This window comes from Streptomyces sp. CA189 (genome assembly GCF_056428985.1).
Window position 1 is genome coordinate 1 of sequence record NZ_JBWJVM010000023.1, and the last position, 98,829, is coordinate 98,829.

The window sequence follows — 98,829 nt, forward strand, 5'->3', positions numbered from 1 at the left end:
GGCCGGCGACTGGGCCGCGGCCGCCCCCCGGCCGCACCCCGCCACGCCCGGCGAAGACGGCGACGACCTCTGGCCCGCCACGCCCGGCGGCGGCGACGACCTGTGGCCCGCAACGCCCGGCGACGACGACCTCTGGCCCGCAGCCGGGGAAAGGCCCGCCCGGGACGGAGCCGGTGCCGCCCCCCGCCGCGCACCGCGCCTCACCCCCGAAGACGCCCGAGCCATCGCCTCCTGGGACCGAGACCTGGACGCCCTGGAGGGCGAACTCCGCCGAGCCCGCGCAGCCGTCCGCGACGTGGAGCTCCCGCCCGCGCTCTCCGCCAGCCAACTGCTCCGCCTCGCCTCCGACGAGCAGGGCTTCGTACGCGACCTCGCCCGCCCCATGCCCAAGCCCCCGCAGCCCGCCGCCCGCCAGGGCACCCGGTTCCACGCCTGGGTGGAGTCCCGCTTCGAGGAGCTTCCGCTGCCCCACCTCGACGTCCTCGACCCCCTCACCGACCTCCCCGGAGCCCCCACCGGGGACGGCTCCGACCAGGACATCGCCGACGAGGCCGACCTCGACTCCCTCAAGGCGGCCTTCGAGCGCAGCGAGTACGCCGACCGGACCCCGTACCGCATGGAGGTCCCGGTCCAGCTCACCCTCGCCGGCCGGGTGATCCGCGGCCGGATCGACGCCGTGTACCGCACGCCCGCCACCCCGACCGCCCCCGACGGCGGCTACGAGATCGTCGACTGGAAGACCGGCCGCACCACCGAGGCCGACCCCCTCCAGCTGGCCGTCTACCGCCTGGCCTGGGCGGAAGCCACGAACACCCCCCTCTCCGACGTCACCGGCGTCTTCCTCCACGTCCGCAGCGGCCGCGCGATCCGCCCCCGGAACCTCCCCGACCGCGCTCGTCTTGAGCAGATCCTCCAAGGCAAAACGGACACGGAAAGTGACCATCGAACGGACGGCTAGGCTCGTGGCCATGAGCGACACCCCGGCGGACAGCGTCGTCCGCACGTACATCGACACCCACCGCGCCGCCTTCCTCGACGACCTCGCCGACTGGCTCCGCATCCCCTCCGTCTCGGCCCAGCCCGAGCACGCGGACGACGTACGGCGCAGCGCCGACTGGCTGGCCGCGAAGCTCAAGGAGACGGGTTTCCCGTTCACCGAGGTCTGGCCGACCGACGGCGCCCCCGCCGTCTTCGCCGAATGGCCGAGCGCGGACCCCGCCGCCCCCACCGTCCTCGTCTACGGGCACCACGACGTGCAGCCCGCCGCCCTCGCCGACGGCTGGCACACCGACCCGTTCGAGCCGGTGATCAAGGACGGCCGGATGTACGGCCGCGGCGCCGCGGACGACAAGGGCCAGGTCTTCTTCCACACCCTCGGCGTCCGCGCCCACCTCGCCGCGACCGGCGCGTCCGCCCCCGCCGTGCACCTCAAGCTGATCGTCGAGGGCGAGGAGGAGTCCGGTTCCCCGCACTTCCGCGCCCTCGTGGAGCGCGAGGCGGCCCGCCTCGCCGCCGACGTCGTGATCGTCTCCGACACCGGCATGTGGTCCGAGACCACCCCCACCGTCTGCACCGGCATGCGCGGCGTCGCCGACTGCGAGATCGACCTGTTCGGCCCCGACCAGGACATCCACTCGGGTGCCTTCGGCGGCGCCGTGCCGAATCCGGCCACCGTCGCCGCCCGCCTCGTCGCGGCCCTGCACGACGCGGACGAGCGGGTCACGATCCCCGGCTTCTACGACGACATCGCCGAGCTCACCGACGCGGAGCGGGCGCTGATCGCCGAGCTTCCCTTCGACGAGAGCGAGTGGCTCCGTACGGCCAAGTCGTACGCGGCCTCGGGCGAGGCGGGCTACTCCACGCTGGAGCGCGTCTGGGCCCGCCCGACCGCCGAGGTCAACGGCATCGGCGGCGGCTACCAGGGACCCGGCGGCAAGACCATCGTGCCCGCCTCGGCGCACCTGAAGCTGTCGTTCCGCCTGGTCTCCGGGCAGGACCCGTACGAGGTCGAGACGGCCGTCACGGCCTGGGTCGCGGAGCGCGTCCCGGCCGGAATCCGGCATTCCATCACCTTCGGCGCCCCGACCCGGCCGTGCCTGACCCCGCTGGACCACCCGGCGCTGCAGTCGGTCGTACGCGCCATGGGCAGGGCCTTCGGCCAGAAGGTCCGCTTCACCCGCGAGGGCGGCTCCGGGCCGGCGGCCGACCTCCAGGACGTGCTGAACGCCCCCGTGCTCTTCCTCGGGATCTCCGTACCCTCCGACGGCTGGCATTCGCCGAACGAGAAGGTGGAGCTCGACCTGCTCACCAAGGGGGTCGAGACCGCCGCGTACCTCTGGGGCGACCTGGCCGCCCACTGGAAGCCGGCGTCCGCTTGACGACGCCGCACCCGCCACCGCACCCGCCACCGCACACCCGTCCGTCCTGCTGAGCCTGCCTGTGTCCCGCCACCGGGGGAGTTGGAAGTACCTGTGAGCACCCATACCGAGTCCGAGCGCCCGATCTCGCTGGCCGCGCCCAGCGGCATCGACCGCGCCGCGCACCACCGCCTCGACGAGGCGTGGCTCGCCGCTGCGTGGAGCCACCCCAGCACCCGCGTCTTCGTGGTCTCGGGCGGCCAGGTCCTTATCGACGACACCCCCGACGGCGGCACCGCCATCGTGACGACCCCGGCCTTCGAGGCCCCGGTCACCGAGACCCACCGGTACTTCCTGGGGACCGACGAGGACGGCGTACGGTACTTCGCGCTGCAGAAGGACTCGCTGCCCGGCCGCATGGACCAGTCGGCCCGCCCGGCCGGCCTGCGCGAGGCCGGCATGCTGCTCTCCGCGCGGGACGCCGGGCTGATGGTGCACGCGGTGGCGCTGGAGAACTGGCAGCGCATGCACCGCTTCTGCTCCCGCTGCGGCGAGCGCACGGTGGTCGCCGCGGCCGGGCACATCCGCCGCTGCCCGGGCTGCGGGGCCGAGCACTACCCGCGGACCGACCCGGCCGTGATCATGCTGGTCACGGACGACCAGGACCGCGCGCTGCTGGGCCGCCAGGTGCACTGGCCCGAGGGCCGCTTCTCCACCCTCGCGGGGTTCGTCGAACCGGGCGAGTCGATCGAGCAGTCGGTCATCCGCGAGGTGTGGGAGGAGGCGGGCGTCAAGGTCGGCGAGGTCGACTACGTCGCCAGCCAGCCCTGGCCGTTCCCGTACAGCCTGATGCTGGGCTTCACGGCGCGTGCCGTGACCTCCGAGATCACCGTCGACGGCGACGAGATCCAGGAGGCCCGCTGGTTCTCCCGCGACGACCTCCGCACGGCGATCGAGGCCGGCGAGGTCCTCCCCCCGGCGGGCATCTCCATCGCGGCCCGCCTGGTCGAACTCTGGTACGGCAAGCCCCTCCCGAAGCCGGCCACGACCGCCTGACCGGCGGGGTCGGCCCTCTAGGGTGACCTGACGGGGCCGGTGCTCGAAGCCGGCCCGGTCAGGAGGGCGTCAGCGTGTCGGAGTCGGAGTCGGAACCAGAGTCAGAACCGGATACGGCGCACGGACTGGCCGAGGTCCAGCGCGAGCACTGGCAGCGGACCTACGGCGAGCATCCCGGCATGTACGGCGAGGAGCCGTCCGAGCCCGCGGTGCACGCCGCCGGAGTCTTCCTGGCGGCCGGTGCCCGTGAGGTGCTGGAGCTGGGCGCCGGCCACGGCCGTGACGCGCTGTACTTCGCCCGCCGGGGCTTCTCCGTGCTGGCCGCCGACTTCAGCCCGGTGGGCCTGGAACAGCTGCGCGAGGCCGCCGCGGCCCAGGGCACGGCCGGTCGGGTCACCACCACGGCCTGCGATGTCCGCGAGCCCCTGCCGCTCGCGGACGCCTCGGTCGATGCCGTGTTCGCGCACATGCTGCTCTGCATGGCGCTGTCCACCCGGGAGATCCAGGCCCTGGTCGACGAGGTGCGGCGGGTGCTCCGGCCGGGCGGAGCCTTCGTCTACACCGTCCGCCACACCGGGGACGCGCACTACCGGGCCGGTACCGGGCACGGAGACGACATCTGGGAGCACGGCGGCTTCGCCGTCCACTTCTTCCCCCGCGACCTGGTCGACGACCTGGCCGAGGGCTGGAGCCTGGACGAGGTGGCCGCGTTCGAGGAAGGCGGCCTCCCCCGGCGCCTGTGGCGCGTCACACAGACCGTCCCCCGGTGAGCACCGCCGCGCGGACTCAGGTGAGTGCGGCGCCGTCGGACTGCGGGCCGGCCAGCGCGTCGAGGCGGGCGCGCTGGGCTTCGGTCAGCCGGAGGCCCTCCGCGGCGAGGTTCTCCTCCAGGTGGGCGATCCGGGACGTGCCCGGGATCGGGAGGATCACCGGCGAGTGCCCGAGGAGCCAGGCGAGCGCGACCTGTGTGGGCGTGGCTCCGGCCTCGGCCGCCACGGCGGCGATCTCGGCGGTCGCCCCGGACCGTCCCCAGGCGACGGTGGCCCAGGGCAGGAACGCGATGCCCGCCGCCTCGCAGGCCGCGAGCACGGGCTCGTGCTCGCGGTCGAGCAGGTTGTAGCGGTTCTGCACGCTCGCGATGTCGACGATCTCCCGGGCCGCCTCGAGTTCACCGACGGTGACCTCCGACAAACCGACATGGCCGATCTTGCCCTCGGCCCGCAGGTCCCGCAGTGCGCCGATCTGGTCGGCGAGGGGCGTCCGCGGATCGATGCGGTGCAGCTGGAGCAGCCCGATCCGCTCGACGCGCAGCCGGCGCAGCGCCTGCTCGACCTGCTCGCGCAGCGCGGCCGGCCGCGCGTCCTGCATCCAGTCGCCCGACGGGACGGACCGGGCGATGCCGACCTTGGTGGTGAGGTGGACCCCGTCGGGGTAGGGGTGCAGCGCCTCGGCCAGCAGTTCCTCGTTGGCGCCCCAGCCGTACATGTAGGCGGTGTCGATCAGCGTGACGCCCAGCTCGACGGCCCGCCGGGCCAGCGCGAGCGAACCCTCACGGCCCGGACCCGGGTCCGTGGGCAAGCGCATGGCCCCGAATCCGAGCCTGCGCACTTCCAGATCCCCGCCGATGCGAAACACGGTCGTAGTCACGTGTTGTTCCCTCCCCCTCGATCAAGGGGGAACGCTAACAGGCCGGTCGACCGGCTGACCGGTCCCTGAAACGCAGAAGCCCCCGCCTCGGCGGGGGCTTTCCAAGCGTGGTGTTCAGCACATCAGACGGCGAGGGCCTGCTTGACCTGGGCCAGGCTCGGGTTCGTCATGACCGACTCGCTGCCCGCGGAGGAGGTGACGAGGACGGTGGGAACCGTCTGGTTGCCGCCGTTCGCCTTCTCCACGAACGCCGCGGACTCGGGGTCGAGCTCGATGTTGATCTCGGTGTAGGCGATGCCTTCCCGGTCCATCTGGCTCTTCAGCCGACGGCAGTAGCCGCACCAGGTCGTGCTGTACATCGTGACCGTTCCCGCGTCCTGCATGCTGCGCTCTCCATTCGTGGGTGCTCGTCGGCCCGGTTGGCCCGAGTGCTTGAACGTACGGGACCGCGCGCCCATTCCCGGCCCCCCGGAGCTCCCCGGCTCCGGCTCTGGCTCCGTCCCCTGCTTCGGCTCCGGTACGACGATGATCCCGTCCCACGAACGCGGACGGCCTGTGGACGGTTTTCCCGGCCTCCCCGCGAGACCTGGCAGCATGGCGGGGTGACAGCAGCAACGCACTCCTCATCCTTCACGGCCGGCGCCGACTCGGCCGACGCGGTGCTCCTGGGCCTGGACCCGGAGCAGCGCGAGGTCGCGACGACCCTGCGCGGGCCGGTGTGCGTGCTCGCGGGAGCCGGCACGGGCAAGACCCGGGCGATCACCCACCGGATCGCCTACGGGGTCCGCTCCGGCCAGCTGATGCCGGCGAGCGTGCTGGCCGTCACGTTCACCAACCGGGCCGCCGGCGAGATGCGCGGCCGCCTGCGCGAGCTCGGCGCGGGCGGGGTGCAGGCGCGGACCTTCCACTCCGCCGCCCTGCGCCAGCTCCAGTACTTCTGGCCCAAGGCGGTCGGCGGCGACGTGCCCCGGCTGCTGGAGCGCAAGATCCAGTTCGTCGCCGAGGCGGGCGCGCGCTGTCGCATCCGCCTCGACCGGGGCGAGCTGCGCGATGTCACCGGCGAGATCGAGTGGGCGAAGGTCACCCAGACGGTGCCCGCCGACTACCCGGCGGCCGCCCGCAAGTCCGGCCGCGAGGCACCCAGGGACCTGGCCGAGATCGCCCAGATCTACGGGACGTACGAGCAGCTCAAGCGCGACCGCGGCATGATCGACTTCGAGGACGTGCTGCTCCTCACCGTCGGCATCCTGCAGGACCGCCACGACATCGCCGAACAGATCCGCACCCAGTACCAGCACTTCGTCGTCGACGAGTACCAGGACGTCAGCCCGCTCCAGCAGCGGCTGCTGGACCTCTGGCTCGGCGAGCGCGACACCCTCTGCGTGGTCGGCGACGCCAGCCAGACGATCTACTCCTTCACCGGCGCCACCCCCGACCACCTGCTGAACTTCCGCACCAAGTACCCGCAGGCCACCGTCGTCAAGCTGGTCCGCGACTACCGCTCCACCCCCCAGGTGGTCCACCTCGCCAACGGGCTCCTCGCCCAGGCCAAGGGCCGCGCCGCCGAGCACCGCCTGGAGCTGGTCTCCCAGCGCGAGACCGGCCCCGACCCGGTCTACGCCGAGTACCCCGACGAGCCCGCCGAGGCCGAGGGCGTCGCCCACCGGGTCCGGGACCTCGTCGCGGCCGGCGTCCCGGCGGGGGAGATCGCCGTGCTCTACCGCATCAACGCCCAGTCCGAGGTCTACGAGCAGGCCCTCGCCGACGCCGGAGTCCCGTACCAGTTGCGCGGAGCCGAGCGCTTCTTCGAGCGCGCCGAGGTGCAGAAGGCGATCCTCGCCCTGCGCGGGGCCGCCCGCTCCGGCGGCAACGACCGGCTGCTCGACGACGTCGTGGAGCTCGGATCCCAGGTCCGGGCCGTGCTCAGCTCCACCGGCTGGACCAGCGCACCGCCCGCCGGCTCCGGCGCCGTCCGCGACCAGTGGGAATCGCTGGCCGCGCTGGTCCGGCTCGCCGAGGACTTCGCCCGCGCCAGGCCGTCCGCGACCCTCGCCGACCTGACGGTCGAGCTGGACGAGCGCAAGGCCGCCCAGCACGCCCCCACCGTCCAGGGGGTCACCCTCGCCTCGCTGCACGCGGCGAAGGGCCTGGAGTGGGACGCCGTGTTCCTCGTGGGCCTGACCGACGGCATGATGCCGATCACCTACGCGAAGACCGACGAGCAGGTCGAGGAGGAGCGCCGGCTGCTCTATGTCGGCGTCACCCGCGCCCGGCACCACCTGACGCTCTCCTGGGCCCTCTCCCGGACTCCGGGCGGCCGGGGGACCCGACGCCCCAGCCGCTTCCTGAACGGGCTGCGGCCGGGCTCCCTGGCTCCGGGAAGCAGGCCGGGCGGTCCGGTCGAGCCCGGGGCCCGCAAGCGGGGCCGGCGCGGCCCCGCCGTGTGCCGGGTCTGCCGCAAGACGCTGACCGACGCCGGCGAGCTGAAACTGATGCGCTGCGAGGACTGCCCGTCGGACATGGACGAAGGTCTCTACGAGCGGCTGCGCGACTGGCGCGCCGTCCAGGCGAAGGAGCAGGGCATGCCCGGCTACTGCGTCTTCACGGACAAGACGCTGATGGCCATCGCGGAGGCCGCACCCTCGCAGGAGGGAGAGCTCTCGATGATCTCCGGAGTGGGCGCCCGCAAGCTCGAGCGGTACGGAGCCGACGTGCTGGCCATCTGCGCAGGTGGGGACCCTGGGACGGAAGTTCCTGACGACGCGTAGAAACTCGTCGGAAAAATAGTTTGCACATGCCCAGCGAAGCCCCATAGGTTCTTAGCAACGGAAACGGCGGCTTCTCCGAAGCCCCCGATCCGTGCTGTACTTATCCGAATACGCATGGGATCAGGCCTCCGGGCCGAAGTCCCCGAGACGCCGAGAGGAGGCGAGACCAGTGACCAGCTTCATCACCGCCACCAAAATGACCGATCGCTCGGTCGCCGCTTCCCGCACGCTCGGCTCCTCCACGCTCCTTGCCCTCACGGGTACCGGTCTGCCGGGTACCGGTCTGTCCGCCATTTGCGCTGACAGCCCCGTCCTGCCCGCCGCGCCCTCCGCGCTGCTGGTCAGTGAGCGCAATGAGCGACCGACCCAGGCACCGGTGGCAGTACTGGCAGCAGAAGCCCAGGCGCATGGCGCCTATGCCTTTGCGGCCGCAGCCGGTGCCGGATCCAAGACGCAGCAGACGAAGAAGCAGCACCACCTGATGTGGGCCTACCGCGGGCTCGAACCCTGGAGTGATCCAGTCTGATCTGACGATCAGGCCGGCGCCTTCAGGGCCGCGGAACCCCACTCGGGATCCGCGGCCCTTCTGTTTGTCCCCGAACAGGGGACGACGGACCGAAGGGGCGAGGTACCCCAGCCGCCCCCGGCCGACCGGCCGGAACGACTAGCCGAACAAGACGAGGAAGAAACCACCGTGCAACTCGAAGCGCACGCCCCGTCCGTACCGAAGACCCAGACCCTCTCCCCGCCCGCAGTCCCGGAGGACTCCACCTTGACTCCCCTCACCGCGCTGACCGCGCTCGACGACGCCATCGAGAACCTCGGCGTGCCCGTCGCCTGTCGCACCTACGACCCCGAGGTCTTCTTCGCCGAGTCCCCGGCCGACGTCGAGTACGCGAAGTCCCTCTGCGGCACCTGCCCGCTGGTCGAGGCCTGCCTCGCCGGTGCGCTGGAGCGCCGCGAGCCCTGGGGTGTCTGGGGAGGCGAGCTCTTCGTCCAGGGTGTCGTCGTCGCCCGGAAGCGTCCCCGTGGCCGTCCGCGCAAGAACCCGGTTGTCGCGGCATGACCGCCAACGGAACCATCGACCGCCCCCTCACGCACGACCCCCTGAAGCAGGCCCTCATGTCCCCCCACGCCACCACGAGCGAGCAGCCGCACGGCTCCGCCACCGCAGACTTCATCACCGCCGGCGCGATCACCTCGCGTCAGAACAGGACCCGCGAAATGCAACTCATCCCAGAAGCCATGGCTCGTGCCCATATGGACGACCGCATGCGTGAGGTCGACGCCGAGCGTCGCGCCCTGCGCGTGGTCGCCGCGCGGCGCATGCAGCGCCGAGCCGAGCGCGTCTCGCTGCGCGCCCGGCGCGCGCTGGCCATGGCCGTTATGCACTAAGAGAGCCTGAGAAGGCTCGCAAGAACCACCGGGGGGACCGGCCCGAACGGGCCGGTCCCCCCGGTGCGTTGCGGACCGCCCGCCGGCCCTCGCGGGGATATCGTCTGGAGGTGGACCAGCCGACTCCCCACCCGGCACCGCCGGGAACCGAGGCACCGCCCGTCGTCTGCGCGCGCTGCGGCGCCCAGTCCCCGGCCGGCGCCCCGCCCACCTGGACCTGCTCCGTGGAGAACGGGACCAGACAGTACTTCTGCGTCGACTGCGCGCGTGCGAACCTCCGCGCCATCGAAGGCCGCCTCGACTCCGCCTGGTGGTGAGCGCCCGCCCGGGACCGCCCGCCGCCCCGCTCAGCCCTCGTCGGTCCGGAACCCCGGCAGCCAGGTGTCCAGTTCCTCGCGGAGCCTGACCGTGGCGCCGAGCTGGCACAGCACCCCGATGGTGCTCAGCGTCACGCGGTGGATCAGCAGGTAGGAGGGCGGCAGGTTGATCTGCCGGCCCAACTGGTGCGCGGGGGAGCGGGGGTCGGCGATCCGCGCGGCCTGCCCGCGCAGCCAGGTCCGGGTGAAGGTGAACTCCTCGGCCTCGGCCGGTTCGAGCATGGGCTTCAGGTAGTCGAGCAGCGCGTCGGCTTCCAGCTCGATCGACTCGCGCACGAACCCCTCCGCGCGCAGGTGCCCGTAGACCCCCTCGGCATCATCGTCCAGCGCCATCCGCAGCGACCGGCCGATGGGCTTGGGCCAGCCGCCCGGCAGCCGGTCGACCGTCCCGAAGTCCAGTACGCCCAGCCGCGTCCGGCCGTCCGCCCCGGAGACCAGCCGGAAGTTGCCCGGGTGCGGATCGGCGTGCAGCAGCCCGGTGCGCGCGGGGCCGGAGAAGAGGAACCGGGCCAGCAGCTGCCCGGCGCGGTCGCGCTCCTCCTGGGTGCCGTCGGCTATCACCTCCGACAGCGGAGTCCCCTCGATCCACTCGGTCACCAGCACCTGGTCGCCCTGGTGCACCACGTCCGGCACGAGCACGTCCTCGTCGCCGTCGAAGGCGTCCGCGTGCGTGCGCTGCGCCTCGGCCTCCAGCTCGTAGTCCAGCTCCTCCGAGACCCGGTCGCGCAGCTCCTTGATCAAGGGCTTGATGTCCATGCCCGGGATCAGCGGACCCAGCAGCCCCGCGAACCGGCTCAGCTGCTTCAGGTCCGACAGCAGGGCCTCGCCGGCCCCCGGGTACTGGACCTTGACCGCCACCTGGCGGCCGTCGTGCCACACGGCCCGGTGCACCTGCCCGATCGAGGCCGCCGCGGCGGGCTTGTCCTCGAACTCCTCGAACAGCTCCCGCCAGTCCGCGCCGAGACGCTCCGACAGCACCTGGTGCACGGTCGCCGCGGGCAGCGGCGGGGCCGCCTCCTGGAGCTTCGTCAGCGCGGCGCGGTAGGGCCCGGCGACCTCCTCGGGCAGCGCCGACTCGAAGACCGAGAGCGCCTGGCCGAACTTCATGGCGCCCCCCTTCAGCTCTCCCAGTACACGGAACAGCTGCTCGGCGGTGCGCTGCTGGAGCTCACGCGCCACTATCTCCGCCGACTTGCCGCCGATCCGCTTGCCGAGCCCCCAGGTGGCCCGGCCCGCTATGCCGAGCGGCAGCGCGGCCAGCTTGACGGTACGGGTGACCGCCTTCCGGGGAAGATCAGACATGCGCCCCTCCAATTCCCAGACAGCTGAGCCGCAAGCGGCGGTTCGGGGGAGTCCCCGAAGGCCTTCCCGGCCAAAGGCATCCTGTCATGACCCTCCGCGCCCACCCCGTCCGAGTCTCTTGCCCGGAACCAGGCGGGAATCCACCGGTCGGCAGACGCGGGCCACACCCATGGGACAGCATGGCGGTGGAGCGGGCCGCGCAATGCCGGCGGAAGGGCTGGGGGATGGCGGGTCGGGGGCCTTCGAGGCAGGAACTGATCCGGCGACGCCGATCCGTCGGGTTCATCGGCAGACAGGGCGAGGTCGGCGCCTTCAGGGACGCCCTCAGACAGCCCCCGGAGGAAGCAGCGCAGTTCCTCTTCCACATCCGCGGCCCCGCCGGCGTCGGCAAGTCGACCCTGGTCCGGCACCTGGAGACCATCGCCCGCGAGGGCGGGGCGGTCACCGCGTACGTGGACGAGTCGGTCGCGGACGTCGTCGAGGCGATGGAAGCCGTCAGCGCCCAGTTCGCCCAGCGCGGCCTGCCCATGAAGGGCTTCGACAAGCTGCTGGCCACCTATCGCCAGCGCCGGCACGAGGTCGACGCAGGAGTCCTCGCGGCCGCCACCGGTCCCGACCCGGTGACCGCAGGCGCCCCGCCCCCGTCCCCTTCCAGCGTGATCGCCTCGCAACTCGGCCTCGCCGGGCTCGGCATGATCCCGGGAGTCGGCGCGCTCACCGGCGTCGTCGACCCGAACCAGGTCGCCGTCCGCGCGGACCGGGTCAAGGCCCTCCTCAGCACCCGGCTGCGCCACCACGGCGACGTCGAACTGGTCCTCTCCCCGCTGGACACGCTGACCCCGGTGTTCCTCGAAGAGCTCGCCGAGGTGGCCCGCAAACACCCGTGGATCGTGCTGTTCTTCGACACCTACGAGCGCACCGGCCCCATGCTGGACACCTGGCTGCGCGACGTGCTGGGCAGCGAACGCTACGGGGCGTTCCCCGCGAACGTGCTGGTCACCCTGGCCGGACAGCCGAAGCTGGCCGCCCGCACCTGGGAGGACTGGCACGACCTGGTCACCGACTGGCCGCTGGAGGTCTTCACCGAGACCGAGGCGCGCCTCCTCCTCACCGGAAAGGGAGTCACCGACGAACGGGTCGTCGAGGTGATCCTGCGCCTGTCGGGCCGGCTCCCGGTCCTGGTCTCCACCCTGGCCGAGACGCAGCCGGGCACGGTGGAGGAGGTGGAGGAGATCGGGGACCCGAGTGGCACGGCCGTCGAGCGGTTCCTGAAGTGGGTGCCCGACCCCGCCCGCCGGGCCGCGGCCCTGGCCTGCGCGTTCCCGCAGGAGCTGGACGAGGACGTCTACCGGGCGGCCGTCGAGGAGGAAGCGGCCGAACTCTTCGGCTGGCTCCGGTCGATGCCCTTCGTCACCGACCGCTCGGGCCACTGCCGCTACCACGAGGTGGTCCGCGGCGCGATGCTGCGCCTGCAGCGCAGGCAGTCCCCGATCCGGTGGGAGCAGCTCCACACCCGGCTGGCCGATGCCTTCCGGCGGCGTCGCGAGCACCTGGAGGAGGCGACCGCCCCGGTCGAGGGGTGGTGGTCGGACGAGACCTGGCGCGGCCACCGCCTGGAGGAGGCCTACCACCGGCTCTGCGCCGACCCCCGCACCGCCCTCCCGGCCGTCCTGCGGGACCTCGTGGACGCCTACGACCACGGCATCACCACCCTCCACCGCTGGACCACGGTCCTGGCAGCCGCGGCCCGCGACACGGACTCCCCGACCCTGACCCGCTGGTCCGAGGACCTCCGGGTGTCCCTGGAACAACCCGCCCCGGGCATCGCGGCCCTGACCCTGCTCCTGACCCGAGCCGGCCTCGCCCCCGAAGGCCGGTCCCTGGCCCGGATCCTGCGCGGCCGGGACCACCGCAACAGCCAGGACTTCGCGCAGGCCCTGACCGACTACACCGAGGCTCTCGCCCTGAATCCCCAGGCCGCGCGCGCCCACTACGGCAGGGGGCGGACCTACGAGCTCGTGGGGAGCCGCGACGAGGCGATCGCCGAGTACACCCGGACCATCGCACTCAAGCCCGGTCACGTTCTGAGCCTGGTCAACCGGGGGATGCTGCATTACCTGTCCGGCAGGTACGAGGAGGCCCTGGCAGATTTCGACAGCGCGGTGGGGATCGTTCCCGAGCATCGGCAGGCGCTCACCGGACGAGGCATCACCTATGGCGCGATGGCCTGCTACGAGGAGGCGTTGGCCGACCTCTCGCACGCCGCGGCGATCCAACCCGGCAACTCCGCCTGGACTTTGGTGCACCGGGCAAAGGCCTTCGAGTCGATGGGGCGCCGAGCGGAGGCGCTCGCCGACCTCAGCCGTGCCCTCGAACTCTCCCCGCACTACGCCTGGGCCCTGACCAGCCGGGCGCTCATCCACCGCGATCTGGGCCGGTACGAGGAGGCCCTGGCCGACATCGATCAGGCTCTCGCACGCGAGCCGGACAATGCGCTCGCCCTGTTCCTGCGCGCGACGACCTGGTCGCAGCTCGGCGACTTCGACCGGGCTCTCGCCGACTGGGACCAGGTCCACGCGATCAGCCCGGAGAACAGGTGGGCCGTCAGGAGGAGAGGCGACTACCACCGCATACTGGGCTCCTACGAGGAGGCCCTGGCCGACTACGGTCGCGTGGTCGAGCTCCTTCCGGCCAGTGCCTCCACCCTTACCGCCCGCGGTCTGACCCTTCGACTGCTCGGCCACTACGACGAGGCGCTCGCCGACTTCGCCCGGGCCCTCGAGCTCGACCCCGAGGACGCGTGGACGCACTACGAGATGGCCGTGGTCAGAGCCGCGCTCCGGCACCCGGACCGGGACCACCACCTGGCGCGCGTGGTGGAACTGCGGAGCTCTCCTGATGCCGGAGTGCCGGATGTCCTCGAAGCGGACAGCCTCCTGCTCGCACACTGCCTGCTGCCCGACTGGGAGCAGGCCGAGCAGCGCCTCGCGGAGTTTCTCGAAGCCGCCCCGACTCCGGGGCAACTGCACGCGCTGATCGTCAACCTCCGCAGCCTCGTCCCCGTGATCCCGTCGGCCGAGCCCCGCATCGAGGGGTTCTGCCGGGTACTTGAAGCGAGACTCACGGCCGCGCCTCCCCCCTAGCCCCCTCATGCCCCCACCCCCTGCCCCGCCGGGACCATGGCCGCCGCGCACGGGCAGTCGGGGTGTGGGTGGACCGGGGTGGACTGCCAGGTGAGGGTCGGGAGGGAGGCCTCCCAGCGGGTCGCGGTGGAGGCGGGGAGTTCGCCGTCGAGGAAGGACAGGGCGTGGGCCGCCGCCAGGCCGGCCACGGCCGTGGAGAGGCCGAGGTCGCAGGCGGTCGGGCTGCGGCGGCGGTGGGCGGAGCGCCACTGGACCAGCATGCGCGGCCAGGCCGGGTCACGCTCGATCCGGTCGCGCTCCATGCAGCCGGCGCACGCCGTGGCTCCGGGGAGGACCAGCGGTCCCACCAGCCCGGTGCCCTCCAGTACCCCCGCGTACAGATGGGGGGTGCCGGTGGTGATCCAGTCGGCCGCCGTCTGTGGATCGGGGGCCCAGGACTGCAGTCCGTCCCGGGGTGCGACCACGACCAGGGCCAGCCCCGGCTCCGGGCCCTCGCCCTCCCCGGTCCGCGGCCCGCGTCCGGGGGCCGCGTCGCGGACCGCCGTCCGCGCGGCCTCGGCGCGGAGCCGTCCCACGCTGCCGGGGCCCAGGCCGCCCGGCGCCACGTCCGCCGGCTGCGTACGGCCCCCGTCGAGCACCTCGACCCGGCCGATGCCCGCTCCCGCCAGGACCGAGGCGATCACCGCGCCCACCCGGCCGCTCCCGCGCACCTGAACCCGTATCACCCGGCGGGCGGCGACCCCCTGTAAGTCCCCGCCCGGCCGGGGCCGGACCAAGGACAGCGACCCCAGGTCCGGGCCGAGCCGCTCCAGGGCCTCCGGCCGGTCCCGCACGGCCTGGGCGCGGGGGCCGCCCGCCGTGGCGTCGTCGAGCAGCCCGGCCGCCGCCAGCCTCCGCACCACCTCGTCGACCCGGCCGTCCGGGAGCCCCATCCCCTTGCCCTCCGACCGGAGCAGTTCCATGCCCCGCGTCCCGTCGATCAGGTCGAGGAGCGTGCCCGTCGCGGTGTCCACCGGGCCGAGGACCACCGCGTGGGCAGGCGTCACCCCGAATTGCACCGTCTGCAGATCCCGCCAGGCCCGTGCCAGTGCCGGCTTCACCTTCGGATACATCGCGGCCCTCCCTCGATTCGCGGTTCGATTCGCGCGCCGCATTCCCTTGGGTCCGCGTCGCTTTCCGCAAGATTGCCCGGCCGGCGAAAGACCTGCGTAAGTTTGTCCACAGGTGAGGGGTATTAGGTATATGAAATGAATGATTGAGGTTCTTTGGCGTGCCCGCGCCGCCGACCGCGCATCGGTTCGTGTCCGACCCCTGGAGGGGCGGGACTTCCGCCGTGGCGAGCGGGTACGGTCATGGCGTGTCCGCCGATCCACCGCAGCGCGCCGTCGAAGTCCGCCGGAGCGCGCGCCGCCGAAGGACCGTATCCGCCTACCGCGAGGGTGATCGTACGGTCGTCCTCATCCCTGCCCGGATGTCCGAGGCCGAGGAGCAGCGCTGGGTGGGCGTCATGCTCGACAAGCTGGCGGCGCAGGAGAGCAAGCGCACCCTCGGGGACGCGGAACTCGCCGAGCGGGCCGAGCGTTTGTCCGGGCAGTACTTCGGCGGCCGCGCCCGCCCCCGTTCGGTCCGCTGGGTCACCAATCAGAACACCCGCTGGGGCTCCTGCACCCCGGCCGAAGGCAGCATCCGGCTCTCCCACCGCATCCAGGCGATGCCGGAGTACGTCGTCGACTACGTGCTGCTGCACGAGCTGGCGCACCTCCTCGTGCCCGGACACAGTCCCAGCTTCTGGGAGCTCCTGGAGGCGTACCCGCGCACCGAGCGGGCGCGCGGGTACCTCGAAGGAGTCGTCGCCGCCGAACGCCTTCCGAAGGTCCCGGCCGCCCGCGAAGAGTGATCCGCATTTGCCCGTTATATGCCAGGGATGTCGCGCCTCGTGATATGTACCGGGTCGGTACCGACTTGGCCTGATGTCCGAGGTTGCCGTTAGCCTGAGCGGCACGCATTCAAAGTCGGGATGGGGGACGGTCTTACGTATGGCCAGGGAATTCCAACGCGGTCACAAGGCCAAAATCAGTGATCTGACGGCGGGCACGGACCTCTACGTGGGTGTCCAGATCGCCGGGCCCGGACTCGCCATCGACATCAGCTGCTTCGGCCTCGACGCCAACGAACAGCTCTCGGACGATCGCTACTTCGTCTTCTTCAACCAGCCGAAGTCGCCGGAAGAGTCCATCCAGCAGCTCGGCGCGCAGGCAGGCGACACGGAATCCTTCCGGGTGACCCTGGACCGCATTCCGTCCAACATCCACAAGCTCTCCTTCGCCGCCTCGATCGACGGCGCCGGGCAGATGTCGCAGATCGGCCCCGGCTACATCCGCATCGTGGCGGGTGGCGAGGAGGTCGTCCGGTACTCCTTCACGGGCTCGGAGTTCAGCACCGAGCGCGCGCTGATGATCGGCGACTTCTACCTCAAGGACGTATGGCGCTTCTCCGCCGTCGGCCAGGGCTTCGACGGCGGGCTCGCCGCGCTGCTCCAGAACTTCGGCGGCGAGGTCGCCGAGGAGGAGCAGCCCGCACCGCAGGCGCAGGCCCCGGCCGCCGCGCCCGGCTTCGCGCCGCCCCCGCAGGCCGCCGCCCCGGCGCCCTCCTTCGGTGCTCCCGCCCAGGCGCAGCCCCCGGCTCCCGCGCCCTCCTTCGGCGCACCGGCCCAGGCCCCGGCACAGGCACCCGCCCCGGCGCCCGCACCGGCACAGGTCCCGGCCCCCGCGCCGTACCAGCAGCCCGCCCACGCGGCCCCCACCATGGCCGCCCCGATGGGCGCCCCCCTGGCGCCGCCCGCCCCCGCGCCCTACGGGCAGGTTCCGCCGCCCGCCCCGGCCCCCGCGCCGTACGGGCAGCAGCCGCAGCCCTCGTACGGCCAGGTCCCCGGCCAGCAGCAGCCCCCGTACGGCCAGCAGCCCGGCTTCGGCCAGCAGCCCCAGGGCTACGGCCAGCCCGTGCAGGCGGTGCCCGCCGCCGGCGCCGGACTCGCCGCCGCCCTCCAGCCGTACAAGGAAGCCCCCACCGGCGCCCGCTGGACCCCGCAGAACCAGCAGCTCATGCGCGTCGACCTGTCCATGGGCGGCCAGGCCGTCCTCGCCCGCCAGGGCAGCATGGTCCTCTACCAGGGCAAGGTCGACTTCGGCTACAAGGGCGCGGGCTTCGCCGGCCGCGTCGTCGGCAACGCCACCGGCCAGGAGATGCAGCTGATGCGCTGCTCGGGCCGCGGCCAGATCTTCCTCGCGGAGAACGGCGCCCACCTGCACGCCATCGAGCTCCAGGGCGACGGCATCTGCGTCTCCGCGGAGAGCGTCCTCGCCTTCGACGAGTCGCTCCAGCACGAGGTCCGCCGCATCGAGGGCCACGGCATCCCGGGCGGCGCCCTGTTCACCATGCTGTTCCAGGGCACCGGCACGGTGATCGTCAAGACGCACGGCGTGCCCGTCGTCCTGCCCGTCACCCCGACCACCTTCGCGGACAGCAACGCCATAGTCGCGTGGTCGGCCGCCTCCCAGGTGATCATCTCCAGCCAGGTCCGGCTGCGCCGCAACGCCTACCCCGGCCACAGCGGGGAGACCGTGAACCTCCAGTTCCGCGGCGCCCCCGGCAACTTCATCGTCGTCCAGCCGTACGAGGTCTGAGGGAGCCCCACATGAATGCCATGAACGCTATGAACCAGCAGCTCGCGGGCTACGCCCCGACCCCCGTCACGGCCCGCATGGAGAACCACGGCCGCGCGATGCTCAAGGTCGCCATGCAGAGCGGCCAGGACCTCTTCGCGCGCACCGGATCGATGGTCGCCTACGAGGGCTTCGTGCAGTACGAGCCCAACCCGCCGGCCGTCCGCCAGATGGCCTCGCAGTGGCTCACCGGCGAAGGCGCCCCGCTGATGAAGGCCTCCGGCGACGGCCTGCTCTACCTCGCCGACTACGGCGCGGACGTCGTCGTCATCAACCTCAACAACGACTCGCTCTCCGTCAACGGCACCAACCTGCTCGCCTTCGACGCCCACCTCCAGTGGGGCGTCGAGCGGGTCAAGGGCATGGCCAAGTTCGCCGGCCAGGGCCTGTTCAACGTGTCCGTCGCCGGCACCGGCTGGGTCGCGATCACCTCGCGCGGCACGCCGATCGTGGTCGACTGCGGCCGTGGCGAGGACGAGACCTACGTCGACCCCGACGCGCTCGTCGCCTGGTCCCCGAACCTCAAGATCAAGGGCAAGCGCAGCTTCAAGGCCTCGTCCATGCTCGGCCGGGGCAGCGGGGAGGCCTACCAGATGGCCTTCTCAGGCCAGGGCATCGTCGTCGTACAGCCCAGCGAGGACAGCACCGACCGGCTCCGGGCCCGGGGCTGAGGGGGAGAAGACACACCATGCAGAGCTCACTTTTCGCCCACGCCGAGGCGCAGTCCCAAGAGCGGTACGCCGTCCAGAACCCGCAGCTGCTGCGGGTCTCGCTGAGCGGCTCCGACGACGTCCTCGCCCGCAAGGGCGCGATGGTCGCCTACCAGGGGATCATCGACTTCGACGGCGAGTACCAGAGCACCACCCAGCGCAATGCCCGCGCCAGTACCGGCGAGGGCCTCGACCTGATGCGCTGCTCCGGGCAGGGCACGGTCTACCTCGCCAACCTGGCGCAGTACGTCCACGTCGTGGACGTGGACCAGGAAGGCCTCACCGTCGACAGCAGCTACGTGCTGGCCCTGGACTCCACCCTGCACACCGAGGCCATCGCGGTGGACAGCCAGTACGGGATCTCCGGCTCCGGCAAGTACCAGCTCAACATCACCGGCCGCGGCAAGGTCGCGCTGATGACCTCCGGGCAGCCGCTGATGATGCAGGTCACGCCCGACAAGTACGTCAATGCCGACGCGGACGCCATCGTCGCCTGGTCCACCTCGCTGCGCGTGCAGATGCAGGCCCAGACGCACTCCACCGGCGTCTGGCGGCGCCGCGGCAACACCGGCGAGGGCTGGGAGCTGAGCTTCCTCGGCACCGGCTTCGCCCTGGTCCAGCCCAGCGAGCTGCTCCCGCCGCAGAACGCCCAGATCGGGCAGGGCGCGGCCGCCCAGTTCGGCATGGGCCAGCAGGGCGCCCACGCGCAGAACCAGAACAACGCCTGGAACTGACCGGAACCGGTCCGGGTACGGACGGACGGAAGGGGCGGCCCCGCATCTGCGGGGCCGCCCCTTCCTCGTGTCCGCCGGCTCAGAGCCGCGCGAGGGTCGCCTCCAGCAGCCGCACCACCGAGGTGTCGGCCACCTCCGCCACCTCCGCGTACGAGAACCAGTGCAGGTCCAGCGACTCGTCACTGATCGCTTCGACCGCCCCCGCGGGCGCCAGCACCGCGTACTGCACGTCCAGGTGCCAGTTGCACGGCGCCGGGATCGGATGCCGGTCCAGGCGCACCGGGCCACCGGGCAGCAGGGTCAGCCCGGCGCTGATGCCGGACTCCTCGCGGGCCTCGCGTATGGCCGCGTCGGCGAGGGTGGCGTCACCCGGCTCGCAGTGCCCGCCCATCTGGAGCCACATGCCCAGCTTCTTGTGCAGGGTCAGCAGGACGCGCTCCCGCTCCGGGTCGATCACCAGCGCGCTGCCGGTGACGTGGCCCGCCCGGCAGGGCTTGTAGACCCCGTCCGGATGGGCCGCGAGGTGCTCCAGGTAGACGTCGCGCAGTTCGGGCTGGCCCTCGTAGCGCTTGAGGACGAGGACGGCGTCTTCGTGCAGGCTCACTTCTCGTCGTCGCCGTCCTGCTCGCGCTTCTGGGCGGCCTCGCCCAGCATCTTGTCGATCTCGGAGAAGTCCAGCTGCTCGCGGTGCACGAACCCGTCCGGGTCGTCCAGGTCGGAAGCGGTCGGCAGCATGTCCGGGTGCTCCCACAGCCCGTCGCGCCCGTCCACGCCGCGCGCGTCCGTGAGCGAGGCCCACAGCCGCGAGGCGTCGCGCAGCCGGCGCGGCCGCAGCTCCAGCCCGATCAGCGTGGCGAAGGTCTGCTCCGCCGGGCCGCCCGAGGCGCGCCGTCGGCGCATGGTCTCGCGCATGGCGTCCGCCGAGGTCAGCCGGGGCTTGGCGGCCTCGTGCACGACCGCGTCCACCCAGCCCTCGACCAGCGCGAGCGCCGTCTCCAGACGGGCCAGCGCGGCCTTCTGCTCGGGGGTGTCCTGCGGCTGGAACATGCCGCCCTGGAGGGCTTCCTGAAGCTGCTCCGGGTTCGACGGGTCGAGCTGGCCGACCACGTCCTCCAGCTTCGAGGTGTCGACCTTGATGCCCCGCGCGTACCCCTCGACCGCGCCGAAGAGGTGCGAGCGCAGCCACGGCACGTGCGCGAAGAGCCGCGCGTGGGCGGCCTCGCGCAGGGCCAGGTACAGCCGTACCTCGTCGGAGGAGACGCCCAGGTCCTTGCCGAAGCTCTCGATGTTCAGCGGCAGCAGGGCGGCCTTGCCGGCCGGGCCCAGCGGGAGCCCGACGTCCGTCGAGCCCACGACCTCGCCCGCGAGGGTGCCCACGGCCTGGCCGATCTGCTGGCCGAACATGGCCCCGCCCATGGAGCGCATCATGCCGAGCAGCGGGCCCGCCATGGCCTGCATCTCCTCGGGCAGGACGCCGCCCATGGCCGCGCCGACGCGCTCGGCGACCGGGTCCACGAGCTCCTTCCACACCGGCAGGGTCGCCTCGACCCATTCGGCGCGGCTCCACGCCACGGCCGTGGCGGCGCCCGACGGGAGCGAGGTGACGTCGTCGAGCCAGTGGTCGGCGAGGCGCACGGCCTCCTCGACCGCCGACTTCTCGGCGATGCCCACGCTGGCGTCCTTGACCCCGTCCGCGGTGCCCTGGGCCACGGTCTGGCGGGCGATGTCCTTGGCCATGTCCCAGTTGACCGGACCGCCCTCGTAGCTCAGCATCTGGCCGAGCTGCTGGAAGGCGGCGCCGAGGTCGTTCGGGTTCATGGAACCGAACATGGCGGCGAAGGGGTTGTCGGCGTCGCCCGGACCGCCGGAGCCGCCGGGCAGGCCCGTGCCGAACCCGAACGGATTCGGGCCGCTCTGGCCGCCCTGGTTGCCCTTCTTCTTGCCCTCGTCGCCGTTGTCCGGCTCCTCGGGCGGAAGGCCGAATCCGAATGGGGTGTCGCTCACGGGTTTCCTCGGCTCGTAGGGCCGCCGGCGGGAGCCGGCGGGCAATGGTTCGACAACAGTGCTTCGACAACACCACCCAGCGTAGACACCAGACCCGCTTCCGGGCTCGGTGCTCCGCTGACTCCTGGGCTGCGGCAGGATGGACATCAACTGGTGGGTCCGCGTCACGGCGCGTCCCTACTGAAGACAACCGCTGGAGACGCCTGGTGAGTTCCCCAGATCCGCACGCTTTGGACGAACAGGGCCCGGAAGACCGCCCTGAGCACGGCGAGGACGCCCCGGGCGTTCGCCGGACGCGAAACCCGGGCGGTTCCGCGCGCCGAGGCCCCGTGATCGCCGTGACCGGCGCCGCCTCCGGGGTCGGGGCGGCGCTGGTGACCAGGCTGGCCGCGTCCGAGGAGGTCAAGCAGGTCGTCGCGATCGACGAGCGGCGCGGGGACTGCACCGACGCGCAGTGGCACCTCCTGGACGTACGGGACCCCGCGATCGCGGAGAAACTGCGCGGCGCGGACGTCGTGGTGCACCTCGCCCTCGACCTCGACCTGGAGACGGACCCGGCGGCCCGTACGGCGTACAACGTGCGGGGGACCCAGACCGTGCTCACCGCCGCCGCGGCGGCCGGAGTGCACCGGGTCGTGCTCTGCACCTCGGCCATGGTCTACGGGGCCCTGCCGGACAACGACATCCCGCTCTCCGAGGACGCCGAGCTGCGGGCGACCGCCGAGGCGACCGGCGTCGGCGACCTGCTGGAGATCGAGCGGCTGGGCCGCCGGGCGCCGCGCGCGCACCCCGGCCTGAACGTCACCGTGGTCCGCCCGGCGGTACTGGTCGGCGGCACGGACACCGCGCTGACCCGGTACTTCGAGTCGCCGAGGCTGCTCGTGGTGGCCGGCTCCCGGCCGACCTGGCAGTTCTGCCACGTCGAGGACCTGGTCAGCGCGCTGGAGTACGCGGCCCTGGAGAAGGTCGAGGGAGAGCTGGCGGTCGGCTGCGAGGGCTGGCTCGAACAAGAGGAGGTCGAGGAGCTGAGCGGCATCCGCCGCATGGAGCTCCCGTCGGCCGTGGCCCTGGGCGCGGCGGCCCGACTGCACCGGATCGGCCTCACCCCGTCCCCGGCCGGGGACCTCGCGTACACGATGCACCCGTGGGTGGTCAGCGTCAGCGGGCTGCACGCGGCGGGCTGGCGGCCGCGCTGGACCAACGAGGAGGTGCTGGCGGAGCTGCTCCAGGAGGTCGCGGGGCGGCACACCGTCGCGGGGCGCCGGCTGGGGCGCAAGGACGCCACCGCGGCGGGGGCCGCGGGTGCGACGGTCGCGCTGCTCGGCGCCGCCGCCGCGATCCGCGCCGCGCGCCGGCGCCGGGGCATCTGACTCCGGGCGGGGTCGGGCCCGCCGTTCCGGTGCGGCGCCGTTGCCGGGGGCGCCGCCCCCGGAGCCCCGCGCCTCAAACGCCGGCGGGGCTGGATGTGGCCGGGGATCGGCCTGCGCCGTGACCAGGAGGTTTCTGTAGGAGGCTCCCAAGCCGGCCCGTGGGGACATGGTGAAACTGCTATTCCGCCAGGTCGACGGCTAGGGCACGATGGAGGGTATGGCACCGCACTTCGATCACCCCGGCGAGCACGCCGCTCCGGACCCGATCCGGCTGCTCGAGATCCGTGAGACCCCGCTCTCGATCGACGAGGTCTTCCAGGCCGTCGGCGACGATGCGACGGGCGGGACGACGCTCTTCGTCGGCACCGTGCGCGATCACGACAGCGGGGCGGACGTCGACCAGCTCGGCTACTCCTGCCACCCCTCGGCCGAGGCGGAGATGCGCCGCGTCGCCGAGCGCGTCGTGGAGAAGTACCCGGTCCGCGCACTCGCCGCCGTGCACCGCATCGGCGACCTGGCCGTCGGCGACCTCGCGGTGATCGTCGCCGTGTCCTGCCCGCACCGCGGCGAGGCCTTCGAGGCCTGCCGGATGCTGATCGACGATCTCAAGCACGAGGTCCCGATCTGGAAGCACCAGACTTTCGCGGACGGCACGGAGGAGTGGGTCGGCGCCTGCTGAGGCAGGGGCCGGGGCCCGCCGATTGCCCCGTTCGGACGCGCAACACGCCCTCGATTTGCGTAACCCCCTCCCGGGCAGCAGCGTTGAAGCCACCAACAACATGTACTTCGGGGTAGGGAGACACGCCCATGGCGTCTTTGGCGTGGTTGCTGATTCCACTGTTCGCCGCGATCGGAGCGGCGATATGGGGCAGCTGGGCGGCACGCGACCGCACGGCCGGCGACATATCCGAGCTCGCCGGCTACGCGAGGTTCCGTGAGGTCATGGGCCAGAACGAACCGAGTGCCGCGAAGGCGGACGCGCACCACAAGAAGGACACGGTCGACTCCGTCTGACGCGGTGCCGGGCCCCCGTACGGACCGGCCCCGGGGGCCGCTCGTCAGGGCCGTCACGTACTGTCGATCCATGCCACGCCGCACTGCGACGATGCTCGCCTCCACCCTCATGCTCTTCGCGCTGCTCTGCGCGGGAGTGTTCATGAAGGCCCCGTACTCCGAGATGAGCCCGGGCCCGACCGTGAACACGCTCGGGGACTCGCACGGCGAGCCCGTCCTGAACATCTCGGGGCACAAGACCTACCCGACCACCGGGCACCTGAACATGACGACGGTCCGCGTCACCGGCGCGGACTACGACATGAACCTGCTGGAGGCCGTGTACGGCTGGGCGGCGGGCGACAACATCGTCGTGCCGCACGAGAACCTGTACCCGGACGGCAAGACGGAGCAGGAGTCCACGCAGGAGAACGCCGAGGAGTTCAGCCAGTCGCAGGAGAGCGCCAAGGTGGCCGCCCTCAAGCAGCTCGGCATCCCGGTCGCCGCCCGCGTGATCGTCGCCTCCGTGGTCAAGGGCAGCCCCTCCGAGGGCAAGCTGCACGCCGGAGACGTCATCAAGGCCGTGGACGGGACGCCCGTCAAGGCTCCCGAGGACGTGGCCAAGCTGGTCACCAAGCACAAGCCCGGCGAGCCGGTCGAGTTCACGATCGTGCCCGCCGCCGAGGCCGCCGAGGCCGAGAAGGCCCAGCGCGAGCCCACCGCCACGACGAAGGTCACGATCATCGCGGGCAAGGCGGAGGGCGACGGTCACGCCATCGTCGGCATCCGGGCCGGCACCGACCACACCTTCCCGTTCACCATCGACATCAAGCTCGCCGACGTCGGCGGCCCCAGCGCCGGCCTGATGTTCGCGCTCGGCATCGTCGACAAGCTCAGCCCGGGGAACCTGACCGGCGGCAAGTTCATCGCCGGCACCGGCACCATCGACGACGCGGGCAAGGTCGGCCCGATCGGCGGCATCCAGATGAAGACCATCGGCGCCCGCCAGGCCGGCGCCCAGTACTTCCTGACGCCCGCCGAGAACTGCGCCTCCGCCGCGCTCGACGTGCCCGACGGGCTGACGCTCGTGAAGGTCTCCACCATCGACGACGCCGTGAAGTCGCTGGAGAAGATCAGCAAGGGGGACACGGCCGGGCTGACGCAGTGCGCCAAGCCCTGACCGTGTTCTTCGGCGGCCGGGCCGGCCCGGCCGGCCCAGCCGCCCCCACCTGCTAGTCGAGGAAGGTCGCGGCCAGCGCCTCGGCGAGCCCCGGCACCAGCGTCGCGCCGGTCAGCACCTCGTTCGCCGAGTCCTTGTCCCGCAGCCGTACGGCCGACTCCCGCGATCCGTTGCGCAGGACGCCCACGGTCAGCCGTACCTCCTGCCGGTCCGGGTGGGCGGCGACCCACTTGGCGAGCTGCTTGTCGCTGAGCCCCTCGGGTACGGAGGACTCCGCCGACGGCGGCAGCATCAGCCGCTCCACCGTCAGCGCGCAGCCGAGGATCGACGGGGGCCAGGCGATGGTTCCCAGGAACTTGTCCAGCGGGGTCCCGGCAGGCACCTCGTCCTGCTCGATCGGGGTGAGCTGGTTCTTGCCCGTGTCGTCCTGGTCGAGGCCGAGCTGGCGGGCGACGCCCGGCGCTTCCTTGCGCAGCTTGGCCGTGTCGACCAGGGCGAAGAGCCGGGCGGGCTTGTCCCAGCCGAGGGTGGAGGCGTACTCGTCGATTTCGAGGACCGCACGGGTCAGCGGGCTTGCCGCCATAGGGGTGCCGGGGGACGGCGAAAGGTTGGACATGGCAACATCCTGCCTGCTTTCCCCCGGATACCGGGAACTGACTAAAGCCTCAGTAAGTTGCATGAGTGGGCTCTACGATCGGGGGCCCATGCTTTGAAAAATCTCAGCATCACTTACACACAGCGACTTTCGAGGTGCGCACCTTGGCTTTCCAGATGCCGGACCGCGGCGGAGGCCCCTCCGGGCCACGGATGAGAGTCGGCCGCCCGTCCCGGCGCGCCCGGACTCTTCTGATGACCTTGGGCGTGCTGGCCGTCCTGGCCATGGCGTTCATCATGTTCGCCGGGTTCTGGACGGACTGGCTCTGGTTCCGCTCCGTCGACTACTCCACCGTCTTCACCACCACCCTGTGGACCAAGGTAGGCCTCTTCGCCGTCTTCGGCCTGCTGATGGCGGGTGCCGTCGGGCTGAACATCTGGCTGGCCCACCGGCTGCGGCCGCCGCTCAGCGCGATGTCGCTGGAGCAGCAGAGCCTCGACCGCTACCGGATGACCGTCGCGCCGTACCGCAAGTGGCTGCTGCTCGGCATCTCCGCACTGGTCGGCCTGATCGCGGGCGCCTCGGCGGCGGGCCAGTGGAAGACCTGGCTGATGTACGTGAACGGGGTGCCCTTCGGACAGAAGGACCCCCAGTTCAGCCTGGACGTGTCGTTCTACACCTTCGACCTGCCCTGGTACCGGTTCCTGCTCGGCTTCGGCTTCGCCGCCGTCGTGCTCTCGGTGATCGCCGCAGCCGTCGTGCACTACCTCTACGGGGGACTGCGCGTCACCAGCCCGGGTGCGCGGGCCACCGCCGCGGCGACCGGCCACCTGTCGGTGCTGCTCGGCCTCTTCGTCACGCTCAAGGCGGTCGCGTACTTCTTCGACCGGTACGGCCTCGCCGTGAAGTCCAGCGACTTCAAGGCCGCGGACAACTGGACCGGCCTGCGCTACGTCGACGCCAACGCGTACCTGCCGGCCAAGACGATCCTCGTCGCCATCGCCGCGATCTGCGCGCTGCTGTTCTTCGCGACGCTGTGGCGCCGCACCTGGCAGCTCCCGGTCATCGGCTTCGGCCTGATGGTGCTCTCGGCGATCCTGATCGGCGGGCTGTACCCGGCGATCGTGCAGAAGTTCCAGGTCCAGCCGAACGAGCAGGCCAAGGAATCGCCGTACGTCCAGAAGAACATCAAGGCGACGCGCGACGCCTACGGGGTCGCCGACGCCTCGGTCACGGACTACCCGGGCCTGCCGGACCCCAAGGCGGACAAGAAGAAGCTCCGCCAGGACGCCAACACCACGGCGAGCATCCGCCTGCTCGACCCGAACATCGTGTCCCCGGCCTTCCAGCAGCTCCAGCAGAACAAGGGCTACTACGGTTTCCCGGCCACGCTGGCGGTCGACCGGTACAAGGGCCAGGACACGGTCATCGGGCTCCGTGAGATCAACCTCGCGGGCATCCCGAAGAACAACTGGATCAACGACCACTTCCGTTACACCCACGGATACGGCGTGGTCGCGGCCAAGGGCACCGAGGTGGCCCCGGGCGGGCAGCCCCTGTTCACCGAGTCGGGCCTGCCGGCGAAGGGCGACCTCGGGACGTACGAGCAGCGGATCTACTACGGCGAGCAGACGAAGCAGTACTCGATCGTCGGCGGACCGCAGAAGGAGCTCGACTACGCCAACGACGAGGGCGAGAAGGAGACCACCTACCAGGGCGACAGCGGGGTGAGCCTGGGCAACCCGGTCAACCGCGCGGCGTACGCCCTGGCCTTCAGCGAGCCGCAGATCCTCTACTCCGGCGCCATCGACGACAAGTCGAAGATCCTCTACAACCGCACGCCCAAGGCCCGGGTCGAGGCGGTCGCCCCGTGGCTGACGATCGACGGAGCCGTGTACCCCGCGGTGATCGACGGCCGGGTCCAGTGGATCGTGGACGCCTACACCACCACCAACGGCTACCCCTACGCGTCCCGCACCCAGCTCGGGGACACGACGGCGGACTCGCTGACCAACTCCCAGCGCGCCGTGGTCGCGCAGGAGAACCAGGTCAACTACATCCGGAACTCGGTGAAGGCCACCGTCGACGCCTACGACGGCACGGTGAAGCTGTACCAGTGGGACACCAAGGACCCGGTCCTCAAGACGTGGATGAAGGCCTTCCCCGGCACGGTGAAGGACAAGAAGGACATCTCGCCGACCCTGATGGAGCACCTGCGCTACCCGCAGGACCTCTTCAAGGTCCAGCGTGAGCTGCTGACCCGCTACCACGTCACGGACCCGCAGACCTTCCTCAGCGGCAGCGAGGTCTGGGCGGTCCCGGACGACCCGACCACCAAGGCGGGGACGGCGGTTCCGCCGTACTACCTCTCCATGAAGATGCCGGGCCAGAAGGACCCCAACCAGGCCTTCTCCCTCACCACGACGCTCACGCCGAACGGCAGGGACAACCTGAGCGCCTTCATGGCGGTCAACGCCGATCCCACGACCGCCGACTACGGGAAGATCCAGCTGCTGAAGCTGCCGACCCAGAACCCGGTGGACGGCCCGAAGCTCGTGCAGGCGAGATTCAACTCCAAGCCGGAGATCGCCCAGGAGATCAACATCCTGAGCCGGGGCGATTCCCAGGTGGAGTACGGCAACCTGCTCACGGTCCCGCTCGACAAGGGAATGCTCTACGTCGAGCCGGTGTACGTGCGCGGTGGCGGCCTCAAGTACCCGCTGCTGAAGAAGGTCCTGGTGACCTACGGGGACCAGACGGCCTTCGAGGACACGCTGGAGAAGGCGCTGAACGTGGTGTTCGGGGCCGAGTCGCCGACCACCCCGCCGACGACCCCGCCGGGCGACGGGACCACCACCCCGCCGCCGACCAGCCAGGACCCGACGGTCAAGGCGGCCCTCGCGGATGCGCAGAGGGCGGTCGAGGACGCCGACAAGGCGCTCAAGGCCGGCGACTGGGCGGCGTACGGAAAGGCCCAGGGCGACCTCCAGGCCGCGCTGAAGCGGGCCATCGAGGCCGAGGCGAAGGTGGCGGCGCCCGCGCCCACCCCGACGCCCAGCGGATAGCGGTAATGGTTCAACCCCGCGTCATGCTACTGTTGGTTTACCGACGCGGGGTGGAGCAGCTCGGTAGCTCGCTGGGCTCATAACCCAGAGGTCGCAGGTTCAAATCCTGTCCCCGCTACTGAAGACGAAGGCCCGGATCCGATGGATCCGGGCCTTCGTCATGCCCGATCGAGTTTTTCGCCGACGCGGGGTCACTGGGGTGGGTGAGTTGGGGTGTGAGCGTGTTTGACTTGTCTCTCTGTGGGCATGTCGACAAAACGCTGTAGTGACCTCACTGACTGCGACATACCAGGTGTACGCGGGTAGCAGGTGATGCGACGATGGGATTTATGGGGGACAGGTCAACTCTGCTGGAGACAGGGCGGTTTGTGAGGGCGGACTCCGAATCGGATGCGGAGGCCGATGGGGCGGCTCAGGCCGTTGACGTGCGGACCGCGATGACCACGCGGCCGGTACGGACCACGGCCGCGGCGCCGGCCACGCCGGACGTGTCGGACGTGTCGGACGTGTCAGTCGATGCGTTGTTCGACGACGCGGTCTTCGCGCTGACCGACGCGGCCAGCGACGCCGCGCTGGAGGCCCGGCACCGGGTCGCCGCCGACAAGGGTGACCCGGGCGCGATGAGCGTACTCGGGGCGCTCCTGCTGCGCCGCGGCGACCTCGCGGGAGCCGAGCCGTACCTGCGCGGGGCGACCGGGGCGGGCGACCGCGCGGCCGCCAACAACCTGGGCGTACTGCTGCACCAGCGCGGCTACCCCGAAGAGGCCGCCGGCTGGTGGCGCGTGGCCGCCGTGGCCGGATCCGCCCCCGCCGCACACGCCCTGGGCCGCCACTACCGCGAGCGGGGCGACGAGCCCGCCGCCGAGTACTGGATGCGCCAGGCGGCGGAATCCGGCCATGCCCTGGGGGCCTACGGCCTCGCCGACCTGCTGGAGCACCGCGGGGACAAGGGCGTCGAGCGGTGGTTCCGCGCTGCCGCCGAGCAGGGGCACCGCGAGGCCGCGTACCGGCTGGCCCGGCACCTGAGGAAGGGCGACCCGGCCGAGGCCGAGCAGTGGTACCGGCAGGCCGCCGCGCGCGGGCACCGGCGCGCCGGGCTGCATCTGGGCGCGCTGCTGGAGGCGCGCGGGGAGCTGAAGGAGGCCGGGCGCTGGTACCTGACCTCCGCCAAGCAGGGCGAGGCGCGCGCGGCCTGCGCGCTCGGCTTCCTGCTGCGCGACGCCGGCGACGAGGAGAACGCGGCCACGTGGTGGCTGCGGGCCGCTCAGGACGGCGACGGCAACGCGGCGAACGCGCTGGGCGCACTGCACGCCGCGCGCGGCGAGACCCAGACGGCGGAGAAGTGGTACCGGGCCGCGATGGACGCGGGCGACCAGAACGGGGCGTACAACCTCGCGCTGCTCTGCGCCGCCCAAGAGCGGACCGGACCGGCCGAGCAGTGGTACCGGCGCGCCGCGTACGCGGGGCACCGCGAGGCGGCCAACGCGCTGGCCATCCTGCTGCTGCAGGGCGGTGACGCGGAGGGCGCGGAGCCGTGGTTCTCGAAGGCGGCGGAGGCGGGGAGCGTGGACGCCGCCTTCAACCTCGGGATCCTCTTCGCCAGCCGGGACGAGGACCGCACGGCCCTGAAGTGGTACGAGCGTGCGGCCTCGGCGGGACACACCGACGCGGCGCTCCAGGTGGGCATCGCGCTGGTCCGCGACGGCGAGGAGCGGGCGGCGGAACGCCACCTGCGCTGCGCGGCCGGCGGCGGCAGCGCGGAGGCCGCCTTCCGGCTGGCCGCGCTGCTGGAGTCGCTGGCCCCGCCGCCCGAGCCGGTGGCCCTGGGCGAACCGGTGGGCGGAGCCGCGCGCACCGAGAGCGAGGAGTGGTACGAGCGGGCCGCGGAGCTGGGGCACCGGCGGGCGCAGGTCCGGGTCGGCATGCTGGCCGCCGCGCGGGGCGAGCTGGGGGCCGCGGCGCGGTGGTACCGGGAGGCGGCGGAGGCCGGCTCGCGCAACGGCGCGTTCAACCTGGGGCTGCTGCTGGCGCGCGAGGGCAACGAGCCCGAGGCGGCGCTGTGGTGGACCCGGGCGGCGGTGGCCGGACACGGGCGGGCGGCGCTGCGGCTGGGACTGCTCGCGGCCCGGCAGGGAGACCTGGCGGAGGGTCAGAAGTGGTGCGTGCGCGCCATGGAACTGGGCCCCGCGGAGGTCTCCGAGCGGGCGGCCCGGCTGCGCGAAGCCCTGGCGGAGGAACTGTCCGCGTAAGGGTGCGGACGGCTGCCGGAGCCGAGCCGTTAACCGATTTGCATCTGCTCGCCGTGCTCGCGTACAGTCAGGTTTACCGACGCGGGGTGGAGCAGCTCGGTAGCTCGCTGGGCTCATAACCCAGAGGTCGCAGGTTCAAATCCTGTCCCCGCTACTGAAGGCTCGAAGGCCCGGATCCCCTGGATCCGGGCCTTCAGTCGTTTCTGAAGGCGAAGTAGAGAAGCCGAGAAGTCGAGAGGCCGGGAAAGGAGAAGGCCCGGGAGCTCCATGAGCTCCCGGGCCTTCTTCGTGTCTTCGTTCCTCAGGCCCCGGCGCAGTTCGGGCACACCCCGCGGTACGTGACCTCGACCGTCGACACCACGAAGCCGAAACGCTCCGTGTCCGGCAGGTCGGCCAGCGGGTTGCCCGCCGGGTGCACGTCGCGGATCGCCCCGCACTGCGCGCACACCAGGTGCTGGTGGGGGCGGTGGGCGTTCGGGTCGTACCGCTTGGCGCGCCGGTCCGTGGAAACCTCCAGGACCTCGCCCAGGGTGACGAGCTCGCCCAGGGTGTTGTAGACGGTCGCGCGGGAGATCTCCGGCAGCCTGTCCACGGCGCGCGCGTGTACCTCGTCGGCCGTCAGGTGAACGTGGTCACCGTCGAGCACCTCGGCCACGACGCGCCGCTGTGCGGTCATGCGCCATCCGCGTCCGCGAAGTCGATCCAGCAGGTCACTCATGCACGCCAGCCTAACAGCGAGGGGATTCGGTGTAACTCCCGAATCTGTTTCGACTTGGATGTCGACTTGACTTAGACAAAGTCCATCGTAGGATCGGTTACGTTAGGCGCAGGACAGGTTTGCAGCAAATTTACGCAGGAGGCGCACGTGACGCAGGGACCGCTCACCACGGAGGCCGGAGCTCCGGTCGCCGACAACCAGAACAGCGAGACCGCCGGCATCGGCGGACCCGTTCTGGTTCAGGACCAGCTGCTGCTGGAGAAGCTCGCGCACTTCAACCGCGAGCGCATCCCGGAGCGCGTGGTGCACGCCCGTGGCGCCGGTGCGTACGGCACGTTCACGCTGACCCGTGACGTCTCGCAGTGGACCCGTGCGAAGTTCCTGTCCGAGGTCGGCAAGGAGACCGAGACCTTCCTGCGGTTCTCCACCGTCGCCGGCAACCTCGGCAGCGCCGACGCGGTCCGCGACCCCCGCGGCTGGGCCCTGAAGTTCTACACCGAAGAGGGCAACTACGACCTCGTCGGCAACAACACCCCGGTGTTCTTCATCAAGGACGCCATCAAGTTCCCCGACTTCATCCACACCCAGAAGCGCGACCCGTACACGGGCTCGCAGGAGGCGGACAACGTCTGGGACTTCTGGGGTCTGTCGCCCGAGTCCACCCACCAGGTGACCTGGCTGTTCGGTGACCGCGGCATCCCGGCGACCTACCGCCACATGAACGGCTACGGCTCGCACACGTTCCAGTGGAACAACGAGGCCGGCGAGGTCTTCTGGGTCAAGTACCACTTCAAGACCGACCAGGGCATCAAGAACCTCACCCAGGCCGAGGCCAACCAGCTCGCCGGCGAGGACCCCGACTCGCACCAGCGCGACCTGCGCGAGTCCATCGAGCGCGGCGAGTTCCCGTCCTGGACCGTGCAGGTCCAGATCATGCCGGCGGCCGAGGCGGCCGAGTACCGCTTCAACCCGTTCGACCTCACCAAGGTGTGGCCGCACGAGGACTACCCGCCGATCGAGATCGGCAAGCTGGAGCTCAACCGCAACCCGGAGAACGTCTTCGCCGAGGTCGAGCAGTCGATCTTCTCCCCGGCGCACTTCGTCCCCGGCATCGGTCCGTCCCCGGACAAGATGCTCCAGGGCCGTCTCTTCGGCTACGGCGACGCCCACCGCTACCGCGTCGGCATCAACGCCGACCACCTGCCGGTGAACCGCCCGCACGCCACCGAGGCGCGCACCAACTCCCGTGACGGCTCCCTGTACGACGGCCGCCACGCGGGTGCGAAGAACTACGAGCCGAACAGCTTCGGCGGCCCGCACCAGACGGACCGTCCGCTGTGGGTCTCCTCCGCCGTCACCGGTGGCACGGGCAACCACGCCGCGCCCTCGCACTCCGAGGACACCGACTTCGTCCAGGCGGGCAACCTCTACCGCCTGTACTCGGAGGACGAGAAGACCCGTCTGGTCGAGAACCTCTCCGGCTTCATCGCCAAGGTCTCCCGCGACGACATCGTCGAGCGGGCGATCAACAACTTCCGCCAGGCGGACGGTGACTTCGGCAAGCGTCTGGAAGCCGCGGTCCAGGCCCTCCGCGCCTGACACCCCTTTGCGGCTGAACCGCCGCCGCTCTCGCGGATGCGGTTGCTCGCCGTCGGGGGCATCTCAATTGATGGTTGCTCGCCGAAACAGGAGGGCCGGATTCCCGTCAGGGGTCCGGCCCTCCTGGCGTTCAGCTCGCCAGCGCGGCCGTGCGGCGCCGGCTCGGCGCCCAGCAGCGGATGACATCGCGTACGGACACGATGCCCACCGGGCCGCCGTGCTCCAGGACGATCAGATGACGGAAGCCGCCGTGGGCCATCGCCTCGGCGGCTTCCTGCACGGTGGCGTCCGGGGTGCAGAAGACCACGTTGTTGGTGGTGTGCGCGCCCACGGACTCCCGGTCGGGATCGTGGCCCGCGCCGATCGAGTTGAGGATGTCGCGCTCGGTCAGGATGCCGATGCCGCTGTGTTCGGGGTCGAGGACGACGGCGGCGCCTACGCGCCGGCCGGACATCAGGCAGGCCGCCTGCCGAAGGGTGTGAGTGGGTCCGAGGGTGAGGATCACGGTGCTCATGGCGTCGCGGACGAGCATGAAGAGAGCCACCTCCTGGTGAGTCCCTCCGCTTGGGTGGGGTGCGCACGAAGGGCCGCACTTAGAGAAGTCCTTCACAAGCGCACAAGCGGAGGAGTCTCAGATTCCCACGCCCGCGGGAAGCCAGCAAGGAGGCGCGTAAGGGGCGCTTTCGGCAACTACGGGCGCGGGCCGCCGGCGCGGCCGGCGCGCGCCCGTCCCCGTACGCGTCAGCCGCGCGGGCGCAGCACGTCCAGCATCTCCGTGTGCAGCAGCCCGTTCGAGGCCGCCGCGTTGCCGCCGTGTACGCCGTCCACCCCGTCCAGGCCGGTGAAGCGGCCGCCGGCCTCCTCCACGACGACGGCCAGGGCCGCCATGTCCCACAGGTTCAGCTCCGGCTCGGCGCACAGGTCGAGCGAGCCCTCGGCGACCATCATGTACGGCCAGAAATCGCCGTAGCCCCGGGTACGCCAGCACGCGCGGGTCAGGTCCAGGAAGCCGGGCAGCCGCCCCTGCTCCTCCCAGCCGCTCAGCGAGGAGTAGGCGAAGGAGGCGTCGCCCAGGGTGGCGACCTTGGAGACGCCGAGCGCGGTGGTCTCGCCGAGCGCGCCGCCGGTGAAGGCGCCCCGGCCGCGCGCCGCCCACCAGCGGCGGCCCAGCGCCGGCGCGGACACCACGCCGACCACGGGGCGGAAGGCGCCGTCGGCCTGCTCCTCCATGAGGGAGATCAGCGTCGCCCACACCGGAACGCCGCGCACGTAGTTCTTCGTACCGTCGATCGGGTCCACGACCCAGCGGCGCGGGCCGTCGCCCTTGAGGCCGTACTCCTCGCCCAGGATGGCGTCGGAGGGCCGCGCGGCGGAGATCCCGGCCCGGATGATCTCCTCGGTGGCGGTGTCGGCCTCGCTCACCGGGGTCATGTCGGGCTTGGTCTCGACCTTCAGGTCGAGGGCGCGGAACCGCTCCATCGTGGCGGCGTCCGCCGCGTCGGCGAGTTCGAGGGCAAGGCGCAGGTCATCGTCATACTCGGGCATGCCAGAACCCTACCCAGGCGGCCGGGGCGCCGTGGCGGGCGTCCACGGTGCGGCACGGGCACCCTTGACAGGATCTGTCGGTCCGTCAACTCTGACGGAGACGTCGACCGGAGGCGTCACAGGGGAGGCGACGGTGCCGACGGCCCGGGAGTCCTTGCTCGAAGCGGCGGGAGCGGCGCTCGCGGCGCGCCCGTGGCCTGCCGTGCGGATGGTCGACGTGGCGGCCGCCGCCGGGGTCTCGCGGCAGACCCTCTACAACGAGTTCGCGGGCAAGACGGGCCTGGGCCACGCCCTGGTCCGGCGCGACGCCGCCTGGTACCTCGACGGGGTGGAGCGGGCCCTGACCTCCTCGGGCGTTCCGGCCGAGCGGCTGGCCGCGGTCGTCGAGTGGACCGTGCGCGCCGGCCGGGAGCGGCCCCTCGCGCGGGCCCTGCTGACGGGGTGCTGGAACGGCAACTTACCCGTCCCGGCCGGCCGCGGGGTCCGGCCGGGGCTGCCCGCGCTGGGGCCCGCCGAGCTGATCCGCGGGGTCCGGGAGCGGGCCGGCGCCGCGTTCGGGGCGCCGGAGGGGGCGCAGCGGTGCGAGCTCGCCGTGCGGCTCGCGCTGTCCTACCTGATCGCCCCGGCCGAGCCGCCGGGTCCGGGCCACGCCGGGCTGTTGCCCCTGCTCGGTGTGACGGGCCCCAGCGTGACGGGTCTCAGCGCGACGGGTCTCAGTGCGACGAGCCCGAGAGCTGGAGCCCGATGACGCCGAGGATCACCAGCGAGATCGAGACGAGTTTGAGGGTGGAGACCAGGTCCCCGAGGAAGACCATCCCGTAGATCGCCGTACCGGCCGCCCCGATGCCGGTCCACACCGCGTAGGCCGGGCCCACGTCCAGCTTCTTCAGCGCCAGTGTCAGCAGACCGAAGCTGCCGAGCGCGAAGCACGCGAAGGCGATGGTCGGCCACAGCCGGGTGAAGCCGTGCGACAGCTTGAGGCAGACCGCGAACCCCGTTTCCAAGATCCCGGCGACCACGACCAGCAGCCACGCCATGGCGTATGCCTCCCCGCGTCGTGTGACGCGCTCATGGGCCGGGCCCCAGCGTCACTTGGTGCGATTATGCATTTACCAGACATCGGGGTCGGCAAACCCCGCCGGTCGATCGCCCATCGATCAATCGCCCCGCCCGGTCAGTCGCCCTCGCGGCGCTCCCGGGTCTGGAGCAGCCGCCGCAGCGAGTACAGCCGCGCCGGATCCGCGTGGCCGTCCTCCACCCACTTGTCGAGCGCACAGTCCGGCTCGTCGTGGCTGCACGCGCGCGGGCAGTCCTCCGTGCCCGGCACCAGCTCCGGGAAGGCCAGGATGACCCGGGACGGGTCCACGTGGTGCAGGCCGAAGGAGCGGACGCCCGGGGTGTCGATGACCCAGCCGTCCCCGCCCGGCAGCGGCAGCGCGAGCGCCGAGGTGGTGGTGTGCCGGCCGCGGCCGGTCACCGCGTTGACCACGCCGGTCGCGCGCTGGCGGCCCTCGGCGACCAGCGAGTTCACCAGCGTGGTCTTGCCGACGCCGGAGTGGCCGACGAAGGCGGTGATCCGGCCGTTCAGGTGCTCGCGCACCCGGTCGGCCGCGTCGCCCGCCGCCAGCTCCTCGCGGTTGGTGACCACGTAGTTCAGGCCGAAGGTCGAGTAGATCTCCAGGATCTTGTCCGCGGAGGTCAGGTCGGACTTCGTGAGCACCAGCAGCGGTTCCAGCCCGGCGTCGTACGCGGCCACCAGGCAGCGGTCGATCATCCGGGGCCGCGGTTCCGGATCCGCCAGTGCCGTCACGATGGCGAGCTGGTCGGCGTTGGCGACGACGACGCGCTCGTACGGATCGTCGTCGTCGGCCGTGCGCCGCAGGACGGACTTGCGGGCCTCGATCCGCACGATGCGCGCGAGGGTGTCCTTCTTGCCGGACAGGTCACCGACGATCCAGACCCGGTCCCCGACCACCGCCGCCTTGCGGCCCAGCTCGCGGGCCTTCATCGCGTGCACGGGGCGGTCCTCGACCAGGCAGGTGAGCCGGCCGCGGTCCACGGTCAGGACGAAGCCCTCGGCCGCGTCCTCGTGCTTGGGGCGGATGGTCGTACGCGGCCGGTTGCCCTTGGGGTTGGGCCGCTGGCGGATGTCGTCCTCGTCGGTGTGCTTCCCGTACCTGCGCATGACGGGCCCTACGCTCCCACGCCTGCCGGAGCCGCTTCGGCCCGGGCGAGCATGTCCGCCCACATCTTCGGGAAGTCCGGCAGGGTCTTCGCGGTCGTCGCCACGTTCTCGATGAGCACGCCCTCCACCGCCAGGCCGATCACCGCGCCGGCCGTGGCCATCCGGTGGTCGTCGTACGTGTGGAAGGTGCCGCCGTGCAGCGTGCGCGGGCGGATCCGCAGACCGTCCGCGGTCTCCGTGACATCGCCGCCCAGCCCGTTGATCTCCTTGGTGAGCGCCGCCAGCCGGTCCGTCTCGTGCATCCGCAGGTGCTGCACCCCGCGCAGCACCGACTCCGAGTCGGCCAGCGCCGCGACCGCCGCGATGCCCGGGGTGAGCTCGCCGACCTCGCCCAGGTCCACGTCGATGCCGTGGATCTTGCCGGTGCCGGTGAAGACCAGGCCCGCGTCCGTCAGCTCGCAGGAGCCGCCCATCTCCGTGAAGATCCGGCGCAGCGCGTCACCGGGCTGCGTGGTGCGGCGCGGCCAGTCCGGGATGGTGACCGTGCCGCCGGTGATCAGGGCCGCCGCCATGAAGGGCTGCGCGTTGGACAGGTCCGGCTCCACGACCAGGTCGCGGCCGAGCAGGGCGCCGGGGGCGACCCGCCAGACGTTCTTCTCGCCGCCGGACTCGGGGGTGTCGACCTGGGCGCCCGCCGCGCGCAGCATCTCCACCGTCATCCGGATGTGCGGCATGGACGGCAGGTTGGTGCCCACGTGCCGGACCTCGACGCCCTGGTTGAAGCGCGGGGCGGAGAGCAGCAGCGCGGAGACGAACTGCGAGGAGTTGGTCGCGTCGATCTCGACGGTCCCGCCCTCCAGGGCCCCGCCGCCCTGGACGGTCAGCGGCAGCGCCCCGCGGCCGTCGTCGTCGATGCGGGCGCCGAGCGTGCGCAGCGCCGTGATGACCTGGCCCAGGGGGCGCTCGTAGGAGCGCGGGTCGCCGTCGAAGCGGATGTCGCCGGCGGCGAGGGTGGCGACGGGCGGCAGGAAGCGCATGACCGTGCCCGCGTTGCCGACGTCGACCGTGGCCGGGCCGTGCAGCGCGGCCGGGATGATCCGCCAGGCCTCGCCGTTGTCGCCCTCGCCGGCGGAGCTGGACGAGACCGTCTCCTCGATGCCGACGCCCAGCGCGCGCAGCGCGTCGGACATCAGCTGGGAGTCGCGCGAACGCAGCGGGCGGCGCACCCAGCCCGGCTCGGAGGCGAGCGCGGCGAGCACAAGGGCGCGGTTGGTGACCGATTTGGACCCGGGCACGGTGACGGTGGCCTGGACGGCGGTGTCGGCGAGCGGGGCGGGCCAGAGGGCGGGGAGCGCGGGGGTCTCGGTCATGGCCACCACTTTAGTGGCTTCCCATGGCCACAGATCTTGATCACCGGGGAGTCTCGGCGGGCGGACACCCGTCGGCCCGGGCCGGTCCGCGGTCGGCCGGAGGGGTGCGGCGGTCGGTCGGCAGCCCGTCAGCGGCCCGTCAGAGGGCCAGAAGCCAGCGGCCGCCGCCGACGAGGGAGGACAGCGCCACCACGTGGAAGAGCAGCAGCCACACCACCGGATGCACATGGGTGAGCCGTCCGAGCTGGTCCGCGTCGGAGTCGGGCGCCCCGCCCGCCCGTCGCCCGGCCACCACCCCTGAACGAGACGCCGCCGCGCCGCTGTGATGACGGCGCTTCGCCCCCAGTTCGAAGACCGGCCGGACGCCGCCGAGGAGCAGGAACCACACCACGGCGTACGCGAAGACCGCCTGCACGTCCGCCGGGGCCAGCCAGGAGACCAGTACGAAGGTGGCGCCCGTGGCAACCACCGACAGCAGCCCGTACGCGTTGCGGATCATCACCAGCACCGCCAGGAGCAGGGCGGTCGCCGCCCACAGCAGCAGGGTGATCCGGTGCGCCGAGAGCAGGGCCGCGCCGCCGAGGCCGAGCAGGGAGGGCGCCGTGTACCCGGCGGCGGCGGTGAGGACCATGCCGAGGCCGGTGGGCTTGCCGCGGCTGACGGTGACCCCGCTGGTGTCCGAGTGCAGCCGGATCCCGTCCAGGCTGCGGCCCGTCAGCAGGGCCAGCAGTCCGTGGCCACCCTCGTGCGCGATGGTGATCGCGTTGCGCGACAGGCGCCACACCGGCCGGGGGCCCACGGCCACGAGTGCCGCCAGCCCCGTCGCGATCACCAGCCACTGGTCGGGCGCCGCCTGTATGCCGGTGAGCCGGTCCCACAGGCCGGCCGCAGTGCTGGTGTTCATGAGGTGGCGGACTCCTTGTGGCGGCGATCGGGTGACATGGCAGTGTGGCAGCCATGTGCGGAAGGTATGCAGCGAGTCGTGGGCCGGAGGAGCTGGCCGAGGTGTTCGGGGTGGAGCGGTGGGAGCCGGAAGAGGCTCTGGCGCCCGACTGGAACGTGGCTCCGACGAAAGAGGTCCACGTCGTCCTCGACCGTCCACTGAAAGACGCCCCGAATCCGCGTCCGGTTCGCCAGCTGAGGGTCCTGAAATGGGGACTCGTCCCCTCCTGGGCCCAGAATCCCGACGGCGCCGCCCGGATGATCAACGTCCGGTCCGAGACCATCGCGGAGAAGCCGTCCTTCCGCCGCCCCTTCGCGCAGCGCCGCTGCGTCATCCCGGCGGACGGCTACTACGAGTGGGTCACCGCCCACGACGAGCGGCAGCTCGAGGTCGAGGGCAAGAAGAAGCGGGCGCGCAAGCAGCCCTACTTCGTCCTCCCCGCCGACGGCTCCGTCTTCGCCATGGCCGGGATATACGAGTTCTGGCGCGACCGGACCCTGCCCGACGAGCACCCGCTCGCCTGGTGGGCGACCTGCTCGGTGATCACCGCCGAGGCCGAGACCGGTCCGCTCGGCGCCGCCCCCGCCGAGGGCCCGCGCTCGCTCGCCGACATCCACCCCCGGATGCCGCTGATGCTCACCCCGGACCGGTGGGACGCCTGGCTGGACCCGGCGCGGACCGACCCCGACGAGCTCCAGGCCCTGCTGGCCCCGCCGCCCGGCGGGCTGATGCGCGCCTATCCGGTGTCCACGGCCGCGAGCAACGTCCGCAACAACGGGCCCGAACTGCTGGAGGAGCTGGAAGGGCCGGAGGAGGGCACGCTCTTCTGACGGCCCGGCACTCACCCCGGCGGCCGCCGCCGACCGGCATGATCGGGGGATGAGCAGCACGCGCACCGAGAGTGTCGACACCCCGGCGGGCGAGGCCCGCGTCACCTGGCACCCGGCCCCGGCGGGCAAGGCCCGCCTGGTGCTCGCCCTGGGCCACGGAGCCGGCGGCGGGATCGAGGCCCGGGACCTCCAGGCCCTGGCCGCGGCCCTGCCCGCCCTGGGGGTCACCGTGGCGCTGGCCGAACAGCCGTGGCGGGTCGCGGGGAAGAAGGTCGCCGCCGCGCCCAAGGTGCTCGACGAGGGCTGGAGCGCCCTGTGGCCCGCCTTCGCGGAGCCCGGGCTGCCCGTCGTCGCGGGCGGGCGCAGCGCCGGGGCCCGGGTGGCCTGCCGGACCGCCGCGGAACTGGGCGCGGCCGGGGTGCTCGCGCTGGCCTTCCCGCTGCACCCGCCGGGCCGGCCTGAGAAGTCCCGGGCGCAGGAGCTGCTGGGCGCCGGGCGGCCGGCGCTGGTGGTCCAGGGCGGCCGCGACGCCTTCGGGAGGCCGGAGGAGTTCCCGGCGCGGGGAGCGCGCGGAGCCTCGTACGAGCTGGTGGAAGTGGAGGGCGGGGACCACGGCTTCGCCGTCCTGAAGAAGACCGGTCCCACCCAGGAGGAGGCCCTGGCGGTGATCACCGGGGCGGTGGCCGGGTGGCTCGGCCGGCTGCCGGTGTGACCTTGGTCCCGAAACCCGCGCCCCGCCCGGGAATGTGCCGCAGCGGCCTTCTGTTGTCCCGGATGTCGGTACGTACGGGAAGACGTCGGAGGAGAGGCACCGCATGACCCAGGTCATCAGCCAGAACCGTCCGCAGGCCGCTGACCTGGACTGGACAGTGCTGCCCGCGCCCAAGCGCGGCTTGGCTCGGGCGGCGGGCGACCGGGATGGTCGACTATTCTCCGATTCGAGCGGGTCCGCTTTCGGAGTCGCCACGCAGTCGGAGGAGGTGGGTCCTGTCGCCGGGACCGACGAAGGCCACGCGGAGGAGACGACCCCGGAGCGCAATGCGCGCTTCGAGAGGGACGCCCTCGGCTACCTCGACCAGATGTACTCGGCCGCCCTGCGCATGACGCGCAATCCGGCCGACGCCGAGGACCTGGTCCAGGAGACGTACGCGAAGGCGTACGCGTCCTTCCACCAGTTCCGCGAGGGCACCAACCTGAAGGCGTGGCTGTACCGCATTCTGACCAACACCTTCATCAACTCGTACCGCAAGAAGCAGCGCGAACCCCAGCGCAGTGCGGCGGAGGAGATCGAGGACTGGCAGCTTGCGCGCGCCGAGTCGCACATGTCGACGGGCTTGCGTTCCGCCGAGTCGCAGGCTCTCGATCACCTGCCCGATTCCGACGTGAAGGAAGCGCTCCAGGCCATTCCGGAGGAGTTCCGCATCGCGGTCTATCTTGCCGACGTAGAGGGCTTTGCGTACAAGGAGATCGCGGACATCATGGGTACACCCATCGGTACGGTCATGTCGCGACTGCACCGTGGCCGCCGTCAACTCCGTGGAATGCTTGAGGACTACGCCCGTGAGCGCGGGCTCGTCCCGGCCGGCGCGGGAGAGTCGAACGACCTGAAAGGCTCGGGCTCATGAGCTGCGGAGATGCGCACGAGACGGAGTGCTCCGAGGTCCTGGACCACCTTTATGAGTTCCTGGACCAGGAGATGCCCGACAGCGACTGCACGAAGTTCGAGGCGCACTTCGGCGAGTGCAATCCCTGTCTGGAGAAGTACGGCCTGGAACAGGCCGTGAAGAAGCTGGTCAAGCGCTGCTGCGGATCGGACGACGTGCCGACCGACCTGCGCTCGAAGGTGATGGGACGGATCGAGCTCATCCGTTCGGGGCAGGCCGTGCCGGATCATGACATTACGGCCGGGCCGCCCGCGCCGGCGGTCGCCGAGCCGATGCCGGGATCCGCCTCGGGCTGAAAGGCCGAAAACCGGCCATACGCGCCGGTGAAGTAGTACCCGATTGAACAATCCCGAACAGCCGCCCCCGGAAGGGCACTTCCTTCACCCGAAGGTGGTAATCCGGGGGCGTCCGCATGGCGCAATGCAAAAATGTGGCCCACCTCGCTCCCGGGCCCACTTATTCTCCCCATTCGGTACTGGTTTGATTCGTACCTGACTTGCACGGCTCAGGGGGAGGAGAGCGCCATGCGGGTACTTCCGCCGTTGGCGCGCGCCTACGTCCTGTGCGCCGTCCTCGCGGCCTGCGCGTGCGTCGCGCCCGCCGTCACCGGTTCCGCCGCCCTGTGGCCCTCCGTCGGCCTGCTCTCCGTGCTCTACCTCGGCTGCGAGCTCGTCAAGGTCTGCCCGCTCATGGGCCGCCGGGTGCCCGAGGGGCTCGGCTCCTTCTTCCCGGTGGTGCTGGCCGCCGTGTTCCTCCTGCCGCCGGCCGCCGCGGCCCTCGTCGCGCTGCCCGGCGGACTCGCCGGGACCGTGACGGCGCGGCCCGCCTGGGTGCGGCGCGTCTGGCACGGGGCGCAGCAGTCCATAGCGGCCTGGACCGCCGGGCAGGTCTACGGGGTGCTGGGCGGGACCGAGGCGCTGGGCGGAGGCTCCTTCGGCGGGACCGGGCCGCCGGGCCCGGACGGACCCGCGGGCCCGGCCGCCTGGGTCGCCGACTTCCCGTACGTGATGGTGCCCGCCGCCGCCGCGGCCGTCGCCTTCTGCCTGGTGCTGACCGCCCTCGACGGCGGCATCCTGGCCGCCGCCGAACGCCGGCCCGCCGCCACCACCTGGCGCGGACTGCTGACCCGGTCCCTCGCCCCGCACTGCGTGCACGGCCTCGCCGGGCTGATGATGGCCGTCATGTGGCGCAGCCCGTACGGACTTCCGGCCGCACTGCTCGTCATGCTGCCGATGTACATCTCCTGCTGGGTCTTCGCCCAGTACCACCGCGAGCGCGCCGCCCACCAGGCCACCATCCGGGCGCTGGTCCAGGCCGTCGACATCAAGGACCGCTACACGCGCGGCCACAGCGAGCGGGTCGGCCAGGCCTCGGCGATGATCGCCCGCCAGCTGGGCATGGGCGAGGAACGCCTCGAGGTCGTCCGCATCGCCGGGATCCTGCACGACGTGGGCAAGCTCGGCGTCCCGACCCGGCTGCTCCGCAAGGACGGACCGCTGACCCCCGAAGAGCGCAGGATCATCGAACTCCACCCCGAGTACGGACACGAGATGGTGCGCGGCATCGGCTTCCTGGGAGAGGCCCGCGCGGCGATCCTGCACCACCACGAGCGGGTGGACGGCTCCGGCTACCCGTACGGGCTGACCGGGGAGCAGATCCCGGTGCTGGCCCGGGTCGTGGCGGTCGCCGACGCCTTCGACGCGATGACCTCGACCCGGTCGTACAGCAGGGCCCGGCCGGTCCCGGTGGCGCTGGCCGAGCTGGAGCGGTGCGCCGGGGCCCAGTTCGACCCGGAGATGGTGCGGGCGCTGGTCGACGCGATCGGCCGCCAGGGCTGGCATCCGAAGGTGACCTCGGACGACGACCTCCAGGTGATCCCGGCCGGCGGTGGCGAGCCACAGTTCGGGGAAGGGGCCGCCGCCGGGGCCCGGGGGGCCGTACGGGAGGCCGTGCCCGCCGGTGCGGCGCTGACCGGACTGCCCGCCCAGGCCGCCCCGGCCGGAGCCGCGCCGCAGGCCCGAGGGGCCGGAAGCCCGCTCCAGGCCGCCGGGGCCGGGGACCCCTGCCACTGCGTCCCGGGACCCGCCGCCGAGCCCGGAGCGGCGGTCGAGGAGGCGCCGGGAGCCCCCGGCTCCCCGTCCGCCCCCGCCGCGGGAGCGAAGGCGTGAGGGGCTGGGCCGTCGGCATCGTGCGCGGAGCCGCCGCGGTGCTGACCGTGGCCGCGCTCGGGCACACCGTGTGGAACGGCCTGGTCGAGCCGGGCATCGCCCTCGCCTTCGGCACGCTGATCACCATCGGCGAGCTGGCCCGCCGGGACAGCGGCGACGCCGCCCGCCAGCAGCCCGCGCCGCTCGGATCCGCGGGGGCGCTCGCGTACGCCCTGCTCGGGCAGAACGCCGGAGCCCCCACCCACCACGGAGTCCTGCAGATCGTCGCCGTGGTCGTCACGGCCGCGCTCCTCGGGATCGTTCCGCACATCGCCCGGGGCCGCGGCCCCGCCCTCGACCACCTGGCCCGCCGCGTCCTCACGGTCACCTTCGCCGCCGTCTGCTTCCAGCCGCTCTACAACTCCGGGCAACTGGAGCACTGGGTCGGCCAGGGCCCGTACCTCGTGCTCTTCCTGGTCTTCCTCCTCGGGCTCACCGCCCTGTGCGACGCGGTCCTCGGCGCCGCCCTCGCCGGGGCCCGCACCGGCTGGCCGTTCGCCCCGCTGCTCCGCGACGAGCTCTGCGCCCAGTTGGGCATCGGCTCCGCGATCTGCGCCACGGGCGTGGTCATGGCCCTCGGGGTCGCCGTCGCGGGCCTGTGGGCGGTGCCCGTCTTCAGCGTGCCGCTGCTCCTGACCCAGATGTCCTTCCACCGGATCACCGCCATCCGCACCACCTACCGCCAGACCATCACCTCCCTCGCCCGCGCCACCGAGATCGCCGGCTACACCCGGCCCGGCCACTCCCGCCGGGTCGCCGCGCTGAGCTGCGCCGTGGGGCGGGAGCTGGGCCTCTCGGAGCGGGAGCTCACGGTGCTGGAGTACGCCGCCCTCATGCACGACATCGGGCAGCTCTCCCTCGTCGACCCGGTCCCGGCCGGGGCCACCGCCGAGCTGCCCGAGGCGGAGGCCCGCCGGATCGCCGGGCTCGGCGGGGAGGTGGCCCGCCAGACGGGGGTCCCGGCCGAGGTCGCGGTGGTGGTGGAGCTGCAGGCGGACCCGTACCGCGACCAGCCCGTCGCCGCCCGGATCGTGCGCGCGGTCAACGCGTACGAGGACCTCAGCAGGCACGCCGGCGGTGCCCGTCACCCGGGCGGCTCATTGGAGGCCCTGGAGCGGCTGCGGCTGGGGACCGGGCGCGACTACCAGCCGGAAGTCGTGGAATGTCTCGCCAGGGTGCTCGCACGGGGCGGACGTGCCAGAGTCGGACCCGTCCCGCCTGGGTAACCCATGGGTAATGAGCGGCTGTCCGAGTGGGCATGGTTGGATGCCAGTGAGAGTGTTCCCAGCAGGAGTGTTCCCAGCAGGAGTGTCCCGAGCAAGAGTGTCCGGCAGGCGGGAATCGTGAGGATCTTCGGGAAGGTACGGCATCGGCCCTCCGCCTCGTGGCGGCAGGCCACCGACCGCGCGTTCACGCTGATCGGCGACGGTCGGTACGAGGACGCGGGCGCGCTCCTGACCAGAGCGGCGGACCTGGAACCCTGGCTGTCCGAGTCCTGGTTCAACCTGGCGCTGCTCCACAAGTTCCGCCACGACTGGGAGCAGGCCCGGGCCGCCGGGCTGCGCGCCGTGGCCCTGCTCGACCGGGAGACCGGCGCCCCGGACTGGTGGAACGTGGGCATCGCCGCCACCGCGCTGCAGGACTGGCCGCTGGCCCGCCGGGCGTGGCAGGCGTACGGGCTCAAGGTGCCAGGGGACCCGCACGGCGCTGGCGCCGGCGGCGGTCACTCCAACGGCGAACCGGTCGGCATGGAGCTCGGCAGCGCGGCCGTACGGCTGTCGCCCGAGGGCGAGGCCGAGGTGGTCTGGGGCCGCAGGCTCGATCCGGCCCGCATGGAGGTCCTGTCGATCCCGCTGCCCTCCTCGGGGCGGCGCTGGGGCGAGGTCGTCCTGCACGACGGGGTCCCGCACGGCGAGCGCGTCACGGCGGCCGGGCCGTCGTACCCCGTCTTCGACGAGATCGAGCTGTGGGCGCCCTCCCCGGTGCCGACCTGGGTGGTGCTCCTGGAAGCGGCCACCGAGGCCGACCGCAACGCCCTGGAGCAGCTGGCCTCCGACGCCGGCTTCGCCGCGGAGGACTGGTCCTCCTCGGTGCGGCTGCTGTGCCGGACCTGCTCGGAGAGCGCGATGCCGAGCGGTGAGGGCGACGGCGAGCACCTGGACCCGCACGACCACAGCGAACCGGGCCACCCCGGCCCCCTGGGGCACCGTACGGCCGGGTCCGGATCCCTCTGGGTGCCCGAGCGGGAGTGCGGGATCGCGGCGCCGGCGGGCCTGGTGCGCGGGCTGCTCGACGGCTGGGTCGCGGACAGTCCGGACAGCCGGGAGTGGCGGGATCTCGAAGAAGTCTGCTGAGCCGGGGCCGTAGTCTGTACCGGCACATCGGTGACTGGTGGACTTACGGAAGGCGTACGGCGGACATGGCGCAGCAGGAGAACGACGTTGTCGAGGTCGATGTAGTCGGCGGGGCGAACGACGGGTACGTCGTCGACACCGAGGACTGTGAGGCGCGCGAGCTCGCCCACCGCGAGCGCGGCACCGCCCGCCCGATCACGGTGGTCGGCAACCCGGTCCTGCACCGGGAGTGCAAGGACGTCACCGAGTTCGGCGACGAGCTGGCGCAGCTGATCGACGACATGTTCGCCAGCCAGAAGGCCGCCGAGGGCGTGGGCCTCGCCGCGAACCAGATCGGCGTCGACGCCAAGGTCTTCGTCTACGACTGCCCGGACGACGACGGCAACCGCCACACGGGCGTGGTGATCAACCCGAAGCTCGTCGAGCTGCCGGCGGCCGCCCGGATCCTGGACGACTCGAACGAGGGCTGCCTGTCGGTCCCGACCGCCTACGCCTCGCTGGCCCGCCCGGACTATGCCGAGGTGACCGGCCAGGACGCGCAGGGCAACCCGATCAAGGTGCGGGGCACCGGCTACTTCGCGCGCTGCCTCCAGCACGAGACCGACCACCTGTACGGCTACCTGTACATCGACCGGCTGTCGAAGCGGGACCGCAAGGACGCGCTGCGGCAGATGGAAGAGGGCACCCCGCGCTACGAGACGGTTCCGAACGCGTAGCCGACCGTTTCCCTTCCCCTTCCCCTTCCCCTTCTCGTTCTCGTTCACGTACGCGAAAGGCGCCCCGCTCCGGTCAGGAGCGGGGCGCCTTTCGCGTGGAGCGGCACGGCCTAGTCCCAGCCGAGGTCGCTCGGGTCGGGCGTGGCCGGGTGGCGGCCGACGGCCCGGATGGTGCGAGTCATGAGACCCCCTGTCGTATGCGAACGAGCAAACGGTAGGGCGAAAACGATCAAGAAGGGAAGGGCTTCCCGACCACTTCATCAAGTCGGTCGGACATCAGGCCGCGGACGGGCCCTGGAAGGTGCGCCGGAAGGCGTTCGGAGTGGTGCTCAGCGTCCGCAGGAAGTGGTGGCGCAGGGCCGCCGCGGTGCCGAACCCGCAGCGGCCCGCGATCGCGTCGACCGTCTCGTCGGTGGCCTCCAGCAGCTCCTGCGCCAGCAGGACCCGCTGGCGCAGCACCCACTGGTACGGAGTGGTCCCCGTCTCCTGGAGGAAGCGGCGGGCGAAGGTCCGCGCGGACATGTGGGCCCGCTCCGCGAGCTGCTCGACCGTGATCTCCTCCTCCAGGTGGCGGGCCATCCACCCGATCACCTCGCCCACCGTGTCGCAGGAGGTGCGGGGCAGCGGGCGCCGGATGTACTGCGCCTGCCCGCCGTCCCGGTGCGGCGGTACGACCATCCGCCGGGCGATGGTGTTGGCCACCTCGGCGCCCTGTTCCTGCCGGACGAGGTGCAGGCACGCGTCGATCCCGGAGGCGGTGCCGGCCGAGGTGATCACCGGGCCCTCGTCCACGTAGAGGACGTCCGGGTCGACCCTGGCCCGCGGGAAGCGGCGGGCCAGGGCCGGGGCGTGCATCCAGTGCGTGGTGCAGCGCCGGTCGTCCAGCAGCCCGGCCGCGCCCAGCATGAAGGCCCCGCTGCACACGCTCAGCACCCGCGCGCCCCGGTCCACGGCCCGCCGCAGGGACTCCAGGAGCGGCTCCGGGTACACCCGGGTGGGGGCCTCGCGGTCGGCGGGCAGGCAGATCAGATCCGCCTCCTCCAGCCGCTCGGGTCCGTGGGGGAGCGTGAGGCGGTAGTGGCCGTCGCCCACGGTGATCGGGTTCTCCTCCATCGCGCAGACGGCGAAATCGTAGGTCGGCAGGCCCATGGCGCTGCGGTCGACCCCGAAGACCTCGCAGAAGATGCCCATCTCGAAGGGGGTGACCCCGTTCACCACGGCCACGGCCACGTTGTTGAGGGAGGAAGGCTTCAGCATGCCTCCAGTGTGGCAGTAATTCGTTCTTCTATGACAGTCCTGCCACTGTCGGGTTTCGGCCGCCCTGGCGAGAGTGGAGTCATGAACACCTTGCTGAGCTACCTGACCGTTCTCGCCGTTGCCGCCCTCCTGCTGACCCCCTCCCTTTACGGGGCCTTGCGCGAGAGCCGCCTCGACCGGCAGATCCGTGCCGCCGAGCGGGCCGAGCCGGTCCGGCCGGACCGGCCGACGGAGGTCATCCGAGCTCCGGATCCCGCGTCGCCGTCACGGTCCAGCCGGGGTGCCGGCCCGTCAGTCTCCTCTTCGAGCGGATCAGCATCCGCACCGACGCGGTCGGCGCGGCCGATGCAAGCACGCACAGGCCCCAGGGCGGCGGCGCGGGGGTGACGGCGTCGGCGGCGAGGGCCGTGGGCGGGGCGGGGAAGTCGGCGCGGCTGCTGTTGAGGTTGTAGCCGTGCTGGACGGTGACCTTAAGTCCCGCCGCCGCTTGCTTGGAGTTACGGATTGCTCACTTATCGTGCTGGTTTTCAGGTAATCTGAGACGGGGGTGACAGCGGTGCGGGTCGCTCAGACGTGCAGGTTCCGGGGAAAGAACAAGGCCCCGAAGTGGAGGAAGCCCGACGGCGGGATCGTGTCGGTGATGGTGCTGCCGCTGGCTGTCGCCGACCCCGCTGAACTGGCCCGGCTGGAGAAGCTGTTCGGGGCGATGTGGTCGGTCAAGCGGGCTGTCCAGCGTGACGCCCGCGCCAAGGTCGACGCCTACTGGGCCGCCGACCACGAGCGCGCCCGCGACGGGGCGAGGACGGTGCGGCAGCGCCTCGGACTGTCCCGTGAGGCGCTGGAACGCTGCGCGTACAAGCACCTGGAAGACGCAGGGCACTTGAAGCACCATGCTTCGAAGGCCCTGGCCATGCACATGGCGGACGAGGTGTGGAACGGTGTCCAGCGGCACCTGTTCCCCGATGTCACCGGCAAGCGGCACGGCCGTCCGAAGACGGGCCGGTGGCATGACTTCACCCGCATTCCGGGCCGTGCCCGCTCCCACACGGCCGAACGAAAGTGGGAAACCTTCCGGCTCGTCGGTTCTCTCCACGGTCACACGGTGGCCTACACCGACGGCGGCCGGCGCACCGTTGCCCAGCCGCGCCGGATGCGAGTGCCGGCAGCGCTGTCCGGCACCGTGCCCACGGGGAGCACCACCGCGTCGGGGAAGCCCGGCACGCGGAAGGCGACCTGGTGGGACCACTCCGGTCCGCTCGCTGTGGTGTTCGCGGGTGGCCCCGACTCCGGCCGGGGTGACCTCGTACTTCCCGTGCGTATCCCGCAGCAGCCCGGACAGTGGGCACGTGTCGAGCACTTTCTGTCGAATCCCGGCCGTTGGCACAAGGTGGATCTCGTGCGGCGTCGGAAGGCGTCCGCGCCGGGCGGCTGGGTGTACGAGGCGCATCTGATGATCCTCGGCCCCGGCTACACCTCCCTGGCCGTCCGGGCCATGCGCGAGCAGGCCGCCACTCTGGACCGGATCGGTGGGGTGGACGGCAACGTCTCCAACGTATCGATCGTTTCCCTGCCCGCCAGCCTGGACCCTGCCGACGGTCAGCCGCAGTCCACCGAGATCACCATCAGCCCCGAGGAGCGGGCGCTGCTGGAGCGGGAGGCGAAGAAGCGGCGCGGCCGGGTGCGGGCGCTGGAGCGCTCCCGCCGCGCCACGAATACCGTGCATTACGGGCTGTCGAAGAAGCAGGCCCGACGGGCGGAGCGCCGAGTAGACAGGGGTCTGACGCACAAGGCCGTCACCGTTCCCGGCGGTGCCCGTGCTGCCCGCGTCGATGGGGTGCCTAAGCAGGCGTTCCGCCGCGACCGGATCTCAGGCGGTTACCGGGAGCTGCGCGCCCGCCAGGCCGAAGCCGCCGCCTCCGCCGCCGCACACCGCAGCCACCGCGCCCGCACCATGGCTCGCGAGATCATCGCCATCCACGGCCCCACGCTGGTGGTCGAGGACTGCGACATCCGCACCTGGTACCGGCTGTGGGGCAAGCGACTGTCCCAGACCACCCCCGGCCTGCTCATCGCCGCACTTGAGCGTGAATGCCAGGCCGCGGGCGGCCGTCTCGTACGGGCCTCCACCTGGTCCACCGCGCTGTCTCAGCACTGCCTGTGCGGCGAACGCGTCAACAAGTCGCTGCGGGACCGGGACCACAAGTGCATCGCGTGCGGCCTTGTCGGCAAGCGCGACATGGTGTCCGCCGCCCTGGCCGCGTTCGTCCGCTTCGCCGACGTGGACGACCCAACGACCGCGTACCTGGACACCACCGCGTCCCGGCGCGCACAGATCATCTTCTTCGAAGGGCTGGAAGAAGCCCTGCGGGAGTCAACCACACCGTGCCAGAACACCCCTCGGGGTGCTGGCCGCGTGGCAGTTCCACGGCAACGCCGTGGAACCTCTGCTCCCCGAACCGCCGGACGACGGTCCCGAGCGACCCCGGATGAGACACGCCCCAAGCGTGACCACGCCGGAAAGCCCGGACACCGCCCCGGCTGCAACCCGCAGCTCACCCTCTGGTGAATTGCGGATCAAGTCTTAGAAGTCCTCGTCCAGGTCGACCGTGCCCTCGACCGCGACCTGGTAGGCCGACGGGCGGCGCTCGAAGAAGTTCGTCAGTTCCTGGACGCCCTGGAGCTCCATGAAGGAGAACGGGTTCTGCGATCCGTAGACCGGCGGGAAGCCGAGGCGGACCAGGCGTTGGTCCGCGACGCATTCCAGGTACTCGCGCATCGACTCGGTGTTCATGCCCGGCAGGCCGTCACCGCACAGGTCGCGGCCGAACTGCAGCTCGGCCTCGACGGCCTCCCTCAGCATGTCGACGACCTGCTGCTGGAGCGCGTCGTCGAAGAGCTCCGGCTCCTCCTTGCGGACGGTGTCCACGACCTCGAAGGCGAAGTTCATGTGCATGGTCTCGTCGCGGAACACCCAGTTGGTGCCCGTGGCCAGGCCGTGCAGCAGGCCGCGCGAGCGGAACCAGTACACGTAAGCGAAGGCGCCGTAGAAGAACAGCCCCTCGATGCACGCCGCGAAGCAGATCAGGTTCAGCAGGAAGCGGCGGCGGTCGGATGCCGTCTCCAGGCGGTCGATCTTCTCGACAGAGTCCATCCAGCGGAAGCAGAACTGGGCCTTCTCGCGGATCGAGGGGATCTCCTCGACCGCGTCGAAGGCGGCCGCGCGGTCGTCCGGGTCGGGCAGGTAGGTGTCGAGCAGCGTCAGGTAGAACTGGACGTGCACGGCCTCCTCGAACAGCTGGCGCGACAGGTACAGGCGCGCCTCCGGGGAGTTGATGTGCTTGTACAGGGTCAGCACCAGGTTGTTCGAGACGATCGAGTCGCCCGTCGCGAAGAACGCGACCAGGCGGCCGATCATGTGCTGCTCGGAGGGTGTCAGCTTCGCGAGGTCCGCGACGTCCGAGTGGAGGTCGACCTCCTCGACGGTCCAGGTGTTCTTGATCGCGTCGCGGTAGCGCTCGTAGAAGTCCGGGTAGCGCATGGGGCGGAGCGTGAGCTCGAAGCCCGGGTCCAGGAGGTTCTTCTGGTCGTTGGAGCTCATTACTGGCAGGCCTCGCAGGACTCGGGGTTTTCAAGGGAGCAGGCCAGCGCGTCGGCGTCGACGGCCTGCGGGAGCGGGGTGGCGGCCGCCGGGACCGTGCTGCCGGAGGCGGCGCGGGCGATCTTCGTCGCGGGGCGGGAGCGCAGGTAGTACGTGGTCTTCAGGCCCTGCTTCCAGGCGTACGCGTACATCGAGCTGAGCTTGCCGATGGTGGGCGTCTCCAGGAACAGGTTCAGCGACTGCGACTGGTCAAGGAACGGCGTACGGGCCGCCGCCATGTCGATCAGTCCCCGCTGCGGGATCTCCCACGCGGTGCGGTACAGGTCGCGCACCTCGGCCGGGATCCAGCCGAAGCCCTGGACCGAGCCGGAGGATTCGCGCAGCGCCTCGCGGGTCTGGGCGTCCCAGACGCCGAGCCGCTTGAGCTCCTGCACCAGGTAGCCGTTGACCTGGAGGAACTCCCCGCTCAGGGTCTCGCGCTTGAAGAGGTTGGAGACCTGCGGCTCGATGCACTCGTACACGCCCGCGATGGAGGCGATGGTCGCCGTCGGGGCGATGGCGAGGAGCAGGGAGTTGCGCATGCCGGTCTTCGCGACCCGGGCGCGCAGCGCGTCCCAGCGCTCCGGCCAGTTCAGCTCGACGTCGTAGTGGTCGGGGTGCAGGACGCCGCGCGCGGTGCGGGTCTGCTCCCAGGCGGGCAGCGGGCCGCTGCGCTCGGCCAGGTCGCAGGAGGCCTCGTACGCCGCGAGCATGATGCGCTCGGAGAGCTTCGTGGACAGGGCCTTCGCCTCGGGGGAGTCGAAGGGCAGCTTGAGCTGGAAGAAGACGTCCTGGAGACCCATGGCGCCCAGGCCCACCGGGCGCCAGCGGGCGTTGGAGCGGCCGGCCTGCTCGGTCGGGTAGAAGTTGATGTCCACGACGCGGTCGAGGAAGGTGACGGCGGTGCGGACGGTCTCGTCCAGGCGCTCCCAGTCGATCTCCCGACCGTCCGCCGTGTCCACGACGAAGGCGCCGAGGTTGACCGAGCCGAGGTTGCAGACGGCGGTCTCGCCGTCGTTGGTGACCTCGATGATCTCGGTGCAGAGGTTCGAGGAGTGGACGACGGTGCCCGGCTCGGCGGTCTGGTTCGCCGTGCGGTTGGAGGCGTCCTTGAAGGTCATCCAGCCCTGGCCGGTCTGCGCGAGGGTGCGCATCATCCGGCCGTAGAGGTCGCGGGCGGGCATGGTCTTGCGGGCCAGGCCGGCCGCCTCGGCCTCGCGGTAGGCGGCGTCGAACGCGTCGCCCCACAGGTCGACCAGCTCGGGGACGTCGGCCGGGGAGAACAGCGACCAGTCGGCGTCGGCGTTCACGCGGCGCATGAACTCGTCCGGCACCCAGTGCGCCAGGTTCAGGTTGTGGGTGCGGCGCTGGTCCTCGCCGGTGTTGTCGCGGAGCTCCAGGAACTCCTCGATGTCAGCGTGCCAGGTCTCCAGGTAGACGGCGGCGGCGCCCTTGCGGCGGCCGCCCTGGTTCACGGCGGCGACGGAGGCGTCGAGGGTCTTCAGGAACGGGACGATGCCGTTGGAGTGGCCGTTCGTACCGCGGATCAGGGAACCGCGGGCGCGGATGCGGGAGTACGAGAGGCCGATGCCGCCGGCGTGCTTGGAGAGGCGCGCGACCTGGTGGTAGCGGTCGTAGATCGAGTCGAGCTCGTCCAGCGGGGAGTCCAGCAGGTAGCAGGAGGACATCTGCGGGTGCCGGGTGCCGGAGTTGAAGAGGGTGGGGGAGGAGGGCAGGTAGTCGAGGCGGCTCATCAGCCGGTACAGCGAGGCCACTTCCTCGACGGCCGTGACGCTCTCGTCCGCCGCGAGGCCGCAGGCCACGCGCAGCATGAAGAACTGCGGGGTCTCGATGACCTGGCGGGTGATGGGGTGGCGCAGCAGGTAGCGGCTGTGCAGGGTGCGCAGGCCGAAGAAGCCGAAGCGGTCGTCGGCGCCCTCGGCGAGCGCGTGCGCGACCAGCGCGTCGAGCCGGTTCGCGTGCAGGCGTACGAAGTCGGCGGTGCGGTCGGCGATCAGGCCCTCGCGGTGGCCGACCTCGACGGAGCCGGAGAAGGAGGTGGCTCCCTGGCCGGCGGCCTCTTCGCGCACGGCCAGCGTCAGCAGGCGGGCGGCGAGGCGGGAGTACGCCGGGTCCTCGGAGATCAGTCCGGCGGCCGCCTCGGTGGCGAGCGTACGGAGCTCCGCCTCGTCGGCGGCGGCGCTGCGGCCGCGCAGGGCGGCGGCGGCGACCCGGCCGGGGTCGGTGTCGGGCAGGTCGGCGGTCAGCTCGGTGAGCGTGCGCAGGAGCGCGGCCCCCGGACCCTCATAGGCGGACGGGTCGGACTCGGCGCGCGGTGCGGAAGGCGCGATGGTCACGGGGGGAGCTCTCCCTCGCTCGGCTCCGGGAACACCGTTGGTGCGGGGCGCGAGGGGGCGCACGTGGGGGAGCGCGTGCCTGGCAGGGCAGTGCGCGTGCGCCACGTGGCGTCCACCGGCCCAACCGCGAGGCCCGGACGTGTCTGCACCCGGTTCGGTCGAGCCGGGCGCACTGTCGACAGGTCCTCGGACTTGCGGATGCACCGAGCAGGTCGGTGCATTTCATACCGTTGCGGGACAGTTCCGGATTCTCACCGGATTCCCCTGCGGCGACAGCGAGCATGAGCATACATGTGGGGGCCGGTGCTTGCGGTAGCCCCCACATGTTGTGTCGCTCCTCGGGGGCGGTGCACCGCTAGAGCTCCAGGCGGTAGGTGAGCAGGGGGAGGCCCGGCACCGGGTACCAGTCCCGCTCCGGAGTCCGCACGAAGCCCAGCCGGTCGTAGATCCGGTGCGCCCCGAGCATCTTCTCGGTGGTCGACAGCACCAGGTGGCTCACGCCCTGCAGCTCCCGGGCACGGCTCACGCAGGCCCGTACGAGGGCCTCCCCGGCGCCGCGTCCGCGCGCCGCCGCGGAGACGGCCAGCATCCGGAACTCCGCCTCGCCGGGACCCGCGATATCGCACAGCGGGCTGCCGGGAGGGGCGAAGGTCACACCGCCGAGCAGCGTGCCCTCGTACTCCGCGACGAGCACCTCGCCGTCGGGGGCCCGGCCGGCGACGTCGCGCAGCCGGCTCAGGTAGGGGTCGTCCTCGGCGAAGTCCAGCAGTCCGTCGTCGAGGTAGGCCCGTGCGGTGATCTCGCCGAGCTCTTGGTATTCGGCGGCCGCCGCCGTCCTGATGATGATGTCCATGGGACCGAGTGTGCGCCAGGGCGAGCAAGGAGGCCGCCGCGTTCCGTCGGGTGGACGGAGACGCGGCGGCCTTGTGCGGCCCACCGGTTCAGCAGCAGCGGAACCCTTCGCGCGGATCGCCCTCGCGGGCGTCCGTACGGGCCCGCTCGAACTCCCGGCGGGACTGGACCTCCGCGTCCGGGTCGTGCGTACGGGCGTGGGCGACGTAGCGGTCGTAGGCCGCCTCGCCAGAGAACTCCCGTACGAAGTACCGGGCCCGGCCCAGCACGTGGCGCAGGCGCGTCACGCGACCGGTTCCTTGACGCGGCCTCCGCCCGAGTCGAGGCCGGCGGCGGCGAGCTCCGCGCGCTCCTCGGCGGTCGGGATGAGCCCGGCCGGGGCGACGAGCTTGGACTCGGTCCACGGGAACTCGACCATGGTGACCGACTCGGGCTTACGGATGGCCTTGAGGCAGGTGCGGGCCGCGTCCACGAGCACGATGATGATCAGCAGGGCGAAGAACACCGACAGGACGCCGTCCACCGTGGCGTTGGTGACCACGGTGTGCATCTCGTCCATGTTCTTGGCGGGCTTGAGGACCTTGCCCGCGTCGATGCCCTCCTGGTAGACGTCCCGCTGGGCGAAGAAGCCGATCTTCGGGTTGTCCGAGAAGATCTTCTGGTAGCTGGCGGTGAGCGTGACGGCCAGGTCCCAGGCCAGCGGAACGCCCGTCACCCAGGCCCACTTGAGCCGGCCCGACTTGATCAGCAGGGTGGTGCAGACGGCCAGGGCGACCGCCGCGAGGAGCTGGTTCGCGATGCCGAACAGCGGGAAGAGCTGGTTGATGCCGCCCAGCGGGTCCTTGACGCCGACCCAGAGGAAGTAGCCCCAGCCGCCGACGACCACCGCGCTGGCGAACCAGACGCCCGGCTTCCAGCTGACGTCCTTGAAGGACTTGTGCACGTTGCCGAGGGTGTCCTGGAGCATGAAGCGGCCGACGCGGGTGCCCGCGTCCACGGTCGTCAGGATGAACAGGGCCTCGAACATGATCGCGAAGTGGTACCAGAACGCCTTCATCGCGGTGCCGCCGATGACGGCCGAGAAGATCTCCGCCATTCCGAGTGCGAAGGTCGGCGCGCCGCCCGTACGGGACAGCAGGCTGCTCTCCTCCACGTCCTTCGCGGCCTGTGTGAGGGCCTCGGGGGAGATGGCGAAGCCGAAGTTCGTCACGGCCTGCGAGGCCGTCTCGACGGTGGCGCCGACGACCCCGCCGGGGGAGTTGATGGCGAAGTACAGGCCGGGATCGATGATGCAGGCCGCGATGATCGCCATGACGGCGACGAAGGACTCGGTCAGCATCGCGCCGTAGCCGATGACCCGGACCTGCGTCTCCTTCTGGATCATCTTCGGGGTGGTGCCCGAGGAGACCAGGGAGTGGAAGCCGGACAGGGCTCCGCAGGCGATGGTGATGAAGACGAACGGGAACATCGAGCCGGCGAAGACCGGCCCGTCGCCGCGCGAGGCGAACTCGGTGACCGCGGGCATCTTCAGCGTCGGCATGGCGATGACCACACCCACGGCCAGCAGCCCGATGGTGCCCACCTTCATGAAGGTGGAGAGGTAGTCGCGCGGGGCGAGCAGCATCCACACCGGCAGGACGGACGCCACGAAGCCGTAGGCGACCATCCAGATGACCAGCGTCTCCTTCTCCAGGGTGAAGGTGTCCGCCAGGGAGGACTCGGCGACCCAGCCGCCCGCGACGATGGCGAGCAGCAGCAGCGCGACTCCGACGACGGAGACCTCGGTGACCCGGCCCGGGCGCAGGACGCGCAGGTAGAAGCCCATGAAGAGGGCGATCGGGATGGTCATGCCGATGGAGAAGACGCCCCACGGGGAGTGCGCCAGCGCGTTGACGATCACCAGGGCCAGCACGGCCAACAGGATGATCATGATGGCGAAGACGCCGACCAGCGCGGCGGCGCCGCCGACCGGGCCGATCTCGTCCCGGGCCATCTGGCCGAGCGAACGGCCGTTGCGCCGGGTGGAGAAGAAGAGCGTGACCATGTCCTGGACGGCGCCCGCGAAGATCACGCCGACGACGATCCAGATGGTGCCGGGCAGGTAGCCCATCTGCGAGGCGAGTACGGGGCCCACGAGGGGGCCGGCGCCGGCGATGGCGGCGAAGTGGTGACCGAAAAGCACCCGTCGGTCGGTCGGGTGGAAGTCGACACCGTTGTCAAGGCGTTCGGCGGGGGTGGCGCGGGTCTTGTCCACCTTCAGGACGCGGTTCGCGATGAAGCGCGCGTAGAAGCGGTAGCCGATCGCGTACGAGCCGAGGGCGGCGGCGAGCAGCCAGACGGCCGAGATCTCCTCGCCGCGCGAGAGTGCCAGCACGCCCCAGCCGAGAGCCCCCACGAGCCCGACGAGCACCCACACGGCCACGGCCTTGGGGGACATGCGCCCCGATGGAGAAGGCGAGCCCGGCGTGGTGCCCGGACTCGCCGCGTCCCGTATCGCCCGTGCCGCTTCCGGCTCCGTTGCTTCCGGTCCTGGTTCCGTCATGATCCGTCGTCCCCTCGTCGATCATCTGCGTAATGGCGCAGGGAATCTACGGGGGACAGCCCGCTGGGCGTAAGCCCCCGTCCGCATAGCGGAACGAGAGTCAACTACGAATCAGACGACGGGGCGCTGGAGTCGGGCGACGAACTTGTAACGATCGCCGCGGTATACGGAACGCACCCACTCGACGGGCTCCCCGTCGGTGTCCAGCGAATGGCGGGAAAGCAGCAGCATCGGCAGCCCGACGTCGGTGCCGAGCAGTCCGGCCTCCCGCGGGGTGGCCAGCGAGGTCTCGATGGTCTCCTCCGCTTCGGCGAGGCGCACGTCGTACACCTCGGCGAGGGCGGTGTAGAGGGAGGTGTACTTGACCAGTGAACGGCGCAGCGCGGGGAAGCGCTTGGCCGACAGGTGCGTGGTCTCGATGGCCATCGGCTCGCCGCTGGCCAGGCGGAGCCGTTCGATGCGCAGGACCCGGCCGCCGGTGGCGATCTTGAGGAGGCCGGCGAGGGTGTCGTCGGCCGTCACGTAGCCGATGTCCAGGAGCTGGGAGGTGGGTTCCAGGCCCTGGGCCCTCATGTCCTCCGTGTAGGAGGAGAGTTGGAGCGGCTGGGAGACCTTCGGCTTGGCGACGAAGGTTCCTTTGCCCTGAATCCGTTCCAGCCGCCCCTCGACGACGAGCTCCTGGAGAGCCTGTCGCACCGTGGTGCGGGAGGTGTCGAACTCGGCCGCGAGCGTGCGCTCCGGCGGCACCGGTGTTCCTGGCGGCAAGGTTTCGGTCATATCGAGCAAGTGGCGTTTGAGCCGGTAGTACTTGGGCACGCGTGCCGTGCGGGTGGCCGCCCCGCTGTCCGGCTCCGTGATCGCCCCTTCGGTGGCCATCGCCGCCCGCCTTCCCGACTCCAGTTTCGTTGCCGTCACCGGCTCCTCCGATATGTGCGGTCACATCGTGACACGGGAGGGAGGGCAGGCCTCCTCCCTCCCCCAGGTGTCGGTCCGATAACGGACCGAGCACCCGCTCATTAGACCCTTGACACCCCTAAAGGTCTAGGCCAAGCTCCAGCTACTGGTCTACACCAATATGGATCAGATCCCGGCCCCACGGGCAGTACTTGGTGCTTTTTGAGTCACCGCGGCGGGCAAGGGAAGTTGCAGGCAGCATCCCTGAGGAGGGTGGCGTGAAGCGCAAGCTCATCGCGGCGGTCAGTGTCGCGGGCATGATGGTCGGAGTCGCGGCGTGCGGCAACGGCGGCGACGACAAGCCGAAGGCCGACGCGGGTGGCGCCAAGGAGATCACCGTCTGGGTGATGGACGGCTCCGCACCGAAGACCTGGATCGACGCGGTCAACGCGGAGTTCTCCGCCAAGCACCCCGGTGTCACGGTCAAGGTAGAGGTCCAGCCCTGGAAGGGCATCCAGGAGAAGGTCACCACGGCCCTCTCCGAGAACACCCCGCCGGACGTCCTGGAGCTCGGCAACACCCAGACCGCCGGTTACGCGGTCACCGGTGGTCTCGCCGACCTGACCAAGGACAAGTCCAAGCTCGGCGCGGACGCCTGGGCGAAGAGCGGTCTGGCCTCGGCCGAGATCGACGGCAAGCTCTACTCCGCTCCGTGGTACGCGGCCAACCGCGTCGTCATCTACGACAAGAAGGCCTTCGAGAAGGCCGGCGTCACGGCGCCCAAGACCCGCGACGAGTGGGTCGCCGGCCTGGAGAAGCTGAAGGCGGCCGACCCGGCCTCGCAGCCGATCTACCTGCCCGGCCAGAGCTGGTACGTCCTCGCCGGTCTCATCTGGGACGAGGGCGGCGACCTCGCCACCAAGGACGGCGACAAGTGGAAGGGCGGTCTCGGTACCCCCCAGGCCGCTTCCGCGATGGAGTTCTACAAGAAGCTCCAGTCCTTCTCCACCGCCCCGAAGGACAAGGACGAGGCGAACCCGCAGCAGTCCACCGACGTCGTTCCCAAGGGTGGCGTCGCCTCCTGGATCGGCCTCGGCTGGGAGGCCGGCGGTGCCGAGAAGGCGCTGAAGGACGCGGGCAAGGAAGCCGACTTCGGTTACTTCCCGATCCCGGGCAAGACCGCCGACAAGCCGGGCACCGTCTTCCTCGGCGGCTCGAACCTGGCGATCGCCGAGCGCTCCAAGAACAAGGACCTCGCCAAGGAGTGGCTGGCCCTCGCCGCAGGCAAGGACCAGATGACCAAGTACGCCGCCGAGACCAAGGGCGCGCTGCTCCCGAACCAGGCCGGCGCGAACTTCACCCCGGCTGCGGGCTCCTTCGCCGAGGCGATGGCCAAGGCCGGCGTCAACGGCAACATCACCCCGGTGACCCCGGGCTGGGCGAACGTCGAGACCGAGCCGAACCCCATCAAGGAGTTCATGACGAAGGTCCTGAAGGGTGACGACGCCGCCAAGGCGGGCGCGGACGCGGACAAGGAAATCGCGAGCCGCATCAACAAGTAACACCCCGAAGTACCCGTACTGAACGCACCGGGGGCGCGGTGGGCGCCCAGAGCGCCCACCTCGCCCCCGGTCGCGCATTGACAGACGTAAGCGCCGCCCGCTCCGAGCGGGGTAGCGGGTGCGAGTCGCCACAGTCAACCGCGAGGAAGCCCAGACATGACCGTGCACTCCCAGGGAGCGGCGACCTCCGCTCCACAGGACGCACCACACGAGTCCGCGGGGCCGGCCAAGACGCCGCCGCCCACCGGAGCCAAGGCAGCGTCCCAGTCTCCTCGCGGGGGCAGAAAGTCGCTCCCCTCAGGGTGGATGCCGTACCTCCTGATCGGGCCCGCCGTGCTCAGCATGGCGACCCTGCTGCTGTACCCGCTGATCAAGAACATCATCCTGTCGTTCCAGAAGGTCGACAAGATCGAGTTCATCCAGCGGAAGGCGCCGTTCAACGGCGTGGAGAACTACACCCAGCTGCTGGGCGACTCGCAGTTCTGGACCGTCGTGGTCCGAAGCTTCCTCTTCACCGCGGGCAACGTCTTCCTGATCATGGTGATCGGCAGCCTCATCGGTCTCCTGCTCAACCGGCTCGGCAAGTGGATGCGCCTGGTCCTGTCGATGGCGCTGGTGATGGCCTGGGCCATGCCGATCGTCGCCTCCGTGACCGTCTTCCAGTGGCTGTTCGACGAGCAGTACGGCGTCATGAACTGGCTGATGCGCACCTTCGGCTTCGTCGGCTACGACCAGCACAACTGGTTCGAGACCGGCCTGTCCACCATGGTGATCATCACGGTCCTGCTGTCCTGGGGCTCCATCCCCTTCGTCGCCCTCAACATGTACGCCGGCCTGACCACGGTCAGCGGCGAGCTGTACGAGGCCGCGCGCATGGACGGGGCCAACGGCTGGCAGACGTTCTGGAAGGTCGTCTTCCCGAACCTCAAGTCGTTCTTCCTGGTCACGACGTTCCTTGAGGTCATCTGGATCTTCAAGGCCTTCACCCAGATCTACGCGATGAACAAGGGCGGCCCCGACCGCGCCTCGGAGACGCTGACGATCTACGCGTACGTAGAGGGCCAGAGCCAGGGCCACTACGGTCTGGCCGCGGCGATCTCCGTCCTGACGATCGTGATGCTCGTGGTCGTCATGTCCTTCTACTTCCGTCTGATCCTGAAGCAGGAGGAGGAGCAGTGAGCACCACCACCGCCCCGAAGCCCGCGCCGTCCGCGCCGTCCGCGAAGCCCCAGCAGCTGCGCAACCGCCGGCCGATCCGTCCCGCGGCCGTCGCCAAGAACGTCGGCGCCCTGCTGCTGGCCGTCCTCTTCGTCTTCCCCGTCTACTGGATGTTCTCCTCGGCCCTCAAGCCGTCCAGCGAGATCCTCTCCAAGGACCCCGTCTTCGTCTTCGCCCCGACGATGGAGAACTTCACCAAGGCCACCGGCGTCGACCTGTTCTGGACCTACGTCGCGAACAGCTTCATCGTCACCATCGGCGCCGTCACCCTGGCCCTGCTCGTCGCCCTCGCCGCGAGCTTCGCCATCGCCCGCATGAAGTTCAAGGGCCGCAAGGGCCTGGTCCTCGCGGTGATGATGGCCCAGATGGCGCCCTGGGAGGTCATGGTCATCGCGATGTACATGATCGCCCGCGACTCCGAGATGCTGAACAGCCTCCCGCTGCTCACCGCGATCTACTTCGTGATGGTCCTCCCCTTCACCATCTGGACCCTGCGCGGCTTCATCGCCGCCGTCCCGGTGACCCTGGAGGAGGCCGCCCAGATCGACGGCTGCACCCGCGGCCAGGCCTTCCGCAAGGTGATCTTCCCGCTGCTGGCCCCCGGCCTGATGTCCACCTCGCTCTTCGGCTTCATCACGGCCTGGAACGAGTTCGCGATGGTCCTGATCCTGAACAAGGACAAGACCGCGCAGACCCTGCCGCTGTGGCTGACCCAGTTCCAGACGGCCTTCGGCAACGACTGGGGCGCCACGATGGCCGCGTCCTCGCTCTTCGCGGTCCCGGTCCTGCTCATCTTCGTCTTCCTCCAGCGCAAGGCCGTCGGCGGCATGACCGCCGGCGCCGTGAAGGGATAACGGCCCATGACTGTCCTTGCGCACCGCACGACTGCGCCTGATTCAGACGGTGTGACCCGGGACGCCCTCGCGGTCCTCCAGCCCGGCTTCGAGGGCACCACCGCCCCCGCCTGGCTGCTGCGCCAGGTCGCCGAAGGCCTCACCGCCGTCGGCCTCTTCGGCCGCAACATCACCTCGCCCGAGCAGCTCGCCGCGCTGACCGCGCAGCTGCGTACCGAGCGGGACGACGTCCTCGTCGCCATCGACGAGGAGGGCGGCGACGTCACCCGCCTGGAGGTCCGGGGCGGCTCCTCCTTCCCCGGCAACCTGGCCCTCGGCGCCGTGGACGACGTGGACCTGACCCGCGACGTCGCCCGCGAGCTGGGCCGCCGGCTCGCCGAGTGCGGGGTCAACCTCAACTGGGCCCCGTCCGCCGACGTCAACTCCAACCCGGACAACCCGGTCATCGGCGTACGGTCCTTCGGCGCCGACACCCACCTCGCCGCCCGGCACACCGCCGCGTACGTCGAAGGCCTCCAGGCCGCCGGCGTCGCCGCCTGCACCAAGCACTTCCCGGGCCACGGCGACACCAACGTCGACTCGCACCACGCGCTGCCGCGCATCGACGTGGACCTCGACACCCTGGCCGCGCGGGAACTCGTACCGTTCCGGGCCGCCATCGAGGCCGGCACCAAGGCCGTCATGAGCGCGCACATCCTGGTGCCCGCCCTGGACCCGACCCGGCCGGCCACCCTCAGCCCGCAGATCCTGACCGGTCTGCTGCGCAAGGAGCTCGGCTACGAGGGCCTCATCGTCACCGACGGCATGGAGATGAACGCCATCGCCGGGACGTACGGCATCGAGCGCGGCTCGGTGCTGGCCATCGCGGCCGGAGCCGACGCCATCTGCGTCGGCGGCGGGCTCGCCGACGAGGGCACCGTGCTGCGCCTGCGCGACGCACTGGTCGCGGCCGTGCGCGAGGGCTCGCTCCCGGAGGAGCGGCTCGCCGAGGCCGCCGCCCGGGTCCGCTCGCTGGCGGAGTGGACCCGCCGGGTCCGCGAGGGCGCGCGGCCGGAGGGGAGCAGCGCGCCCGGCATCGGACTGGCGGCGGCCCGCCGCGCGGTGGTCGTGACGGGTTCGCCCAAGGCGGCCTCGCCGGTGAACGCCCCGTACATCGCCACGCTCACCCCCGTCGCGAACATCGCGGTCGGCGACGAGACCCCGTGGGGGGTGGCCGGGGAGGTGTCCGCACTGATCCCGGGCACCGAGTCGGGCGTGTTCCCGCAGGGGTCGAGCGCCGCGGACGTCCTGGCCGCCGCGGGGAACCGCACCGTCGTCGCGGTGGTCCGCGACGCGCACCGGCACCCCTGGATGACCGAGGCCCTGGACGCGCTCGTCGCGGCGCGGCCGGAGACGATCGTGGTCGAGATGGGCCTGCCGCGGGCCGAGCCGCGGGGTGCGCTGCACATCGCGACGCACGGGGCGGCCCGGGTCTGCGGGCGGGCTGCCGCGGAGATCATCGCGGGGGTTTAGCGGGCCGCTGCGGGCCGGCTGCCGGGGCTCCGCCCCGGACCCCGCGCCTCACACGCCGGCGGGGCTGGATTCCTCCAGCCCCGCCGGCGTTTTCGCGGCGCGCCGCGAGCAAGAGAAGGGCCGGGCTCCCGCAGGGGGAGCCCGGCCCTTCTCTGCTTGCCGGTGCGGCCTACAGGCCCTGCCAAGCGGGCTTGTTGGCGTAGGCGTGGCGGAAGTAGTCCGCCAGCTTCAGCTTGGACGCGGCGGCCTCGTCCACGACCACCGTGGCGTGGCGGTGCAGCTGGAGCGCGGAGGCCGGCACGAGGGCGGACAGCGGGCCCTCGACGGTCTGCGCGACGGCCTCGGCCTTGCCCTCGCCGGTGGCCAGCAGGACCAGGTGGCGGGCGTCGAGGATGGTGCCGATGCCCTGGGTGATGACGTGGTGCGGCACCTGCTCTATGTCGTTGTCGAAGAAGCGCGCGTTGTCCACGCGGGTCTGCTCCGTCAGCGTCTTGATGCGGGTGCGGGAGGCCAGCGAGGAGCAGGGCTCGTTGAAGCCGATGTGCCCGTCCGTGCCGATCCCGAGGAGCTGGAGGTCCACGCCGCCGGCCTCGGCCAGGGCGCGGTCGTAGGCGTCGCAGGCGCCGACGATGTCCGCGGCCGAGCCGTCCGGGCCCATGAAGGAGGCCTCGGACAGGCCCAGCGGCTCCACGACCTCGCGCAGGACGACGGCGCGGTAGGACTCCGGGTGCCCGGCCGGCAGGCCGACGTACTCGTCGAGCTGGCAGACGCGGGCCTGGGAGGCGTCGACCAGTCCGGCCTTGACCTTGGCGGCGAGCGCCTCGTAGATGGGCAGCGGCGTAGAGCCGGTCGCCACGCCGAGCAGGGCGTCGGGCTTGCGGCGGACCAGGGCGGCCATGGCCTCCGCGATGAGCTCGCCGCCTGCCTTGGCGTCCGGGACGATGACAACTTCCACGCGGGGCCTGCCGATCTGGAGTGTGACGTTATGGTATAGACCAATCTAGCAGAGGCGAGGCCCCGTTGCCGGGTCTTCGCACACTCCATGGTGGGCCGGATCCGCCGCTCCGGCCTCCCGGGCCGGGGCCCGCTACAGGAGCGAGAGCTGGAGCCCGCCCGTCACGGCGAGGTGCTGGCCCGTGACCCAGCGGGAGTCCGGGGAGGCCAGGAAGGCGACCACGTCCGCGACCTCCTGCGGGGTGCCGAGCCGGTCGAAGACGGAGCGGGAGGCGGCGTGCGCGCGGGCGGCCGGGTCCGCGAGCCAGGCCGCGTTCAGGTCGGTCTCCACGACCCCGGGACCCACCGAGTTCACCGTGATGTTCCGCGGCGCGAGCTCGGCGGCCAGCGAGACCGTCAGCGCGTTCACCGCACCCTTGGCCATGACCGTGGCGAGGATCGCGGGCAGGGCGATGTCCGGGGTGCCGGTCACGTTCACGATCCGGCCGCCGTCCCGCAGCCGCTCCAGGCCGTGCTGGATCACGAAGAACGGCGCCTTCGCGTTGAGCGCGTGCACCCGGTCGTACGTCTCCTCGTCGGTGGAGCCGATGCCGGCGAAGGTGGCCCCGCCCGCGTTGTTCACCAGTACGTCGACCCCGCCGCCCCCCTCGGTGGCCAGCGGATGGGCCGCGTACGCCGCCCAGAGGGCCTCCGCGCCGCCCGGAACGCCGAGCTCCGCCCCTACCGCGAAGGCGCGGCCCCCGGCCGCCTCGATGGCGCCCACGGTCTCCTCGGCGGCCGCCGCGTTGTATCCGTAGGCCACCGCGACCAGCGCCCCGTCGCGGGCGAGGCGCTCCGCGATGGCCCGCCCGATGCCCCGGCTGCCGCCCGTGACCAGTGCCGTCTTCCCCTTGAGCACGCCCATGGCACGCCCCCCTTTCGGTAGTGGTCGCTACAGAAAAGACCGTATCAGATTTCGTAGCGCCCGCTATAGAATGAGTTCATGGTGACCGGACAGCGCGGCAGGCCCCGCTCCTTCGACCGTGACGAGGCCCTCGACAAGGCGATGTTCGCCTTCTGGGAGCGCGGCTACGAGGCGACGTCGATCTCCGACCTGACCGCCTCGCTCGGAATCAGCGCCCCGAGCCTCTACGCGGCGTTCGGCGACAAGCGCAAGCTCTTCGACGAGGTCGTGGTGGTCTACGGCGGCCGCTACGGGGACTTCGCGGCCGTAGCCCTCGCCGAGGAACCCACCGCCCGCGCGGCGGTGGGGCGCATCCTGCACGAGGCGGCGGAGGTCTACACCGACCCCGCCCACCCGCCGGGCTGCATGGTGATCAGCGCGGCCGTCAACACCACCTCGGACGAGGTCGCGGAGGCGCTGCGCGTACGGCGCGAGGCCAACCTGGTGGCGTTCGAGAGCCGGATCCGGGCCGATGTCGCCACGGGAGAACTGCCGGCCGGTACGGACACCCGGGCGCTGGCGCGCTACGCCGGAGCGGTGCTGCAGGGGATGTCCCAGCAGTCGCGCGACGGCGCGGGCCGGGAGGAGCTGGAGGCGGTGGCGGAGCTGGCCCTGCGGGCCTGGCCGCAGTAGGGGGCCGTCATCCGCGACGGTCTTCCGGGGGATGCGTCACCCGGGGACGCACGTTCCTCTGGGCCACGGTGCCGAACGGGACCCTCAGCCCGCCCGGCACCGTAGCCCGGAGTACTCACGGCCGACGGGTGTGCGGTGCCCGACGGCCGGTGGGAGGTGACGCGCGGTCAGGGCAGAGCGCGCGGTTACCTCGATCCGTCCTCCTGTGCGGGGAGGGCGGAAGCTTGATGCAATTGTGGACTAGACCAATCTGTTCTGTCCATCCAATGACGTGACCCTTGTTCCCGTCACTTCCTCCAAGCCTACGCGGAAGCGGGGTCTCCTGGATACTCCGGAGTATCGCGCTGAGGAAAGTCATGGCCCGTACCCGGGGTACGCTCGCCACGTGCCCTCCATGAACGACCTCGTACGCCAGCACACCGCTCTCAGTGAAACCGACCTGGAGTGGCTCCACCTGCTGGTCTCGGAGTGGCAGCTGCTCTCCGACCTCTCCTTCGCCGACCTCGTGCTGTGGGTCCCCACGCTCGACGGCAGCCGGTACGTCTCGGTCGCGCAGATGCGCCCGAACACCGGCCCCACCTCGTACCAGGACGACATGGTCGGCCACCTGGTCCCGCGCGGCCGCCGCCCGCTGCTCGACGCCGCGCTCGACGAGGGCCGCATCGTGCGCGAGGGCGACCCGGAGTGGCGCGAGGAGGTGCCGGTCCGCGTCGAGTCGATCCCCGTGCGCCGCGAGGGCCGGGTCCTCGGAGTGATCGCACGCAACACCAACCTGCTCACTGTGCGTACACCCAGCCGGCTGGAGCTCACCTACCTCCAGTCCGCCTCCGACCTGGCCCAGATGATCGCGGCGGGCTCCTTCCCGTTCCCCGGCCAACAGGTCGACATGGACGCCTCCCCGCGCGTCGGCGACGGCCTGATCAGGCTGGACTCCGAGGGCGTGGTGACGTACGCGTCCCCGAACGCGCTCTCCGCCTACCACCGGCTCGGCCTCGCCTCCGACCTGGTCGGCCAGCACCTGGGCACGATCACCTCCGAACTCGCGCCCTCGCGCGGTCCGGTGGACGAGGCCCTGGTCAAACTCGCCAGCGGCTGGGCCCCGCGCGAGACCGAGGCCGAGGGCAGTGGCGGGGTCATCCAGCTGCGGGCGATCCCGCTCAAGCCCAAGGGCACCCGGATCGGCTCGCTCGTCCTGTGCCGCGACGTCACGGAACTGCGCCGTCGCGAACGTGAATTGATCACCAAGGACGCGACCATCCGGGAGATCCACCACCGGGTCAAGAACAACCTCCAGACCGTGGCCGCGCTCTTGCGGCTACAGGCCCGCCGAATGGATTCGCCGCAGGGGCGCGAGGCGCTGAACGAAGCCGTCCGTCGCGTCGGTTCGATCGCGATCGTGCACGAGACGCTGTCTCAGAACCTGGATGAGCGGGTCGAGTTCGACGAGATCGCCGACCGGGTGATCGCGATGGTCTCCGAGATCTCCCCGGGCAGGGTCGACTGCCGGCGCACCGGCCGCTTCGGAATCCTGGACGCCGAGGTCGCCACCCCGCTGTCGATGGTGCTGACGGAGATCCTCCAGAACGCCCTGGAGCACGCCTTCACACAGGGCGAGGGCGGCACCGTGGAGGTGTCCGCGGCCCGCTCGGGCACCGGTCGCGACGATGCCCGGCTGCTGATCTCGGTGGTCGACGACGGCTGCGGTCTGCCCGAGGGCTTCGACCCCCAACGGGCCGGCAACCTCGGGCTGCAGATCGTACGGACCCTGGTCGAGGGGGAGCTCGGCGGCACCTTCGACATGGTCGCCTCCGAGCCGCGCGGCACCAAGGTCGTCCTCGACATACCCGCCAGCCCGCAGAAGTAGCGCGCCACGCCGGTGACTCAGGGTGACGTTATCGGCCGAGGACGGGCTCCGGACAGCACTGAACCCCGTACCGAATGGTTTTCGGTACGGGGTTCGAGAGCACGTTGCTGAGCGCTTATATGGGTACTACGCGCTGCGGCTCGAGGCTCGAAAGTCGATGTCAGGCGGTTGCGTTGCGCGCCCGATTGCGAGCGGCGCGGCGCTTCATTGCGCGGCGCTCGTCCTCGCTGAGACCGCCCCAGACACCGGAGTCCTGACCGGACTCGAGCGCCCACTGCAGGCACTGCTCCATGACGGGGCAACGGCGGCAGACGGCCTTGGCTTCCTCGATCTGCAGCAGCGCAGGACCGGTGTTGCCGATGGGGAAGAAGAGTTCCGGGTCTTCCTCGCGGCAAACGGCGTTGTGACGCCAGTCCATGGCTGCTCCATCTCCTTGTATTGCGGGCAGGTTGCTTGTGAATGTGAACGCTTTCACGAATCCCTTCGTGAGGGAAGGGAGACCGCCCAGTTTGGGGAAAAACTCGCCCTGGGCTGCCGGAGATTCGTGGAGGGGTTCTGGCGGTCTGTGTGGGTGCCGGGTTCTGCGGGCTGTCCCGATCGCCATGTAGAGATTCGCAAACCTCGGACGGGGATACAACCCCTTCCGGAAAGTTTTTTTTGATTCGTCGGTGTCTACTAGGTCACAGCCCTACTTCCTAGGGGTGGACCGGCGTGTAAACGTTCGAGTGAAAGGACTTTCGGCCCTTCCACTCACACAATCACACGCAGTGCACGGCGTACGCCTGTGAACCGAACGCTGGTGCGCAGCCCGAGGTGGTCTCCGTCCATCTGGAACGGAAGCGGCACCTTCGAATGCAAGGTGAAGTCCGTCAGATCGTGCAGAGACACCGCATGCTTGCCGTGCGGGCCGCGCTCAGGAGTCGAGGTCAGGAGCTGTGTCGCGTAGCGAGCGACCGCCGGAGTTGACAAACGGTCCAGCGCCAATACGTCAAGTGCGGTATCGAACGACGCCTCCGGAGAGGCGTAAAGCGGTCGGTTGCCCAGATATGTCCAGGGTGACGTGTTGCACACTATCGACAGCACCAGGTCCGTCACCGGATCCGCGCCGGGCCGCTCCAGCGTCACCATGCCGTGCCGGCGGTTGGGCTCTTCCCAGAACTGGCGCATCAGCTGTCGCACGTACAGGGCATGGGTCGAACGTTTGCCCCGTTCCCGCTGCTGTTCGACACGACCCACCACGCCCGCGTCGAAGCCGAAGCCCGCGCAGAAGGTGAACCAGCGCGCCGGAACCGACTCGTCCTCCGTGCCCGGGGTGCCGGCCGCGAGCCCCAGGCCGACCGTCCGCTCGCGCCGCTCCCGCAGCGCGTCCAGCAGGGCGCCGGTCGCCTCGACCGCGTCGTTGGGCAGGCCGAGCGCGCGGGCGAAGACATTGGTGGAGCCGCCGGGGACCACCGCGAGCCCGGGCAGCCGGTCCGGATCGGGGCCCTCGTGCAGCAGCCCGTTGACGACTTCGTTGACGGTGCCGTCACCGCCCAAAGCCACCACCAGGTCGACCCCGGTCTCGGCCGCCCGGCGGCCCAGATCCCGGGCGTGGCCGCGGTATTCGGTGGTGACCGCCTCCAGCTTCATCTCGCTGGCGAGCGCATGGGTCAGGACGTCGCGCGTGCGCGCACTGGTCGTCGTCGCTGCTGGGTTGGCCACGAGGAGTGCACGCATGGGCGTCAGCCTACCGACCCCTTCCGGCGCCGCCCATACTGGCCGTCCCCTCCGGGTGCGGGAAGGCCGCGGCTACCCTGCTGGGGTGAGTACGAAGCCCAGCCCCACCGAGTCCGCCGTCCCCGCCCCGCTGCCCCGCAGGCTGACCGCGGCCGCCGCGCTCGCCGCGCTGGAGGGGCTGGCCCTGGCCGGTCCCGGCGTCGCCGATCTGTACATGGCCGTCGTCGGCGACGCGGACGCCGTGCAGGCCGGGACCGGCGGGATCACCCTGCTCGTCCTGGCCGCGCTGCCGCTGGTCGCGGCGCGCGGGCTGATCCTGGGCCGCCGCTGGAGCCGCGGTCCGGCGCTGATCACCCAGCTGATGTCGCTGCCGGTGGCCTGGATGCTGTGGACCGCGGGAGGGTCCATGAAGGTCGCCGCCGTGGCGTTGGCCCTGGCGGCGGTGGCCGTCACGGCCCTCCTGGTGAACCCGAAGGCCACCGAAGCGCTGGGCATCGGGCCCGCGGAACAGACCCGATAGCCCGGCGGGCGGCTCTTCTACTCCTCGACCAGGAGCTTTTCGCGGAGCTGGGCCAGGGTGCGGGCCAGCAGCCGGGAGACGTGCATCTGGGAGATGCCGACCTCCTGGGCGATCTGCGACTGGGTCATGTTGCCGAAGAACCGCAGCAGCAGGATCCGCTTCTCCCGCGGCGGCAGTCCTTCGAGCAGCGGCTTGAGGGACTCGCGGTACTCGACGCCCTCCAGCGCCTCGTCCTCCGAGCCCAGGGTGTCCGCGACCGCCGGCGACTCGTCGTCGGTGTCCGGGACGTCCAGGGAGAGCGTGCTGTAGGCGTTGGCCGATTCCAGGCCCTCCAGCACCTCCTCCTCGGAGATGCCCAGCCGTTCGGCCAGTTCGTGCACCGTGGGGGAGCGGCCGTGCTGCTGGGACAGTTCCGCCGTCGCCGTGGTCAGCGAGAGCCGCAGCTCCTGCAGGCGCCTGGGAACCCGTACCGCCCAGCCCTTGTCACGGAAGTGGCGCTTGATCTCGCCGACCACCGTGGGCGTGGCGTACGTGGAGAACTCGACCCCGCGGTCCGGGTCGAAGCGGTCCACCGACTTGATCAGGCCGATGGTGGCCACCTGGGTCAGGTCGTCCAGCGGCTCGCCGCGGTTGCGGAAGCGCCGGGCCAGGTGTTCGACCAGCGGCAGGTGCATCCGTACGAGCCGGTTGCGTAGCTCCGCCTTCTCCGGCGAGCCGTCGGGCAGCGCCCGGAGCTCGATGAAGAGGGCCCGCGCGCCGCTGCGGTCGCGCGGATCCGGCAGGGGTACCGGCGCCGTGAACACCGGAGCCCGCAGGGCTTCGGAGGTGTCCGCGGCCGGTGGTGTGTCCGCGGCCGGGGCCGCCGGCGGGGCCGTGGCAGCGGCCCCCGGTGGCTGGACCGGCAGTGTTTGGTCGTGCTGGTTCTCGCTCACAGGGCCCGCCCGTCGCTCCGCCGAGTCCAAAAAGCCGTTTTCCGCATCCGTGTCAGCCGGGTGCGGCCGGGCGTGCTGCTGCTCCGGAATGCCGCCGTCGACCTCGTGTCCTACCCGGGGCCGATCCCCGCCCCGCACCGGGACCTCCCCGCCGCTCACGCCGGGCCTGGTCCCGCGCCGCGCTGTTTGTAGAGGCTGATGCTCACCGTCTTGTTCTCCTCGACCGTGGCCTCGACCTTCCCGGCGAGCGCCGAGAGGACCGTCCACGCGAACGTGTCGCGCTCCGGCGCCCGGCCGTCGGTGGTCGGGGCGGAGACGGTCACCTCCAGCGAATCGTCGACCAACCGGAAGACGCAGCTGAGGACGGAGCCGGGCACGGCCTGCTGGAGCAGGATCGCGCAGGCCTCGTCCACCGCGATGCGGAGGTCCTCGATCTCGTCGAGGGTGAAGTCCAAACGTGCCGCGAGGCCGGCCGTGGCCGTTCGCAGCACAGACAGGTAGGCACCCGCAGCGGGCAGCCGGACTTCCACGAAGTCCTGGGTCCCGGGCTCGCCTGCGATCTGGGACACCCTCACCTCCAAGGTGGTACGAGCTCTGTTCGCCGGTGACGCTATCGCGATCCGGGCGATCGTGTCGCGGCACCCCTGTCGGAGGGTGCAGAGCCCCGTCGAACATAGCTGGCCTGAGGGCCGTGCCTGCGACCAGTGACTGATGGTAAGCCCATGGGGACGCACAGTGGCTAGGGGTCTGCGGGCCCAAATCAGGGGAACCGGCGGAGGGTTGACCTACCCCGCTTCAGACGATCGAACCGTCGACAAAACACCATCTCCAGGTCTCGCCCGGTTCGAAGCTGCGCATCACCGGATGTCCGGTCTCCCGGTGGTGCGCCGTGGCGTGCCGGTGGGGCGAGGAGTCGCAGCACCCGACGTGCCCGCACCCCAGGCACATCCGGAGCTGCACGGGATGGCTGCCGAGGGCCAGACATTCGGGGCAGGTCTGGGCAAGCGGGACCGGCTCGGGGCGCGGCAGTTCGGGAACGTGGGTGCACTCGCTCATGATGGCCAGCGTACTGAGGTGCGGGCGCCCGGATGACATGACTCGAGCGAGGACGATCTTCGATGGAGGTATTGCCGCTGGTGGCGCTGGTGGCCGGCTGTGCGGTCGTCGCGGGCCTGGCCCGCCGCACCCCGGTGCCGGCCCCGCTGCTGCTGGTCGCCGCCGGACTGGCCGCGGCCTACGTGCCGGGCGTGCCCGAGTACGGGCTGGACCCGCACATCGTGCTGCCGCTGCTGCTCCCGCCGCTGCTCTACACGGCCGCGGTCGACAGCTCGTACCTGGACCTGCGGGCGAACCTGCGGCCCGTGGCCCTGCTCTCGGTGGGGTACGTGCTCTTCGCGACCGTCGCCGTCGGGTACGCGGCGTACCTGCTGGTGCCGGGGCTCTCGCTGCCGGTGGCGCTGGTGCTGGGGGCGGTCATCGCCCCGCCCGACGCGGTCGCGGCGACGGCCATCGCCCGCAAGCTCGGGCTGCCGAACCGGATCACGACCATCCTCCAGGGTGAGTCCCTGGTCAACGACGCCACCGCGATCACCGCGTACAAGGTCGCGCTGGCGGCGGCGGTCGGGGCGAGCGCCGGCTGGGCGGGCGGGATCCAGGAGTTCCTGCTGGCCTCGGTCGGCGGGGTCGCGGTCGGCCTGCTGCTGATGGTCCCGATCCACGTCCTGCGCAGGAAGCTGCGCGAACCGCTCCTGCAGAACACCCTGTCGCTGCTGATCCCCTTCGTGGCCTACGCGGCCGCCGAGCGGGTGCATGCGTCGGGAGTGCTGGCGGTCGTGGTGGTCGCGCTGTACCTCGGGCACCGCAACTGGCAGGTCGACTTCGCGACCCGGCTCCAGGAGGAGGCGGTCTGGAAGATGGTCGCCTTCATCCTCGAATCGGTGGTCTTCGCGCTGATCGGGCTCCAGTTGCCGGTGGTGCTGAAGGGGCTGGGGGAGTACGAGGGCCCGGCGGCGGCGGGCTACGCGGTGGTCGTGTTCCTCGTCGTGGTCGCGGCCCGCTTCGCGTGGGTCTTCCCGGCGACGTTCCTGCCGAGGCTCTCGCAGCGGATCCGCGCGCGCGAGCCGGGGACGACCTGGAAGGCCCCGGTCATCGTGGGATGGGCGGGCATGCGGGGTGTGGTCTCGCTGGCCATCGCCTTCTCCGTGCCGATGAGCGTGCCGCACCGGAACCTGATCCTGTTCCTGACCTTCACGACGGTGATCGGCACGCTGGTGGTCCAGGGCCTGACCCTGCCGCCGCTGATCCGGCTGCTGCGGCTGCCGCCCAAGGACACGCACGCCGAGACCCTGGCGGAGGCCCAGGCCCAGAGCGAGGCCTCGCGGGCCGCGGAAGACCGCCTGACGGAGCTGCTGGACTCCCCGGCGAACGCGCTGCCGCCCCCGCTGGCGGACCGGCTGCGGTCGGTCCTGGAGCGCCGGCGGAACGCCGTGTGGGAGCGGCTGGGGGAGGTCAACGCGGTCACGGGCGAGTCCGCGGACGACGTCTACCGCCGCCTGGCGGGGGAGATGATCGAGGCGGAACGCGAGGTCTTCGTCTCCCTGCGCGACGCCCGCCGCATCGACGACGAAATGCTCCGGGTCCTGCTGCGCCGCCTGGACCTGGAGGAGGCGGCGGCGTACCGGGAGGAAGCGGGCTGAGGGAGGAACCGGGCTGAGGCCGGGGCGGGGCCCGGCCGACGCCGCGCAGGGGCCGCCGGCCGGCCGCGCGCGGGAGGGCAGCCGGGGCTGTTTGCTGCCCCGGGGCCCGGGCTACGGGCGGCCCGTCACGACCGCCGCCACGGTGGTGCCGCGGGGGAAGGCGCCCGCGCGGGTCAGGGCGAGCAGGGCCCAGAGGAGCTTCGCCACGTAGATCCGCTCCACCGGCAGGCCGTGGCGGGACTCGAAGTCCGCCGCGAACTCCGCCAGCTCGGCGGGGACGCGGGCGTAGCCGCCGTGGGCGTAGCCCTCGGCCAGTGACCAGTCGCCCGCCGGCCCGCCGAACGCGGCCGTCTGGAGGGAACGTATCTCCGCCTCCAGGAACCCGCCCCCGACCACCGGCACCCCCAGCGCCCGCCGGCCCGCGCCGAGCCCCGCTGCCAGCCCGGCCAGCGTGCCCCCGGTCCCGCAGGCCACGGCGGCCACGTCGCAGGCACCGCTCAGCTCGCGGCCCAGCTCGGCGCAGCCGTGCAGCGCGAGCGCGTTGCTGCCGCCCTCGGGGATCACGTACGCCCCCTCCGCGCCCGCCAGCGCCGGGAGCCCGGCCTTGTCCCGGTAGGCCGACCGCGTCACGAAGTGCAGCCGCATGCCGTCCGCCGCGCACCGGGCCAGCGAGTCGTTCAGCGGCCGCCCCGCGAGCTCGTCCCCCCGTACGATCCCGACTGTCGCCAGCCCCAGCAGCCGGCCGGCCGCGGCGGTGGCCCGGAGGTGGTTGGAGTAGGCACCGCCGAAGGTCACGAGCTCCGGGTACCCGCCCGCGACGGCGGCCCGCAGATTCGGCGCGAGCTTGCGCCACTTGTTGCCGGGCAGCTCCGGATGCACCAGATCGTCCCGCTTGAGCAGCAGCCGGACCCCGTGCACGTCGAACCGCTCGTCACGGACCTCCCGCAACGGCGAGGCCGGGCGGGGTCGCAGGATCGGCTCGGGGTCGGGGGCAGCGTCGGGGTCGGGGTCGACTGGATGTTCCACCCGCCCATTGTGGGCCGTGTCCGCGGCGGGGCGGCGGGTGTCGGTGCCAACGGGTGAAGGCGGCGGCGCCGGCACCGGTCGGCTGGTCGGTCGGGGTCTACTTCAGGCGCTCCTCGACGCGGGTGCGCATCGAGGCCATCGTGAAGCCCTTCGGGTCGATCTTGCCGGGGCGCCATTCCAGGTGGCCGATGACCGAGCGGGCGGACCAGCCGTGGGCGCGGCACAGGGCGGCCGACGCGCGGGCCATCGCGTCGAGTTGGGGGGCCGGCCAGGGGTCCTCGCCGTCGCCGAGGTTCTCGCACTCGAAGCCGTAGAAGTGGCGGTTGCCGTCGGTGTCGGCGTGCTGGTCGGGCGGGAGGCGCTTCTCCGCGATCACCGCCGCCAGGACGTCGGAGTCGCCCGCGCCGGCGTGGTTGGCGCGGCCGTGGCCGACCAGGTGGACCCGGCCGTCTTTGGTGATCACTCCGTGGCAGAGCGGGCCGGGGAGGTCCGCGTGGCCGTCGCGGCAGAGCCGGACGGTGTTCGCGGCGCCGTGCGTGACGGTGTGGTGGAGCATCACCCCGTGCACGGGGCCCCAGGGGCCCTTGTGGTTGCGGTTGCGGGTGCGCCAGGCGCCGACTTCGACGACCGTCAGGCCTTCGGCCCGCAGGGTGTCGAGGAACCGGTCCGCGGACAGGGGTGCGGACATGACCGCCTCCTTGGCTGTGAGTAGCTGGCTGGTTACTCAACGTTTAGTGGAGGCGGCCATTCCGTCGCAAGGGCGCGCACCCGGCGCACGGCTCACGCGGAGGCGAGCCACAGGTCGGGGCCGAAGACCTCGTAGTTGATGTCCGCGGGCGCCACGCCCTTGGCGATGAGCTGCTCGCGCGCCGCCCGCATGAAGGGGAGGGGGCCGCAGAGGTAGGCCTTCGTGCCCGGGGCGACCTGGACGCCGGTGAGGTCGAGGCGGCCCTCGTGGTCGCCCGGCTCGGCGTCGGACTCGTACCAGAAGTGCGCCGTGGCGTCGGCGAGCTCGTCGGTCAGGGCCCGGTGGCCGGTGCGCAGGGCGTGGTCGGCGGGGGAGCGGTCGGCGTGCAGGACGGTGACGGGGGCCGGGTGCGCGGTCTCGGCCAGGTGCTCCAGCATCGAGAGCATCGGGGTGCAGCCGATGCCGGCCGAGGCGAGGATCACCGGCGAGGCGGAGTCCTGGAGGACCAGGTCGCCGTAGGGGGTCGAGACGCGCAGGGTGTCGCCGGTGCGGATCTCGGCGTGCAGGTGGTTGGAGACCTCTCCGTCGGGGCCGTCGGCGGCCGGGCCGTGGACCCGCTTGACGGTGATCGAGCGGACCGGGGAGCCGGGGGCGCTGGAGAGGCTGTACTGGCGGATCTGGCGGGCGCCGTCGGGGAGTTCGACCTGGACGGAGACGTACTGGCCCGGCTTGAACCCGGGCGCCGGGGAGTCGTCGGCCGGGGTGAGGTGGAAGGTGGTGCAGTCCGCGGTCTCCTCGACGCGGGCGGCGACCGTCCAGGTGCGCCAGACGTCGCCGGCGAGGACCTGCTGCTCGGCGTAGAGGCGCTCCTCGATGGTGATGAGGGCGTTCGCCATGAGCCAGTAGACCTCGTCCCAGGCCTCGGCGACCTCGGGAGTGACGGCCTCGCCGAGGATCTCCACGATCGCCTCGAAGAGGTGCTTGTGGACGATCGGGTACTGCTCGCGGGTGACGCCGAGGGAGGCGTGCTTGTGGGCGATGCGGTTCAGCATCACGTCGGGGCGGGCGTCGGGGTGCTCGACGAGGTGGGTCGCGAAGGCGGCGATGGAGCCGGCGAGGGCCTGCTTCTGGAGGCCCGCGTTCTGGTTGCCGCGGTTGAAGAGGTCGCGGATCAGTTCGGGGTGGGCCGCGAAGAGCTTTCCGTAGAAGAGCTCCGTGATGTCGCCGATCGCCGCGCCCACGGCGGGCAGGGTGGCTCGTACGGTCGCGGTGGACTTCTCGGAAAGCATCGGTGACTCCTGGGGGTCGGGGTGGGGTGCAGAAGTGGAATGTGAGATGCATATTTAATGGCAAGGGTGACGGACGTACGTTGCGATACGGACTTGCGTTCGAAGGGTCCGTGAGTCTCAGGCTATGCGGGCCGGGTGCCGGTGTGAACCGGCCATCCGGCCCTCGCCCTCAGGGCCTTCCGGCCCCCGGCGATCCGCCCGAAATGCCCAGCAGGAGCGGACCGGTCGGGGCCGCGACCAGGTCGTTCACCGTCAACGGGTCCAGGGAGGCGAAGAAGGCCTCCTGGGCCCGGCGCAGCGCCCCGCGCAGGACGCAGGCGCTGCGCAGCGGGCACGGGACGGTGCCGTCGCAGTCCACGACGTCGCCGGCGCCCTCCAGTTCGCGGACCACCCCGCCCACCGAGGCGGCGCGGCCGGCGGGGGTCAGGGTGAGGCCGCCGCCGCGTCCGCGACGGGCTTCGACCAGACCGAGATGCTGCAGCTTGGCGACCACTTTGGCCGTGTGGGTGTACGGAACCTCCATGGTCGCCGCCACGTCGCGCGTGGTGGGGAGGTCCGCGTCGGCGACGGCCAGGCGCATCAGGACGCGCAGGGCCAGGTCGGTGAATCGGGTCAGCCGCATGGGTCCAGCGTAGAAAACTTGCATCCGGCGTGCAAATTTAAACGGCGGGAGCGGCGGTCATCGCGCGGGATGGCTGAAACAGGTGGGGTCCGAGTTCCTCGTGGGGCAGGAGTTGAACTCAAGAGAGTGCCCAGCCTCGAACGGAGTAGTCCCACCCTTTTGTGTAATGGTCCCACCACGGTCCGTGCTGAAAGGCTCCTCCCGCAGATTCATGGAGTGATCGAAGGGGAAATTCATGTCGGTCCAGGCAGGTTCCGAATCCGAGGCCCAGGCACCGCAGCGCAGTCTGGGAACAGCGGCCGCGCGGAACTTGGCAACCACGACCAAGTCCGCGCCGCAGATGCAGGAGATCACCTCGCGGTGGCTCCTGAAGATGCTCCCCTGGGTGTCCGTCCAGGGCGGCACGTACCGGGTCAACCGGCGGCTGAGCTACTCCGTCGGCAACGGCATCGTGGAGTTCGTCAAGACCGGCACGCAGGTGCAGGTGATTCCGGCGGAGCTGGGGGAGCTCCCGGTGCTGCGCGACTACGACGACCCCGACGTGCTGGCCGAACTCGCCGCGCGCTGCCAGCAGATCGACTTCGAGCCGGGCCAGGAGCTCACCTCCTTCGGCAGCCCCGCCGACAAGGTGTACCTGCTCGCCCACGGGCGCATCGACCAGATCGGCCCCGGCCCCTACGGTGACGACGCCGTCCTGCAGACCGTCGCCGACGGCGCCTTCTTCGGCGAGGACGCCCTCGTCGACGAGGAGGCCATCTGGGAGTACACCGCCCGCGCCGCCACCGCCGGCACCGTGCTGGTCCTCTCCCGCCAGGACTTCCAGATCCTCGCCGACCGGGTCGACTCGCTGCGGGCGCACGTGGACTCCGTACGGGCCCTGCCGGAGCAGCGCACCAACAAGTACGGCGAGGCCGCGATCGACCTCTCCGCCGGCCACGCGGGCGAGGCCGTGCTGCCGGGCACCTTCGTGGACTACGAGGCCCGGCCGCGCGAGTACGAACTCTCCATCGCGCAAACGGTTCTGCGCGTCCACACCCGCGTCGCCGACCTCTACAACCAGCCCATGAACCAGACCGAGCAGCAGTTGCGGCTCACGGTCGAGGCGCTGCGCGAGCGCCAGGAGCACGAGATGCTCAACAACCGCGACTTCGGCCTCCTGCACAACGCCGACTACGACCAGCGCATCCAGTCCCACGACGGCGCGCCCAGCCCCGACGACATGGACCAGCTGCTCAGCATGCGGCGCGGCTCCAAGTTCTTCCTGGCCCACCCGAAGGCCATCGCCGCCTTCGGGCGCGAGTGCAACAAGCGCGGGCTGTACCCGGAGTCGGTCGAGATCGGCGGGCACCGGGTGCCGTCCTGGCGCGGGGTCCCGATGTTCCCGTCCAACAAGATCCCGATCAGCGACGCCCGTACGACCTCCATCCTCTGCATGCGCACCGGCGAGGACGAGTCGGGCGTGATCGGCCTGCACCAGCCCGGCATCCCGGACGAGATCGAGCCGAGCACCTCGGTGCGGTTCATGGGGATCAGCGAGCAGGCGATCATCTCCTACCTGGTGACGACCTACTTCTCCGCCGCGGTGCTGGTGCCGGACGCGCTCGGCGTCCTGGAGAACGTCGAGATCGCCCGCTGGAGCTGAGCCGCCCGGCACCGGAGCGACGGGGAAGAGCCAGGACGGGACAGGACGGGACGGAGCGCACACGCCATGTCGACCACTGAGGCGATCACCACCAGCGAGGGGCAGGAAGCCGCCGTCCTGCTGGAGCGGACGAGAGAAACGGTCAACCCGGAGCTGCGCCGGACCGTGGAGAGCCTGCCCGGCTCGATGCGCCGCGTGGCGATGTACCACTTCGGCTGGGAGCACGAGGACGGCACCCCGGCGGCGGGCAGTACCGGCAAGGCCATCCGGCCCGCCCTGGTGCTCGCCGCCGCGCAGGCCCTGCGCGGGGACCGCGCGGCCGGGGACGCCGGGGACGCCGTACGGGCGGCGGTGGCCGTGGAGCTGGCCCACAACTTCACGCTGCTGCACGACGACGTCATCGACAAGGACGCGCGCAGGCGCGGCCGGCCGACGGCCTGGACGGTCTTCGGGACACCGGACGCGATCATCACGGGCGACGCCATGATGGCGCTCGCGCTGCGGCTGCTCGCCGAGGACCCGCACCCGGCCTCGGCGGCGGCCTCGGCCCGGCTCGCGGCCTGCATCGTCGAGCTGTGCGCGGGCCAGCAGGCGGACTGCGCCTTCGAGCAGCGCCGCAGCGTCTCGCTCGACGAGTGCCTGACCATGGCGACGGCCAAGACCGGGGCCCTGCTGGGCTGCGCGTGCGCGCTCGGCGCGCTGTACGCGGGGGCCGGCCCGGACGAGGTCGACGCCATGGACGCCTTCGGCCGGGAGGCCGGGCTGGCGTTCCAGCTCATCGACGATCTGATCGGCATCTGGGGGGACCCCGGCCACACCGGAAAACCCGCCGGGGCCGATCTGCTGGCCCGCAAGAAGTCCCTCCCGGTCGTGGCCGCCCTCACCTCGGGCACCGCGGCGGGGGAGGAGCTGGCCGCGCTGTACGCGGGTCCCATGACCGGGGACGACGTGGGCCGGGCGGCCGCCGCGGTGGAGCGGGCCGGCGGGCGGGACTGGGCGCAGGCCCATGCCGCCGACCGGATGGGGCGGGCGGTGCAGCAGCTGTCGCGGGCCGTCCCGGACCTCGGGGCGGCGGGCGGACTACTGGCGCTCGCGGAGTTCGTGACACGGCGTACGAAGTGACCGCGTAGGGGGCGAGGGGGAACCCCGGAGGCCTGTTCCGGCACCGCACGGTGCCGGAACGGGCCTTTCTGCGTCGGTGGGGCAACTCTAGGATCACTCACGGTTGTTGACGCGTGAGTGAAGTGAAGGGTGTGACCTATGGGGCTGGAGATACGTCAAGCCGGTCAGTCGGACCGGGACGCCGTGGCGCGGCTGCTCGACGAGGCGTTCCGCACCGATCCGGTGAGCAGCTGGGTGTTCCCGGACCCGGAGCACCGGGCCGCGGTGCACGGGAAGTTCCTGGGCGTCTTCGTGGACGTGGCGCTGGCCGAGGGCCGGATCGACTACGCGGTGAACGGTTCCGCGGCGGCGCTGTGGCTGCGGATCCCGGCGGCCGACCCGGAGGGCGAGCACGTCGAGGACGAGATCCCGGCGAAGATGCGGGCCGTGGCCGACCCCGACAACGAGCGGTGCGAGCTGGTGGGCCGGCTCACGGGCGCGGTGCACCCCGTGGCGGAGGAGCACGAGTACCTGCTGATGATCGCGGTCGCCCCGGGGCGACAGGGCGAGGGGCTGGGCACGGAGCTGATCCGCCCGGTGCTGGAGCGCTGCGACCGCGAGGGCGTGCCGGCCTACCTGGAGGCGAGCAGCGAGCGCAGCAAGGGGCTGTACGAGCGGCTGGGCTGGGAGTTCACAGGCGAGGCGGTGCGGCTGCCGGACGGCCCGCTGATGTGGCCGATGTGGCGCAAGCCGCAGTAGCCGATCCCTCATCGGCCCCTTGCGATACCACTCCGCCTGAAGTACTTTGATCGACGTGCCTCGATGGGGGTGCACTGTCGGACGGAAGAGAATCGCTTGCGCAAGCTCACGTACTTCATCGCCACCTCGGTCGACGGCTTCATCGGAGCCCCGGACGGCGACGCCGACTTCATCTACGGCCACCTCGACCAAGAGTTCATCGATCACCTCAAGGCCGAGTACCCGGAGACCATCTCCACCCCGGGGCGCGCCCAGCTCGGGATCGAGGACGCCGAACCCCGGCACTTCGACGCGGTGCTCATGGGGCGCGGTACGTACGAGCCCGGCCTCAAGCAGGGCCTGACCAGCCCGTACGGGCACATGCGCGAGCAGTACGTGGCCTCGCGCTCGCTCACGGCCTCGCTCGACCCGGCGGTGCGGCTGATCGGCGGGGACCTGGTGGCCGAGGTCCGGGCGCTGAAGGCGCGGGACGGGCTCGGCATCTGGCTGTGCGGCGGCGCGGACCTCGCGGGCCAGCTGATCGACGAGATCGACGAGTTCGTCGTGAAGACCTATCCGGTCTTCGTCGGCACCGGCATGCCGATGTCACGCGCCGGATTCGGGGCGCGCCCCCTGGAGCTGACCGGGTTCAAGGCCCTCGGCGGCGGCCAGGTCGTCACCTCGTACTCGGTCAAGCGCTGACCCGCCGAAGCGGCGAAACCGGCCTACCGTGGAGGTATGGCCGGTGAAAAGCGGGAACAGCAGACGCACGGGACGGTCGCCCCGCAGGCCGGACGCGACCAGCAGTCGTGCCCGGCCTGCGGGAGCCCCGTCGACACGATGGTCGGACGGCGCAAATCCCTGGGGATCTTCGTCCCGGAGTGGACTCCGGGCCCCTGTCGGAACCCGGAGTGCTCGCGGCACGCGGCCCCGGAGGGCTAGCCCTGGCGGGGATCGGCCCTGGCCGGGATCAGCCCTTCGCGTCCAGGCCGGACGCGACGAGGCCGTTCGCCCAGAGCTGGTTGACGCGCGAGCGCTCGGCGGAGTTCGGGGTGGCGTTCTGGCAGGAGGTGCCGGGGCCGCCGCCGGACATCAGCTCGCTGCACGGGCCCGAGTAGTGGTCCGGCAGTCCGAGCACGTGGCCGGTCTCGTGCGAGGTCACGCGGGTGGAGTTGTACTGCTGGTTCTGCCGGTAGTCGAGGAAGATGTAGCCCCGGCCGTGGCCGTCCGTGCTCGCGTAGGAACCGCGCGAGTCGTTGCCCTCGTAGTACGAGAAGTTCCCGCCCGAGGACACCTCCTGCAGCCGGACGTTGACCACCGAGCTGTTCCAGATCTGCGTCGAGCGGGCTATCTGGGTGCGGAAGCTCGGCGCGTTGCGGGTGTTGTAGGTGACGGTGACGGCCGCAAGGCCCGGGGACGCGGCGCGCTGCTCGGCGACCGAGCGCTGCACGGCCTCGAAGAAGGCGCGGTTGGCGGCCTGGTTCTCCTTCGACTGCTCGTACGCGGCGTACGTGCTCGGGCTGCCGGCGCCGGCGGAGGCCGTGGCGGTCGCGCCCGGGACGACGGCGCCGAGGACGGCGGCGATGCCGAGGCCGACGGCGGACAGGGTGGTCTTGCGGGAGTGGCGCATGTGGGGGACTCCTGCTCATCCGGTGCGGTGGGGGGTCGTTCGCAACCGGAGTCTGCGGGAGCGGGAGCGGTCGGCGGATGATGTCAGACCCCGATAGCGCGGGGTTATCGGGGGGATTTCGGAAGCCCGACTCCCAAGAGAATGGCGGGATTCGAGGGGATACCGGTTACTGGTGCGGTCGGCTCGCCCCGGCCTACTCTCGGGGCATGGAGCTTGAGGTCAGGCACCTGCGCGCCCTGTGCGCCATCGCCGACGCCGGCAGCCTGCACAAGGCCGCCCGGCAACTCGGTGTGAGCCAGCCCTCGCTCACGACCCAGCTGCGGCGCATCGAACGCGCCCTGGACGGGGAGCTGTTCCTGCGCGAACGCACCGGATGCCGGCCGACTCCCTTCGGGCGCAGCGTACTCGGGCGGGCGCGGCCGCTCCTGGCCGAGATGGCCGCCCTCGTCGCGGAGGCGCGGGCGCTGTCCCAGGGGCCCCGGCTGCGGATCGGCTCGACCGCCAGCCGCGCCCTGCCCGGCTGGCTGCGGAGGCTGCACCGGCGGCTGCCCGACACGGAGACCGACCTGGTGGTCGACGTGTCCGCCAACGCGCTGCTGCGGATGACGGCCGCGGGCCGGCTCGACGTGGCGTTCGTGCACGAGGTGGAGGGCAGCCCGCTGCGGGTGCCCGCCGGGCTGGAGTTACGGGTGCTGATGGAGCGGGAGCCGCAGTTCGTGTCCATGTCCCGGGACCATCCCGCGGCGGCGCGGTCCGTGGTGGAGCTGCGGGACCTCGCCGCCGACCGGTGGACCGTGGACCCGTCGGTGGACGGCGAGTGGGACGGCCTGCGCCGGGTCCTCGCGGGCGCCGGCCTCGACCCGCCGCTGCTGCACGCCGACTACCACACGGCCGCCTCGCTGATCGTCTCCGGCGAGGCCGTCGCCCCCTGCCAGCCCACCTCGGGACCGCGCGAGGACATGGCGATCCGGCCGCTCTCGGGCGATCCGCTCGCCGTACGCCTGCTCCTGGCGACCCGCCCCGGGGTGCACGCGCAGATGTCCGAGGGGGTGTACGAGGACCTCCGCGCGGCCTACCGCGAAGCGGCGCTGGGGACTCCGCCCTACCGCGCCTGGCTGCGCCGCAACGCGAGCCCGCTGCTGGCGTCGTAGGGGGCGGAGGGTGTGGCCCGCTAGGCCCGGCGGCGGGCCCGGTCGTAGGCCAGGGCGGCCGCGCCGTGGGTCACCAGGACGGTGCCCGCGGCGAGCCAGCCCGGGCTTCGGCGGCGGGCCGCCCACATCATGAGGGGGGCTCCGGCGGCCAGTTGGGCCGCGCCCGCCAGGCGGGCCTTGGGGCCCCGGAGCCACGGGCCCAGGGGGCTGTCCTCGACCACCGCGAGCTCCGCCCGCACCGTGTCGCGCCAGCCCGCCCACTCCACCCGCTCCGCCGCCGGCGCGACCCGGGCGGCCTCCCGCAGCCGGTCGGCCGGTTCGCCCGGGTTCAGGCCCGCCGGCAGCGCCAGCCCCGCGCGGGACAGCAGCGCGATGACGCCGAGCAGCCGGGACTCGCCGTCCGCCGCCGCGTCGGGGCGGGTGAGGCGCTCCAGCTCCTCCAGGTCCAGTACCGGGTCCAGTCCGAGCCGGGCCGCCAGCGTCCGCATGGCGTCTGCGTTCGGGGCGTCCGGCTCGCCGTGCGGACGGCCCGCCGCGTCCCATGCGTAGGCCGCGGACCGGCGGAACCCGGAGGACAGCACGAAGCCGGTCCGGCCCTCTTCCCACCACAGGCTCAGCACCGGCCAGTTGGAGCTCAGCGCGACCGCCGCGCCCCAGCCCGCCAGGACTTCGGCCACGGACTCCGTGCCGCCGAGCCAGGGCTTGGCCTCGGGCACCAGCACGCTCCACTCTCCGGCGGGGGCCAACAGCAGGCGCTCGCGCAGGATGTGCGCGGCGGGGCGGGCGGCGAGGGGCTCGGCGCGGCAGAGCAGGAGTCCGCCCGCCGTGGTCTGGGAGATCGACATGCCCACACGCTAAGCCAAACCGGCCCAAAGTGGGGATTTCGGATCATCCCGACGCGCTTGACTTCCCGCAACCGCGATATATCGTGTTAGTCAGAAGACGCGATATGTTGCGTGCACGTACGCCGAGGAGGGTCAGCACCATGGCAGAGGCAGCGCAGAAGCCGCAGAGTCCGCCGAAGGTATGGTCGGTCGCCGAACCGCAGAAGCTCGCCTTCGAGGAGCCGGTGACCGAGGTCCGCGTCCGGGTGGCCGGCGGCACGGTCAACGTCGTCGCCGACGAGGGTCCGGCCCGCCTGGAGGTGTCCGAGGTCGACGGGCCGCCCCTGTACGTGGTGCAGGAGGGCGGAACCCTCACCGTCTCCTACGAGGACCTCCCCTGGAACGGTTCCCAGGGGCTCAAGCAGTGGTTCGAGAGCAAGCCCTGGAAGGCCTGGTCCGCATCCGACTCCGGCCGCAAGGCCTGGGAGCGCAGCGCGACCGTGACCCTCACGGTCCCGGCCGCCACCCGGGTGCAGCTGGCCACCGTCAGCGCCACCGTCTTCGTCTCCGGCATCGACGGCGGCACCGACATCCACGGGGTCTCCGGCGACACCACGCTCGTCGGCCTGTCCGGCCGGGTCAAGGCGCACACGGTCTCCGGCGGGGTCGAGGCCCAGTCCGTGACCGGCGAGCTCGGATTCCACTCCGTGTCCGGCGGCCTGACGGTCGTCGACGGCGCCGCGGGCAACGTACGGGCCGACTCGGTCAGCGGCGACATGCTGATCGACCTGGCCCTCGACGACCGGCCCGCGCCCCGGCCGGTCGACATCTCCCTCAACTCCGTCTCCGGGCAGGTCGCCATCCGCCTCCCGCACCCGGCCGACGCCCGGGTCGAGGCGAACACCGCCACCGGCGGCGTCTCCAACGCCTTCGAGGACCTGCGGGTCTCCGGCCAGCTGGGCGCCAAGAGGATCACCGGCACGCTGGGCGCCGGCACCGGCACCCTGCGCGCCACCACCGTCTCCGGTTCCATCGCGCTGCTGCGCCGCCCGGCCGAGGCCTCCCCGACTGAACCGACCGGGCCGGCCCCGCTCGCGCTCGACAAGAAGGTGCTCTGACATGCCGCCCGTCTTCGCCCACGGCCGCCTCCGCCTCTACCTCCTCAAGCTGCTGGACGAGGCCCCGCGCCACGGGTACGAGGTGATCCGGCTGCTGGAGGAGCGTTTCCAGGGGCTGTACGCGCCCTCCGCGGGCACGGTGTACCCGCGCCTGGCCAAGCTGGAGACCGAGGGCCTGGTCACGCACGCGACCGAAGGCGGGCGCAAGGTGTACTCGATCACCGACGCGGGCCGCGCCGAACTGGCCGACCGCGGCGGCGAACTGGCCGACCTGGAACTGGAGATCCGCGACTCGGTCTCCGAGCTGGCCGCCGAGATCCGCGCCGACGTGAGCGGTGCGGCGGGCGATCTGCGGCGCGAGATGCGGGCCGCGGCCAGTGCGTCCGCCACGCAGGTGGAGGACGAGTCCTGGAAGGCCGCCAAGGAGGAGCTCCGCAAGGCCAAGGCCGAGTGGAAGGAACAGGCGCGCCGGGCGAAGGACGAGAGCCGCCGGGCCCGCGAGGAGGCCCAGCAGGCCCGCAGGCAGGCCAAGGAGGCGCAGGAGCGGGCCCGCGAGGAGGTCCAGCGCATCGCGGGCCAGCTCCAGGAGCAGTTCGCGAAGTCGGGCGGGGTCCTGGGCAGCCTGGCGGGAGCCTGGCTCGGCGGATCCGGCTCGATGACGGCCTCCACCGCGTCCCCCACCGCGTCCTCCGCTTCGTCGGCCGCCCCGGCACCCGCTCCCGACACCGACTGGGCGCGGGACGTGCCGACGACGGGGGACCCGGCCCGCGACCTGGACCGGCTGCTGGACCGCTTCCGCGACGACATCCGCGACGCGGCCCGCGACCGGGGGATCAGCGACGACCAGCTCGCGCAGGCCCGTACCCACCTGGCCGAGGCCGCCGCCCGCATCGCCACGGCCCTCGGCCCGCAGGGCTAGGCCGACCGAGCTCGACTCGACTCAGTTCGGATCGGCTCGGCTCAGCCGGCGGAGGCGGCGCGCCGCATCCGCGCGGCAAGCAGGAGGCCCGCGCCGGCGACGAGCGCGGTGCCCGCACCGCCCGCGATCCAACCGGAGTCACCGGCGCCGGTGGCGGCGAGGGGACCGCTGCCGCCCTGGGGGGTGGTGGCGGTGTTGCCGCCGCTGGTCCCGGTGCCGGAGGAGCCGGAGCCCGCGCCGGGGGTGGGGGTGGGGCTGGGGGTGGTCGGGGCCGGCTGCTTCCCCTCCTCCTTCTGCCCCTCCTTCTCCTTCTCCTTGTCCTCCTGGGCCTTCTTGTCCTTGGCGCGCGCCTCGTGCTGGCCCGTCTTCAGGAACTCGACGCGCTCGGCGGGAGTGCCCTGGAGCGCTGCGATGCCTGCCTTGATCAGTTCCGGGCCCCCGCCGTCGATGATCTGTGCGATCTTGACCCGGTTGTCCTGGTCGCGCAGGTGGTGCTGGCCCGTCTTCAGGAACTCGACGCGGTCGGCGGGAGTGCCCTGGAGCGCCTTCATGGCGCCTTCCTTCAGGCCGGGGCCGGCGCCGTTGATCAGCCTGGCGATGTCGACCTTGTTGTCGTCGTCGCGCAGCTCGTGCTGAGTGACCTCGTAGAAGTGGCGCAGCTTCGCCAGGTTCGAACCGTCGCTGTCGAGGACCGCGTTGATGCCTTCCTTCAGGCCGGGTCCGGCCCCGTTCAGGAGGCGGAGGATCAGGATCCGGTAGTCGTCGAGGCGGATCGAGTGCTGGTCGGTCTCGACGAACTTGCGCATGGCCGCAGGGCCGTCGGCGATGGCCTTGAGGCCCGCTTCCTTCATGTGCTTGCTGGCCATCGGGTCGGCGATGATCGCGAGGATCGCCTTGCGGTCCTGCTCGGCCTGGCTCTCGTCCGGCTGCTCGGCCGGGGGCTGAACCACCGGAGGCTGCTCGGCCGGCGGCTGGACCGACGCGGGCTGGTCGGGCGCGGGCTGGTCCGGTGCGGTCGGAGCCGTCGGGCCGGCGGGCGCGTCGGACTCCTGGCCCGCGGCGAAGGCCGGGGACGCGAGGAGGACGGCCGGAGCCAGAGCGACAGCGGTGATCGTTGCGGCGATCCGGGACAACTTCACAGACAAAACCCCCTGGTAAACGTTCTTCCGCAGTACTAGACCCGCCGGCCGCGCAGATGGTTGTACGGCGCATCGAAGAACGTGGGGGAGTGTGACCGCTTCTCAGTCCGCCAGGGCCGCCTCGGCCCCCGCGTAGGTGACCCCGTGGTCCGTGAGGACCTCGGCGGGAGTGCCGGGGCGGGAGAGGAGGGAGAGGAGCAGGTGGAGGGTGGAGATGTGGCGGTCCTTGCGGCCCAGGGCGATGCGCAGGGACTGCTCCAGGACCTTCTTGGCGCCGGGGGTGAAGCGGGTGCGGCCGGAGCGGCTCCGGGGGGCCGGGTCCGACAGGGCGCCCTCGCCGTGGGTCTCCTCGATGCGGGAGACGATCTCCGTGAGGTCGATGCCGAGGCCCGCGAGGGCTTCCTCGTCCGCCTTGGACATGCCGCCCCGGCGGCGGGCCGCCGCCAGGTCGGCGGAGATCGCGGCCCGGTCGACTCCCAGCGGGTCGAGGGCGCCCAGTGCGAGGAGGGCGAGCAGCAGGTGCTCCTCGCCGACCCGCTGCGCCCCGGTCCGCTCGGCTTCGGTGACCGCGCCCGTCACGGTGGAGCGGGCGTCCTGGGTGAAGCGTTCGAACATCAGAGCCTCCCGTGCTTCTTGTGGACGGCCTGCCGGCTGACGCCCAGCTCGGCCGCGATCTCCTGCCAGGACCAGCCCTGTGCGCGGGCCCCGCGTACCTGTACGGCCTCCAGCTGCTCCAGCAGTCGCCGGAGGGCGGCCACGGCACGCAGGCCCACGCGCGGGTCACGGTCACCGGCGCGCTCGGCCAGATCGGTAGCTTCCGTCATGGGTGTCAATGTAGGTTGACGCACGGGAGGTGTCAACCCGCATTGACGGGGGCGGGCGCGGCTGCGGCTGCGGCTACACGGTCAGGACGACCTTCCCGAACACATCGCCCGACTCCAGCTTCTCGAAGCCCTCGCGCGCCCGGTCCAGGGGCAGCGTCTCGTCGATCACGGGCCGCACCCCGGTCGCCGCGCAGAAGGACAGCAGGTCTTCCAGCTCGTCCTTCGAGCCCATCGTCGAGCCGACCACCTTGAGCTCCAGGAAGAAGATCCGGGTCAGCTCGGCGTGCGCCGGCCGGTCCCCGCTCGTGGCGCCCGAGATGACCAGGGTGCCGCCGGGGCGCAGCGACTTGACCGAGTGCGACCAGGTGGCGGCGCCGACCGTCTCGATGACGGCGTCCACCCGCCGGGGGAGCCGCGCGCCGGGCTCGTAGGCCTCCACGGCGCCCAGCTCGACCGCGCGCTTGCGCTTGGCCTCGTCCCGGCTGGTCGCGAAGACCCGCAGGCCGGCCGCCTTGCCGAGCACGATGGCGGCGGTGGCGACCCCGCCGCCGGCACCCTGGACCAGGACCGAGTCGCCGGGGCGGACGCCGGCGTTCGTGAACAGCATCCGGTACGCGGTGAGCCATGCGGTGGGCAGGCAGGCGGCCTCCTCGAAGGAGAGCTCGGCGGGCTTGCGCAGGACGTTCCAGGCGGGGACGGTGACCTGCTCGGCGAAGGTGCCCTGGTAGCGCTCGGTCAGGATCGAGCGGGGCTCGTCGGGGCCGACCCCGTGGCCGGTCTGGCCGATGACGGAGTGCAGGACGACCTCGTTGCCGTCCTGGTCGATCCCGGCGGCGTCGCAGCCGAGGATCATGGGGAGCTTCTCCTCCCCGAGGCCGACCCCGCGCAGCGACCACAGGTCGTGGTGGTTGAGGGAGGCGGCCTTGACGTTCACGGTCACCCAGCCGGGGCGGGCCTGCGGGGCGGGGAGATCGCCCAGCTCAAGGCCGCTCAGCGGCTGGTCACGGTCGATTCGGGCAGCGTAGGCAGCGAACATGGCCGCGAGGCTACCGTTCGGTAGCCCGGGGATCCAGGGCTGGCCCCGGCACGGTGGGTGGCCTGCCGTACGGACCGAGCCCTGCGGGGGCCGTCCCCTACCCTCCCCCAGACTCCGTCCGGGGGGACCCCCGGTTCCACCGTTCCCCGGGCTCAGCCCGGACCCGCGCCTCAAACGCCGGCGGGGCTGGAAGGGTCACCTCAGACGCCGGCGGGGCTGGAATTGCCCTGCGGGCAATCCCGCCCGGTAGGCGGACGGTGTCAGCCAAATCCAGCCTCGCCGGCGTTTGAGGCGCGGGGTCTGGGGCGGAGCCCCAGGGGTTCGAGCGCAGCCGGGTCCGGGAGGACAAGGAGGGGCCCGGCCGAATCATTCGGCCGGGCCCCTCCTCGTTACAGCCGGCGCAGCGCTTACGCCAGGCGGGCCACGCCGTCGGCCTTGGCCGCCGCGGCGACCGCGGCCGTGACGGCCTCGGCGACGCGGGCGTCGAACGGCGAGGGGATCACGTAGTCGGCGGCGAGCTCGTCACCCACGACGCCGGCGATGGCGTCGGCGGCGGCGATCTTCATGCCCTCGGTGATCCGGGTCGCGCGGACCTTCAGCGCGCCCGCGAAGATGCCGGGGAACGCCAGCACGTTGTTGATCTGGTTCGGGAAGTCCGAGCGGCCCGTGGCCACGACCGCCGCGTACTTGTGCGCGACGTCGGGGTGGACCTCCGGGTTCGGGTTGGCCATGGCGAAGACGAAGCAGTCCTTCGCCATCGTCGCCACCGCGGCCTCGGGGACCGTACCGCCGGAGACGCCGATGAAGACGTCCGCGCCGGCGAGGGCGCTCTCCAGGGAACCGGTCTGGCCGGTCTTGTTCGTCAGGCCCGCGATCTCCGCCTTGACGTCCGTCAGGTCGGAGCGGTCGGCGGAGACGACGCCCTTGCGGTCGGTGACGCAGACGTCGCCGATGCCCGCGTCCACGAGGATCTTGGCGATCGCGATGCCCGCGGCACCCGCACCCGAGATCACGGCGCGCAGGTCGGCGAGGGTGCGACCGGTGAGCTTCGCGGCGTTGCGCATGGCGGCCAGCGTCACGATGGCCGTGCCGTGCTGGTCGTCGTGGAAGATCGGGATGTCCAGCGCCTCCTGGAGGCGGCGCTCGATCTCGAAGCAGCGGGGCGCCGAGATGTCCTCCAGGTTCACCCCGCCGAAGGACGGCGCGAGGCGGATCACGGTCTCGATGATCTCGTCCGTGTCCTTGGTGGCGAGCGCGATCGGAACCGCGTCGACACCACCGAACTGCTTGAAGAGAATGGCCTTGCCCTCCATCACGGGGAGGGAGGCCTCGGGCCCGATGTCACCGAGTCCGAGCACGGCCGTACCGTCGGTGACGACGGCGACCACGTTGGACTTCCAGGTGTACTCGTTCACGAGCTCGGGCTGCTCGGCAATGGCGCTGCAGACCTTCGCAACGCCGGGCGTGTACGCCAGGGACAGGTCGTCCTTGTTGTGGACCGGCACGGTGGCCACGATGGCCATCTTGCCGCCCCGGTGCAGCGCGAACACCGCATCCGGGTTGTTGTCCGTCACGCTGTCGCTGCGAGGATTGACGATCTCCGCTGCCACTGTCTTAACCCCTTAAGTCTTTGAATCGTTGAGGGTGGCCACTCCTGGTTAAGGGGTGGGCGGGCACCGCGTCCGTCTGCGCGTCGACGGTTGGCCCGTCTCGGCGAAGGGGAGGTTCGTACGCGCGGGCGCGCCGCACGCGCGCCCTGAGCCCCGGATGAGGGGTGTAAGGATCTGTTCTACCCCAAGAACACTCACCCAGACGAGTCGATTCCCCTTGGACCATAGGTTGCTTGCCCCGGTTTTGGCGAAAAGTCCAAACCTTGGCGTCCGATAGGCGAGACGCACCGCAAAATCAACGGCGAAAGCGCCTGGTCACAGCGTTTAATCCGGTCCTGAGGGCCCTTGCCCGCAGGGCTGTTGGGTACTCGGGGGTGTCCGTTATCCGATTTTGACCTGACGGGCACCCTGAATGTCTCAGTCCGAATGGCAAGATGCCGTAATCACACAAGGTCGCGACACTCGATGGTGCGTGCCCGACCACTCTCGGATGCGTTTTTCCCCACTGCCGGAGGAACCAGCTCATGACCGCAAGCACCACCCGCCGTACGACCGCCGCCCGGTCCCGGATCGCCGCGGTCGGCGCGATCGCGGTCGCCGGCGCCCTGATCCTCACCGGCTGTGGAGACCAGACCGAGAAGAAGGGGTCCGGGGACGCCACGAAGTCCAACGCCGCCCCGCTCTTCTCCGCCCTGCCGAAGAAGATCCAGGACGCGGGTGTCATCAAGGTCGGCACGGACGCGGCGTACGCGCCGATGGAGTACACCGAGGGCGGCAAGATCGTCGGTGTCGACCCCGACATCGCCGAGGCCATGGGCAAGCAGCTCGGTGTGAAGTTCGAGTTCACCTCGGGCAGCTTCGACGGTCTGATCACCTCGATCTACACCGGCCGCCAGGACGCGATCATGTCGTCCATCACGGACAACGAGAAGCGCCAGAAGGGCCTCGACGACGACGGCAAGCAGATCGGCAAGGGGATCGACTTCGTCGACTACTTCTCCTCCGGCGTCTCGCTCCTCGTCAAGAAGGGCAACCCGCAGGGCATCAAGTCCCTGGACGACCTGTGCGGCAAGACGGTCGCCGTCCAGCGCGGCACGACGTACGAGGACACCTTCAAGGCGCAGGCCGTGAAGTGCGGTGACAAGAAGCTCACCATCGAGGCCTTCGACACCGACGCCGAGGCCCAGACCCGCGTCAAGGCCGGCGGCGCCGTGGCCGACCTGAACGACTACCCGATCGCCGCGTACGCCGCGAAGACCTCGGGTGGCGGCAACGACTTCGAGGTCGCGGGCCAGCAGGCCGACGTCGGCCTCTTCGGCATCGGCGTCAGCAAGGAGAACACCCAGCTGCGCGACGCCCTGAAGCAGGCCCTCGACGCGATCATCAAGGACGGCTCCTACGCCAAGGTCCTGGAGAAGTGGAACGTCAAGGACAGCGCCGTGCAGTCGGCGACGGTCAACGCAGGCAAGTGACCCGTGCGGACCGGCGGGCGACCGTGCCCGCCGGTCCCTGTTTCCTTAGCTCCACTGAAGGGCAGTCATTGTGACTGACAAGATCGACAAGGGTCCGGCGGCGACCCCGCCGGCCGGGCCCGGCGCCTCGGGCACCCCGTACGAGGCCATCAAGGCAATCCCGGTGCGGCATTACGGCCGCTGGATCAGCGGCGTCGTCGTCGTCGTGCTGCTGGGCTGGCTGATTTACGCCTTCTCGCAGGGCAACGTGATCTGGGGGACGGTCGGAGACAAGCTCTTCGACCCCTCGATCCTCAGCGGCCTGGGCAACACCATCGTGATCAGCGTGTCCGCGATGGCACTGGGCCTGGTCCTGGGCATCATCTTCGCGGTCATGCGGCTTTCGAAGAACCCGGTGACCAACACCGTCGCCTGGCTGTACATCTGGTTCTTCCGCGGCACCCCGGTCTACGTGCAGCTGCTGGTGTGGTTCAACCTGTCGCTGATCTTCCAGTACGTGAACCTCGGCCCGATCTACAAGCAAGAGACCGTCGAGCTGATGACCCCGTTCATGGTCGCCCTGCTGGGCCTGGGCCTAAACGAGGGCGCCTACATGGCGGAGATCGTCCGGGCCGGCATCCAGTCCGTCGACGAGGGCCAGGCCGAGGCCTCGCACGCACTGGGCATGACCCAGACGCAGACGATGCGCAGGGTGGTGCTCCCGCAGGCGATGCGTGTGATCATCCCGCCGTCGGGCAACGAGTTCATCAACATGCTCAAGACCTCCTCACTGGTCTCCGCGGTCCAGTACACGGAACTGCTGAGGGCTTCGTCGAACATCGGGTCCACGGCCGGGGCCATCATGGAGATGCTGTTCGTCGCCTCCATCTGGTACCTGGCTCTGACCAGTGTGTTCAGCGTCGGCCAGTACTACCTGGAGCGCCGCTACGCACGCGGTTCGCTGCGTTCCCTGCCGCCCACGCCGTTCCAGCGGCTGCGGGCCAACCTGAACATGTTCCGCCGTACGGAGGTGGCGAAGTGACCGCCCAGCCGATGGTCAAGGCCGAGGCCGTCCACAAGTCCTACGGCCCCGCCCACATCCTGCGGGGCATCGACCTCGAAGTCGCCCCCCGCGAGGTGTTCTGCCTGGTCGGCCCGTCCGGCTCCGGGAAGTCCACCTTCCTGCGCTGCATCAACCACCTCGAGCGCATCAACGCCGGCCGCCTCTCCGTCGACGGCCAGCTCGTCGGCTACAAGGAGAAGGCCGGCAAGCTCTACGAGCTCAAGGACAGCGAGGTCGCGACCCAGCGCCGGGACATCGGCATGGTCTTCCAGCGCTTCAACCTGTTCCCCCACATGACGGCCATAGAGAACGTCATGGAAGCCCCCGTCATGGTCAAGGGCGAGTCGAAGGCGGTCGCGCGGGCGCGTGCCGTCAAGCTCCTGGACCGCGTCGGCCTCGGTGACAAGGGCGGGAACTATCCCACCCAGCTCTCCGGCGGCCAGCAGCAGCGCGTGGCCATCGCCCGCGCGCTGGCCATGGAACCCAAGCTGATGCTCTTCGACGAGCCGACCTCCGCGCTCGACCCCGAGCTCGTCGGCGACGTCCTGGACGTCATGCGGGACCTCGCCGAGTCGGGCATGACGATGATCGTGGTCACCCACGAGATGGGCTTCGCCCGCGAGGTCGGCGACAACCTCGTCTTCATGGACGGCGGCGTCGTGGTCGAATCCGGCCACCCCCGCGAAGTCCTCGGCAACCCCCAGCACGACCGCACCAAGGCCTTCCTCTCGAAGGTCCTCTAGGGCGGCTGCGTTCCACGCGTGAGGGGCGGTACGGGAATCCGTGCCGCCCCTCACGCGTGCCCGGCCCGCGCCTGCGGGCCGGGGCCTACTTCAGGGCCAGCACCAGCCCGTCGGAGGGCGAGCGCCAGACCGTACGGGCCTCCGCGAAGCCGGCACCGCGCAGCGTGGCCGCGTGCCAGGACTCCGGCGGGGTGTCGCCGTCGGCGTGCTCGCCGTAGATCTCGAAGCGGGCCCGCGTCGGCTCGGAGAGCTCCGGGTCGGCGGCCGCGAGCTCCCACCACTCGCGCCAGTCCAGTGCCCCGGCCGCCTTCGCCCGGTCCATGCCGCCGTGCCGGTGGGCGCGCTCGGCGGCGTTGATCCGCGGGGTGGCGGGGTCGGGCATGTGGTCGGCGTTCATGAACACCCCGCCGGTGCGCAGCAGGGGCGGGAGCTGCCCGTAGAGGACGGCGAGGTCCTCGCTGGGCAGCCAGTGCAGGGCGGTGGCCGTCAAGATCGCGTCGTAGGAGCCGTGGGGGAGGGCCGCGCGCCAGTCGGGGTCCTTGAGGTCGGCGGTCACGAAGGTGACGCGGGGGTCGCCCGCGAAGTGGCCCCGGGCGATCGTCAACAGCGCGGGGTCGAGATCGACTCCCGTACTGGTGGATTGCGGGAACCTCTTGAGGACGCGGTCCGTGATACTTCCCGTACCGCACGCGAGATCGAGCACCCGGGGGGCGGTGCCGACCAGGGCCTCCACCATGTCCAGCATCACCCGGAACCGCTCCTCGCGGTCGGGCATGTACCACTCCTGCTGCCGGTCCCAGCTGTCCTGCCAGGCCTGCCAGTCGGACGGTGCCGCCGTATCGGAGCGTGCTGTATCCGCCACGAATGCCTCCATGCGTAATACCCTCGAACATGTCTCAGCCGTTACTAGAGACACTAATCCGCAGCCGTAAGGACTACAAGTGGAACTGGCCCATTACTCGGACTACGCCGTGCGCCTGGTCAACACCGAGGAGCCGGCCCGCAACAAGGACTCGCTGACCTCCGTGGACGCCGTCCGCGCCCTCTTCGGCGCCAGCGTGCAGATGGCCCGCCGGGTCACGGACGGTGACGTCACCCGCTTCCGCAACGTCCGCGGCCGGCTGCGCACCGTCTTCGAGGCCGCCGACGGCGGCGACCACGTCCTCGCCGTCGACCTGCTGAACTCCCTGCTCATGGAGTTCCCGGTCAGCCCGCAGGTGTCCGGGCACGAGACGATCGGTGAGCACGGCGGCCCCAACTGGCACATCCACCTGGCCGACCACCCCTCCAACGCCTCCGCCGGATACGCCGCGATCGCCTGCTTCGGGCTGGCCTTCCACCTCACCGAGCACGGCCCGGACCGGCTCGGGCTCTGCCAGGCCCCGCCCTGCCGCAACGCCTACCTCGACACCTCCACCAACCGCTCCCGGCGCTACTGCTCCGACCGGTGCGCCACGCGCGCCAACGTCGCCGCCTACCGCGCCCGCAAGCGGCTGGAGGCCGAGGAGTCCGCCCGCAGCGGACGCAGCGCCGAGGAAGCCCAGGAGAGCCACGCCCTCAGCGAGCGCTGATCCCCTCCCGCGTGTTCCGGCCGGGGGCGCGGCCGGAAGCGGACCACCGCGGTCGCCAGCACGAGCTCGTCGGGGACCGCCCCGTAGTCCGTGCTGTCGCCCGTCTCGTTGTACGGGTTGTCGCCCAGCACCCACCAGCCGCCAGGCCGCCGCTCCGCCGCCCGCTTGACGACCAGCAGGTCCTGCTGGAACGGGTGGCGCAGCACCACCACGTTGCCCGGCCGCACGGGGGCCCCGTAGCGGACCAGCACCTGGTCCCCGTTCTCCAGCGTCGGCGCCATCGAGGGGCCGCTCACCTCCACGGTGCCGATCCGCTTCAACGGCGACTCCCACTCCCGCGTCCGGCCGCGCGAGCGCGTGCTCCCCGCCATCCGTGACCTCCTTGACCGCGCTCGTCCACTCTTCGTGCCACCCCGCATGCTGCCGCACTCTTCCGTACATTCGGTCACCGGCCCGGGCACGCCCCTGGACTTTTGTCCCAACCCCACGGGGGCGGCCGCGAAATCGTCTTTCTCACGGAGTAATCTCCCCCTTGAGAAGACGATCACGAGGAGGACAAACTCCATGCTTTCCCGCCTCTTCGCCCCCAAGGCGAAGGTCTCCGCCCACTGCGATCTTCCGTGCGGCGTGTACGACCCTGCCCAGGCCCGCATCGAGGCCGAGTCCGTCAAGGCCGTGCAGGAGAAGTACCAGGCCAACGACGACGCCGACTTCCGCGCGCGCGCCATCACCATCAAGGAGCAGCGCGCCGAGCTCGCGAAGCACCACGTCTCCGTGCTGTGGAGCGACTACTTCAAGCCGCCGCACTTTGAGAAGTACCCGCAGCTGCACACCCTGGTCAACGACACCCTGAAGGCCCTCTCGGCCGCCAAGGCGTCGAACGACCCGGCGACCGGCGCCAAGGCGCTGGAGCTCATCGCCGAGATCGACCGCATCTTCTGGGAGACCAAGGCCGCCTGATCAGGCTCTCCAGCCTGATCGGCCTTGTCCCGCGGGACGATGACGAAGGGGCCCGACCGCAGTGCGGTCGGGCCCCTTCGTCATGCCGTGGGTGCGGCGCGTGCGGAGCGTCCCACTCGTCTACTCGTCCTCGTCGTCTTCGTCGTCCAGGCGGGCCAGCCAGGTGGCGAGGCGTTCCACCGGGACCTCGAAGTCCGGGTTCAGATCGACGAAGGTGCGCAGCTGCTCGGCGAGCCACTCGAAGGTGACCTCCTCCTCGCCGCGCCGCTTCTCCAGCTCCTCGATGCCGCGATCGGTGAAGTACAAGTCGGGCTCCGTGCGGTGGTCGGGTGTTCGGGTGTGTCCCGTCAGGATAATCCGCCGGTCCGCCGGGCCGGACCTGACCGCTTTCCGCCGTTCGCGGAGCCCCTCTCCAGGGCAGGGATGGAGGGTCCGCGGCGGGAGGTATGCATGGATCACCCCGAGCCGAGCGACGGCGTGCTGCGGGCACTCGGTTCCACCGAGCCGTCCGCCGAGGGGACCGCGCTGGTGTGCGGCGTACGGCGGGCCCGGCGGCTGCGGCTGCTGCGGGAGCTCGGGGAACTGCCCGGAGCCCGCTCCGGGGAGGCGGCCGAGCGCTGGGCCCTGCTGGCGGAGGCCGGGCGCCGCGACCCCCGTGCGGTGGACGACGTGGTGCACTATCCGGCCACCGGGGTGTGGGCCGAGGAGACCCTGCGGCGGCTGCGCACGCGGCACGGGCCGCCCGCCGACCTCGGACACCTCGGGGCACTCGCCGCCGCCGCCGCGCTGCGCGCCGGGATCGGCTTCAAGATCACGCTGCGGCCCGCGCACGGACGCCTCGTCCTGCCCACCCTCGGACTGCTGCGTCCGGACCGGCCGGGCCCGCTCGCCCTGACCGAGGGCTCCTGGGACCCCGGACACCCGGAGGCGCTGGCCCTGCACGCGCTGCCCGACGGGCGGACCGCCCTCGACGACCTGGACCCGTACCGCGCCCGCGGGACGGTGCCCGCCGCCCGGCGGCTCACCCCGAAGGGGCACAAGCGCTGGGACACCCAGTGGTCCGGGGCCCTCACCCTGCTGCGGCGCTACGACACCGCCCGCGCGGAGGAGGCCGGGCGGCTGCTGCGCTGCGTGGTCCCGCTGTCCGGCAGCGCCCGGTCCTACGGCGGGACCCTGCCCGCGGCGGCGGGCTCCGTCCTGGCGCGGGCGCAGCCGCCGCCCGCGCTGGCCGCGACCCTCGTCTACGAGGTGCAGCACGGGAAGCTGGCGGCCCTCGCGGAGGCGGTCCCGCTGCACACCGCCGACCGCTCCGCGCGGTACTGGGCGCCCTGGCGGGCCGATCCACGGCCGCTGGAGGGGCTCCTGCGGGGTGCGTACGCGCATCTCGGGCTGGCGGGCTACTGGCAGCGCGCGGCGCTCTACGGGGCCAGGGGGGCGTGGGCGCAGCACGCGCGGGTGCGGGCTCAGGTGGCGGCGGTGCTGCCCGTCTTGGACGCCTGTCCGGAACTCACCGCCGCGGGGCGGGTGTTCGTCGGCGCGATGGCTGTCGCTGAGCGGGGGATGGACGGGGTGCCGGCGCCGGGGTCGAGGTATGCGGTGGCCCGGGGCGTGGTGGAGCGGGACCGGGTGGAGTGGTGTGCGGCTCACCCGAACCTGGCCCCGTACGCGACCGGCTGACGCTTCGGGGCTGCCGCTGCGCGGGGCGAGGTCCCCTACCCGCCCTTCGCCCGTTCCCTGGGGCTCCGCCCCAGACCCCGGTCCTCAAACGCCGGACGGGCTGGGTCTGGCCGAGCATGCCGGAAGGCCCGGCCCCAATCTTGGGTTCTAGTGGTTGTCGCAACACCCCAGTTCAGGGGATGCGATGGACTTCCGGATCCGTGAGGTGCGGAGCCCCCAGGGGCCCAGGAAGCTCTCTGCGGAGCGGGCTGGATACTTCCAGCTCA

95 protein-coding genes, 2 tRNA genes and 1 riboswitch are annotated in these 98,829 nt (G+C 71.5%); of the genes, 55 read left to right on the forward strand and 42 right to left on the reverse strand.

What is annotated here, in order from left to right; translation table 11 throughout:
• The 4 genes from AC061S_RS19010 to AC061S_RS19025 form a co-directional block, all read left to right on the forward strand.
• Nucleotides 1-958 (forward strand): PD-(D/E)XK nuclease family protein (locus AC061S_RS19010; RefSeq protein ID WP_478687154.1); only part of this gene is annotated, 958 nt, incomplete at its 5' end.
• Nucleotides 959-968: 10 nt separating this feature from the next.
• Nucleotides 969-2,378, forward strand: coding sequence for a dipeptidase (locus tag AC061S_RS19015; RefSeq protein WP_478687155.1), 1,410 nt, complete (start codon nt 969-971; stop codon nt 2,376-2,378).
• An 81-nt stretch (nt 2,379-2,459) separates the two neighbouring features.
• Nucleotides 2,460-3,413, forward strand: coding sequence for an NAD(+) diphosphatase (gene nudC, locus AC061S_RS19020; RefSeq protein ID WP_478687156.1), 954 nt, complete (start codon nt 2,460-2,462; stop codon nt 3,411-3,413).
• A gap of 74 nt (nt 3,414-3,487) precedes the next feature.
• Nucleotides 3,488-4,183, forward strand: a complete 696-nt coding sequence (locus AC061S_RS19025; protein ID WP_478687157.1) for a class I SAM-dependent methyltransferase — start codon at nt 3,488-3,490, stop codon at nt 4,181-4,183.
• A 16-nt stretch (nt 4,184-4,199) separates the two neighbouring features.
• Here the strand turns inward: AC061S_RS19025 and AC061S_RS19030 are convergent, their stop codons facing one another.
• Nucleotides 4,200-5,060: an aldo/keto reductase gene (locus AC061S_RS19030; protein WP_478687158.1), complete on the reverse strand. Its 861-nt coding sequence runs from the start codon at nt 5,058-5,060 to the stop codon at nt 4,200-4,202.
• 122 nt (nt 5,061-5,182) lie between these two features.
• A complete protein-coding gene (locus tag AC061S_RS19035) occupies nt 5,183-5,443 on the reverse strand; it encodes a mycoredoxin (RefSeq protein WP_327254846.1) in 261 nt (86 codons plus the stop codon).
• Nucleotides 5,444-5,662: 219 nt separating this feature from the next.
• On the opposite strand from AC061S_RS19035, the gene AC061S_RS19040 reads away from it, so the two are divergent.
• The 5 genes from AC061S_RS19040 to AC061S_RS19060 all read left to right on the forward strand — a co-directional run bounded on the left by AC061S_RS19040 (nt 5,663) and on the right by AC061S_RS19060 (nt 9,540).
• On the forward strand, nt 5,663-7,828 hold the full coding sequence (locus AC061S_RS19040) for an ATP-dependent DNA helicase UvrD2 (RefSeq protein ID WP_478687159.1): 2,166 nt from the start codon (nt 5,663-5,665) through the stop codon (nt 7,826-7,828).
• Nucleotides 7,829-7,997: 169 nt separating this feature from the next.
• The gene (locus AC061S_RS19045) at nt 7,998-8,354 is read left to right on the forward strand and encodes a hypothetical protein (protein WP_478687160.1); all 357 of its coding nucleotides are present in this window, start codon (nt 7,998-8,000) and stop codon (nt 8,352-8,354) included.
• Between the two features lie 168 nt (nt 8,355-8,522).
• Complete coding sequence (locus tag AC061S_RS19050; RefSeq protein WP_214949242.1) at nt 8,523-8,894, forward strand: WhiB family transcriptional regulator; 372 nt, start codon at nt 8,523-8,525, stop codon at nt 8,892-8,894.
• Nucleotides 8,891-9,223, forward strand: a complete 333-nt coding sequence (locus AC061S_RS19055) for a hypothetical protein (RefSeq protein ID WP_328300698.1) — start codon at nt 8,891-8,893, stop codon at nt 9,221-9,223. The genes AC061S_RS19050 and AC061S_RS19055 overlap by 4 nt, the downstream gene beginning before the upstream one ends.
• 110 nt (nt 9,224-9,333) lie before the next feature.
• Complete coding sequence (locus tag AC061S_RS19060; protein WP_243336061.1) at nt 9,334-9,540, forward strand: ADP-ribosylation factor GTPase-activating family protein; 207 nt, start codon at nt 9,334-9,336, stop codon at nt 9,538-9,540.
• A gap of 30 nt (nt 9,541-9,570) precedes the next feature.
• On the opposite strand, the gene AC061S_RS19065 is transcribed toward AC061S_RS19060, so the two are convergent.
• Nucleotides 9,571-10,902 carry an ABC1 kinase family protein gene (locus tag AC061S_RS19065; RefSeq protein WP_478687161.1) on the reverse strand — a complete coding sequence of 444 codons (1,332 nt, stop codon included), beginning with the start codon at nt 10,900-10,902 and terminating at the stop codon, nt 9,571-9,573.
• A gap of 224 nt (nt 10,903-11,126) precedes the next feature.
• Here AC061S_RS19065 and AC061S_RS19070 point away from each other — a divergent pair, with 224 nt between their 5' ends.
• Nucleotides 11,127-14,045, forward strand: coding sequence for a tetratricopeptide repeat protein (locus tag AC061S_RS19070; protein ID WP_478687162.1), 2,919 nt, complete (start codon nt 11,127-11,129; stop codon nt 14,043-14,045).
• Nucleotides 14,046-14,050: 5 nt separating this feature from the next.
• On the opposite strand, the gene AC061S_RS19075 is transcribed toward AC061S_RS19070, so the two are convergent.
• Entirely contained in the window at nt 14,051-15,157 is a 1,107-nt protein-coding gene (locus tag AC061S_RS19075) for a TOMM precursor leader peptide-binding protein (protein ID WP_478687163.1), read from the reverse strand.
• 245 nt (nt 15,158-15,402) lie between these two features.
• Between AC061S_RS19075 and AC061S_RS19080 the strand changes: the two genes are divergently transcribed.
• The 4 genes from AC061S_RS19080 (at nt 15,403) to AC061S_RS19095 (ending at nt 19,211) form a co-directional block, all read left to right on the forward strand.
• Nucleotides 15,403-15,942 (forward strand): M48 metallopeptidase family protein, encoded by a 540-nt coding sequence (locus AC061S_RS19080; RefSeq protein WP_478687164.1) that lies wholly within the window; start codon nt 15,403-15,405, stop codon nt 15,940-15,942.
• A gap of 139 nt (nt 15,943-16,081) precedes the next feature.
• Entirely contained in the window at nt 16,082-17,728 is a 1,647-nt protein-coding gene (locus tag AC061S_RS19085; RefSeq protein WP_478687165.1) for a TerD family protein, read from the forward strand.
• Nucleotides 17,729-17,757: 29 nt separating this feature from the next.
• Nucleotides 17,758-18,438 carry an AIM24 family protein gene (locus AC061S_RS19090; protein ID WP_478687225.1) on the forward strand — a complete coding sequence of 227 codons (681 nt, stop codon included), beginning with the start codon at nt 17,758-17,760 and terminating at the stop codon, nt 18,436-18,438.
• 17 nt (nt 18,439-18,455) lie between these two features.
• Complete coding sequence (locus AC061S_RS19095) at nt 18,456-19,211, forward strand: AIM24 family protein (protein WP_478687166.1); 756 nt, start codon at nt 18,456-18,458, stop codon at nt 19,209-19,211.
• A gap of 79 nt (nt 19,212-19,290) precedes the next feature.
• Here the strand turns inward: AC061S_RS19095 and AC061S_RS19100 are convergent, their stop codons facing one another.
• On the reverse strand, nt 19,291-19,815 hold the full coding sequence (locus AC061S_RS19100) for an NUDIX hydrolase (protein ID WP_478687167.1): 525 nt from the start codon (nt 19,813-19,815) through the stop codon (nt 19,291-19,293).
• Nucleotides 19,812-21,215 (reverse strand): zinc-dependent metalloprotease, encoded by a 1,404-nt coding sequence (locus tag AC061S_RS19105; protein ID WP_478687168.1) that lies wholly within the window; start codon nt 21,213-21,215, stop codon nt 19,812-19,814. The genes AC061S_RS19100 and AC061S_RS19105 overlap by 4 nt, the downstream gene beginning before the upstream one ends.
• 230 nt (nt 21,216-21,445) lie before the next feature.
• Between AC061S_RS19105 and AC061S_RS19110 the strand changes: the two genes are divergently transcribed.
• From AC061S_RS19110 to AC061S_RS19125, 4 genes are all read left to right on the forward strand, one after another.
• Nucleotides 21,446-22,585, forward strand: coding sequence for an SDR family oxidoreductase (locus AC061S_RS19110; RefSeq protein WP_478687226.1), 1,140 nt, complete (start codon nt 21,446-21,448; stop codon nt 22,583-22,585).
• A 217-nt stretch (nt 22,586-22,802) separates the two neighbouring features.
• On the forward strand, nt 22,803-23,264 hold the full coding sequence (locus AC061S_RS19115; protein WP_478687169.1) for a molybdenum cofactor biosynthesis protein MoaE: 462 nt from the start codon (nt 22,803-22,805) through the stop codon (nt 23,262-23,264).
• Between the two features lie 128 nt (nt 23,265-23,392).
• A complete protein-coding gene (locus AC061S_RS19120; RefSeq protein WP_478687170.1) occupies nt 23,393-23,599 on the forward strand; it encodes a hypothetical protein in 207 nt (68 codons plus the stop codon).
• A 70-nt stretch (nt 23,600-23,669) separates the two neighbouring features.
• On the forward strand, nt 23,670-24,758 hold the full coding sequence (locus AC061S_RS19125) for a YlbL family protein (RefSeq protein WP_478687171.1): 1,089 nt from the start codon (nt 23,670-23,672) through the stop codon (nt 24,756-24,758).
• Between the two features lie 52 nt (nt 24,759-24,810).
• Here the strand turns inward: AC061S_RS19125 and AC061S_RS19130 are convergent, their stop codons facing one another.
• Nucleotides 24,811-25,374 carry a PPA1309 family protein gene (locus tag AC061S_RS19130; protein WP_478687172.1) on the reverse strand — a complete coding sequence of 188 codons (564 nt, stop codon included), beginning with the start codon at nt 25,372-25,374 and terminating at the stop codon, nt 24,811-24,813.
• Between the two features lie 155 nt (nt 25,375-25,529).
• Here AC061S_RS19130 and AC061S_RS19135 point away from each other — a divergent pair, with 155 nt between their 5' ends.
• The 4 genes from AC061S_RS19135 to AC061S_RS19150 all read left to right on the forward strand — a co-directional run bounded on the left by AC061S_RS19135 (nt 25,530) and on the right by AC061S_RS19150 (nt 30,821).
• Nucleotides 25,530-28,418, forward strand: a complete 2,889-nt coding sequence (locus AC061S_RS19135; RefSeq protein ID WP_478687227.1) for a UPF0182 family membrane protein — start codon at nt 25,530-25,532, stop codon at nt 28,416-28,418.
• Between the two features lie 44 nt (nt 28,419-28,462).
• A tRNA-Met gene (locus AC061S_RS19140) sits at nt 28,463-28,536 on the forward strand.
• A gap of 202 nt (nt 28,537-28,738) precedes the next feature.
• Nucleotides 28,739-30,667: a tetratricopeptide repeat protein gene (locus AC061S_RS19145; RefSeq protein ID WP_478687173.1), complete on the forward strand. Its 1,929-nt coding sequence runs from the start codon at nt 28,739-28,741 to the stop codon at nt 30,665-30,667.
• An 80-nt stretch (nt 30,668-30,747) separates the two neighbouring features.
• Nucleotides 30,748-30,821: transfer RNA gene (locus AC061S_RS19150), tRNA-Met, on the forward strand.
• A gap of 147 nt (nt 30,822-30,968) precedes the next feature.
• On the opposite strand, the gene AC061S_RS19155 is transcribed toward AC061S_RS19150, so the two are convergent.
• Nucleotides 30,969-31,385 carry a Fur family transcriptional regulator gene (locus tag AC061S_RS19155; protein ID WP_478687174.1) on the reverse strand — a complete coding sequence of 139 codons (417 nt, stop codon included), beginning with the start codon at nt 31,383-31,385 and terminating at the stop codon, nt 30,969-30,971.
• 147 nt (nt 31,386-31,532) lie between these two features.
• On the opposite strand from AC061S_RS19155, the gene AC061S_RS19160 reads away from it, so the two are divergent.
• Entirely contained in the window at nt 31,533-32,984 is a 1,452-nt protein-coding gene (locus tag AC061S_RS19160; RefSeq protein ID WP_478687175.1) for a catalase, read from the forward strand.
• Nucleotides 32,985-33,114: 130 nt separating this feature from the next.
• Here AC061S_RS19160 and AC061S_RS19165 read toward each other — a convergent pair whose 3' ends face one another.
• Entirely contained in the window at nt 33,115-33,516 is a 402-nt protein-coding gene (locus tag AC061S_RS19165; protein WP_327304642.1) for a CBS domain-containing protein, read from the reverse strand.
• A gap of 209 nt (nt 33,517-33,725) precedes the next feature.
• Nucleotides 33,726-34,529: a histidinol-phosphatase gene (gene hisN / locus AC061S_RS19170; protein ID WP_478687176.1), complete on the reverse strand. Its 804-nt coding sequence runs from the start codon at nt 34,527-34,529 to the stop codon at nt 33,726-33,728.
• Nucleotides 34,530-34,662: 133 nt separating this feature from the next.
• On the opposite strand from hisN, the gene AC061S_RS19175 reads away from it, so the two are divergent.
• Nucleotides 34,663-35,277: a TetR/AcrR family transcriptional regulator gene (locus AC061S_RS19175; RefSeq protein ID WP_478687177.1), complete on the forward strand. Its 615-nt coding sequence runs from the start codon at nt 34,663-34,665 to the stop codon at nt 35,275-35,277.
• Here the strand turns inward: AC061S_RS19175 and AC061S_RS19180 are convergent.
• The 4 genes from AC061S_RS19180 to AC061S_RS19195 all read right to left on the reverse strand — a co-directional run bounded on the left by AC061S_RS19180 (nt 35,243) and on the right by AC061S_RS19195 (nt 38,988).
• Entirely contained in the window at nt 35,243-35,566 is a 324-nt protein-coding gene (locus tag AC061S_RS19180) for a DMT family transporter (RefSeq protein ID WP_112447780.1), read from the reverse strand. The two genes, AC061S_RS19175 and AC061S_RS19180, sit on opposite strands and share 35 nt — an antisense overlap.
• Before the next feature lie 137 nt (nt 35,567-35,703).
• The gene (gene rsgA / locus AC061S_RS19185; RefSeq protein WP_478687178.1) at nt 35,704-36,714 is read right to left on the reverse strand and encodes a ribosome small subunit-dependent GTPase A; all 1,011 of its coding nucleotides are present in this window, start codon (nt 36,712-36,714) and stop codon (nt 35,704-35,706) included.
• Nucleotides 36,715-36,722: 8 nt separating this feature from the next.
• The gene (aroA, locus tag AC061S_RS19190; RefSeq protein WP_478687179.1) at nt 36,723-38,084 is read right to left on the reverse strand and encodes a 3-phosphoshikimate 1-carboxyvinyltransferase; all 1,362 of its coding nucleotides are present in this window, start codon (nt 38,082-38,084) and stop codon (nt 36,723-36,725) included.
• Nucleotides 38,085-38,223: 139 nt separating this feature from the next.
• Entirely contained in the window at nt 38,224-38,988 is a 765-nt protein-coding gene (locus tag AC061S_RS19195) for a M50 family metallopeptidase (RefSeq protein ID WP_478687180.1), read from the reverse strand.
• Nucleotides 38,989-39,041: 53 nt separating this feature from the next.
• On the opposite strand from AC061S_RS19195, the gene AC061S_RS19200 reads away from it, so the two are divergent.
• The 8 genes from AC061S_RS19200 (at nt 39,042) to def (ending at nt 46,798) form a co-directional block, all read left to right on the forward strand.
• Nucleotides 39,042-39,857, forward strand: a complete 816-nt coding sequence (locus AC061S_RS19200; protein WP_478687181.1) for an SOS response-associated peptidase — start codon at nt 39,042-39,044, stop codon at nt 39,855-39,857.
• A gap of 49 nt (nt 39,858-39,906) precedes the next feature.
• A complete protein-coding gene (locus AC061S_RS19205; RefSeq protein ID WP_478687182.1) occupies nt 39,907-40,569 on the forward strand; it encodes an alpha/beta hydrolase family protein in 663 nt (220 codons plus the stop codon).
• Between the two features lie 268 nt (nt 40,570-40,837).
• Nucleotides 40,838-41,482 (forward strand): sigma-70 family RNA polymerase sigma factor, encoded by a 645-nt coding sequence (locus AC061S_RS19210; protein ID WP_008741505.1) that lies wholly within the window; start codon nt 40,838-40,840, stop codon nt 41,480-41,482.
• Nucleotides 41,479-41,817, forward strand: coding sequence for a mycothiol system anti-sigma-R factor (gene rsrA / locus AC061S_RS19215; protein ID WP_478687183.1), 339 nt, complete (start codon nt 41,479-41,481; stop codon nt 41,815-41,817). Before AC061S_RS19210 ends, rsrA begins: the two co-directional genes overlap by 4 nt.
• 228 nt (nt 41,818-42,045) lie before the next feature.
• Complete coding sequence (locus AC061S_RS19220) at nt 42,046-43,689, forward strand: HD-GYP domain-containing protein (protein WP_478687184.1); 1,644 nt, start codon at nt 42,046-42,048, stop codon at nt 43,687-43,689.
• Complete coding sequence (locus tag AC061S_RS19225; protein WP_478687185.1) at nt 43,686-44,954, forward strand: HD-GYP domain-containing protein; 1,269 nt, start codon at nt 43,686-43,688, stop codon at nt 44,952-44,954. Before AC061S_RS19220 ends, AC061S_RS19225 begins: the two co-directional genes overlap by 4 nt.
• 117 nt (nt 44,955-45,071) lie before the next feature.
• Complete coding sequence (locus AC061S_RS19230) at nt 45,072-46,082, forward strand: tetratricopeptide repeat protein (protein ID WP_478687186.1); 1,011 nt, start codon at nt 45,072-45,074, stop codon at nt 46,080-46,082.
• Between the two features lie 65 nt (nt 46,083-46,147).
• Nucleotides 46,148-46,798, forward strand: coding sequence for a peptide deformylase (gene def, locus AC061S_RS19235; protein ID WP_478687187.1), 651 nt, complete (start codon nt 46,148-46,150; stop codon nt 46,796-46,798).
• Nucleotides 46,799-47,074: 276 nt separating this feature from the next.
• Here def and AC061S_RS19240 read toward each other — a convergent pair whose 3' ends face one another.
• Nucleotides 47,075-48,055: a helix-turn-helix domain-containing protein gene (locus AC061S_RS19240; protein WP_478687188.1), complete on the reverse strand. Its 981-nt coding sequence runs from the start codon at nt 48,053-48,055 to the stop codon at nt 47,075-47,077.
• 640 nt (nt 48,056-48,695) lie between these two features.
• Here AC061S_RS19240 and AC061S_RS19245 point away from each other — a divergent pair.
• A complete protein-coding gene (locus tag AC061S_RS19245) occupies nt 48,696-50,621 on the forward strand; it encodes a transposase (RefSeq protein ID WP_478687189.1) in 1,926 nt (641 codons plus the stop codon).
• A gap of 15 nt (nt 50,622-50,636) precedes the next feature.
• Here AC061S_RS19245 and AC061S_RS19250 read toward each other — a convergent pair whose 3' ends face one another.
• The 6 genes from AC061S_RS19250 to AC061S_RS19275 all read right to left on the reverse strand — a co-directional run bounded on the left by AC061S_RS19250 (nt 50,637) and on the right by AC061S_RS19275 (nt 58,319).
• Nucleotides 50,637-51,653, reverse strand: coding sequence for a ribonucleotide-diphosphate reductase subunit beta (locus AC061S_RS19250; RefSeq protein WP_478687190.1), 1,017 nt, complete (start codon nt 51,651-51,653; stop codon nt 50,637-50,639).
• Nucleotides 51,653-54,049: a ribonucleoside-diphosphate reductase subunit alpha gene (locus AC061S_RS19255; protein WP_478687191.1), complete on the reverse strand. Its 2,397-nt coding sequence runs from the start codon at nt 54,047-54,049 to the stop codon at nt 51,653-51,655. Before AC061S_RS19255 ends, AC061S_RS19250 begins: the two co-directional genes overlap by 1 nt.
• A 160-nt stretch (nt 54,050-54,209) precedes the next feature.
• Nucleotides 54,210-54,338: riboswitch (cobalamin riboswitch) on the reverse strand.
• A 66-nt stretch (nt 54,339-54,404) separates the two neighbouring features.
• A complete protein-coding gene (locus tag AC061S_RS19260) occupies nt 54,405-54,902 on the reverse strand; it encodes a GNAT family N-acetyltransferase (RefSeq protein WP_478687192.1) in 498 nt (165 codons plus the stop codon).
• A gap of 88 nt (nt 54,903-54,990) precedes the next feature.
• Nucleotides 54,991-55,188, reverse strand: a complete 198-nt coding sequence (locus AC061S_RS19265) for a YbdD/YjiX family protein (protein WP_478687193.1) — start codon at nt 55,186-55,188, stop codon at nt 54,991-54,993.
• Nucleotides 55,185-57,338 (reverse strand): carbon starvation CstA family protein, encoded by a 2,154-nt coding sequence (locus tag AC061S_RS19270; protein ID WP_478687194.1) that lies wholly within the window; start codon nt 57,336-57,338, stop codon nt 55,185-55,187. The genes AC061S_RS19265 and AC061S_RS19270 overlap by 4 nt, the downstream gene beginning before the upstream one ends.
• A gap of 216 nt (nt 57,339-57,554) precedes the next feature.
• Nucleotides 57,555-58,319, reverse strand: a complete 765-nt coding sequence (locus AC061S_RS19275; protein WP_356516953.1) for a GntR family transcriptional regulator — start codon at nt 58,317-58,319, stop codon at nt 57,555-57,557.
• Nucleotides 58,320-58,615: 296 nt separating this feature from the next.
• Here AC061S_RS19275 and AC061S_RS19280 point away from each other — a divergent pair, with 296 nt between their 5' ends.
• The 4 genes from AC061S_RS19280 (at nt 58,616) to AC061S_RS19295 (ending at nt 63,483) form a co-directional block, all read left to right on the forward strand.
• A complete protein-coding gene (locus AC061S_RS19280) occupies nt 58,616-59,899 on the forward strand; it encodes an extracellular solute-binding protein (protein ID WP_478687195.1) in 1,284 nt (427 codons plus the stop codon).
• Nucleotides 59,900-60,055: 156 nt separating this feature from the next.
• A complete protein-coding gene (locus tag AC061S_RS19285; protein ID WP_478687196.1) occupies nt 60,056-61,078 on the forward strand; it encodes a carbohydrate ABC transporter permease in 1,023 nt (340 codons plus the stop codon).
• Between the two features lie 56 nt (nt 61,079-61,134).
• Complete coding sequence (locus AC061S_RS19290; protein WP_478687228.1) at nt 61,135-61,971, forward strand: carbohydrate ABC transporter permease; 837 nt, start codon at nt 61,135-61,137, stop codon at nt 61,969-61,971.
• 6 nt (nt 61,972-61,977) lie between these two features.
• Nucleotides 61,978-63,483, forward strand: coding sequence for a glycoside hydrolase family 3 protein (locus AC061S_RS19295; RefSeq protein ID WP_478687197.1), 1,506 nt, complete (start codon nt 61,978-61,980; stop codon nt 63,481-63,483).
• A gap of 169 nt (nt 63,484-63,652) precedes the next feature.
• Here AC061S_RS19295 and nagB read toward each other — a convergent pair whose 3' ends face one another.
• Nucleotides 63,653-64,438: a glucosamine-6-phosphate deaminase gene (gene nagB, locus AC061S_RS19300; RefSeq protein ID WP_478687198.1), complete on the reverse strand. Its 786-nt coding sequence runs from the start codon at nt 64,436-64,438 to the stop codon at nt 63,653-63,655.
• A gap of 132 nt (nt 64,439-64,570) precedes the next feature.
• The gene (locus AC061S_RS19305; protein ID WP_478687199.1) at nt 64,571-65,341 is read right to left on the reverse strand and encodes an SDR family oxidoreductase; all 771 of its coding nucleotides are present in this window, start codon (nt 65,339-65,341) and stop codon (nt 64,571-64,573) included.
• Nucleotides 65,342-65,419: 78 nt separating this feature from the next.
• On the opposite strand from AC061S_RS19305, the gene AC061S_RS19310 reads away from it, so the two are divergent.
• Nucleotides 65,420-66,013, forward strand: a complete 594-nt coding sequence (locus AC061S_RS19310; RefSeq protein ID WP_478687200.1) for a TetR/AcrR family transcriptional regulator — start codon at nt 65,420-65,422, stop codon at nt 66,011-66,013.
• 394 nt (nt 66,014-66,407) lie between these two features.
• Nucleotides 66,408-67,877, forward strand: coding sequence for a sensor histidine kinase (locus AC061S_RS19315; protein WP_478687229.1), 1,470 nt, complete (start codon nt 66,408-66,410; stop codon nt 67,875-67,877).
• A gap of 160 nt (nt 67,878-68,037) precedes the next feature.
• Here AC061S_RS19315 and AC061S_RS19320 read toward each other — a convergent pair whose 3' ends face one another.
• Nucleotides 68,038-68,295: a WhiB family transcriptional regulator gene (locus AC061S_RS19320; protein WP_004937597.1), complete on the reverse strand. Its 258-nt coding sequence runs from the start codon at nt 68,293-68,295 to the stop codon at nt 68,038-68,040.
• A gap of 332 nt (nt 68,296-68,627) precedes the next feature.
• A complete protein-coding gene (locus AC061S_RS19325; RefSeq protein WP_478687201.1) occupies nt 68,628-69,593 on the reverse strand; it encodes a diacylglycerol/lipid kinase family protein in 966 nt (321 codons plus the stop codon).
• 85 nt (nt 69,594-69,678) lie between these two features.
• Here AC061S_RS19325 and AC061S_RS19330 point away from each other — a divergent pair, with 85 nt between their 5' ends.
• Nucleotides 69,679-70,113 carry a hypothetical protein gene (locus tag AC061S_RS19330; RefSeq protein WP_478687202.1) on the forward strand — a complete coding sequence of 145 codons (435 nt, stop codon included), beginning with the start codon at nt 69,679-69,681 and terminating at the stop codon, nt 70,111-70,113.
• A gap of 17 nt (nt 70,114-70,130) precedes the next feature.
• Here the strand turns inward: AC061S_RS19330 and AC061S_RS19335 are convergent, their stop codons facing one another.
• The 3 genes from AC061S_RS19335 to AC061S_RS19345 form a co-directional block, all read right to left on the reverse strand.
• Entirely contained in the window at nt 70,131-71,204 is a 1,074-nt protein-coding gene (locus AC061S_RS19335) for an RNA polymerase sigma factor SigF (RefSeq protein ID WP_478687203.1), read from the reverse strand.
• A complete protein-coding gene (locus tag AC061S_RS19340; protein WP_214949331.1) occupies nt 71,201-71,614 on the reverse strand; it encodes an ATP-binding protein in 414 nt (137 codons plus the stop codon). Before AC061S_RS19340 ends, AC061S_RS19335 begins: the two co-directional genes overlap by 4 nt.
• A gap of 226 nt (nt 71,615-71,840) precedes the next feature.
• The gene (locus AC061S_RS19345; RefSeq protein ID WP_383952157.1) at nt 71,841-72,101 is read right to left on the reverse strand and encodes a UBP-type zinc finger domain-containing protein; all 261 of its coding nucleotides are present in this window, start codon (nt 72,099-72,101) and stop codon (nt 71,841-71,843) included.
• A 62-nt stretch (nt 72,102-72,163) separates the two neighbouring features.
• Here AC061S_RS19345 and AC061S_RS19350 point away from each other — a divergent pair, with 62 nt between their 5' ends.
• Entirely contained in the window at nt 72,164-73,741 is a 1,578-nt protein-coding gene (locus AC061S_RS19350; protein ID WP_478687204.1) for a Na+/H+ antiporter, read from the forward strand.
• Nucleotides 73,742-73,852: 111 nt separating this feature from the next.
• Here the strand turns inward: AC061S_RS19350 and AC061S_RS19355 are convergent, their stop codons facing one another.
• The 4 genes from AC061S_RS19355 to AC061S_RS19370 all read right to left on the reverse strand — a co-directional run bounded on the left by AC061S_RS19355 (nt 73,853) and on the right by AC061S_RS19370 (nt 77,366).
• On the reverse strand, nt 73,853-74,767 hold the full coding sequence (locus tag AC061S_RS19355) for a 1-aminocyclopropane-1-carboxylate deaminase/D-cysteine desulfhydrase (protein WP_478687205.1): 915 nt from the start codon (nt 74,765-74,767) through the stop codon (nt 73,853-73,855).
• Nucleotides 74,768-74,864: 97 nt separating this feature from the next.
• On the reverse strand, nt 74,865-75,455 hold the full coding sequence (locus AC061S_RS19360) for an N-acetylmuramoyl-L-alanine amidase (protein WP_478687206.1): 591 nt from the start codon (nt 75,453-75,455) through the stop codon (nt 74,865-74,867).
• Between the two features lie 92 nt (nt 75,456-75,547).
• Nucleotides 75,548-76,744 (reverse strand): globin domain-containing protein, encoded by a 1,197-nt coding sequence (locus tag AC061S_RS19365; protein WP_478687207.1) that lies wholly within the window; start codon nt 76,742-76,744, stop codon nt 75,548-75,550.
• 169 nt (nt 76,745-76,913) lie between these two features.
• Nucleotides 76,914-77,366, reverse strand: a complete 453-nt coding sequence (locus AC061S_RS19370; protein ID WP_478687208.1) for an RrF2 family transcriptional regulator — start codon at nt 77,364-77,366, stop codon at nt 76,914-76,916.
• A 235-nt stretch (nt 77,367-77,601) separates the two neighbouring features.
• Here AC061S_RS19370 and AC061S_RS19375 point away from each other — a divergent pair, with 235 nt between their 5' ends.
• The 5 genes from AC061S_RS19375 (at nt 77,602) to AC061S_RS19395 (ending at nt 81,789) form a co-directional block, all read left to right on the forward strand.
• The gene (locus AC061S_RS19375; protein WP_478687209.1) at nt 77,602-79,008 is read left to right on the forward strand and encodes a family 2B encapsulin nanocompartment shell protein; all 1,407 of its coding nucleotides are present in this window, start codon (nt 77,602-77,604) and stop codon (nt 79,006-79,008) included.
• 66 nt (nt 79,009-79,074) lie between these two features.
• The gene (locus AC061S_RS19380; RefSeq protein WP_478687210.1) at nt 79,075-80,130 is read left to right on the forward strand and encodes a family 2 encapsulin nanocompartment cargo protein polyprenyl transferase; all 1,056 of its coding nucleotides are present in this window, start codon (nt 79,075-79,077) and stop codon (nt 80,128-80,130) included.
• Between the two features lie 138 nt (nt 80,131-80,268).
• Complete coding sequence (locus AC061S_RS19385; protein ID WP_478687211.1) at nt 80,269-80,868, forward strand: GNAT family N-acetyltransferase; 600 nt, start codon at nt 80,269-80,271, stop codon at nt 80,866-80,868.
• Between the two features lie 96 nt (nt 80,869-80,964).
• Nucleotides 80,965-81,549, forward strand: coding sequence for a dihydrofolate reductase family protein (locus tag AC061S_RS19390; protein ID WP_478687212.1), 585 nt, complete (start codon nt 80,965-80,967; stop codon nt 81,547-81,549).
• 36 nt (nt 81,550-81,585) lie between these two features.
• Nucleotides 81,586-81,789: a hypothetical protein gene (locus AC061S_RS19395; protein ID WP_478687213.1), complete on the forward strand. Its 204-nt coding sequence runs from the start codon at nt 81,586-81,588 to the stop codon at nt 81,787-81,789.
• A gap of 28 nt (nt 81,790-81,817) precedes the next feature.
• Here AC061S_RS19395 and snpA read toward each other — a convergent pair whose 3' ends face one another.
• Complete coding sequence (gene snpA / locus AC061S_RS19400; RefSeq protein ID WP_478687214.1) at nt 81,818-82,477, reverse strand: snapalysin; 660 nt, start codon at nt 82,475-82,477, stop codon at nt 81,818-81,820.
• A 206-nt stretch (nt 82,478-82,683) separates the two neighbouring features.
• Here snpA and AC061S_RS19405 point away from each other — a divergent pair, with 206 nt between their 5' ends.
• Nucleotides 82,684-83,628 (forward strand): LysR family transcriptional regulator, encoded by a 945-nt coding sequence (locus tag AC061S_RS19405; RefSeq protein ID WP_478687215.1) that lies wholly within the window; start codon nt 82,684-82,686, stop codon nt 83,626-83,628.
• 20 nt (nt 83,629-83,648) lie between these two features.
• Here the strand turns inward: AC061S_RS19405 and AC061S_RS19410 are convergent, their stop codons facing one another.
• Nucleotides 83,649-84,467, reverse strand: a complete 819-nt coding sequence (locus AC061S_RS19410) for a hypothetical protein (RefSeq protein WP_478687230.1) — start codon at nt 84,465-84,467, stop codon at nt 83,649-83,651.
• A gap of 146 nt (nt 84,468-84,613) precedes the next feature.
• Here AC061S_RS19410 and AC061S_RS19415 point away from each other — a divergent pair, with 146 nt between their 5' ends.
• Both AC061S_RS19415 and AC061S_RS19420 read left to right on the forward strand, forming a co-directional pair.
• Entirely contained in the window at nt 84,614-85,570 is a 957-nt protein-coding gene (locus tag AC061S_RS19415; RefSeq protein WP_478687216.1) for a DUF4097 family beta strand repeat-containing protein, read from the forward strand.
• A 1-nt stretch (nt 85,571) separates the two neighbouring features.
• On the forward strand, nt 85,572-86,489 hold the full coding sequence (locus AC061S_RS19420) for a PadR family transcriptional regulator (RefSeq protein ID WP_478687217.1): 918 nt from the start codon (nt 85,572-85,574) through the stop codon (nt 86,487-86,489).
• 41 nt (nt 86,490-86,530) lie between these two features.
• Here AC061S_RS19420 and AC061S_RS19425 read toward each other — a convergent pair whose 3' ends face one another.
• The 5 genes from AC061S_RS19425 to AC061S_RS19445 all read right to left on the reverse strand — a co-directional run bounded on the left by AC061S_RS19425 (nt 86,531) and on the right by AC061S_RS19445 (nt 91,098).
• Nucleotides 86,531-87,628 (reverse strand): ALF repeat-containing protein, encoded by a 1,098-nt coding sequence (locus AC061S_RS19425; RefSeq protein WP_478687231.1) that lies wholly within the window; start codon nt 87,626-87,628, stop codon nt 86,531-86,533.
• Between the two features lie 102 nt (nt 87,629-87,730).
• Entirely contained in the window at nt 87,731-88,243 is a 513-nt protein-coding gene (locus AC061S_RS19430) for a Clp protease N-terminal domain-containing protein (RefSeq protein ID WP_478687218.1), read from the reverse strand.
• Complete coding sequence (locus tag AC061S_RS19435) at nt 88,243-88,452, reverse strand: helix-turn-helix domain-containing protein (protein WP_243336126.1); 210 nt, start codon at nt 88,450-88,452, stop codon at nt 88,243-88,245. Before AC061S_RS19435 ends, AC061S_RS19430 begins: the two co-directional genes overlap by 1 nt.
• Before the next feature lie 73 nt (nt 88,453-88,525).
• Nucleotides 88,526-89,488 (reverse strand): zinc-binding dehydrogenase, encoded by a 963-nt coding sequence (locus AC061S_RS19440; RefSeq protein ID WP_478687219.1) that lies wholly within the window; start codon nt 89,486-89,488, stop codon nt 88,526-88,528.
• 407 nt (nt 89,489-89,895) lie between these two features.
• Entirely contained in the window at nt 89,896-91,098 is a 1,203-nt protein-coding gene (locus AC061S_RS19445; protein WP_327304596.1) for an NAD(P)-dependent malic enzyme, read from the reverse strand.
• A gap of 524 nt (nt 91,099-91,622) precedes the next feature.
• On the opposite strand from AC061S_RS19445, the gene AC061S_RS19450 reads away from it, so the two are divergent.
• The 3 genes from AC061S_RS19450 to AC061S_RS19460 all read left to right on the forward strand — a co-directional run bounded on the left by AC061S_RS19450 (nt 91,623) and on the right by AC061S_RS19460 (nt 94,355).
• Entirely contained in the window at nt 91,623-92,570 is a 948-nt protein-coding gene (locus tag AC061S_RS19450) for an ABC transporter substrate-binding protein (protein WP_478687220.1), read from the forward strand.
• Nucleotides 92,571-92,640: 70 nt separating this feature from the next.
• Nucleotides 92,641-93,591 carry an amino acid ABC transporter permease gene (locus AC061S_RS19455; RefSeq protein WP_478687221.1) on the forward strand — a complete coding sequence of 317 codons (951 nt, stop codon included), beginning with the start codon at nt 92,641-92,643 and terminating at the stop codon, nt 93,589-93,591.
• An 11-nt stretch (nt 93,592-93,602) separates the two neighbouring features.
• On the forward strand, nt 93,603-94,355 hold the full coding sequence (locus AC061S_RS19460) for an amino acid ABC transporter ATP-binding protein (protein WP_478687232.1): 753 nt from the start codon (nt 93,603-93,605) through the stop codon (nt 94,353-94,355).
• Nucleotides 94,356-94,440: 85 nt separating this feature from the next.
• Here the strand turns inward: AC061S_RS19460 and AC061S_RS19465 are convergent, their stop codons facing one another.
• Nucleotides 94,441-95,229, reverse strand: coding sequence for a class I SAM-dependent methyltransferase (locus tag AC061S_RS19465; RefSeq protein ID WP_478687222.1), 789 nt, complete (start codon nt 95,227-95,229; stop codon nt 94,441-94,443).
• 67 nt (nt 95,230-95,296) lie between these two features.
• Between AC061S_RS19465 and AC061S_RS19470 the strand changes: the two genes are divergently transcribed.
• Nucleotides 95,297-95,926 carry a CGNR zinc finger domain-containing protein gene (locus tag AC061S_RS19470; protein WP_385369336.1) on the forward strand — a complete coding sequence of 210 codons (630 nt, stop codon included), beginning with the start codon at nt 95,297-95,299 and terminating at the stop codon, nt 95,924-95,926.
• Here AC061S_RS19470 and sodX read toward each other — a convergent pair.
• A complete protein-coding gene (gene sodX, locus AC061S_RS19475; RefSeq protein WP_478687223.1) occupies nt 95,830-96,297 on the reverse strand; it encodes a nickel-type superoxide dismutase maturation protease in 468 nt (155 codons plus the stop codon). The two genes, AC061S_RS19470 and sodX, sit on opposite strands and share 97 nt — an antisense overlap.
• A 193-nt stretch (nt 96,298-96,490) precedes the next feature.
• Here sodX and sodN point away from each other — a divergent pair, with 193 nt between their 5' ends.
• Nucleotides 96,491-96,886: a superoxide dismutase, Ni gene (sodN, locus tag AC061S_RS19480; RefSeq protein ID WP_030709803.1), complete on the forward strand. Its 396-nt coding sequence runs from the start codon at nt 96,491-96,493 to the stop codon at nt 96,884-96,886.
• A 120-nt stretch (nt 96,887-97,006) separates the two neighbouring features.
• Here sodN and AC061S_RS19485 read toward each other — a convergent pair whose 3' ends face one another.
• Nucleotides 97,007-97,192: a DUF6104 family protein gene (locus tag AC061S_RS19485; RefSeq protein ID WP_010061466.1), complete on the reverse strand. Its 186-nt coding sequence runs from the start codon at nt 97,190-97,192 to the stop codon at nt 97,007-97,009.
• A 144-nt stretch (nt 97,193-97,336) separates the two neighbouring features.
• Here AC061S_RS19485 and AC061S_RS19490 point away from each other — a divergent pair, with 144 nt between their 5' ends.
• Nucleotides 97,337-98,563 carry an aKG-HExxH-type peptide beta-hydroxylase gene (locus AC061S_RS19490; protein WP_478687224.1) on the forward strand — a complete coding sequence of 409 codons (1,227 nt, stop codon included), beginning with the start codon at nt 97,337-97,339 and terminating at the stop codon, nt 98,561-98,563.
• The last annotated feature ends 266 nt before the right edge of the window (nt 98,564-98,829 follow it).

Excerpts from the sequence above, each read along its gene's own strand:
- AC061S_RS19015 (WP_478687155.1), top strand. The coding sequence starts at position 969 with ATGAGCGACACCCCGGCGGACAGCGTCGTCCGCACGTACATCGACACC.
- AC061S_RS19035 (WP_327254846.1), bottom strand. The coding sequence starts at position 5,443 with ATGCAGGACGCGGGAACGGTCACGATGTACAGCACGACCTGGTGCGGC.
- AC061S_RS19055 (WP_328300698.1), top strand. The coding sequence starts at position 8,891 with ATGACCGCCAACGGAACCATCGACCGCCCCCTCACGCACGACCCCCTG.
- AC061S_RS19065 (WP_478687161.1), bottom strand. The coding sequence starts at position 10,902 with ATGTCTGATCTTCCCCGGAAGGCGGTCACCCGTACCGTCAAGCTGGCC.
- AC061S_RS19070 (WP_478687162.1), top strand. The coding sequence starts at position 11,127 with ATGGCGGGTCGGGGGCCTTCGAGGCAGGAACTGATCCGGCGACGCCGA.
- AC061S_RS19075 (WP_478687163.1), bottom strand. The coding sequence starts at position 15,157 with ATGTATCCGAAGGTGAAGCCGGCACTGGCACGGGCCTGGCGGGATCTG.
- AC061S_RS19085 (WP_478687165.1), top strand. The coding sequence starts at position 16,082 with ATGGCCAGGGAATTCCAACGCGGTCACAAGGCCAAAATCAGTGATCTG.
- AC061S_RS19090 (WP_478687225.1), top strand. The coding sequence starts at position 17,758 with ATGAACCAGCAGCTCGCGGGCTACGCCCCGACCCCCGTCACGGCCCGC.
- AC061S_RS19095 (WP_478687166.1), top strand. The coding sequence starts at position 18,456 with ATGCAGAGCTCACTTTTCGCCCACGCCGAGGCGCAGTCCCAAGAGCGG.
- AC061S_RS19115 (WP_478687169.1), top strand. The coding sequence starts at position 22,803 with ATGGCACCGCACTTCGATCACCCCGGCGAGCACGCCGCTCCGGACCCG.
- AC061S_RS19120 (WP_478687170.1), top strand. The coding sequence starts at position 23,393 with ATGGCGTCTTTGGCGTGGTTGCTGATTCCACTGTTCGCCGCGATCGGA.
- AC061S_RS19125 (WP_478687171.1), top strand. The coding sequence starts at position 23,670 with ATGCCACGCCGCACTGCGACGATGCTCGCCTCCACCCTCATGCTCTTC.
- AC061S_RS19130 (WP_478687172.1), bottom strand. The coding sequence starts at position 25,374 with ATGTCCAACCTTTCGCCGTCCCCCGGCACCCCTATGGCGGCAAGCCCG.
- AC061S_RS19135 (WP_478687227.1), top strand. The coding sequence starts at position 25,530 with ATGCCGGACCGCGGCGGAGGCCCCTCCGGGCCACGGATGAGAGTCGGC.
- AC061S_RS19145 (WP_478687173.1), top strand. The coding sequence starts at position 28,739 with ATGGGATTTATGGGGGACAGGTCAACTCTGCTGGAGACAGGGCGGTTT.
- AC061S_RS19155 (WP_478687174.1), bottom strand. The coding sequence starts at position 31,385 with ATGAGTGACCTGCTGGATCGACTTCGCGGACGCGGATGGCGCATGACC.
- AC061S_RS19165 (WP_327304642.1), bottom strand. The coding sequence starts at position 33,516 with ATGCTCGTCCGCGACGCCATGAGCACCGTGATCCTCACCCTCGGACCC.
- hisN (WP_478687176.1), bottom strand. The coding sequence starts at position 34,529 with ATGCCCGAGTATGACGATGACCTGCGCCTTGCCCTCGAACTCGCCGAC.
- AC061S_RS19180 (WP_112447780.1), bottom strand. The coding sequence starts at position 35,566 with ATGGCGTGGCTGCTGGTCGTGGTCGCCGGGATCTTGGAAACGGGGTTC.
- rsgA (WP_478687178.1), bottom strand. The coding sequence starts at position 36,714 with ATGCGCAGGTACGGGAAGCACACCGACGAGGACGACATCCGCCAGCGG.
- aroA (WP_478687179.1), bottom strand. The coding sequence starts at position 38,084 with ATGACCGAGACCCCCGCGCTCCCCGCCCTCTGGCCCGCCCCGCTCGCC.
- AC061S_RS19195 (WP_478687180.1), bottom strand. The coding sequence starts at position 38,988 with ATGAACACCAGCACTGCGGCCGGCCTGTGGGACCGGCTCACCGGCATA.
- AC061S_RS19200 (WP_478687181.1), top strand. The coding sequence starts at position 39,042 with ATGTGCGGAAGGTATGCAGCGAGTCGTGGGCCGGAGGAGCTGGCCGAG.
- AC061S_RS19205 (WP_478687182.1), top strand. The coding sequence starts at position 39,907 with ATGAGCAGCACGCGCACCGAGAGTGTCGACACCCCGGCGGGCGAGGCC.
- rsrA (WP_478687183.1), top strand. The coding sequence starts at position 41,479 with ATGAGCTGCGGAGATGCGCACGAGACGGAGTGCTCCGAGGTCCTGGAC.
- AC061S_RS19220 (WP_478687184.1), top strand. The coding sequence starts at position 42,046 with ATGCGGGTACTTCCGCCGTTGGCGCGCGCCTACGTCCTGTGCGCCGTC.
- def (WP_478687187.1), top strand. The coding sequence starts at position 46,148 with ATGGCGCAGCAGGAGAACGACGTTGTCGAGGTCGATGTAGTCGGCGGG.
- AC061S_RS19240 (WP_478687188.1), bottom strand. The coding sequence starts at position 48,055 with ATGCTGAAGCCTTCCTCCCTCAACAACGTGGCCGTGGCCGTGGTGAAC.
- AC061S_RS19245 (WP_478687189.1), top strand. The coding sequence starts at position 48,696 with ATGGTGCTGCCGCTGGCTGTCGCCGACCCCGCTGAACTGGCCCGGCTG.
- AC061S_RS19250 (WP_478687190.1), bottom strand. The coding sequence starts at position 51,653 with ATGAGCTCCAACGACCAGAAGAACCTCCTGGACCCGGGCTTCGAGCTC.
- AC061S_RS19260 (WP_478687192.1), bottom strand. The coding sequence starts at position 54,902 with ATGGACATCATCATCAGGACGGCGGCGGCCGCCGAATACCAAGAGCTC.
- AC061S_RS19270 (WP_478687194.1), bottom strand. The coding sequence starts at position 57,338 with ATGTCCCCCAAGGCCGTGGCCGTGTGGGTGCTCGTCGGGCTCGTGGGG.
- AC061S_RS19275 (WP_356516953.1), bottom strand. The coding sequence starts at position 58,319 with ATGGCCACCGAAGGGGCGATCACGGAGCCGGACAGCGGGGCGGCCACC.
- AC061S_RS19285 (WP_478687196.1), top strand. The coding sequence starts at position 60,056 with ATGACCGTGCACTCCCAGGGAGCGGCGACCTCCGCTCCACAGGACGCA.
- AC061S_RS19295 (WP_478687197.1), top strand. The coding sequence starts at position 61,978 with ATGACTGTCCTTGCGCACCGCACGACTGCGCCTGATTCAGACGGTGTG.
- AC061S_RS19305 (WP_478687199.1), bottom strand. The coding sequence starts at position 65,341 with ATGGGCGTGCTCAAGGGGAAGACGGCACTGGTCACGGGCGGCAGCCGG.
- AC061S_RS19310 (WP_478687200.1), top strand. The coding sequence starts at position 65,420 with ATGGTGACCGGACAGCGCGGCAGGCCCCGCTCCTTCGACCGTGACGAG.
- AC061S_RS19315 (WP_478687229.1), top strand. The coding sequence starts at position 66,408 with ATGAACGACCTCGTACGCCAGCACACCGCTCTCAGTGAAACCGACCTG.
- AC061S_RS19320 (WP_004937597.1), bottom strand. The coding sequence starts at position 68,295 with ATGGACTGGCGTCACAACGCCGTTTGCCGCGAGGAAGACCCGGAACTC.
- AC061S_RS19325 (WP_478687201.1), bottom strand. The coding sequence starts at position 69,593 with ATGCGTGCACTCCTCGTGGCCAACCCAGCAGCGACGACGACCAGTGCG.
- AC061S_RS19345 (WP_383952157.1), bottom strand. The coding sequence starts at position 72,101 with ATGAGCGAGTGCACCCACGTTCCCGAACTGCCGCGCCCCGAGCCGGTC.
- AC061S_RS19350 (WP_478687204.1), top strand. The coding sequence starts at position 72,164 with ATGGAGGTATTGCCGCTGGTGGCGCTGGTGGCCGGCTGTGCGGTCGTC.
- AC061S_RS19360 (WP_478687206.1), bottom strand. The coding sequence starts at position 75,455 with ATGTCCGCACCCCTGTCCGCGGACCGGTTCCTCGACACCCTGCGGGCC.
- AC061S_RS19365 (WP_478687207.1), bottom strand. The coding sequence starts at position 76,744 with ATGCTTTCCGAGAAGTCCACCGCGACCGTACGAGCCACCCTGCCCGCC.
- AC061S_RS19370 (WP_478687208.1), bottom strand. The coding sequence starts at position 77,366 with ATGCGGCTGACCCGATTCACCGACCTGGCCCTGCGCGTCCTGATGCGC.
- AC061S_RS19375 (WP_478687209.1), top strand. The coding sequence starts at position 77,602 with ATGTCGGTCCAGGCAGGTTCCGAATCCGAGGCCCAGGCACCGCAGCGC.
- AC061S_RS19380 (WP_478687210.1), top strand. The coding sequence starts at position 79,075 with ATGTCGACCACTGAGGCGATCACCACCAGCGAGGGGCAGGAAGCCGCC.
- AC061S_RS19385 (WP_478687211.1), top strand. The coding sequence starts at position 80,269 with ATGGGGCTGGAGATACGTCAAGCCGGTCAGTCGGACCGGGACGCCGTG.
- AC061S_RS19395 (WP_478687213.1), top strand. The coding sequence starts at position 81,586 with ATGGCCGGTGAAAAGCGGGAACAGCAGACGCACGGGACGGTCGCCCCG.
- snpA (WP_478687214.1), bottom strand. The coding sequence starts at position 82,477 with ATGCGCCACTCCCGCAAGACCACCCTGTCCGCCGTCGGCCTCGGCATC.
- AC061S_RS19405 (WP_478687215.1), top strand. The coding sequence starts at position 82,684 with ATGGAGCTTGAGGTCAGGCACCTGCGCGCCCTGTGCGCCATCGCCGAC.
- AC061S_RS19415 (WP_478687216.1), top strand. The coding sequence starts at position 84,614 with ATGGCAGAGGCAGCGCAGAAGCCGCAGAGTCCGCCGAAGGTATGGTCG.
- AC061S_RS19420 (WP_478687217.1), top strand. The coding sequence starts at position 85,572 with ATGCCGCCCGTCTTCGCCCACGGCCGCCTCCGCCTCTACCTCCTCAAG.
- AC061S_RS19430 (WP_478687218.1), bottom strand. The coding sequence starts at position 88,243 with ATGTTCGAACGCTTCACCCAGGACGCCCGCTCCACCGTGACGGGCGCG.
- AC061S_RS19435 (WP_243336126.1), bottom strand. The coding sequence starts at position 88,452 with ATGACGGAAGCTACCGATCTGGCCGAGCGCGCCGGTGACCGTGACCCG.
- AC061S_RS19440 (WP_478687219.1), bottom strand. The coding sequence starts at position 89,488 with ATGTTCGCTGCCTACGCTGCCCGAATCGACCGTGACCAGCCGCTGAGC.
- AC061S_RS19450 (WP_478687220.1), top strand. The coding sequence starts at position 91,623 with ATGACCGCAAGCACCACCCGCCGTACGACCGCCGCCCGGTCCCGGATC.
- AC061S_RS19460 (WP_478687232.1), top strand. The coding sequence starts at position 93,603 with ATGGTCAAGGCCGAGGCCGTCCACAAGTCCTACGGCCCCGCCCACATC.
- AC061S_RS19465 (WP_478687222.1), bottom strand. The coding sequence starts at position 95,229 with ATGGAGGCATTCGTGGCGGATACAGCACGCTCCGATACGGCGGCACCG.
- sodX (WP_478687223.1), bottom strand. The coding sequence starts at position 96,297 with ATGGCGGGGAGCACGCGCTCGCGCGGCCGGACGCGGGAGTGGGAGTCG.
- sodN (WP_030709803.1), top strand. The coding sequence starts at position 96,491 with ATGCTTTCCCGCCTCTTCGCCCCCAAGGCGAAGGTCTCCGCCCACTGC.
- AC061S_RS19490 (WP_478687224.1), top strand. The coding sequence starts at position 97,337 with ATGGATCACCCCGAGCCGAGCGACGGCGTGCTGCGGGCACTCGGTTCC.